This is a genomic window from Myxococcus faecalis (assembly GCF_050039385.1).
Lineage (GTDB): Bacteria > Myxococcota > Myxococcia > Myxococcales > Myxococcaceae > Myxococcus > Myxococcus fulvus.
Genome location: NZ_CP144336.1, coordinates 4,303,096 through 4,415,613 on the forward strand (window position 1 = coordinate 4,303,096; position 112,518 = coordinate 4,415,613).

Sequence of the window (112,518 nt, forward strand, 5' to 3'; positions counted from 1 at the left end):
CCACGCCGCGCGCATGGTGGAGTCCGGCACGCTGGACCTGATGGAGGTCCCCGAGGAGTCGTACTGAGTCGTGAGCCGTCGCCCATCCGCCGCACCTCGACCAGGGGGTGCGGCGCCGGCCCAGCCTGAAGTATGGATTCGGTCCGTATGTCGAAGGCGGGGCCTCCTGGGCCGGGCCCCATCACGGATGGGCAGGCGAGCGATGCGCGACTGGCGAGCGGTACTCGGGGTGATGCTGTTGGGGCTGTGGGCGTGCGGCGGCGACGAGGACGTGTCGATGGAGGACTTCGGCACCCAGGTCGTCCAGGCGCTCTGCGCGCGGGCCCAGCGGTGTGGTGAGTACGTCCGGGCGAGCGCGTGCGAGGACGACATGCGCCAGTGGAACCGGCCCCAGTCCCTGGGGCTGGGGACGCGATACGAGGACTCCCTGGAGTCCGGTCGGCTGCGCTTCGACGGGGCCGCGGCCCGGCGCTGTCTGGACGCGCTCCGGGGCAGGAGCTGTTCCGAGCCCGCCCTGTCCGACGCCGCGTGGCAGTACGGCATCGAGTACGAGCCGGCCTGCCAGCTGTTCGTCCAGCAGGGCTCCGCGAGCGGGTGCGGGATGAACCTGGACTGCGGCTCGGAGGCCTACTGCGGCCACACCTCCCAGAACGCCTGTGAGGGGACGTGCACGCCGCGAGGAGCGGAGGGACAGGCCGTCACCCATCCCTGGAAGTGCGCGCCCGGGCTCGTGTTCGAGGGCTCGACCCGGACCTGCATGAAGCCCGTGGAGGAGAACGTCTCGTGCGTGCGCCAGCACCCCAACGGCACGAGTTTCTCGCTGCCCTGCGCGCAGGGGCTCTGGTGCGACTGGAATGGCTACCGGACCTGTCGGCCCGTGGGCGCGGAGGGGGACGTCTGCGAGGACGTGGGCTACTACCCCTGTGGACCTTCGCTGGTGTGCAATGGCAACCGCTGCGCGCCGCACGTGAAGGAGGGCCACCTGTGCAACGCGCCCCCCCATGACGTGAGCCTCGGGTTCCTGGTGAGCGTGTGCCAGCGCGAGCTGTTCTGCGACGCGGACCCGTCCAACCCTGGACTGTGCCGTCCCCGCCGCGCCGAGCGGCAGGAGTGCCGTCTGGACACCGAGTGCCAGGAGGGGCTGTGGTGCAAGGACGCCCGTCCCGAGGCGGGGGTCTGGGGCATCTGCGTGAAGGCCACGGGTCCCGACGACGCGTGCGACAACGTGAGCCGCTTCTGCCCCAGGGGCTACGCCTGCCTCGAAGGCAGCACGTCGCGCTGCCTGCCCATCGTCCACGAGGGAGAGCGTTGCGGCCCCACGCTGGGCTTGTGCGACTTCGACAACAGCTGCGTGAGCGGCCGCTGCGTCGGCGCCGAGGCCTCGTCCTGTCAGTGAGGCCCCAGCGCGGGGGACCCGGCGCTCGGGCCCGGGTCCCCGTGCGACTCAGGCCTTCCGGGCGGACAGCTCGCGCTCCACGTACAGCCGCAGGATGTGCATGAAGTCCTGGGCGTTGGTCACCACGCCGAAGGCCTGGTGGGTGCCCCGGTCCTTGAGCTTGCTGACCACGAACTCGGACGAGTCCACGCAGATGGTGGCCAGCTCGCGCAGCGAGCCGTCCTTCTCCGTGACGAACGCGGGCAGCATGTTGCCGGTGGCGATGGCGTGCAGCGCGGTGGCCACCAGCACCGCCATGGTGGCCTTCTTCGCGTGCTGGCGCATGGCGTCCTGACCGCCCACGTTGTCCGTCACCACGTCCGGCAGCGGGCCGTCATCCCGGATGGAGCCGGTGAGGACGAAGGGCACCTTGTGCACCACGCACGCGTGCATGATGCCGTTGGTGATGACGCCCGCCTCCACCGCCTTGGCGATGGAGCCCGCCGCGCGCACCTTGTTGATGGCGCGCATGTGCAGGCCGTGGCCTCCGCTGGTGGCCTCGCCCGTGCCGCTCATGCCCAGGGTGGTGCCGAAGATGGACGCCTCGATGTCGTGCACCGCCACCGCGTTGCCCGCGAGCAGCGCGCCCACGAAGCCGTTGGCGATGAACCACGTCATGTCCGCCCGGGCTCGCGAGTGCACCAGCGCCGGCCCCGTCACCCAGATGGGATAACCGCCGCGCTCGCGCTCCTCCACCAGCACCCGCGCCATCTGCGCGTAGTCGATGGGCTTCTCGCGAGACACCTCGCTCGTCATGAACTTGAACTCGCCCTCCCCGCCTCCGCCCAGGTAGGCCATGTTCACGTACACGCCCTCGGAGCCGTCCTCCGCGTGCCCCACCACCACGCGCTCGCCCGCCTTCACGCGGCGCCCCTCGCGAATCCACAACTCGCCCTGTGCATCCAGCACCAGCGCGCCGTCCATGCGCGGCTCCCGCGGCATGCGCCACGCGCCATCGATTCGCACGTAGGTGGGCAGGTTCGTGGTGGTGAAGAAACCCTCCGGCAGCACGCCGTCCGCGGGCGCGGGTTCGAAGCGGGCGTCCGGGCAGCGGGTGAACTGCTCGGCCGCGAAGTCGGGATGAGGAATGGAGGTGCTCACGCCGGCCACCATGCGCGGAGCGTCCCACCTGTTCAAGGACCTTGGTGCCACGGCCGACTCAATGGCGGCTGTGTGACAGCACGACTCGCAGCGTGCATGACGCAGGGGGCCGAGGTCACACCCTCGGTGAGCCGCGCTCGCGCAAGTGCGCGACCTGCATCGAGGTGATCGACAGATCAGCGGAATCAGGCACGCGTCCACGCAACTCGCGCTCTTGGCTTCCGAGAATAGGGGCAAGTTGTACGCGACCTTCCCCGCGCGTCACCGCCCCCCATTCGGAGCCCTTCGCTCATGAGCTACCGCATCCAGTCCGGCGACACCCTGTCCGCGCTCGCGCTTCGTTACGGCACCACCGTGGACGCCCTGCAGAAGGCGAATCCGCAAATCAAGGACGTGGACCTCATCTACACGGGGGACACGCTCAACATCCCCGGCGCCAAGGACGGCTTCGACTCGGCGCCGTCGCGCTCGGGCCCGAACCTCACGGGCGGCACGACGAGCTACCCGGCCAACATGACGACGGGCGAGGGCACCAAGGGCCCCGGCGGCAGCCCGTTCGACATCGCGCGCTCGCACCTGAACAAGAACGCGGGCTCGCTGAAGCTCGAGGGCAGCGGAGTTGGCGCGGACATGGAGGACTGGGTCCCCAACAACGTCAACTGCGCCAACTTCGTCTCCGCGTGTCTGGAGCAGGCGGGGCAGATCTCCGACGCGCAGCACGACAACAGCGTGATGGGCCTTCAGGCCAAGCTGGACCGGGACCCGGACTTCAAGCGCGTGTCGCTCCAGGACGCCAAGCCCGGCGACGTGGTCTCCATGAAGGTGGGCAGCGGCCAGCACGTGGTGATGTTCGCCGGCTGGGAGAACGGCAAGCCGATGTTCATCGGCTCCAACAACGTCAACCCCGACGGCTCGCAGCGCATCACCATCAGCAGCATGAACTACCCCATCATGTCGGTGCACCAGTACCAGGGCTGAGCCCACACCGAGCCTTCGCAGTGCCCACGGGGCTTCGCCTCCGCCACGCGCGGAAGCGAGGCCCCGTCGTACGTCAGGGGCGTCTCAAGGCTTCGGCGCGAGCGTGAGCGCGGCCTGGATGAGCGGGCTGCGCGCGGAGGACCGCCGCCACGCGGCCTGAATCGCGCCCGATGGTGCGCCCGGCAGCGGCCTCGCCACCACGCCCGCTTCGCGAGGACCTCCCGGCAGCAGCGAGGCGAGCAGCGAATAGCCCAGCCCCGCCGAGACGAAGCCGAGGATGGTCTCTGACGAGTCCGCCGCGTGCAACCGCCGGGGCCGCACTCCCGCGCGCGCCAGCTCCGCCAGCTGGAGTTCACGCAGGTACTTGTCCGTGCTGTAAGCGATGAAGGCGTCGTCCCGGAGCAGGTCCAGCCGCACGCGTCGGCTCTTCGCCTGGGGATGATTCGAGGGCAGCACCAGGAAGGGCGCGGTGTGGCCCACGACGCGGGCCTCCACGTCCTCGGGTACCTCCGGGAGGTGGTCCACCACCAGGTCCGTGTCACCCGCGGAGAGGATGTCCACGGCGGGCACCTTGGACTCGTGCAGGACGACCTCGATGTCCGGGCGGCGGGCCTGCAGTCGCCGCAGCCACGCGGGCAGCAGGTGGCGCAGGACGTGGCCGGAGGCGTGGATGCGCAATGTGCCGCCCACCTCGCCCTTGCGCAGCGACTGCACCACGGCGTCGAGCCCCTCCAGGAACGGCGCGACGTGTGAGTACAGCGCGCGGCCCTCGGGGGTGAGCACCACGCGGTCCTTGCCCACGCGCTCGAAGAGCGCCACGCCCACCTCGGACTCCAGTCGCTTGACCTGCTGGTGGATGCCGGGCTGGGTGATGGGGTACGGGAATGAGCGGACGGCTCGCGCGTAGCCTTCGGCGCGGGCCACGCGGTAGAAGCCCTCGAGGCGCTGGAGCTGAATCATACACTCCAGGTTATCAATCACGCATCGATTAGTTCCATGCGCTTTGCGATGGGACGCGGCATGTTTTCCCCATCAGCGAGCCAAGGCTCGCTCCCGAGGAGAAACCATGTCCCGTTCCACGCCCAAGGTCGTCGTCGCGCACAGCTCCGCCTGGGTCATCCAGACCTGGCTGTCCTTCGCCCTCTCCGTGGGAGTCACCGCCATCGGCATCTGGCACCTGCCGGTGGACACGTGGGTGAAGTCCTTCATGGCCATGGGGCTGCTGTTCAGCGTGGGCTCCGCGTTCAGCTTGTCGAAGACGGTGCGCGACCAGCACGAGATGGAGCAGCTCGGCGCCCGTCTGGACGAGGCGCGCGTGGCGAAGATGCTCTCCGAGCACGACCCCATCGCGCCTCCGAAGCTGTAGCCGGCTTCCGCGTCACCTTTGGGTCCGCGCGGGATGCGTTAACGTCGAGCGATGATGTTCCAGGGACTCCAGTTGTTGATTCCAGCCAAGGTCGACCCGGAGCGCGACGCCGTGGCGCGCGCCTGGGAAGATGGGGGCGGCACGGTGCTGCGACTCGACCGCTTCTGGAGCCCGCCCGACGTCGAGCCCGCGCGGACCCGTCTGTATGGCAACGACACGTTCTGCCTCGTGGTCGCCCAGAAGCTGGGACTCACCCTCGTCTCTCCGCCCGATGACCTGTTGCTCCAGGCGGAGGCGGTCTGGGTGAAGCGCGAGGTGCACGGCTCCACGCTGGAGCGTGTCGTCACGGGCCCCTTCCCTCGCTTCATCAAGCCGATGGTCCCCAAGGTGTTCCGCGCGGCCGTGTGGCCCGGGCCAGGACCCTTGATGGAAGAGTGTCGGGGGTTGCCACCCGAGACGCCGGTGCTGTCATCCGAGGTCGTCGTCGTGCGAGCCGAGGCCCGTGCGTGGATGCTCGACGGCCGCGTGCTCACGTGCGCACTGTACGAAGGTGAAGGCAGCGTCGAGGACGCACGGGCATTCCTCGCCACCGTGGCGGCGTGGGAGAGGCTCCCGAGAACCTGTGTCCTCGACGCGGCCCTCGTCGAGGGACGAGGCTGGGTCCTCCTCGAGGCCAACGCCGCCTGGGGCGCCGGGCTCAACGGCTGCGTGGCGAGCGAGGCCGCGCGGTGCATCGCCTGCGCCACCCAGGCCTGAGCGACGACCGCCCACAAGGGCCTCGTCGTGGGCTGGCTCCGAGCATCTTCACCGCGTCGCGGGCCTGGCGACGGAGGCGCCGCCACCGCGCCAACGTCCCGCGAGTTCGCGTGACGCCCCCTCACCCTGTCCGCGAGCCAGCGCTTCTACGGCGCGCCCCGCCCTGCCCGCAGGCTCGCGAGGGCCTCATCGAGCACCGGCAGCGCGGCCTCGGTCCATCCCTTCAATCGAACCCGCTGGGACAGCGCCGCCTGGCCCGGGTGGACCAGGCCCGACACGGTGGCATCCTCGATGAGCTGCGCCTGCTGCTCGGGATTGAGCTCCTCCCAGCGCAGTCCCGCTTGCACGCCCTTGCGCCAGTCGTACCCGTCTCCCCAGAACTGCGCGGCGAGCGCGGCGCTCAAGTACGCCGTGCCACCGTGCTGGTGTTGCCACACATGCGTCAGCTCGTGCGCCAGCAGCGCCGCGTCCGTGGGCCCGCTCCTGGGCGGGATGAACACGGTGTCCCCATGCACGAAGGCCCGCCCGGGAATGCCCAGCACGCCCACCGGTCCCTCCTTCACCCGCACCGCCGCGTAGTCCAGGCTCGTGCCGAACACGGGCCGCAGCAGCGACACCTCGAAGCCTGTGAGCCGACGCCCCACCGGCTCCAGGCCCAGCAGCACCTGCACCGCGCTGACCAGCCGCCCGGCCAGCATCAGCACCACGTCCACCGGCAGCTGCACCACGCGCACCAGTCCCCGCCGCAGCTGGAACCACCCCTCGCGGCGACGCCCCAGGACGAGCGCGACGAGCCCTCGCACCACGCCCGAGAGCACCACCACCAGCCCCAGCACCAGGCCGCGCACGGCGCTCAACGCACCGGTGAGCAGACCCCACCCCGCGTCCGCCAGACGGGCGGGAACCCCAGACACCCGACTCACGACGAAACCCTCAGCGCCCCGCGGCGGCGCGAAGCGGTGCGCGCTGTCCCAGCACCGACTCCACCAGCGAGCGCAGCATCCCCGGACGCCACGGCCGCGCGAGCGCGAAGTGCGTCAGGCACGAGCCGCTGAACGCCTCCGCCAGCTCCGGACAGAAGCGCGACGACACCAGCACCCGCGGCCCCTGGAAGTCCTTCTCCACCAGCCGCGCCAGGAACGCGTGCGATACGGCGCGAGGCTCCGAGTCCAGGTCCACCACCACCGCCGCCGGCACCGTCCCCATCTCCAACCTGCGCCCCGCCGACGCCACGCCCTGCGCGTGGATCAACCCGAAGGACGGCGCCAGCTCCCGCCCCATCAGCAGCCGCGAGAACGGCGACTCGGAGACCACCATCACCGTCGGCCCACCCGAGCCCTTCAGGGAACGTCGCGCCCCAGACACGCCCAGGACGCCCACCTCCCTCAAGCGAGGCACGGAAACGGACTCGAGCAGCCGGGGCTGGGCAATCGTGGAGGGGGGCACGCATCGGACTGTAGCCAGCAATAGCGGAAATATCAAATTCTACTTCAATTATCCGATTAGTCCGCTCTTGCTCCAGGCAGCCATGCCACATCCCACGAGCCCCGTCACAGGCCCGTGGGATATGCCATCCGTTCAGTGGGTCTCTTTCAACCCAACCCCTCGCAACACAGTGTCAGGGAGACGACGGTCGCCGTCGGGCCCGGGGTTCTCCCAGGCCTCCAGCTGATCAGCGAGCGAGCCCGAGGCGGGCAGCTCGGTGGCGCCGCCCTGGTCCAGCGCCTGGAGGAGCAGCGCTGTCAGCGAGGTCCCCACGACGGGGATGTCGGTGGCCCGCTGGCGGGAGCGCAGGGGGGTGCGCAGCGTCTCGCAGTCCAACATCACCGTCTCCGCGGCCGTCACGCCGGGTGCCAGCACCATCGGCTTGAGCGCATCCGCGCGCAGCCGGACGAAGCAGGAGGGGCGCCGGCCACTGCAGGAGCGCAGCGCGAGCACCGTCCCGTCCGGCAGGTCCGCCACGCAGCGCACCGGCGTGAAGTCGTCGCCCTCGAGGGGGATGTGGACCTCGACATGCTCGGCGGTGGGCCGCACGCGCCAGGGCCGTGTCCCCGGGAAGAGCGTGGCGCTGGCCAGGTGGTCATAGAGCGCGTTGAGCTCCGCGAGGCCCCGGTACGTGCTCGGCTGGGTGGCCCGGACGACGGAGTGCTCCGCGACGAGCCGCTCGATGAGCAGGTCCACCGAGGCGCCCCCCGAGCGGACCATGACGCCCGCGCGAGGCATGAGGGCCCCGTCGGCCTCCACCGTCACCGCGAGCACGCCCGCCTCCAGGGACCACGTCTCCCGCCAGGTCATCGGCTCGTCCTGGACGCGCAACGGCACACACGACAGGCCCGCGGGCACCCAGTGCAGCGCGACGCCCGGCACATCGAAGTCGTCCAAGGCCGCGTCCCGCGACTTCAGGAACTCCGCGTGGGACTGCGCGAGCAGCGGGTTTCGCTGGTCGAAGCTCCCGGACTGGCCGATGTAGGGGAACAGCCGCATCACCCAGCCCGCCATGCGGTCCCAGCCATACGCGGCCGCGGGCTTGTAGAGCTCCGTCCAGAGCTGACGGTCCGGCTGCCCCTCCGAGGCGCGCACCAGCTCGTCCGCGATGGGGATGAGCGAGGACGTCCACCAGGCCAGGTCCAGCTCGGCGATGACGTCGATGCGGCGACGAATGGCCCGCCAGTCCTCGGGCGTGCCCAGCAGGGTGACCCGAGGGATGCCGCACCGGATGGCCAACGTGAAGTCGAAGTAAGGCGACATCGCATCCATCAGGACGACGTCGCCAGCCATGCGCTCGATGTCGGTGCTGGTGGAGAAGTCACACGACATCAGGCGGGGGAGGCCCGGTCCCATCGCCTCGCGGAGCTGTCCCCGGAAGTCCTCCAGGATGGCGAGGAAGTCCTCGTCCGTCCGAGGCACCGCGCCCACCTGGACCTTGAGATTCCGGCGCCCCTCGTGACGGACGAGTCGCTCCCGGAGCCGCTCGGCATTCAACCGGATGTGCTGGGCCACGCCCTGCGCCAGCGTGAGCCACACCACGTCCGGGGAGAGCACCAGGGGCCGGTGCTCGGCGAAGGCCTGATGCACCGCGGCGAGCAGCGGGTGGATGCCCTGGGGGTCCACCACCGGGGTGTCCGCGCCAGGCGCCATCCAGTGCGTCTTTCCCACCAGCGTCCCGAGCGGAACGGTGTCCAGCGGAGTCCTTGCTTCCTCGACAGCGTCCACTGCGAAGGTCGTCACGGTTACGCTCCCTCGTCATGTCGTGTGAACTCAAGCCGCCCGACGGCGGACGCCACCCGACGAGGGCTTTCTCATCGACCTGACAGGTGCGTCCGCGTGCCTCGGTTCGACATACAGCAGCACCTCCGGGCCGCAAGGGTGCCCGGAGGTGCTGGGATGACTCAGGACTGGAGCGCGCGAACCAGCTCGGGCAGGGCCTCCTCGGCGCGGGCCGTCACCGGCTCGATACCCCGGTCCAGCGACACGTTCGAGGGGTCGATGCTGAACATCCTCGCGTCCAGCTTCCGGCCCCGCCGGTAGACGAGCTCCGTCACGCCCACGGAGAAGGACGTCCCGACGAAGACAATCACGCGGCTCTGTCGCGCCAGGATGAGCGTCCGCTCGATTTCGTAGGTGTCGTGCTCCGTGTAGTTCTCATCGAACCAGAGCACGTGCGGCCGCAGGCGGCTGTCGCAGCGAGGGCAGCGCGGCACCGTCTCCGGGCTCGGGTTCGCGTGGAACGCCGAGAAGTCCACCGACGCCATCGGCACCGTGCCGCGAGGCGCCCCCAGCTCACAGCCCTGGGCGGAGCAGCGCGCCAATCGCAGGCTCCCGTGCACCTTCACGAGCTGCCGGCTCCCGGCGTCCTCGTGCAGCGAGTCCACGTTCTGGGTGACGACGGCGAAGCCGCGCCCCTGCGCCTCCTGCCACGCCTCCCACGCCACGAGCGCCCGGTGCGCCGCGTTCGGCTTCGCGGCCCGCGCCAGCTCGAAGCGCTGGAGGTACATCTTCCAGGACTCGTGCGGCGCGCGCTGGAAGAACGCGTGCGTCCCCTTCTCCATCACCTCGTTGGACCAGACCGCGCCCGGGTCCGTGCCCCGGAACGTCGGAATGCCACTGGCCAGGCTGATGCCCGCGCCGGTGAGGACCAGGACATTCACCGAGGCCGGTCCGCGCACGGCCTCGAGGAGCGCCTCGAATCCCGAAGACGTCATGTGAACACCTCCCCACGGCTCGACGATGGCACGTCGCCGAGCATGACACGCCCGGCCCCGTTCACGCCGTGGCCGGCACCAGCGTCAGCTCGGCGATTTCGGGCGACGGCCCCAGGCGCAAGGGCGGGCCCCAGTACCCCGTGCCCCGATGCGTGTACACGCGCACGCCGGCGATGGTCGCGAGCCCCCGCACCACGGGCTGCTGCAGCTTGATGAAGAACATGAACGGGAACACCTGCCCGCCATGCGTGTGTCCGGACAGCTGCAGGTCCACGCGCACGCCGTCGCGCGCCACGTGCAGCGCCGAGCGGGGCTGATGCGCCAGCAGCACCACCGGCACGCCCTCGGGAGCATTCGCGAGCGCCACGGAGGGACGGCTCGCATGAGCCGGGATGATGTGTCCCGCGTCGTGGTCCGTCACGCCCGCGACGACCAGCCGAGCGCCGTCGCGATCCACCACGCGGTGCGAGTTGCGCAGCACGGTGAGCCCCAGCCGCGCCACCTCCGCCTCCCAGGCGGGACCTCCGTGGTAGTACTCGTGATTGCCCGTCACGTAGAACACGCCGAGCGACGCGCGCAGCTCCGCCAGGGGGCTCACCTCCTCGCGCAGCGCCTCCACGTGTCCATCGACCAGGTCCCCCGTCACCGCGATGATGTCTGGCTTCAGCGCGTTCACCTGCTCCACCACGCGCCGCAGCCATTTGCCATCCAGCGTGGGCCCTACGTGGACATCTGAAATCTGAACCACCCGCAGGCCATCGAGCCCCGGCCCGAGCCCCGTCATCGGCACCGTCACCCGCTCCACCGTCGCGCGGCCCCGCGCCGTCACGAACGCATAGAGCACCGCGGGCACCGTCACCGCGCCCACCACCAGCGCCTTGCCGCGCGCGAGCACCAGCGCGTCCGGCACCACGCCCGTCCACCCCAGCACCGCGCCCACGAGGTCCGCCACCACCACGGCGCTGAGCAGGATGCCGAAGCTCCCCAGCCACAGGAACGACGTCCACTGCAACACGCGCTGGGCCGCAGAGGGCTCACCCCGCCCCGCGAACAGGCCGGCCGGAATCGACACGAAGAGCAGCACCATCAGCACCCCGCCCAGCACACCCCAGGGCGAGGGCCACGCCGGGCTCACGAACAGCCGCACCGCCAGGTACGCGTGCAGCCCGCCCATCAGCGCGAGGATGCCGCCCAGGGACATCAGCCAGCGCAGCACCCGTCCAGGGCCCGCGCGGCGCTGTCGTGACTCCTGCTCCACCGCTCGAGACTGCTCCGCCACGTCCAGCACCTCCGCTGCGAAGGCGGAGCATAATGGCCGCCCGTGTCGCCTGCCCGGCAACCCGCGCGCCCGCCCGTTAGTGTGGGGCTCCCGGAGACCCGAATGCCTTCGCGCCGCGTGGACAGCCCCTGGCAGAGCTGGATGGTGGCGGCCGCGCTCGTCCTCGGTGGGCTCGGCTGCTTCGCCGCGGGGGTGGCCTGGGTGTCGCGCTCGCTCTTCCAGGACATCGAACAGGCGCTGCGCCGGGACGACGTGCACCGGCTCGCGCTGCGCACCGCGGAGGCCAGCCCGCTCGCCACCGAGCGGCTGGGCGCGCCCCTGACGAGCAGCTTCATCACGCTGCGCTCCCATGACGCCACCGACCGCCGGGGAGGACAGGTGGACTTCGACCTCACCGTGCAGGGCCCCAAGGGGCGCGGCGTGCTGGAGGCCCAGGTGGTCTACACCTCGGAGACATGGACGCTGCGCAGGCTGGTGCTGCGTCCGGAGGGAGAAGATTCCGTGGAGCTTCCCGCCGGAGGCAGCACGCCCGCCCTGCCAGCGGACTGAGCACACCCACGCCACGGGCTGCGTAGGTTCAAGGACATGAAACCCTCGCGCTTCCTCGCCCTCGGCCTGCTCGCCAGCGCTCCCGTGCTGGCGGCGAACTCCCCGGACCAGTACCTCGACCTGCGGACGCGGGAGCGCGCCGTGAGTCTCCGCGTCACGGAGGACAACCTCTCGGGCCCTCAGCTCCAGCTGTACTTCGGCGATGACGTCGTGCGCGGCCGGGCCTTCGGTCGACCGGTGAACCTCCAGGTGGAGGACGACACCGTGAAGGGCATCTATGGCCAGGGGCCGGTGGACCTGAAGGTGACGGAGGACGGGGACATGCTCGAGGCCGTGGGGACGTTCGGCGGCCAGCTCTCCAACTTCCGGGTGAGCCCCGACCAGATCGCCGGGAACATCGGCCGATGCAGCTACGAGCTGGTCACCAAGAGCAAGAGCAAGGACCTCTACACCGGCTGGCGCACCTGCGGCGGCAGGTTGGACAACGCCGTGACGCTGTCCATTCCTCCCGCGCTGGCCGAGGACGACGCCGGGCTGGTCACCGCGCTCTCCATCGTGCTCGCGCAGTAGACATGGGTTGAGCCTCGCGAGGGGGCGGCTATGGTGCGCCGACCCTTTTCGGCGGAGCAATCCCATGGCGCAGATGCACGAGGTCGACTTCCACATCTACGGCGATGACCTGCAGTTCGTCGAGGTGGAGCTGGACCCGCAGGAAGCGGCGGTGGCCGAGGCCGGCACCCTCATGTACATGGAGGACGGCATCGAGATGGAGACCATCTTCGGTGACGGCTCGGAGAAGAAGAGCGGCTTTCTGGGCTCGCTGCTCGGCGCGGGCAAGCGGCTGCTGACGGGCGAGTCGCTCTTCACCACCGTCTTCCTCAACCGGGGCGGCGGCAAGCGCAAGGTGGCCTTCGCGGCGCCCTACCCCGGGAAGATCATCCCGGTGAACCTGGGTGAGCTCGGCGGCGAACTGATTGCGCAGAAGGACAGCTTCCTCGCGGCGGCGAAGGGCGTGTCGCTGGGCATCGCGTTCCAGAAGAAGCTGGGCACGGGCCTGTTCGGCGGCGAGGGCTTCATCATGCAGCGGCTGCAGGGTGACGGGCTCGCGTTCATCCACGCGGGTGGCACGCTGCGCGAGCGCACGCTGGGCCCGGGCGAGGTGCTGCGCGTGGACACCGGCTGTATCGTCGCGTTCCAGCCGACGGTGGACTACGACATCCAGATGGTGAGCGGCATCAAGACGGCCTTCTTCGGCGGCGAGGGCCTGTTCTTCGCCACGCTGCGGGGCCCGGGCAAGGTGTGGCTCCAGTCGCTGCCCTTCAGCCGGCTCGCGGGCCGCATCCTCTCCGCCGCGCGCCCGGGTGGCGCGCGGGACGAGGGCAGCGTGCTCGGCAACGTCGGCCTGGGCTCGCTGCTCGGCGACGACTGAGGGACGGAAGTCTCCAGCGGCGGCGGAGGTTCGTGAAGCCTCCGCCCTACGCCCCCTTCGAGTGCTAGCTGCGCCGACGACGCAGGAGCGCCAACCCGCCCACGAGCAGCACCCACGCCCCCGCGCCCACGGGCGATGCGCCGCAGCCGCCGCAGCCCACGTCCAGCGCCATGGGCCCGCGCACCTGGAACGCCGTGTCGGCGGACCGGGGCCCCGGCGTCCCGGACTCGCCGTTGAGCATGTACGCGGACACGGCATGCTCACCCGAAGCCAATGCGCTGTCGCTGGGCACCGAGTGACGGAACGCGCCCGTCGAGTCAGCGGTGACGGTGGCCACGCGAGTCCCGTCCACGTCGAGCGACACGGAGGCACCGGGCCGAGCCACACCCGCGAACAAGGGCGTCGGGTCGACGACCTCGCCTTCCGCGGGCACCACGAGCACGGGCGTGTCACCCGAGAACACGGAGCCTCCGTCCCCTGTACCCGGCGTACCAGCGTCCGGAGAACCCGCGTCCGGCGTTCCCGAATCAGGCGGCGTCGTTCCACCGTCGACATCCTCCACCACCTCGAAGACGGTGTTGGGCGAGTCCGGTCCATAGTCCTGGTTGTTCGCGGCATGCCCGTGCGCGTTGACGCGGTGGGGGCCGGGCCCGAGCGGCGCGTCGTCGGGAATCTGGTAGCGGAAGCGACCGAACGCATCCGCGGAGACGATGACCTCCGCGCGGTCATCCACGTACAGGCCCACCGTGCTCGCATTGAGCGCAACGCCCGCGATGTAAGGGGTGGGCCCCACCACTTCGCCCTCCTCGGGCACGACGATGATGGGCTGGGGAATGGCGCCCGCATCCAACCCCGAGACATTGAAGGCCACCAGGTCCGCGGGCTTGCTGTACGCGCCCAGCGAGTCGGCGATGGCCGTGACGGAGTGGCCTCCCGAGGACAGGGGCGGATGCCCATCGCCCACCGCGGCGGAGAAGTCACCACTGGCGCCCGAGGTCACCTGGGCCACCTCCACGCCATCCACGTAGATGACGATGCGCATGCCCGGGTCCGCGAGGCCCGTGATGCGGGGACGCTCGGAGACGTTGGTCTGATTCTGGGTGGGCGCGGTGATGACCGGCCTGGTCGGCGTGGCGTACGCATACGAGTACAGCTTCGCGTCACCTCCGCCACCGACGCCCGCCCCGTGCGTGGGGCCATGCGCCCCCACCGTGGACGTCACCCCCGCGGCGCCTCCCGAGCTCCCCATGTCACACGAGACCGACGAGCCATGGAGCAGCAAGGAGCCGCCCGCGCCGCCACCGCCCGGTCCGAACTGGGAGGTCGTGCCGCGCACATCGCCCCCGCGCCCGCCGAGCACCGCGACCTTGCACGCCAGCGTGCCCGAGGTCCTCACGATGACCGAGCCACCCGCACCGCCGCCACCCGCACCGTCCTCGCCTGTCACCGAGAGCGCGGCCTGACCGTTGGCGGTGATGCTCCCGCCGCCAGACAGGGAGGCACTCCGGAAGAACACCGCGCCGCCGCCCGCGCCACCTCCAGTCGCCACGTTGTTGTCGCCCTCGCCCGCGCCGCCACCGCCGCCGAAGAGGAAGGCGTCGACGATGGAGTACTCCATCAACGTGCCGCCCAGGCCACCCACGTCACGCGAGTTGTCGAGCGTGGAGGAGGAGCGTCCGCCCGTTCCACCGAAGCCCCGGTGTCCGCCACCGCCGCCACCCGAGTTGTGGCAGATACCGCCGCCGCCCGCGTTCACCAGGTTGCCGCGTCCGGAGGCCGTGCCGTAGCGCTGCACCACCACGCCCTCGCCCTTGAAGGTGCCGCCCTGGGACGGAGCGAGGTCGTTTCCCGCGCAGCCGGACCTCGAGATGTTGTTGATGGCGGCGCCTCCACGGAAGCCCGCGCCGTCGGCGGAGATGTTGCCCTCGAGGCTCACCGCGCCCGTGGAGAGGAAGGCCACGATGCCCCCGGAGCTCCCATCCCAGGGCCGCGCGACGAGCGAGCCCGAGGAGGACACGGTGACGCGGGAGTACTCGGGCACCGTGACGACCTGCGCGCCGGGCGCGGTGTAGGGATTCACGAGCGGCGCGGAGAGTTCGAGCACGGTAGGACTGCCAATCGTCACCCAGGACACGCGCGCGAACTCCCAGCGACCCACGCCACCGGGACTCGTCTGGCCGGTGCCGCCCGAGGGGGTGCTCGCCGGGAAGCCCATCGTCTGGTGCACCATCACCAGGCCGCCCACTGGAGGCGCCGCGGAGGAGGTCACCGCGAGCGACCTGTCCCCGCGCGCCGAGCCGAGCGCCAGGGGCATCGCGGTGTTGATGACGGTGTTGGCGGTGGTGACGCTGAGCGCGCCGTTGAGCGCGTCGCCCAGACCGAACGAGTCAGGCTCGGCCAGGGCGGCCGAGGACCACAACAACAGCAGCGGGAGGCAGGACACGAGACGCATGTCCCCCCATGCTGCCTCAGAACCCGGGATTATCGCGAGAGCGTGACAGGTCCTCCCGCACCTCACTCCCCCGTGCGGGAACGCAAGTCTCGGGCATTCCGAGGGGCGAAGAAGGGCTGCCGCGCGAAGCGTTGCAGGGTGCGCTTGTCGACACACCAGAGCTGGAGTGCGTCCTCCCACTCGCCCAGCTCGGCGATGGCGCGGGCGTCGGGGGCGTCCCGGTAGAGGTCGTTGAGGTTGTGGACGAGGACGGAGAGGTCCTCGACCTCCCACTTCTCGGTGACGTCGCCGACCTGGACGTGCAGCTCGAGGACGGGACGCTCGCGGACGTCGACGACCTTGAGGCTGCGAGCGGGGCCGCCCATGGCGGTGGTGAGGGGGCCCATGAGCTCGTCGGGGCGGACGCCGTAGGCGACGGAGAGGCCGCCCTGGAGGAGGCCGGCGTCGCACAGGCGCAGCAGGGAGACGTGGGGTGGTTCGCCGTGGCGCACGAGCTCGGCGGCGGCATCGCGGTCCTTGAGGAGGCGCTCCTTGGCGAGGGTGTCGAGCAGGGAGGACATGAGGGCGCGAAGCCTATCGCTCCTCGCCGCTCCAGTAGTCCACTTCGGCGGAGAGGGGCAGGACGGTGAACAGGGTTCGAGAGGCCTTGTCGCCGCCGGGGGCGGAGCCCGCGGTGACGCAGAGCTTCTTCGAGTCCGGGTACACCATGACGTCCGGCTCCACCATGGTGGAGAACGCGAGGTAGCGGAGCGTCTCGGTGCCGTCGTTGAGGAGCTGGTGCGCGGACTGGGCGCCTGGGGGCAGAGCCACGTAGTCACCGGCCTTCACGGGGAGCGACGAGTCACCGAGGCGAAGCAGGCCGGTGCCGGAGAGGATGAGGTAGGCCTCTTCGTTGGCCAGGTGGAAGTGCAGCGGGAAGGCGTGCTTGCCCGGCGAGAGTTCCATGAGGCTGCAGCCGAGCTTCTGTCCCTTCGCGGCGGCACCGAGCTGCTTGCGACGATAGGCCACACGAGGGCCTTGAGTGACTTCGGTCCACGGGAGGTCCGGCTCGTGGATGACGTGGGGATGTGAGGACATGGGGTGTGATCCGTGGGTTCGGGAGGGTGCGGCGCCCGAGGCGCAAGCAACGTGGGGATGAGACAGGGATGCGTGGCGAAGAAGACGGAGGGATTGACGGGCCCTCTCTCAAGGACGCGTGGCGAGGAGCGCGAAGACGCGGTGAGGGATGTCGAGCGTGTCCTGTGGAAAGCTCTCGGCGAGGAGACGAGCGTGGGCGGCGTCGAAGCGCTCCACGTCGTCGGGAGGCAGGGTCGCGGCGACCAGGGCGCTGGCGCGGCAGCGACCACGCCAGGACTCGTGGGTGTAGGGCAAGAGCACATCGAAGGAGAAGGTCTCCAGGGGCGTGAAGCCAGCGTCGGTGACGTCGCGGAGCCACTGGGGATAGAGTCCCACGCCACAGCCGAAGCGTGCGTGGTCGGGAGGGTCGGGATTGAAGGCGCTCATGAGCGCCTCGGTGGCCTCGACGACATTGCCAGGCAGTGGCAGCCAGTCGAGGTGGGCGATGATGAGCCGACCACCCGGGACGAGCAGGCGCAGTGCCTCGCGAGCAGCGGCGGGCCGATCGAACCAGTGCCAGCACTGTCCGGCCGTTACGAGGTCGAACGCATGGGCGGGGAGCCCCGTGGCTTCGGCGGGGGCCTCACGGAAGTCCATCGAGAGCGCCGCGTCCGAGGCGAGCTGACAGGCCGCCGAGAGCATGTTCTCAGAGATATCGGTCGCGGTGACGGAGCAGCCATGACGGGCGAGTCCCCGAGCAACGGTGCCGGTTCCCGAGCCGACGTCGACGGCGCGCAAGCCAGGACGCAGCACACCTTCACGAGCGAGCCGGGTGAAGAAGGCGTCCGGGAAGCCCTGGCGGTGTTTCGAGTAGTCGGAGGACGTGCGTCCGAAGTCGACGACAGAAGGCATGACGGTGCTCCTCTCGGCGCAATCACGAGTGGGACGCGAGCGGAAAGGCTCACATCGACAAGTGAATCGAGTCGAGTCGAGAATGGAGAGACGGGGAGGTTGCGAGAGAATGAGTAGACGCAAGGGTGGACGCTCTCAATCTCGATTCGTCCATCGACCTGAGGACGAACTGGTGACGGCGGTGGAGGCCGCGGCGCTCCTGGGAGTGAAGCGGGCGACGCTCTACACCTACGTGAGCCGGGGGCTCGTGCGCTGCGTGCCGGAGCCGGGCTCGAAGGAGAACCGCTATGTGCGCTCGGACCTGGAGCGGCTGAAGGTCAGACACGACGCGCGGGCGGGGCACGCGGCTGTGGCCTCGGGTGCACTGAGGTGGGGAGAGCCGGTCATCGACTCCTCCGTGTCCCAGGTGGGAGCGGAGGGACTCGCGTACCGGGGGCACTCCGCGGTGGCGCTGGCGACGAGTGGCAGGAGCCTCGAGTCCGTGGCGGAGCTGCTGTGGTCGGGGGCGCTGCCCGAGGAGGACCCACGCTGGGCAAGCGAGGAGCCCGCGTTGCCGCCCTCCGAGTTGGCGAGACTGTTGCCGCGAGGAACGACGCCGGTGGCGGCGTTGTCGGCACTGGTGCCGTTGCTGGCGGCAAGGGATGCGGGGCGTTTCGCGGCGCCGCCAGAGCAGGAGAAGACACGGGCGAGGCGGCTGTTGAGACAGCTGGCGGGCTGGGTAAGCGTGGCGCAAGCACCCGGGCGAGTCGTCCGAGCCTTGCGAGCGCCGACCGTGGCCGAGTCGCTCGCCATCGCGTGGGACACTCAGGTGAAGCGAGCGCCGGAGTTGCTCAATCGAGCCCTGGTGTTGTGCGCGGACCACGAGCTGAACGTGTCGACCTTTACGGCCCGAGTGACGGCGTCCTCGGGAGCGGACCTGTACGCATGCGTGAGCGCGGCACTGGCGGCGTTGTCAGGGCCGAGGCACGGCGGGGCCTGCGACAGGGTGGAGGCGCTGTTGTCGGAAGTGGGGAAGCCGGAGCGAGCGACGGCGGTGGTACACGAGCGCCTGCGTCGAGGTGACGCGGTGCCAGGTTTCGGGCACCAGCTGTATCCCGACGGCGACCCGAGGTCTCCGCCCATCATGGACGCGGCGCGAGAGGTGAAGCCCGAAGCGCAAAGTGTGCGCGTGGCGAGGGCGGTCCTCGATGCGATGCGCAAGGCCGGGCATCCGGAGCCGACGATAGACCTGGGGTTGGTCATGCTCGCGGAAGCACTGGGCCTCCCGCCCGGCGCCGCAGCCACCTTGTTCGCCGTGGGGCGCATGACAGGATGGGTCGCGCACATCCTGGAGCAACGTGAGCAGGGGCACCTGCTGCGTCCCAGGGCGCGCTACGTGGCATCGACGGAGTCGTCGCGAAAGTAGGGATGGCATATGAAATCCTCCGCCCTCATCTCATTCCTGGTTTCTGGAGCGCTGACGATAGCGGCCTGCTCCAAACAAGAGCCGATTCCCACCCAACATGGAGCCGGATGCATGGTCTCCGTCGGAGACAAGCTCGAGCATGTCATCACCCGGTGCGGGAAGCCCTGTGCCTCGGGCGGAATCCCCAAGGGTCCCTGCCGCCTCGATCCACCACTCTTCAAGGTGGAACTTTGCTCAAACGAATGCGTCATCTACCAAGATGTCGCGCTCTGCCTGGTTGGGGATCAGGTGGCCTCGATCTTCCAGATGACGGATGGCAGCTATTGGACGCTCCAGTCATGTGAATGGCCGAACTACTCGAGCCCCACCCAGACACGCTGAGCGCCCTATTTGATTGTCTTTGATGTCATGGTGTTGCGTCCTCCGACTCAGGCGATGTCACCTTCCGACCACCCCACTCACTCCCGGGTTGGCCGGAAGGCCTCCACAGTGGACACTGTCCGTCGTGGACCCTAGACGCACCTACCCGCGCTTCGCCGTCGCCGCCCTGCTGGGCAACATCGCCTTCCTCGCCTCCTGGGGCGTGCTCCTGTCCCGGCCCACGGGCTGGGCCGTGGTCGGCGGCATCCTCATCACCCTCTTCTTCGTCCTCCGCGTGGGCGGCATGTGGCTCTACGCCTCCCGCCAGACGGACACCGCCCCCCAGGCCCGGCGCGCCGCCATCTTCACCACCCTCATCGCCCTCGTCGGCCTGGGCCTCTGGGTCTTCACCGCCGTGCGCGGCCCCCGCATCACCCTCTGACCCCACAAACGCCTCGCGGGCGCTCCCAGACGGCCCCAAGGCCCTCCAGAACGCGCCCGCGCGGTACTCCCGGCTCGCGGCCCCCAAGGGCCGCCACCGTCACACGTTGAAGCGGAAGTGCATGCAGTCACCGTCCTGCACGACGTACTCCTTGCCCTCCATCCGCAGGAGCCCCTTCTCCTTCACCGCGGACTCACTGCCCAGCTTCACCAGGTCCTCCCAGCGCATCACCTCGGCCTTGATGAAGCCGCGCTCGAAGTCCGAGTGGATGACGCCCGCCGCCTGCGGCGCCTTGTAGCCCTGGTGGATGGTCCACGCGCGGCACTCCTGCTCGCCCACCGTGAAGTACGTCCACAGACCCAGAAGCTTGTAGCCCGCCCGCACCACCTTGTGCAGACCCGGCTCCTTCAGCCCCGCGCTCTCCAGGAAGCCCGGACGCTCGGCCTCGGGCAGCTGCTGAATCTCCGACTCCAGCGCCGCCGCCAACACCACCACCTCGAAGCCCTCCTTCGCGGCCATCTCCTTCACCGCCGCGACGTGCTTGTTGGCGTCCTCCTTCCCAATCTCCCCTTCCCCGATGTTCGCCACGTACAGCACCGGCTTGTCCGTCAGGAGGAACAGGTCGTGGATGACCGCCTTCTCCTCCTCCGTCAGCTTCTGCGCGCGAACCGTGACGCCGTTGTCCAGGCCCGCCTTCACGCGGTCCAGGAGCGCCATCTCCGCCTTGGCCTCCTCGCCCGCCTTGCCACCCATCTTCGTGTTCTTCTGGGTACGCTCGCGGCGCTTGTCCACCGTCTCCAGGTCCTTCAGGCACAGCTCCGTGTCGACCACGTCCCGGTCCCTCACCGGATTCACCCCGCCCTCGACGTGGGTGACGTTGTCGTCCTCGAAGCAGCGCAGCACGTGCAGCACCGCGTCCACCTGCCGGATGTTGCCCAGGAACTGGTTGCCCAGGCCCTCGCCCTTGGAGGCGCCGCGCACCAGGCCCGCGATGTCCACGAACTCCAGCGACGTGGGGATCTTCTTCAGCGGCTTGATGAGCTCGGAAAGCTTGTCCAGGCGCTCATCCGGCACCGGCACCACGCCCACGTTGGGCTCGATGGTGCAGAACGGGTAGTTGGCCGCCTGCGCACCCGCGGCCGACAACGCGTTGAACAGGGTGGACTTGCCCACGTTGGGCAGCCCGACGATGCCGATGGATAGCGCCATGGTGTTTCCCTGGAACAAGCGCGCCTGTGGGCGCGCTTCCCCGAACTAGGCCGACCGGCGAACGCCGGCGTTGCCGGTGCCGCTCAGGGGGAGGCCCTGCACGAACTGCTCGGCCAGCGCGCGGTGCTTGCTGTCGTCCATGCGCTCGTTGATGAGCTTGCCGGCCACTTCCATCGCCAGGTCCACGGCCATGGAGCGCACCTCGGCGATGGCCTTGGTCTTCTGCTCGTCGATCTCCCGACGCGCGGACAGCTTCAGCTCCTCCGCCTCCTTGCGGCTCTTGGCCATCAGCTCCTCGCGGAACTTCTCCATCTCCTGCTGGTTGCGGCGCGTCTCCTCGGCGGCCTGACGGCGGGCCTCGGCGATGGCCGTCTTCTGGTCGGCCAGCAGCTTCTCCGCCTCGGCGCGCTCACGCTTGGCGCTCTCCACGGCGGCGGAGATCTGCTTCTCACGCTCCTCGACCAACTGGAGGATGGGGCCCCACGCCTTCGACTTCAGGACGAAGAAGACGATGACGAAGGTGACGAGGGTCCAGAAGATGAGGCCCGGCTGGACGCTCACGAGGTTGCTGGCGGCGAGGACGGAGGGCAGGAACATGGCGGCGTGTCCGGCGTGAGGGAGTCAGTCAGACGGCGAAAATCTCGAGGGTTCTACCACCGGGAAGCACCGGCCCCCGCGAAGTCGCGAGCGCCGGCGCGTTCCAGGCTTGCTGCGAACTGGCCTTAAGCCTTGGTGGCCAGAAGCACGCAAACGACCAGCGCGAACAGCGTGGCGCCTTCGATGAGGGCCGCGGCGATGATCATCGTGGTGCGGATGTCGCCACCGGCGGCGGGCTGACGGCCCGTCGCGTCCATGGCGGCAGCGGCGAGCTTACCGATGCCGAGGGCGGCGCCGATGATGGAGAGACCGGCACCGAGGCCGGCGGCGAGGAAGGCAAGAGCGAGGTTGGTCATGGCGGTGCTTCTCTTTTCGTAGCGAAGGACCCGCTTGTGGGGGGGTCGTGATGCCCTTCAGGACTACCTCTGGCGACCTTTCGAATCGCCAGGTCTCCGACCGGAGCGCCCGACTGCCGGCGCCCCGCTGACTTGTCTCAGGCGTGCGCCTTGCCGTGGTCGTGGCTGGGGCCCAGCTCCGAGTGCCCGTGGCCGTGGTCGTCCGCGTGGCCGTGCTCGTCGTGGTGGTGGCCCGTCGCCACCGCCATGCCGATGAACAGCGCCGACAGCAGCGTGAACACGTACGCCTGCACGAAGGCGACGAACAGCTCCAGCAGGTAGATGGCGAACGCGAACGGCACGCTCACCACCGCGACCGCGGGGTGGCCCAGGATGAAGATGAGGCCGATGAGGAAGAAGAGGACGATGTGGCCCGCCAGCATGTTGGCGAACAGACGCATCGTGAGGGCGAAGGGCTTGGTGAACAGGCCCAGGATTTCGACCGGAATCATGATGGGCCAGAGCAGCCAGTGCACGCCGCCCGTCAGGTGCTTCAGGTAGCCGCCCAGGCCCGCCGCGCGGATGCCCGCCGCCTGCGTCACCAGGAACGTGCAGATGGCCAAGCCCGCCGTGACGGCCAGGTTGCCCGTCGCCGTGGCCATCCAGGGCACCAGGCCCAGGAGGTTCATGAAGAGGATGAAGAAGAACGCGGTCAGGAGATAAGGCACGTAGCGCGGGCCGTCCTCCTTGCCGATGTTCTTGATGGCCATCTCGTCCCGGACGAAGAGGACCAGCATCTCGATGAGGTTGGCGCCCGCGCCGCGCGGCACCAGCTTGGTCTTGTCGCGGTTGCTCCACACCAGCATGGAGCCCAGCAGCAGCAGCGCCGCCAGCCACATCATCACCGTGTGCTTGGTGATGGACAGGTCCAGGCAGCCCTTGAAGAGCCCGTCCCAACCGGAGGGGGCCACCAGCCCGTGGTCCGTCATCACCGGCTCGCAGCTGCCGATGCGGATGGGCGGAATCGCGCCCAGGTGGATGGGCTTGCTGAGCGGGACCTCGAGCTCGAAGTCGTTCGTGTCCGAGACGTGGTGGAGGATGTACTCCGGCACACTCGGCTCGTGCCCCTCGCCGTGGCCTTCCGACCCGGCGGCCCACGCGGTGGCCACGAACAGACTGGCGAACAGCACCATTGCCTTGCGCATCACTCGTCTCCGCCCGCCGCGCTTTTCGACGCGGCCATCACGTAGCTGACTTCAATCCATTGCAGCGCGAAGTAGACCCCGAAGAAGCCGGCGATGAACGGCACCGGCTGCATTCCTCGCGACACCATCCCCAAGAGCCCCGCCACCACCGCCACCATCCTCAGGCCGAACACCACCCCGACCACCTTCAACGCCGCCTTGAGGTCCTGCTTCATCGCCCGCCGCTTGAGCAGCAGCGCCACCACGCCCGTCACCGACGCCAGCCCCACGCCCCACAACGCCGACACCCGGTCCTCCACCACCGTCGGGAGCAGCCCGCCCACCGCCACGCCCACCACCATCACCCCGGCCGCCAGCCCCGCGTGGGACTTGAACGGGTCCTTCTCCTCGCCGTCCTGCCCCGTCACTTGCGCTTCCCCAGTCGGGCCATCTCCCGGAGGAATCCGTAGAAGCCCACGCAGATACCCAGGAAGCTCAACCCCACCAGCAACCACGGCCCCGACCCCAGCTTCCGGTCCAGCCAGTAGCCTCCCAGCACCCCCACCACCGCCCCGCCCACCAGCTTCCACACCGCGTTGATGTAGGGCTGCGCCGCCCTCATCTGGCGAGCCGTGGTCCCCAGCTCGCTCCCATCCGACTGCTCCCGGGGTTCCTTCGCCGCCATTCGGACGCCTCCCCAAACCCTGGGAAACCCTCGGATTTCCATGCCACCCGATCCAACCCCTTCACACGCGGGCGCCGCTTAACACCGAATGCGCGACAGGTGCAACCGGTACAAGCTCACTGGAGGGGCCACCCCCAGCGGGGGTTGAGGGAGCCGCAAGCGCAGCTATCACCTCCAGCGCGGGCAGGCAGGACTCCCCGGGGTACACCGAGGGCCCGGCCGCTTCGTCCCCCTGGTGCCCGGCGCTCCAGCGGCTGGGGTGTCGCCCCTCCGCGCCGGGGTGGGCGCATCGCCAGCTTGCTCCTGGCCCACTTCAGGAGGACTCCATGCCCAAGCCCCTCGTGCTGTCGTCCCCCCGCTTCAACGACGGGGACCTCATCCCCATCGCCTTCACCGGCGAGGGAGAGGACATCGCCCCACCCCTGCGCTGGGAGAACCCGCCCGCGGGGACCAAGAGCCTGGCGCTCATCGTCGAGGACCCGGACGCGCCGGACCCCCAGCGGCCCCAGCGCGTCTTCTGCCACCAGGTGCTCTACAACATCCCCCCTGGCGCCCGGGAGCTGCCCGAGGGCGCCCAGTTGGACACGATGCCTCCGGGCATCCGCGTGGGCCTGAACGACTTCGGCCACCAGGCCTACGGCGGCCCCATGCCGCCGGTGGGCCGGCACCGCTACTACTTCAAGCTGTACGCGCTGGACCTGGTGCTGCCGAACCTGGGGCGCCCCACCCGCCGGGACCTGCTCAAGGCCATGGAGGGGCACATCCTGGGGCAGGCGGAGCTCATCGGCCTGTACGAGAAGGTCCACCACCGCGCCGCCGAGGCGGTGCCGGGGGCGTCGGCCTGAGCCCCTGACGCCGCGAGCGCCTGCCCGCTGGGAATACGGGCGGGTCTCGCGTCAATGACTTGCGGGTGTGGCTGCGGGAGGGCGGCCCGCCCGCATTCCCTTGCATCCATCCAAGGGCGGTCCAGGCGGCTGGATATGTCCTGACAGACGTTGGATGTAAGGGGAAACCGCGAGTCGTTGGCCGCGTCTGTGGTCTGGTCATCGAAGCGCGGGCGGGTGCACTTCTCGACGCTTGCACGCGGTGGAAGAGTCGTGGGTGCCGTGAATCCATCCCTCCGGGGCGGGGCCCCCTATGGCTCCTTCGACGAGATGTCCGTGGGCGTTTGCGTCATCCGCGAGCGCTGCTTCGTGTATGTGAATGACGCGCTGGGCATGTTGGTGGGGCACCCCCGCGAGATGCTGGTGGGCCGCCCGGCGACGCTCCTCCTCACGGAGTCGAGCGTGATGGAGGTCACCGAGCGCCAGTCCCGCAGGCTCCGCGGTGAATCGGTCCCCAGCACCTATGAGGCCGCGCTGCGCACGGCCACCGGAGAACGACAGGTGGAGATGACCCTCATCCCGAGCGGCCCGGACTGGGTGGCGCTGGTCCGCGACGTCACGTCCCGCAGTCAGCGCAGGGGCGTGCTGCAACGACTGGCGGAGCTGGGCGCGGGGCTCCCCTCGCTGCGCACCGAGGGCGAGGTGCTGCGGCGGATGTTCTCCGGGCTGGAGGAGCTGGGGTTCGCCTTCGCGTGGCTGTCTCCCGAGGGCGAGGGCGTCCGGCTGGGACAGACCTATGTCCCCATCCCGTTGGTTCCGCCGGACGCGCGGCAGCTGAGCGGCAGGTGGGTGCGGGACGTGGTGGGGCGCTGGCCGACGATGCTGGCCCGGGCATGGAAGGAGGGCTCGGCGTACTCCGAGGACTTGTCGGTGGAGGTCGGCCACTTCCTGGAGGGCGCGCTGGCGGAGGAGGCTCGCGGCGTCCTGTCGCGGTCGAGCACGTCCCACACCGTCGCGGTGCGCATCGACGTGGAGGGACGTCCCCGGGCGATGCTGGCCCTGGCGGGGGACTGGCTGCGCGAGGAGGAGCTCGCGCCGGTGCGGCTGTTCGGCGCGCAGGTGTCCGCGGCGCTCGACGCGGCGCTCACCATCTCCCGACTGTCCGCGCAGAACAACGCGCTGGCGGCGCTCAACCGGCTGGCGTCGGAGGCGGCGTCGGCGCCCCACCCTCGCGCGTTCTTCGGCCCGGGCACGGAGGAGATTGTCGGGCTGGTCGCCTGTGACGCGGTGACCATCCTGCTGCCGCAGGACCACGGGATGGAGGTGACGTACGCGCGCGGGATGGACCTGGAGGAGGCGGACACGGAGCGCTTCGCGCGGCTGTGGCTCGCGGGCGGGCTGTGCACGCAGGCGCAGCAGGAGGGCGCGCCCCGGGTGCTGGAGACACGCGAGTGCCCGGACGGGCTGCGTGAGGATTTGCAGCAGCGCGGCTTCCACACCGTGGTCATCATCGCGCTGCGCGTGCGCTCGCGCGGCGTGGGCACGCTGAGCGTCCTGTTCCGGGAGCCGAGGACGCTCACGCCGCTGGAGCTGGAGACGCTCCAGGCCATGGGCACGCACTTCGCCGCGGCCATCGAGACGCATCGCCTGTTGCAGGAGCTGCGCGGGCGCGCGGAGGACATGGCGCTGCTGCACGAGGTGGCGCGCGCGCTGGCCACCACGCTGGAGCTCGACAAGCTGCTCGCCACGGGCGTCACCAGCCTGGCGCGCATCATCGACACACCGGATGCATACGTGCTGATGCCGGACCCCTCGGGCGAGTGGCTGGAGGTGCGCGCGGTGAGCGGCAGCCACCCGGAGCTGCTCGGGCGGTGTCTGCCCGCGCGCGCGCCGGACAGCTCCGCGACGGGGCTGGCCTATCTGACGCGCGAGCTGCTCATGGTGGAGGAGGCCATCACCGACGTCCGGGTGGACCAGGACCTGCGCGAGAGCGCCTCCGCGCAATCCTTCCTGATACTGCCGCTGGTGGTGCGCGAGCGGCCCGTGGGGGTGATGGTCGCGTCGGAGACCCGGCGCACCCGGCGCTTCACGCCCGCGGAGGTGGAGCGCGCGAGCGCCATCGCCAACCAGCTCGCGCTGGCGCTCGAGGGCGCCCGGCTGGTGGAGGACCTGAAGGACAGCTACGTGGAGCTGGCCCGGACGCAGGAGCAGCTCGTGCGCCGTGAGCGATTGGCGGCCCTGGGCGAGCTGTCCGCGGTGGTGGCCCACGAGGTGCGAAACCCGCTGGGCGCCATCTTCAACTCGGTGGCCTCCATCCGGCGCATCCTCGGGCCGGACAGCCCCGCCGAGCCGCTGGTGGACATCGTCGCGGAGGAGGCCGACCGGCTCAACCGCATCGTCGCGGACCTGCTCACCTTCGCGCGGCCGCCCGCGCCCCATCCACATCCGGTGCCCCTGGCACCGCTGGTGGAGGACGCGGTGCGCGGGGCGCTCGCGGAGTCTCCTGGCGCCGTGCGGGTGGAGCTGGATTTGGAGGAGGACGTGCCGCCGGTGACGGTGGACGAGCGGATGATGCGACAGGCCTTCCTCAACCTGGCCATCAACGCCATGCAGGCCATGCCCCAGGGTGGACGCCTGCGAGCAGCGGTGCGCAGGGCGGCCGGCTCGCCCGAGGTGATGGTGGAGTTCAGCGACACCGGCCCGGGAATCACCGCCGAGGTGCGCGCGCGCATCTTCGAGCCCTTCTTCACCACCAAGGCCAAGGGCACGGGGCTGGGGCTCGCCGTGGTGAAGCGCATCATCGAGTCGCACCAGGGTCACCTCACCCTGGACTCGCAGCCGGGAACCGGCACGTGCTTCCGGCTCTACCTGCCGCTGGAGGCACCCGCGTCCTCGCGTCCACTGCTCGCCGTCCCGTGATTCCTCGAGAAGGAAGGTCCATGCTCCGTCCTGTCGGCGTCCTGGTCGTGTTGCTGTGTCTCGGGAGCATCCCCGCGCGTGCGGAGCCGCGCACGTCCCTGCGGTTCGTGGGTGAGCTGGGCTTCCTCGACGTGCTCTCGCACAGCCTGCGCCAGGGGCGGGATGGGACGCTGTTCCGCTACACGGAGGATGGCGGACAGGACAACCTCTACACCTTCGTGCGCCTGTCGGCGGAGCTGACGCTCGGCAAGCGACACACGGTGGGGTTCCTGGTGCAGCCGCTGTTGTTCGACACGGACGTGGTGCTGCGCCGCGACGTGCGCATCGACGCGCTCACCTTCCCCGAGGGGACTCCGCTGAACGTGCGCTACAGCTTCCCCTTCTATCGGGCCAGCTACCTGTTCGACCTGCTCGGGGTCTCCGAGGACGAGCTGGCCGTGGGTGTCTCATTGCAGCTGCGCAACGCGAACTTCGTCTTCACGTCGGCGGATGGGACGCTGCGGCGGGCGACTCGCGACGTGGGGCCGGTGCCATTGCTCAAGGTGCGCGGGAAGTGGGCGCTGAGCGAGCGGTGGTGGCTGGGATTGGAGGCGGATGGGAGCTATGCGCCCACGGCCCTCATCAACGGGGATGACAACTCCGACACCACGGGCGCGCTGCTGGATGCGTCGGTGCGCGGTGGGATTCGGGTGACGCCGCAGCTGGAGGCCTTCCTCAACCTGCGCTACCTGGGCGGCGGCGCGCGCGGCGTGTCCGATGACAATGACGACGAGTTCGGAGACGGGTTCACCAGCAATTGGATCTCCACGGCCACGGTGAGCCTGGGCTTCAGCTACCGGATGGCGGTGACGGACTGAGCGGGACCTACCGCCACACCGTCAGCCAGACCACGAACAGGCCTACCAGGGCCGCGCCAACGAACAGCGCCAGGGCGAGCCCGAGTCGAGGCGCCTGGAGCCAGCGCCCGGATGGGCGCTCGGGTTCGACCACGGGCGCCTCGTCCTCTCCGGTGATGGCGCGGACCAGCTCCAACCGACGGGCCTCGATGGCCTGGGTGGCCACCGTCTGGGAGATGTCGATGCCGAAGCCCACCTGTGTCTCCCGGGGCGCGCGCCTGGGGTGGGGGCTCGGCATGGCGGGAGTCACGGTGTCCTCGGACCTGGGGGCGCTGGCCCGCGCGGCGTGGACCTGCTTCTCGATGGCCACCAGGACCTTCGCGGCCTCGAGCGCCTCGGTGGCTTCGATATTGGTTTTAGGCGCGGCTCGCGGCGCTCCGGTGTCGACGCCGTATTGCGCGGTCCGCGACTCGATGGCCTCGATATCGAGCGGGAGCGTGATGGAGGGGTCGGCCGCCACCACACGCGGAGGCACGGCGACAGCGGTGGGCTCGTCCTCGTCGGCGAGTCGCCAGCCCTCTTCGTGCGCCGGCTCCGGACGGCTCGACGTGGGGATGACCGGGCTTCGCATCGCGCCCTGCGGCCCCATACCACGAGCGGCCTCGGTGTCCGCCCCCGGGTGACCCAAGCGGCGTCCGTCGACCTCCGTTCGCGTCGGTTCATCGTCGCCAGGACCTCGAGCACCCTGCGTGGGAGTCGGCTCGTCGACTCCGCGACCGGGTCCGCCAACCGCATGCGTCGGCTCATCATCGCCCGGCCCCGTGTTGCCCCGCCGAAGCGTCGGGACTTCGTCTCCGAGCCGTGGGCTCCCGCGCGCATGCATCAGCTCCGCATCACTTGGGGTCGCGCTCCCACCACGAAGCGTGGGGAGGTCATCTCCGAGCCCGGGCTTTCTCGCCGCGTGCGTCGGCTCATCGTCAGTCGAGGCAGCGCCCCCACCACGAAGCGTGGAGACGTCATCTCCGAGCCCGGGCTTTCTCGCCGCGTGCGTCGGCGCATCTCTCTCTGAGCCAGCGCTCCCACCGCGAAGCGTGGGGACTTCATGGCCGAGCCCCGGCCTGCCGCTTGCGCGTGTCGGCTCATCATCACCAGGCGCCGCAGCGCCTCCACGTAGCGTGGGGACTTCATCTCCGCGTCCCGACCTGCCGCTCGCGCGCGTCGGCTCATCATCGCCAGACGCCGCACTGCCACCACGAGGCAGACGGACGTCATCTTGGAGCCCAGGCCGACCACTCGCGTGCGTTGCCTCATCATCGCCGAGGCCCGCGGCTGAACCGCCGACACGCGACGGCCCGGTATCACCCGCCCCCGTTCGTCCACCCCGAAGCGTGGGCAGCTCATCCGCGCGCCTGGGCCTGTCCATCGCATGGGTCGGCTCATCCTCACCGGGGCCCGCGGCGGACCCGCTGACATGCCCCGTGCGCCCGCTCCGAAGCGTCGGGGCTTCGTCTCCGCGCCCGGGCCTGCCCATCGCGTGCGTCGGCTCGTCCTCGCCGAGACCCGTGCGCCCATCCCGCTCACGAATCGTCTCGTCGCCGCCGGGCCTCGCGCCCCCACCCCGCTCACGAATCGTCTCGTCCTCGGCCGTCGGCGCGGGGCCCACCTGGACGCGCTCGGACGGGACGAAGTCATCCGGCGTGTAGATGGCGTTGTGCTCGAACGCGAGCGCCGTCGGCGGCGCCAGCGTGGCCACGAGCTGCGGCTCGGTGTTCGTGCGCTTCGCCTCCTCGCGCAGCAGCTCCTCGAGCAGCGTCTCCTCCGCCTTCTTCTCCCGCGGGAAGACCAGCGCCAACAACTTCCCCAGCTCCGCGTCCCCCACCCCGGGCGCAAGCTTCGCCTTCAAGCGCGCCAGCTCCGCGCCCATCGCCGCCGCGTCCGGGAAGCGCTGCGCCGGCTCCGACGTCAGCGCCTTCGCCAGGAACGCCTCGATGCTCGACGGCAGCCCCTCCCGATGCTTCCCCGCCGGCTCCCACTGCGGATACGCCGCGCGCCGCCACCGCTCCACCGGGTCTCCCCGCTGCGACAGCGGCTTCCACGCGAACAGCTCCCACAGCAACACGCCCACCGCGTACACGTCCGCGCGCCGGTCCACGAAGCGCTTGCGCGCCTGCTCCGGCGACATGTACGTCAGGTTCCCAATCACCACCCGGGGCGCCGTCTGCTGCTCCTTCAGCGTGGACTGCGCCGCGCCGAAGTCGATGATCTTCACCTCGCCCGCGTAGCTGATGCACACGTTCGCCGGAGACAAGTCCCGGTGCACCAGGTGCAACGGATGCCCTTCCTCGTCCGTCGCGTCGTGCGCGTACGCCAATCCCTCACACAGCCGCTCGCCCAGGTGCAGCACGATGCCCAAGGGCATCATCCGCGCGAGCTGCCGCAGCCGATACGACAGGCGGCTGAGCGTCTTGCCGCGCACGTACTCCATCGACAGGTAGAGCTGCCCCTCCACCTCGCCCATCGCGTACACCCGGGCGATGTTCGGGTGCGTCAGCCGCACCACCACCCGGGCCTCGTCGCGGAAGCGCCCCACGAACTGGGGGCTCTCCATCAACTGCGGCAGGACCTTCTTCACCACACAGGCGCGCCGAGGGCCCTCCTCGCGCGCGAGGAAGACCTCCCCCATCCCCCCGGCGCCGATGCGGCGCACCAGGGTGTAGGGACCGAAACGAACAGGCCCCTCCAGGGGCGGAGGCTCAACCGGTCTGGCCAAGCGCGCGGAAGGCCTTTCTCGCCGCTCCCAGCACGTGCGCCACCTCCGCCTCGCCCATCGCCAGCGAGACGAAGGCCGCTTCGAACTGGCTCGGCGGCAGGTACACGCCCGCATCCAACATGGCGTGGAAGAAGCGACCGAAGCGCCCCGTGTCGGACGTCTTCGCGCTCGTGTAGTCAAACACCGGCTGCTCGGTGAAGAACACCGTCAGCATGCTGCCCACGCGGTTGACGGTGACGGGCACCCCCGCCTCCTTCGCCTCCGCGATGAAGCCCTCCTCCAACATCCGGCTCACCTGCTCCAGCCGCGCGTACGTCCCCGGCGCCGCCAGCGCCTTGAGGCACGCGAGCCCCGCCGCCACCGCCACCGGGTTCCCCGACAACGTGCCGGACTGGTACACCGGCCCGGCCGGCGCCACCTTGCGCATGACGTCCGCGCGGCCACCGTAGGCGCCCAGCGGCATGCCGCCGCCAATCACCTTCGCCATCGTCGTCAGGTCCGGCTTCAGCCCGTACAGCTCCTGCGCCCCACCGCGCGCCAGCCGGAAGCCCGTCATCACCTCGTCGAGCACCAGCAGCACGCCGTGCTTCTGACACAGCGCCTGCAGGCCCTGCAGATAGCCCTGCTTGGGCACCAGCACGCCCATGTTGCCCACCACCGGCTCGATGATGGCGCAGGCGATGTCCTGGCCCTTCTCCTCGAAGATGCGCTCCACCGCGGCCAGGTCGTTGAAGGGCGCGGTGAGCGTGAGCTTCGCCAGCGCCGACGGCACGCCCGGCGAGTCCGGCAGGCCCAGCGTCTCCACACCGCTGCCCGCCTTCACCAGGAACGGGTCTCCGGCGCCGTGGAAGCAGCCCTCGAACTTGAGGATGTGCTCGCGGCCGGTGAAGCCGCGCGCCACGCGGATGGCGGCCACGGTGGCCTCGGTGCCGCTGGACACCAGCCGCACCATCTCCACCGCCGGCATCGTCGCGCAGATGAGCTCCGCGAACTCCACCTCGCCCGCGTGCGGCGCGCCGAACGACGAGCCGCGACGGGCCGACTCGATGATGGCCTCGACGATGGGCGGGTAGGCGTGGCCGAGGATGAGCGGCCCCCAGCTCCCCACCAGGTCGACGTAGCGGTTGCCGTCCACGTCGGTGAGCCAGGCGCCCGAGCCCTCGCGGAAGAAGACGGGGTCTCCTCCGACGCCACGGAAGGCGCGCACCGGGGAGTTCACTCCGCCCGGGATGCGCGCCTGCGCGCGGGCGAACAGGGACTGGCTGTGAGCGTGATTCATGTGGGTTCCATAGCACGCGCCGCGAGGCGAGCCTCCCTCCGAGTAGCCTGCCCCCATGCCCGCCCCTTCTGCGGCCCATCGACCGCCGCCCGCGTTGACCCTTCGTCAACGTATCCCCGGGGAATCACACCAGAACGCACATCGGCGTGATGCCGATGTCCCGGGGGCTGGACACGGGGGTGATACAGCGCTGTGACGACGACGGCCCCGAGGCCACCCTTCCCAGGAGAGCAGCCCCATGGACTTCAAGACGGCGGACCTGTGTGACACGCACGCGGGCACGGCCCACTTCCAGGTCGCCGAGCCCGGCTTCATCGACTTCGGCGGACGCACCACGTTCACCGGCCCCATCAGCACCGTGCGCGCCCCCGAGGACAACTCGCTCGTGCGCAAGGCCCTGGAGGAGAAGGGCAACGGCCGGGTGCTCGTGGTGGATGGCGGTGGCAGCCGCCGCTGCGCGCTGGTGGGGGACCAGTTGGCGCTGCTCGCGCAGCAGAACGGCTGGGCGGGCGTGGTGGTGAACGGCTGCATCCGTGACTCGGAAGAGGTGGGCCGCATGGCGCTCGGCGTGAAGGCGCTGGGCACGCACCCGCTCAAGAGCTTCAAGCGCAACGAGGGCCAGCGCGACGTGGAGGTGCGCTTCGCGGGCGTCACCTTCCGCCCCGGACACCACCTCTACGCGGACGCGGATGGCATCGTCACGTCGGAGACCGCGCTGCCGGAGTCGTCGCTGGACTGAAGCGCCGCGCGCGGGACACGTGGCTTTCCACCTCGTGGAAATCCGTCACGCCCGGGTGGGCCACGTGTTCGCGGGACTGGGAGGACCGCCGCCACCGGCGTGTCCCCGTCCGCCCCTCCTGACAAAGCACATCCAGACTGCGCGCCGCGGCCTTGCGCGATGCATCATCCGCGCGAGACATTTCGCCGTGCGAAACACAGTCAAAACATCCCGCCGAGAAGTTCCGCCCTGCGAAATACAGCCATCGAATTACCGGTGACTGTCTTTTCTCTTCCGAGCGAGTGTGGTTACTGTGCCGCCACGAATCTGACGGGGAGGTTGCGATGCAACGGCTCGTGGTCGGACTCCTGGCGACAGCTCTCTGCTTGATGGCTTGCAAGAAGGAAGAAGCTCCGGCTCCGGAGGGCACGCAGACGCGTCCCGCCGCCCTGTCGGACATCAAGACAGACAAGGGTGTCGACCTGGAGAAGAAGGTCGTCTACATCGGCGCGCTCAACGACGAGAGCGGCCCTGGCGCCGCCATCGGCAAGCCCTTCGCCGCGGGCAAGCGGCTGCTCGCGAGGCAGGTGAACGCGGGGGACTCGGGGCTGTTGCCGCCGGGCTGGCGCGTGGAGCTGGTGGAGCGCGACCACGCCTACAACCCGCAGAACGCGGTGCAGGCGTACAGCGACCTCCATGAGCAGGTGCTGTTCCTGGGCACCAGCTTCGGCACGCCCAACACCCTGCCCCTGCGCGACAAGCTCACGGCGGACAACGTGGTCGCCTTCCCCGCGTCACAGTCGTCGGAGATGGCGCGGCACCAGTACACGCCGCCCATCGGCGCGTCCTACAAGCTGGAGGCGATGCGCGCCCTCGACTGGGCGGTGGAGCACGCGGGCGGCGCGGACAAGGTGAAGGCCGCCATCGTCGCGCAGGGCGACGACTACGGGAAGGACGGGCTGGAGGGCTGGACGGAGGCAGCGAAGCACCACGGCGTCACCGTCGTCTCGCAGCAGAGCGTGGCGCCAGGGCAGAAGGACTTCGCCGCCGTCGTCACCGCGCTCCAGCAGTCCGGCGCCAACTACGTGCTGCTCACGGTGCTGCCCGGGGCCTCGGGGCCCATCCTCGGCACGGCCGCGCAGCTCAAGTATCAGCCGACCTGGATTGGACAGACGCCCGCGTGGGTGGACCGGTTCTTCGACCCGAAGGTCATCCCCGCGCCCGTCTTCGCGAACTTCTACTGGGCCACCGGGCTCACCTTCTGGGGCGACGACGTGCCGGGCATGAAGGACTTCATCGCGCTGCACGCGAAGTACCCAGACACGCCGAAGGACTTCTACACGCTGGCGTCCTACGTCCAGGGCCGCGTGCAGTTGGAGGCGCTGAAGGCCGCCATCGAGGCGAAGGACGTCACGCGCGCCGGCTACCTCAAGGCGCTCAGGAACATCCAGCGCACCACCGCGGGCGGCCTGACGGCGGAGCCGGTGGACCTGTCCCGCTTCCCCTATGCGACGGCGCTGGAGGTGCGGGTGCTCAAGCCCGTGCTGGACCAGGGGAGCTGGAGTGTCGTCGCGGGCTACGCGCCGCCCAAGGCGCTGGGCACGCCCGCCGCGAAGGCCGCCGATGACAGCAAGTAGTCCTCCGCTGCTGCGCGTGCAGAACCTCCAGGTCGTCTACCACTCGGCGGTGCGTGCCTTGCGAGGCATCACCCTGGAGGTCCCCCACCAGGGCGTGGCGGCCCTCCTCGGACCCAACGGCGCGGGCAAGTCCACCGCGCTGCGCGCCATCAGCGGCCTGCTCGACCTGCACGACGGCGCCATCACCCAGGGCCGTGTCGAATTGTCCGGGCGGGATTTGCTGGCCCTGTCCACCGACGGCCGCGTGCACGCGGGCGTGGTGCAGGTGCTGGAGGGCCGGCGAATCCTGGGCGAGCTGTCCGTGGAGGAGAACCTGCTCGCGGGCGGCTTCGGCATGGGCGCGCAGGCGCGCAAGGAGCTGGTCGAGTCCGCCTACTCGCGCTTCCCCGTGCTGCGTGAGCGGCGGCGACAGAAGGCGGGCTACCTCTCCGGCGGTGAGCAGCAGCTGCTCGCCATCTGTCGAGGGCTGATGCGCAGGCCCCGGGTGCTGTTGTTGGACGAGCCCTTCCTGGGCCTGTCGCCGAAGGCGGTGGGCGAGGTGTCGGAGCTGATTCAGCGCATCGCCGCCGAGGGTGTGTCGGTGCTGCTCGTCGAGCAGAACGCGCGCGTGGCGCTGGGCATGGCCAGCCACGGGTACGTGCTGGAGACGGGCAAGGTGGTGCTGGATGGGCCCGCGGAGAAGCTGCGCGAGGACCCGGACGTGCAGGAGTTCTACCTGGGCTTCGGCCGCGAGGGGCAGCGCGGCTACCACGAGCTGAAGCGCTACCGCCGCAAGCGTCGCTGGCTGTCGTGAACCGTGAAGGGTGAGGCATGGCCTTGCTGGAGCTCGACAACGTGGGCCTGTCCTTCTCCGGGGTGCGAGCCCTGGATGGAGTCTCGTTCTCCATCGAGGCCGGCGCGCTGCACGCCGTGATTGGTCCCAACGGCGCGGGCAAGAGCAGCCTCTTCAACTGCGTCAGCGGCATCCACCGTCACATGGAGGGACGCGTGCGATTGGAAGGACAGGCGCTCACGGGCCTGGAGCCACCGGAGATTGCCCGGCGCGGCGTGTCGCGGATGTTCCAGAACCTGGCCCTCTTCGAGCACCTCACGGTGCTGGAGAACCTGCTGCTCGGCCGCCACCCGAAGTACCGCACGGGGCTCTTGCGTCACCTCTTCTGGACGCGTGGCGCGAGGCTGGAGGAGGTGCGTCACCGCGAGAAGGCCGAGGAGGTCATCGACTTCCTCTCCCTGGAGCACTACCGGTGGATGCCCGTGTCGGTGCTGCCCTACGGCATCCGCAAGCGCGTGGAGCTGGGCCGCGCGCTGTGCATGGAGCCGAAGCTGCTGCTCCTGGACGAGCCCACCGCCGGGCTCAACCAGGAGGAGACCGAGGACATGGCCAACCACCTGCTCGACATCCGCCACGAGCTGGGGGTGACGCAGGTGCTCATCGGTCACGAACTGCGCTTCGTGATGGACCTGGCAACACAGGTGACGGTGCTGGACCGCGGGCGCGTCATCGCGAACGGGCCGCCCTCGGCGCTGCGTGAGGACTCGCGCGTGCTCAGCGCGTACGTCGGCGGGGCGGTGGCGGCATGAGTACGGCACTACCGCTGAGCCTGCCGGGCCAGCTCTACCTGCGCGCGGAGCAACATCCGCATGCGGTGGCCCTCCGCGAGAAGCGCCTGGGCATCTGGCGGGAGCTGTCCTTCCAGGGCTACCTGGAGCGCGTCGGGTGGACGGCGAGGATGTTGTGGGAGCTGGGCGTGCGCGCCGGTGACTCGGTCGCCATCCTCAGCGACAACCGGCCGGAGTGGCTGTTCACGGACCTGGGCGCGCAGGTGCTCGGCGCTCGCGGCGTGGGCATCTACCAGACGAACCCCGCCGCGGACGTGGCGTACATCCTCAACGACGCGCGCTGTCGCGTCGTGCTCTGCGAGGACCAGGAGCAGTACGACAAGGTGGCGGCCGTCGTCGACGAGACACCCTCCGTCGAGCACGTGCTCGTCGTCGAGCCGAGGGGCCTGCGCGGCGTGGAGGATTCACGCCTGCGTCTCTGGGAGCGCTTCCTGGAGGAAGGCCGCGCGCTGTTGGAGCGGGAGCCCGGGTGGCTGAAGGCGCAGCTCGCGGCGCGCAGTCCGGATGAGCCGGCGATGGTCATCTACACCTCGGGCACCACGGGTTCGCCGAAGGGCGCGTTGGTGTCGAGCCGCAACATGCTGGAGGGCTCGGCGACCTTCACCGCGCAGCTCGGGTTGGGGCAGGAGGACAGCGTCGTCTCGTACCTGCCGCTGTGTCACGTCGCGGAGAAGCTGTTCAGCCTGCTGTTGCCCCTGGCCGTTGGAGGCAAGGTCCACTTCGGCGAGGCGCTGGAGACGGTGCAGCAGGACGTGGCCGAGGTGTCCCCCACGGTGTTCCTGGGCGTGCCGCGCATCTGGGAGAAGATGCACGCGGTGGTGATGGTGAAGATGCGCGACGCCTCGTGGCTCAAGCGCACCTTGTTCGAGACCTTCACCCGCCTGGGCGCCGGGATTCGCGAGCGCGAGCGGACAGGACAGCGTCGCTGGTGGGACGCGCTCTTGTGGCGCGTGGGCGACCTGCTCGTCTACCGCCCGCTCCAGGAGCGACTGGGGTTGAGGCGCTGCCGCTTCCCCATCTCCGGCGCGGCGCCCATCTCTCCGGAGCTGCTCGCCTGGTACGACAGCGTGGGCGTTCGCATCTACGAGGGCTACGGGCAGACGGAGAGCGCGGGCACCAGCCACCTCAACATCCCTGGCGCGACGCGCCTGGGCACCGTGGGACGCCCGGTGCCCGGCGTGGAGTGCCAGCTGGACGAGGACGGCGAGGTGCTGGTGCGCGGCAGCAACGTGTTCCTCGGCTACCTCAACAAGCCGGAGGCCACCGCCGAGGTGCGTGATGCGCAGGGCTGGCTGCGCACCGGGGACTTGGGCGAAATCGACGCGGACGGGTATCTGCGCATCACCGGCCGCAAGCGCGAAATCCTCATCACGTCGGGTGGGAAGAACCTGTCGCCCGAGCGCATCCAGAACGCGCTGAAGAACAGTCCGTACATCAAGGAGGCAGTGGCCATCGGCGACCGGCGGCCCTTCGTCACCGCGCTGGTGCAGGTGGACCCGGAGACGGTGGCGGACTGGGCGCTGCGCCGCAAGCTGGCCTTCACCTCGTACACGGACCTCACGCAGCGGCCCGAGGTGCGCAAGCTCATCGAGGAGGAAGTCACCCGCGCGAACGAGACGCTGGCGCGCGTGGAGCAGGTGCGGGCGTTCCGACTGCTCGAGCGCGAGATGACGCAGGACGCGGGCGAGGTGACGGCGTCCCTCAAGGTGCGCCGCAAGGCGGTGCTCGAGCTGCACTCCCAGCTGGTGGAAGAGATGTACGCGAGGACACGCGAATGACGCAGCTTCTCCAGCTCGGCATCTCCGGACTGGCGCTCGGGGCGAGCTACGCGCTCATCGCCCTGGGCTTCTCCGTGGTGTATCGGGCCTCCCGGCTCTTCAACTTCGCGCACGGCGAGCTGCTCGCGCTGGGCGCGTTCCTGATGACGGCGCTGGTGGAGGTGCTGCCCTGGTGGCTGGCGCTCGCCGCGTCCGCGTGTCTCACCGGCGGCCTGGCCGCGCTCCTGGAGCGCACGGTGCTGCGCCGCATGGTGGGGCGCCCTGTCTTCACCACCATCATCCTGACGCTGTTCCTGGGGCTCTTGTTGCGCGCGGGCATCGTCATCGCATTCGGCACGGACACGCGTGGAATGCCCACGCCGTGGGATGCGATGGCGGAGGTGCAGGTGGGCAACGCCACCGTGCTGCTGTCCTCGCTGGTGTCGCTGGGCGCGACGACGGTGGTGCTGGTGGGGATGCACGCGCTGGTGCAGCGCACGCCGCTGGGCGTGGCGATGCGCGCGGCAAGCGAGAACCAGGAGGTGGCGCTGGTGCTGGGGATTCCGGTGGGCCGGGTGCTCGGCTTCACGTGGTTCCTGGCGGGAGCGACGGCGGCGGTGGCGGGCGTGTTCCTGGGGATGTTCCCGCGCTCGGTGGATTCGAACCTGGGCTACGTGGCGTTGAGGGCATTCCCCGCCATCATCGTCGGAGGACTGGAGTCGGTGGTGGGCGCGGTGGTGGCCGCGTTCGTGCTGGGGCTCTTGGAGGTGCTGTCCCAGGCGTATGTGAATCCACACCTGGGCGCCTTCGGGCACAACTTCCACGCCGTCTTCCCCTACGCCGCGATGATTCTGTTCCTGGTCCTGCGTCCGCGCGGGCTGTGGGGCGAGCACGAGGTGCGCCGCGTCTGACGACGCGCGCGAGACGACATCATGCCAACGCGCCCCCTGGTGATTCGGTACGAGGACGACCTGAAGCTCTTTCCCGGCCTGTGGCAGCGGGCGGGGCTGCTGCTGACGCTGGCCGTGGGGTTGAGCTACCCGTGGCTGGTGAGCACGCGGTGGCTCACCGTGGGCAACCTGGGGCTGGTGGCCATCGTGGGCGCCGCGTCACTGATGGTGCTCACGGGCTTCGCGGGACAGGTGAGCCTGGGGCACGCGGCGTTCCTGGCGCTGGGCGCGTACACGGCGGCGGTGCTCGGCACGAAGCTGGGCTGGCCGTTCTGGTTGGCGTTGCCGCTGGCGGGCGGTGTGTCCGCGCTGGTGGGCGTGGTGATTGGCGCGTTCGCGCTGCGGCTCAAGGGGTTGTACCTGGCCATCGTCACGCTGGGCCTGGTGTTCCTCACGCAGCATGTGTTGCTCGCGTATCCGGAGGTGACGAGCGGGCTGAGCGGGACGGCGGTGCCGATGTACTGGTGGTTCCGCGACGAGACGGGCACGGCGGCGTCGATGAGCACCGCGTGGAGCGTGGGCGGCGTGCGCTTCGGCTTCGAGCGGAAGCTGTACTTCCTCTTCGCGGGGCTCGCCGCGTTCACGGTGTGGCTGACGAAGAACCTCCAGCGCTCGGACAGTGGCAGGGCGATGATGGCGGTGCGGGACCAGGACCTGGCGGCGGAGGTGCTGGGGGTGGGGACGACGCAGGCGAAGCTGCAGGCGTTCGGCGTGTCGTCGTTCCTGGCGGGCGTCGCGGGGGCGATGTTCGCGTTCCAGCAGCAATACATCACGGTGGAGCCGCCGTTCGATTTGAACCTCTCCATCCAGTACATCGCGATGATTGTGCTGGGAGGGGTGGGCACGGTGTTCGGCGCCGTCAGCGGCGCGCTCGCGTTCACGTTCCTGAGCCCGTTGGCGGAGACGGTGGGCGGCACGATTCCCTTCGTGAATCAGCTCACGTCCGCGCAGCAGTCGACGGTGCTGCTGTCGCTGGTGGTGGTGCTGGTGCTGGTGCTCGAGCCCCTGGGGCTCTTCGGCGTGTGGCTGCGGGTCCGCCGGTACTTCCAGGCGTGGCCGTTCCGTTACTGACGCAAACCGTATCGACGACGTTCCTCGAGGGAGGGAATCACCATGAAGCGCATGCTGCTCAGTGTCCTGTTCGCAGTGCTGTTCTCGGCCACCGGGGCTCAGGCCCAGCAGGCGGACCTGCGAGACTACGAGGCGGGATTTTTCGTCCCGCACCGGGGCATCATCACCAACATGTACCTGCGTCACGTCTCCGCGTCCGGTGAGCGTGACTTCTCACAGCTCCAAGCGGCCTTCCGCGCCACGTACGTGCTGAAGTTCGGCGACCTGGTGGTGGTGCCGCTGGACTTGAGCCTGCCGGTGGTGGACGTGACGGTGTTCCAGGCGAACCCGGCGTCGCCCGCGGGTCCGAAGACGGCGCTGCGCGCCTCGGGCGTGGGCGATGTGACGTACATCCCGACGATTGGATATGGGTTGGTGCAGAACGCCGAGGACAACACGCACACGTGGTTCGCGCTCACGCCGTACGTCACGGTGCCGGTGGGCAGCTATGACAGCAACCGGCTGGTGAACATCGGGGCGAACCGGTGGGTGGTACGTCCGCAGCTGGTCGCGGGTCAGCGCTTCAAGAAGATCTTCACGGCGGAGCTGATGGGCAGCGTGGCGTTCCAGGGGGACAACGACGAGTTCCTGATTCCGAGCGCGGAGGGCGGCTCGAAGGTGGTGATGAGCCAGGCGCCGTCGTTCGGCGGCATCTTCCATCTGGGCATGGACCTGTCGTCCACGTTCTTCACGGGCGCGGGCTACATCGTCGAGGCGTCGGGCAAGCGCACCATCGACACGCCGGCGGGTGAGCTGGAGATCGCCAAGAGCACCACGGTGCAGTCGCTGCGGCTGACGATGGGCATCCGGCTGGAGAAGGCCTCCACGCTGATGCTCCAGTTCCAGCCGGACGTCGCCGCGTCCGAGGGCGTGACGAAGAGCCAGTTCATCGGCGCTCGGTTCACGCACGTGTTCTTCTAGGACGGGCGCGAGTCAGTACGGCACCAGTGGGCTCGATACCCTGCCCCTGGTGCCCATGCCACCGGACGTCATAGCGTCGGTCGTGAGCCCCTATGACGACCCAGCACCAGGAACTTCTCGACGAGCTCGGGCGACGTCTCGAAGCCAGGGGGTTCAGCTTCTCCAGGCGCGCCTTCTTCGCTCCCTCGGGCATCTTCGTCACCACACCGCCACGACGCTCGGCACCTGAGACCGAGACTCGCGACGGTGAGTACACACTCGCCGACGTCTGGCTCTTCGACAGGTCGGTCCACCTGCTTCCCTGTGGAGACGCCTGGGAAGCTCGCGTCACACCTCACGGAGGCCCTCACTGGGTGCGCCGCACGGCGACCCTCGATGAGCTGGAATCCGTCGCGGTCGAAGCATTGGGGACCTCCAGGGTCCCCCCAAGTCCGGAGTGGCGCGTCGCCGAGGACTGGCTCGACTGAGCGTGGCCTCAGACTCGACTTTCGCCCTTTTGGGGTGGGATGCCCAAGCAGGGGGCCGAGAGGAGAGAGGGCTGAGGGTTGGTAAAGAGCGGCCATCGAGACCAGCTGAGAGAGGTGTCCGGCAAGACACGCCTCTTCCAGCACCTTCGAGGTCTGCGATGGCCGCTTCCCATTTGTATGCACTGCTTCGAGTCCTGCAGCTGGTTCGGCCGGCGTTCACCGAGCCCTCGTTCCTCCGCTTCCTGGTGCTGTTCGCCGGCTGGGTGTGCAGTGGAGGCACGCACGCCGTTACCGAGGCGCTGGTGGCCGCAGGAGTGTCGGGCGTGCAGCACCATGCGGCCTTCCATCGCTTCTTCTCCCGGACGCGGTGGAGTACGGACGAGGTAGGCCGACTGCTCCTGTTGAAGCTGGCGGCATTGGGACCCGTGCGGTTGGTACTCGATGACACCCTTTGCAGTCACAAGGGGCCGAAGGTTTTCGGCCTGGGCAGTCACCTGGATGCGGTTCGCTCCACCCGGGCCATGCGCGTCTTCTGCTTCGGCCACGTCTGGGTGACGCTCGCGGTGCTGGTGCACGTGCCCTTTGCTGCGCGCCCCTGGGCACTGCCCGTTCTCTTCCGGCTCTACCGCACCCAAGCCGAGTGCCAGAGGAGGGACATCCGGCACCGGAAGAAAACGCAGTTGGGCCGAGAGTTGGTTGAGCGTGTCCTCAGCTGGCTGCCAACGGGCCCTTTGGAACTGGCCGCGGACGAAGCGTACTCATGCAGCACCCTGCTCAAGGGGTTGCCGCAGCGGCTCGTCTTCGTCGGAGCCATGCGTCCAGATGCAGTGCTGACGCGCCCGCGCGTGCACCGCTGCCGCTCGCGGAAAACGGGGCGCTGGCTGACGCGTGACGTGCCGGTGCCCAAGCCCGAGGCCCTTGCCAGAGATTCAGCGCTCCCCTGGATGCGGCTGACAGCCCAGCTCTACGGCCGCTCGCAGCAGGTGGACTACAAGGAGGTGGTGGCCCGGTGGAGGAGTGCTGCCGGCGAGCGGATGCTCAAGGTGGTCGTCGTGCGGATGACAAGTGGAAGCCGCCCCCTGCGAGTCTTCTTCTGCACCGCCCCCTCCCTGTCTGCCCTCGAAGTGGTGGAACGGTATGCCTTCAGGTGGAGCATCGAAGTGCTCTTCCGGGACTTGAAGCAACTGCTTGGCTTCGCCGACTCGCGGGCCCGCCGTCGCCTGGCCGTGCTTCGCACCGCTCCCTTCGCTGGCTTGAGCTACACCCTTCTCGTCCTCTGGTACCTGGAGCTCACCGCCAACTGGCAACAGCTGAGGGTGCCTCTGCGCCCCTGGTACACCACCAAGACCACGGTCAGCTTCGCGGATGTCCTCCGCCTGGCTCAATCCTCCCTGGCCCGGGCCCGCTGGCATTCGCCGCGTCGACTTCGCGCCAACTTACGTGCTGCCTCTCGCGCCCCGCCATCTCAGGAGAGCGCGGAGTAGACCGCCGCGCTCTCTCCCTCGCTCTAAAATGGCGAAAGTCGAGTCAGAACAAGACCACTCCCCGGGCATTCACTCCGTTCTTCATGTCCGTGAAGGCCTGGTCGAGCTGGTCCAGTTTGTAGGTCGTCGTCACCAACTCATCCAGCTTGAGCTTCTTCTGTTTGTAGAGGTCCAAGAGCCGGGGCATGTCGCGGTGCACATCCGCCGTGCCGAACCAGGAGCCGAGCAGCCGCTTCTCGAACAACGGCAGCACGAAGACGTTGAGGGAGATCTGCTCCTTCACGCTCCCCACGCCGACGACGACGCACGTGCCCGCCTTGCGCGTGCACTGGTAGGCCTGCTCGATGGTCTCCTTGCGGCCCACCGCTTCGTACGCATAGTCCGCGCCCCGCCCTCGCGTCAGCTCGCGGATGCCCACCACCGGGTCCACGCTCGTCGCGTCGATGACGTCCGTCGCGCCGAACACCTTCGCGAACTCCAGCTTCTTCGGGTGCACGTCCACCGCGATGATTCGCTCGGCGCCGGCAATCACCGCGCCCTGGATGATGTTCAATCCCACGCCGCCCGTGCCGAACACCGCCACCGTCGCCCCTGGCGGCATCTGCGCCGTGTTGAACACCGCCCCCACCCCCGTCGTCACCGCGCAGCCCACCAGCGCCGCCTTGTCGAGCGGCGCGGCCTCGGGGAGCTTCACCGCCGCTCGGGCCGGCACGACCGCGTACTCCGACAACGCCCCCAGCGCGGAGAACACGTTCAGCTCGCGCGAGTCCTTGCGCAGCCGCGTGCTCCCGTCCGGCATCCGGTTGCCCGCGTTGATGCGCTCGCCGAGCTCGCACAGGTTCGGCCGTTGGATGCGACAGAAGTAGCACTCGCCACACTGCGCCACCCACGAGAGGACGACCTTGTCCCCCTTCCGCAGATGGGTGACCTCCTCCCCTACTTCCTCGACGATGCCCGCGCCCTCGTGCCCCAGCACACAGGGCAGCTTCATCTTCACCGTGCCGTTCACCACCGACAGGTCCGTGTGACAGACACCACAGGCCACCATGCGGACGAGCACCTCGCGCGCCTTCGGCGGCTCGAAGCTCACGTCGGTGACGGTCAGCACGTCCTTCTCGAAACACACCGCGGCCTTCATGGGGACTCCTGACTCGGATGAGGGAGGGACTGCGTTAGAGCTGCATCGCCTTGAGTTCCTGGAACTCCTCCAGCCCGTAGCGGCCGAGCTCTCGGCCGTTGCCGGACTGTCGATACCCACCGAACGGAGCCAGCGGGTTGAAGCGTCCGCCGTTGATGTCCACCTGTCCGGTGCGCATCCGGCGCGCGACTCGCTTCGCGTGCTCCACGTCCTCCGACCAGACACCGCCGGCCAGGCCGTAGATGGTGCTGTTCGCGATGCGGACCGCGTCGTCCTCATCGTCGTACGGCAGGATGGCGAGCACGGGACCGAAGATCTCCTCCCGCGCGATGGTCATCTCCGGCGTCACGCCCGCGAAGACCGTGGGCTTCACGTAGTAGCCCTTCGGTAGACCCTCGGGTTGCTCGGGCCCACCGGCGATGAGCTTCGCGCCCTCGCGAATGCCCTGCTGGATGTACTCACGCACGCGCGCACGCTGGGCCTCGGAGATGACGGGACCAAGCTTCGCCTCTCCCTGGAACGGGTCGCCCACGGTGAAGCTCGCGGCCACCTCCGCGGCGAGGCGCGCCGCCTCATCGTGCAAGGCCCGAGGCACCAGCATGCGCGTGTGCGCCGTGCACGTCTGACCCGAGTTGAGGAAGCAGTTGCCCACCGTCCGCTTCACCGCGTTCTTGAGGTTCGCGTCCGCGAGGACGATGGACGCGGACTTGCCACCCAGCTCCAGCGACACGCGCTTCACCGTCGCCGCCGCCAGCTCCGACACCCGGCGTCCCGCTCGCGTCGAGCCCGTGAAGGACACCATGTCCACCTCGGGATGACGCACGAGCGCCTCGCCCACCACCGCTCCCGTTCCGGACACGAGGTTGAAGACCCCAGGTGGCAGCCCCGCCTCGTGGAGGATCTCCGCGAGCATGAACGCGTTGAGCGGCGCGACCTCGCTGGGCTTGAGGACCACGGTGCAGCCCGCCGCCAGTGCCGGCGCCACCTTCGCGACAATCTGATGCAGCGGATAGTTCCACGGTGTGATGCAGGCGACGACGCCCACCGGCTCGCGCACCACCAGCGAGTTGCCCACCTGCTCCTCGAAGGCGTGCTCCTGGAGGAGCTGCACGTAGGTCCCCGTCACGGTGATGGGCGTGCCCACCTGGATGGCCTTCGACAGCGCCAGGGGCATGCCCACCTCGCCCGTCATCGTCCTCGCGAGCGAATCCTGTCGCTCCGTCAGCCCCGCCTGGAGCCTCCGCAAGAACGCCGCCCGCTCCGGGACGGTCAGAGAGGCCCAGGCCTCGAAGGCACCACGCGCCGCGCGCACCGCGCGGTCCACGTCCTCCGCCGTGCCCTCGGGAACGCGTCCCATCACCTCTTCTGTGGATGCGCTGAGCACGTCGATGTGCCCACCGCCTCGCGACGCCACCCACTCACCCTGGATGTAGAGCTTGTCGTAGACCTGCATTCGGTTCTCCCAACGTCAGAAGAGGAAGCCGCTCACACGCGCTCGAGGACGGCGGCGATGCCCTGCCCCACCCCGATGCACATGCTGACGAGCGCGTAGCGCCCACCGGAGACCTGGAGCTGTCGCGCCGCCGTGAGGGCCAGTCTCGCACCCGAGGCTCCCAGTGGATGTCCCACGGCGATGGCTCCACCGTTCGGGTTCACCCGGCTGTCGTCCTCGCCCAGCTCCAGCAGCTTGAGGCAGCCGAGCACCTGCACAGCGAAGGCCTCGTTGATTTCGATGATGTCCATGTCCGACAGCGCCAACTGCGCCCGCTCCAGCGCCTTGCGCGCGGCCGGCACGGGCCCCAGTCCCATGGTGCGTGGCGGGACTCCCGCGATGGCGGCCGAGACGATGCGCGCCAGCGGCTTGCACCCCACGGACTCGCCGACACAAATCGAGCCGACGAGCAGCGCCGCCGCGCCGTCATTGATGCCCGAGGCGTTGCCCGCCGTGACGACCCCCTCCGCGGCCAGCGGCTTGAGTGTGGATAACTTGTCGAGCGTCGTGTCCGGGCGGGGATGCTCGTCGACCGTCACCGTGGTGACCGCCCCCTTGCGTCCCGGCAGCTCCACGGGGACCAACTCTCCCGCGAAGAACCCCCGAGCCTGCGCCGTCGCGAACTTCTGCTGCGAAGCCAGCGCGAACCGGTCCGAGGCCGCGCGGCCGATGCCCAGGTCGCGCGCGATGTTGTCTGCCGTCTCCGGCATCGTGTCACCACCGAAGCGAGCCACCACGCGGGGGTTCGGGAACCTGGCACCCATCGTCGTGTCGAACACCTGCGTGTCGCGGCTGAACGCCGACTCGGCCTTGGGCATCACGAAGGGCGCGCGGCTCATGCTCTCCACGCCCCCGGCGACGAAGAGCTCTCCCTGCCCCGTCATGACCGCGCGCGCCGCGTCCAGCACCGCCGCGAGCCCGCTGCCGCACAACCGGTTCACCGTCACACCGCCCACCTCGATGGGGAGCCCCGCGAGCAGCGCGGCGTGGCGCGCCACGTTGCGGCTGTCCTCCCCCGCCTGGTTGGTGCACCCGATGACGACATCCTCGATGTCCCCCAGCTCGAACGGGCCGCGCGTGAGCAGCGCGCGGATGACTCCGGAGAGCAGGTCATCGGGGCGAACAGGCGCCAGCGCTCCCGCGTGACGACCGAACGGCGTGCGCAACCCATCGTAGATATAGGCGCTCATGCGAATCACCTCTCCGGCGTGAGGAGGGAGACACCGAGCCGGGCTCGGCGGGACAACCATGGGCTCGCGCGATAGCGCGGGTCTCCGGAGGCGGCGTGGATGGCGTCCAGCACCTTCAACACGCGTCGCGGACCGAGCGCGTCACCCCAGGCCAGCGGTCCGAGCGGATAACCCAGCCCGAGCGTCACCGCGGCATCGATGTCCTCCGGGCTCGCGATGCGCTGCTGCGCGATGTCGCACGCGATGTTCACCACGGTGGCGAGCACCCGCTGCGCGACGAAGCCCGTGCTGTCGTGGATGCGCGCCACCAGCGTTCCATCCGCCCCGAGCAGCGCGAGCGCCGAGTCCAGGAACGCGGGCCGCGTCACCGGCGTCGTCATCACCGTGCGCCGACGCTCCGGACCGAACAACAGGTCCACCGCCACCGTGCGCTCGGGGTCCAGCTCCAGCGCCAGTGCCGTGGTCGTGGCGTCCCGCCCCAGCGGCGCGAGCAGGCACAGCGACTCCGGCGCGGGATGCTCTCCATCATCTGGGAACCAACCCGCCGCGCGCACCACGGCCAGCAGCGCCTCGCGCCAGCCGGGCTCATCGGCGGCCACCCACACCGGCCGCTGCTCTCCCTTGGGAAGCACGGGCTCCGGCACGGCGTGAGGCCGTCCCCCTTCGTGGGAGTAGAAGCCCTGCCCGCTCTTGCGCCCGAGCAGTCCCGCCGTGAGCCGCTGACGCAGCACGTACGACGGACGGAAGCGCGGCTCCTGGTAGAACTGCTCGTACACGGACTCCATCACCGGGTGCGAGACATCCAGCCCCGTGAGGTCCAGCAGCTCGAACGGCCCCATCCGGAAGCCCGCCGCGTCCCGCAGCACGCGGTCAATCACCTCGAAGGAGGCCACGCCCTCCTGGAGGATGCGCAGCGCCTCCGTGCCGAAGCCGCGCCCCGCGTGGTTCACGATGAAGCCCGGGGTGTCCGCCGCGCGCACCGGCCGGTGGCCCAGCCGCCTCGCGAGCAGCACGAGCGTTTCCCCCACCCAGGGCTCCGTGCGCGCCCCCTCGATGACCTCCACCACCTTCATCAACGGCACCGGGTTGAAGAAGTGGAAGCCACCGACGCGGCCCGGGCGCTCGCACGCCGAGGCGATGGCCGTCACCGAGAGCGACGAGGTGTTCGTGGCCAGCAGGCACTCCGGCCCGACGATGCCCTCCAGGCGGGTGAACAGCGCCTGCTTCACACCGAGGTCCTCGACGATGGCCTCCACCACCACGTCACAGCCCGCGAGCGACGCTTCGTAGGGAACAGGCTCGAGCCGAGCCGTCGCCGCGCGCGCCTCCTCGGGCGACAGGCGACCCTTCGTCACCAGCATCTCGAGCGTAGACGCGACAGACGCGCGGGCCTCCTCCGCGGCCTGGGGACGCGCATCGAACAAGCGGACGGTGATTCCCGCCTGCGCGGCGAGCTGGGCGATGCCTCGACCCATGACGCCCGTTCCGACCAGTCCCAACGTGAGCGAGGGTGCTTGGACGTCGACCATGTCAGCGTCCCTCGAAGGCGGGCTTGCGCTTGTCCAGGAAGGCCCGCATGCCCTCCTTCTGGTCGCGCGTGGCGAAGAGGAGCTGGAAGGCCTTGCGCTCCAGGAGCAGCGCCTCCGCGAGGGACGCGTCCTGTCCCGCGAGGACCACCTCCTTGATTTGTCGCACGGCCAGGGGCGGCATGTTCGCCACCTTCCGCGCGAGCGTGAGCGCCCGCTCCAACACCTCCGCGTCGGGGACCACCTCGGTGACCAGGCCCATGGCCTCCGCCTCCCGCGCCGTCATCGGCTCGCCGGTGAGCAGCAGCTTCATCGCCTTGAACTTCCCCACCGCGCGCGTCAGCCGTTGCGTGCCTCCCGCCCCCGGCATGATGCCCACCCGAATCTCCGGCTGACCGAAGCTGGCGCTCTCTCCCGCGACAATCATGTCCGCGTGCATCGCCAGCTCACAGCCACCTCCGAGCGCGAAGCCATTCACCGCGGCGATGACCGGCGCGGGGCACTCCGCCAGGGACTGCCAGAGCCACTGGGTGTCCCGCAGCAGCAGGTCCACCGGCGTCGCGTCCACCAGGGCCCGCAGGTCCGCACCCGCCGCGAAGAACTCCGGTCCGCCCGTCAGCACGATGCAACGCACCGCCGCGTCCGCCCCCAGCTCCCGGAAGCCCGCGGCCAATTCCTGGCGCAGCTCCAATCCCAATGCATTGCGGACCTCGGGACGGTGCAGTCGCACCAAGGCGATGCCTTCCTCGGGCCTCTCGACGAGCACGTGGGACATGGTTGGATATTCCTTGTTTCGCTATGCGAAACTGAATTTCGCAGACCTTGACCCATTTGTACTGTCTGTTTATCGTGATGGCAATCCCGCTCTTGTCAGGACTGTCATGAGACGCTTCGCAGCCCCCTCATCTCCGCCCAGTGACGCCGGTGCCCCGTTCGTGGAGTCGCTGGAGCAGGTGAGCGAAGAGGAAGTGAAGGACCGTCAATTCGTGACGGCGCTCGCGCGTGGGTTGGAGATTCTGAGGGCCTTCACCCCGCAGCGCCCCATGCTCGGCAACCAGGAACTCGCGGCGAGCACGGGGCTGCCCAAGCCCACCATCTCGCGGCTGACGCATACGCTGACGCGGCTGGGCTACCTCACGTACTCGGAGCGGCTGGGCAAGTATCAGCTCGGCACGCGGGTGCTCGCGCTCGGCTTCGCGGCGCTCTCCAACATGGGCGTGCGCGACGTGGCCCGACCGCTGATGCAGGACCTGGCGGACTACGCGAACGTCCCGGTGTCGCTGGGCAGTCGGGACCGGCTCAACGTGGTGTACGTGGAGCACTGTCGCTCCACCGCCGCGGTGACGCTGCGGCTGGATATCGGCTCTCGACTGCCGCTGGCCACCACGGCGATGGGACGGGCGCTGCTCGCCGCGCTCCCCGAGGGCGAGCGTCGCTACCTGATGGGACACATGGCCAAGCGCGAGCCGGAGAAGTGGCCGCGCATCCAGGCGAGCATCGAGCAGGCACTGGAGGAGTACCGCACGCACGGCTTCACGCTCTCTGTCGGAGACTGGGACCGGGATGTCAACGCGGTGGGCGTGCCGTTCGTCGCGCCGGATGGCAGCGGGCTGTTGGCCTTCAACTGTGGCGGGCCGTCGTTCCTGCTGCCTCGTCAGCGGCTGCTGTTGGACATCGGTCCCCGGCTGGTGAACCTGGTGCGCAACGTCGAGGCGGCACTGCAGCACCGCTGACAAGGACCACCATGCTCACCGCCCGCGAGGACGAGACCCTGGAGCAGCTGCTCTCCATGCTGGAGCGCTTCGTGAAGGAGCGCCTGATTCCCAACGAGCACCGCGTGGCGGACGAGGATGCCATCCCCCGGGACATCATCGAGGAGATGCGCGCCCTTGGCCTGTTCGGCCTGTCCACACCCGTGGAGTTCGGCGGCGTCGGGCTGAACATGAGCCAGGAGGTGCAGGTGGCCTTCGTGCTTGGACAGACGTCGCCCGCCTTCCGCTCGCTCATCGGCACCAACAACGGCATCGGCTCGCAGGGAATCATCCTGGATGGCACGGAGGAACAGCGGCGCAAGTACCTTCCTCGACTGGCCTCGGGAGAGATTGTCGGTGCGTTCGCGCTGACGGAGCCCAACGCGGGTTCGGATGCTTCCTCGTTGAGGACCACGGCCCGGCGCGAGGGCGACGTGTACGTGCTCAACGGCACCAAGCGCTTCATCACCAATGCGCCCGAGGCGGGGCTGTTCACGGTGATGGCGCGCACCAACCCGGACGAGAAGGGGGCCGCGGGCATCTCCGCGTTCCTCGTCGAGGCGGGCACCCCGGGGCTCATCATCGGTCCGTCGGACCGGAAGATGGGACAGAAGGGGACGCACACCGCGGACGTGCTCTTCGAGGACTGTCGTGTCCCCGCGACGCAGCTGTTGGGCGGCGTGGAGGGACAGGGCTTCAAGACAGCGATGAAGGTGCTGGACCGGGGCCGGCTCCACATCGCGGCGGTGTGCGTGGGTGTGGCCGAGCGGCTCATCCGGGAGAGCCTGCGCTACGCCATGGAGCGCGAGCAGTTCGGCAAGCCCATCGCGGAGTTCCAGCTCATCCAGGCCATGCTGGCGGACAGCCGCATGGAGGCCTACGCGGCGCGCTGCATGGTGCTGGACGCGGCCCGGCGCAGGGACGCGGGCCAGAACATCAGCACCGAGGCGTCCTGCTGCAAGCTGTTCGCGAGCGAGATGGTGGGGCGCGTCGCAGACCGCGCGGTGCAGATTTTCGGAGGGGCGGGGTACATCGCGGACTACGGCATCGAGCGCTTCTACCGCGACGTGCGCCTGTTCCGCCTGTATGAGGGCACCAGCCAGATTCAGCAGCTGGTCATCGCGCGAAATATGATGCGCGAGGCGACCTGAGCCGTCCGTTCGAGGCCTGGCCCCCTGGGAGTCTGCATGTCCGTGGCCATCGCAGTCCTCGTCGGCATCGTCGTTCTCGTGCTCGCCCTGCGGCAGTGGCTGCTCGTCCGCGAGTGCACGCCCTGCCCGAGCGAGGCCTTCGACGGGCACATCCACCGGGTGGGCAAGGCGGTCATCGCGGAGCGGCGCTGTGAGAACCCGCGTGCCACGGTGCTGTGCATGCACGGCTTCGTGGCGGACATGCGCTACTTCACGCGCCACTACGAGGACCCGGGGCTCCAGCTCATCCTGGTGACGAGCTGCGACTACCACCTGCCGATTACAGGTCCTCGCGAGGTGCCAGCGCCCTGGGCGAAGGTGCCGAGCGCTCCGGAGGGCACGATTGCCCACGACGCCGCCGTGCTGGTGCAGGCGCTGGAGCATCTGCCGAGGACGGACCAGGTGCGCGTCCATGGGCATTCGCGCGGAGGCGCGGTGGTGCTGGAGGCGGCGAAGCTGCGGCCGGACCTGTTCGAGAAGGTGGAGGTGGTGCTGGAGGCGCCCGTGCTTCCGCGTGCTCGTGCGTACACGCGCCTGACGCGGGCGCAGCTGTGGCTGCTGCCATTCTTCATTCCGCTGTGGCGCCTGGCGCCCATCTCCCGGCACAACCGGGGGGCGTGGGGGCCGCTGGAGGATGCGCGCAAGCGCGAGCTCATCATGGCGTTCCCGTTCAACCCGAAGCGGGTGTCCACCATGCTGACCAACCTGGTGGACCTGGCGCGCTGGTTCGAGGAGCGCGATGAGTCGCTGTTCCGCAACGTGCGGCGCGGCACCGTGCTCGTCCCGGGGAAGGACCGGGTGCTGGAGTCCAGGTCGATGCTGGAGAGCGCGCAGAAGGGCCGTCCGGAGCTCGAGGTGGTGACGCTCGACGGGTGCAGCCACTTCGTGCTGTGGGACCGGCCCGACGCGCTGCCCGCGATGGAACGGCTGCCGGAGCGACCGTCCGCGACTGCGTGAGGCTTCGGGAGTGCACGCCCCGGGAGTCGAACCCGGCCAAGTCGGTATGTCGAACCGATGCCGTCGCCCGCTGGCTCGGCGTGCATGAAACAGCTGAAACAGTGGTCCTGGCAGGAATCGAACCTGCGGCCTCTCGGTTCGCACCCGAGCGCTCTGAATCCGCTGAGCTACAGGACCTGAAGATGTCGCGAAGAGTGCCCCGTACGGGAGTCGAACCCGTCTTCCCGCATAGAGAGTGCGGTGTCCTGCGCCGATAGACGAACGGGGCGGCAGGTACTGCGAGAGAGGGAACCCGGAAACGAGAAGAGGCCGGGTCCCCTCTGGGAGCCCGGCCTCTGAAACCGCCCGGCCACGTCATCGAGACGTGGCCAGGAAGCTCAACGGCCGGGTGGAGCGCTACGGAAGGAAGCGATTCCCTCCCACAGCTCGTCCTCGGAGACGGTGTCCTGCTCGGTGTTCGCGAACAGCACGGCGATGCCGCGGACAGTGTCGTTCTTGCGCTTGAGATTCATCGGGCTCATCGGATTCACCATCGGCAGATTCACCGCTCCTTTCGCCAACGACAGACGCGCTCGACTTCTCGCCCTGACAAAGACATGTGTCTTCAATGCGAGCACACCGTGCACAGCGGCCCGCGAGCCCTCTGGCGCCATCCCCCTCGCCCGGCTCGAAGCCCGCGCGGAATGAGCCGCCCGGTACTATCCTCTCCCCAGGAGGAGACCGAGGGATGCTCGAGGATGGATACACGGAGCTGGCGCCGCCGGCCTTCATGGCCGACCGGGTGGACGCGCTCTGGCGCTACGTCACGCCCTCCACCGCCACGCCAGGCCTCCACCGCATCCTCCCCGACGGCTGCACGGACCTCATCGTGCGCTTCTCGGACATGCGCACCCTGGGACGTGGCGACGAACCCCGCGTGACGGTGGTCGGCCCCATGGAGTCCTTCGCGCTCGTGAAGGAGGCCCCCGGCTCGGTGAGCCTCGGAATCCGGCTCAAGCCCGGCTGGGCGCTCGCGCTGCTCGGCGTGAGCCCTCGCGAGCTGTGCAACCTCAACGTCCCCGTGAAGGACTGCGCGCCAGCCCTCGTCTCACTCCAGCAACGGCTGTCCGCCTGCCGCTCCCTCGAGCACGCCCAGGCCCTGCTCCAACAAGAGCTCCTGCGCCGCAATGCCTCGCCGCGACACCTGCCGAAGGCCCGGACCGCCCACGCGCTCCAGTGTCTCCAGTCCTCCTCGGGACAGGTGCGCATGTCCGCGCTGGCGCGCGAGCTGGGCATCAGCGAGCGGACCCTGCACCGCGACATCCTCGAGGAAGCAGGCACGGCGCCCAAGCTGCTCGCCCGGGTGCTGCGCTTCCAGCGAGCACTGGGGCAGCTTCGCGCGGGGAACTCCGCGCTGAGCACCGTGGCGCTCGACTGCGGCTACTCGGACCAGGCCCACTTCACCCGGGAGGTCCGAGAGCTGGCGGGAGTGTCTCCCACCGGCCTGCTGGAATGAGCCGCGTCCGATTTCTTCAAGACACCCCAGCGGGCCCATGAGAGACCGCCTCCATCGGCGTCCTCACTCCCACCTCGGAGCCCTCTCATGAAGCTCGGCTATGTCATCCTCTACGTCCCGGACGTCCCCGCCACCCTCGCGTTCTACGAGAAGGCCTTCGGCCTGAAGCGGCGCTTCCTCCACGATAGCAACACGTACGGAGAGCTGGACACGGGCACCACCGCGCTGGCCTTCGCGTCAGAGGAGATGGCCGGACAGAACGGGCTCACCGTGCGCTTCCACCGGCCGAAGGAGACTCCCGCCGCGGTGGAGGTGGCGCTCGTCACGCCCGATGTCGCGGGCGCCTACGAGCACTCGGTGAAGGCAGGCGCAAGCCCCGTCCAACCACCCAAGCAGAAGCCCTGGGGACAGTCGGTGGCCTACGTGCAGGACCTCAACGGCGTGCTGGTGGAGCTCTGCTCCCCCATCTCCGCCTGAGGTGAATGGAACCGCCGGGAATCGAACCCGGACCGCTCGGATGCCGTCCGAGCATTCTCCCGTTGAACCACGGTCCCTGAAGGGGTGCTTCCAGCGCTCCGACAGGGAATCGAACCCTGTTCACACGGTAGACGGCCGTGCTGCGATCCAATCGCATCCCGGAGCATGAAACACTTCACATCTGGATGACAGGATTTGAACCTGCGACCTCACGGATCCGAACCGTGCGCTCTGGCCAGACTGAGCTACATCCAGGAAACCACCACTGCCTGCAACGAGTCGGGACGACTGGATTCGAACCAGCGACCTCGCGCACCCCAAGCGCGCGCTCTTGTCCAAGCTGAGCTACGTCCCGTGAAGCACCATGCCGCGGGCGGGAGTCGAACCCGCAACCTCTGCGTTCTGAGCGCAGCACCTCTACCAATTGGGCTACCGCGGCGTTTGAAACAGACGACAACGACTGTGATGGAATGGAGCCGCCGGGGATTGAACCCGGGACCTCTCGGATGCGAACCGAGCGCTCTCCCGCTGAGCTACGACCCCAATGTGTTTCGTGAAGCAGCCTGCGGGAGTCGAACCCGCGCGGTCCTGAGTGGCTCTCAGGTGCCTTTCCCCTCGGCCAAGGCTGCGTTGCGTCCCTGCGGTGTGCTCGTGAAGCAGCCTGCGGGAGTCGAACCCGCGTGGTCCTGAGTGGCGCTCAGGTGCCTCGCCTCTCGGCCAAGGCTGCGTGTGCTGGGGGGCGGGAGGCCCGGAACATGAGAAGGGCCGGGTTCCCTCGAGGGGAGCCCGGCCCTGGTACCTTCGGCCACGTCCTCGAGGGGACGGGCCTGGGGTCTCAGGTTCCGGGCGGTCGACCGCCGGCGGCATCGCCCAGCAGGGCGGGAAGAGGAGCGGGACGTAGCGCGGCGGGCGCGAGCGCATCGATGCCGCTGACAGTGTCGTTCAGGATCTCGGGGTTCATCGGGCTCGTCAGGTTCGCCGTCGTCATGGTCACCGCTCCTTTCAGCGAAAAGAGACGCGCGGATATTTCATCCCTGACATGCGAGTGATTCCCATCCCGTCACGCGCCAGAGCCCCGGGCATCCACGAGGTGACACCCACCCCGGAAGCAGGGCTGACCGCGTCCCCCGTTCGCGCTATGAGGTTCGTGGAAGCCCGCGTCGCAGCGCTCCCTGGCCGGGGGAGGCTCGGACGTCGGGTGAGATGGCCGCTGGATGAAGACCTCCCTCCCCCTCACCCTGGCCGCGGTGCTCGCCAGCGTCGGTTGCTCGGCGGACGACCAGGCGCCCCTGTGCACCGTGAGCCCCGCGACGGGGCTGTTCACCCGCGACCCGGTGGTGGTCCCCCTGGGCACCGCCGCCTCGCTGAGGATGGACGTCGCCACCCTGATGCTGGCCTGCGACAACGGCAGTCCCGCCCAGGCCCCCGACACCGCCACCGCCGAGGTGCTGGACCCGGAGAACCACCGGGTCCCCGCGGAAGTCTCCCTGAGCGACATGGGCGGCGAGGCCACGGTGAGCTTCACTCCCACCTCCGTGGGACGACACCACGTCCTGCTCTCCTTCGCGCCCGTGGGCGGCGTGCGCCAGCTCGGCGTCCATGTGGCCGGCGCGTGGCGTGGAAGCCCCACGCCCGTCACCCTGCCGCTGCCCAGGTGCGGTCAGCTGGACCGCACCACGCGAGGCCTGTGGCTGTGTGATGGCGTGGCCGTGCGCGGCGCCGCGGACCGCCCTTTGCGCCTGGGCACCGCCACCACCCCCGCCGACGTCTCCGTCTCCGGCAACGTCGTCTGGGTGGTGGGAGACGGGCGCGTGCGCCGCTACGTGGACACCGGCGCCGAGTTGGAGCTCACCGACTCGCTGCTCACGGACGCGCTGGGCACCCGGCCCCTCCAGGCGCGACTGGCCTCGGAGAACGAGCTGGTGGTGCTCGACAGCGAACGGCTCCACCGCTTCGTGCTCACCGACGCCGGGGTGCTCACCGCGCCACCGTCCACGCCCTGGTGGGGGACGGCGACTCCAGGGCGCTTCGGGAGGGACCAGTCGACGGGGCTGCTCGTGCGCGCGTCGGCGCGGCGCGTCCTCGTCCTGTCGATGCTCCGTGGCGCACAGGACAGCCAGGCCTGCCCCTTCGAGCCCTCCGTCGAGGGCAGCCTCCTGCCGGTGACGGACGAGCCCTGCGCGCCGCTGCGAGGCCGCCCCGTGGGCCTGGAGGACGGCGCCCTGTGGACCCTGCTCGGCTCCGCCCAGCCCCTGTTCCCCGAGCGGACGCTCTACCGATGGACACTCGAGGGAGGCCGACTGGAGCAGGACGGCGCGCTCGGCCTGGAGCTGTCGCTGGGGGTCACCGAGGCGTTCCTCCACCTGGGCCCCACCGTGCCCACCCTCTACTCCACCACCGGTGAAGCCCGGCCGTCCCAACCCCGGCGCCTGAGCGGACGACCCGTGCTCGGACTGGAGCTGTTGCCCACCCACTTCCCCCTCTCCGAGGGCTCTCGTGACACCTCCCCTCGCTTCCACTGGAGTGGCGATTCGCGTCCCCTCGGAGGCTTCACCACCGTCTACGAGCAGGCCCGGCCCTGAGAGGCCTCGCCCGAGGCCCTCCCTTGGAGCCCACACGGGCGAGCTTTCCGCTCGGGGCCGGTGACGTCCGTGGAAAAAGCGCGCGGGGATGGTTGCCTGCCTCTCGCCGCGCTCGCCGTGCGGGTGTAGAGAGGCCGGCGCGTCGCGACTGGCCGCGCGCGTACACCAGCCGAGGCGAGCCCCATGATGGACAGCCCTCAGAGCGCTTCCCTCTCCGTGGAGGAGCTCCATGAGGTGTGGCCGGTGCTCTCCATCGACGAGCGCCTGGAGGGCTTCCGGCTCCTGCCGACGTCGGTGGCGGACGACTTCTTCCTCGACCTGTCCGCGCGCGAACAGGCGGAGCTCATCACCCACCTGCCCGCCAGCGAGCGGCGCACCTGGGTGCGTCTGTTGCCGCCGGACGACCTGGCGGACCTGGTGCAGGCGGTGGCGGTGGAGCCGGGGCAGGCGGACGCCATCCTCGCGCAGCTGGACGACGCCAGCCGTCGAGAGGTCAACGTCCTGCTCGCCTACGCGGAGGACGACGCCGGTGGTCTGATGAACCCGCGCTTCGCGCGCGTGCGGCCGGAGATGACCATCGACGAGGCCATCGGCTACCTGCGCAAGCAGGCGCGCGAAAAGGTGGAGACCGTCTACTACGCGTACGCGCTGGACGCCGAGCAGCGCCTGCAGGGCGTGCTGTCGCTGCGCCAGCTCTTCCAGGCCGCCAGCGACAAGAAGGTCGCGGACGTCATGCAGCACGACGTCGTCACGGTGTCGGAGAACACGGACCAGGAAGTGGTGAGCCAGCTGTTCACCGAGCATGGCTTCATGGCGCTGCCCGTGCTCGACGAGCAGAACCGGATGAAGGGCATCGTCACGGTGGACGACATCGTCGACGTCGTCCAGGAAGAGGCCACCGAGGACATCCAGAAGGTCGGCGGCATGGAGGCTCTCGAGGCCCCCTACTTCGAGGTCGGCTTCTTCGGGATGCTCAAGAAGCGCATCGGCTGGCTGCTGGTGCTCTTCCTCGGGCAGATGCTCACCGCCACCGCCATGAGCAGCTTCGAGGGTGCGATTGAGCGCGCGGTGGTGCTCAGCCTCTTCGTGCCGCTCATCATCTCCTCCGGCGGCAACTCCGGCAGCCAGGCCTCCACGCTCATCATCCGCGCGCTCGCCCTGGGCGAGATGCGGCTGAAGGACTGGTGGCGCGTGGCGCGGCGCGAGGTGCTGTCCGGCCTGGTGCTGGGCTTCGTGCTGGGCGCGGTGGGCCTGGCGCGCATCGTCGTGTGGCAGGAGGTGTCCGGCGCGTATGGCGAGCACGCGTTCCTGCTGGGCTGCGCGGTGGCGCTGTCCGTGCTGGGCGTGGTGACGTTCGGAACGCTCGCGGGCTCCATGCTGCCCCTGGTGCTGCGCCGCTTCGGCTTCGACCCCGCGAGCGCCTCGGCGCCCTTCGTCGCCACACTGGTGGACGTCAGCGGCGTCGTCATCTACTTCACCGTCGCCAGCCTCCTGCTGCGCGGTACGCTGCTCTGAACGCGCCTGCCGCGACGGGAGCCCGGCCATGATTCGCACCACCCCACGGCGCACCCTCACCCTGGAGGCCCCCGAGTCCCCGGGCCTCCCCGCGCATGTCAGCGCCGCCAGCGGCCTGGTGCGCGTCGGAGACTGGCTGCACGTCGTCGCGGATGACTCGCTGCACCTGGCGACGTTCCCCGCGCGCGGGGATGCACCGGGGCGGCTGTCGCGACTGTTCGAAGGTGAGCTGCCCGAGGAGCCCGCCGCACGCAAGGCGGCCAAGCCGGACCTGGAGGCGCTCTGTCTGCTGGGTCCCCTGGCGGGTGCGCCTCATGGGGCCCTGCTGGCGCTGCCCTCGGGCTCCACCTTGGCGCGCATGCGCGGGGCGCTGGTGACGCTGGGCGCGGATGGCTCGCTCACGGGCGAGGTCCGGACGGTGGACTGCGCGACGATGTACCAGCAGCTCTCGCGGGAGCTGGGCTCGCTCAACATCGAGGGCGCGGCGGTGGTGGGTGGACGGCTGCGGCTGCTCCAGCGGGGCAACGGCGACGCGGGCGTGGATGCGCTGGTGGACCTGGACCGGGAGCGCGCGATGCGCGCCATCGAGGTGGGCGCGCTGGGGCCGGAGGTGGTGCGCACCACGCTGCGCTGGGAGCTGGGCCGCACGGGCGGCGTGCGGCTGTCCTTCACGGACGCCTCGCCCCTGCCCGATGGACGGATGATCTTCACCGCGACGGCGGAGGCCTCGCCGGATACCTATTCGGACGGCGCGGTGGCGGGCTCCGCGGTGGGCCTGCTGGCGCCGGATGGGACGCCGCTGTTCCTGGACGTCGTCGACGCGAAGGTGAAGCTGGAGGGCGTGGACGCGCGCGTGGAGGGTGGACGCGTGCACCTGCTGCTGGTGGCGGACGCGGATGACCCGTCCGTGGCGGCGCCCCTCTTGGAAGCGGTGCTGGACGTCCCGGCGTAGCGGCGCCGGTCAGTCGTGCTCGTGCGCGGCTTCTTCGGGCCTGCCGCCCACGGCCTCGAGCGAGGAACGCGCGGGACGGGCGCGGTCGAACGCCACCTCGCGCTGGCCCACACCCTCGGCGGTGGTGTTGGCGATGCGCTTGCGGGCGCGCGCAATGTAGTCCTGCACCAGCGTGGGGTCGGGATGCGTCTTCAGCGTCTCCACCCACGTCTCGATGGCCTTCTCGTGCTCGCCGGCGTCCGAGCGCAGCTTGCCCATCTCGAAGAGCGCGTGCGGGGACAGCTCCGAGTCCGGGAAGCGCGTGCGCAGGTCCGCGAAGGCGCGCGAGGCCTCCTGCCGACGGCCCTCCATCATCGCGATGGCCTGGGCCTGGAGGAACAGCGTGTCGTCCACGAAGACGCTGGTGGCGAAGCGCTCGACGAGGCGGCGCGTCTCCAGCTCGCACTGCTGATAGTCACCCAGCTCGAAGTAGAGCTTGGCCACCTGGTAGTGCAGCTCCGCGCCCTGCGGCGGGTTGCGCTGCAGCGCCGCGGTGAGCTGGTCGATGGCGCCGCGCAGGTCGCGGTAGTGCACGCGCAGCAGCTCCGCCAGGATGATGCGGGCCTCGAGCGCCTCGGGGGACTCGGGGCACTGCTGGATGAGCTCGCGGTAGACGCCCACGGCCTCCTTCACCTTGCGCTGCTCCAGCCAGTAGACGTCCGCGGCGCCCTTGAGCGAGCGGGCGCGCAGCACGAGCGCCTCCGGCGTGCTGTCGTGGCGCAACATGTCGAAGGCCTTGCGGTACTCGACGAGGGCCTCGTCCGGTCGCTTCTCGAAGGTGGCGTCGCGAGCGCGCTGCAGGTGGTCCACCGGCTTGTCGCGACACCCGGCACCCGCCAGGGCCAGCACCACGAGCGACAGTCGCAGCGTCCGCACTAGCACTTCTCCGGGATGATGGTGACGCAGCGCGACTCCACGCAGCTCACGCACTCGGCGATGGGCGAGACGTCGGTGACGCACACATCGACACGGGAGGTCCGCGGACAGTCCTCGGAGGTGACACACCGATAGACGCTCCCGTCGTCACGGGTGACGTCCTGGGACGTCGAGCCACAGACCTCCAGGTCGTTGCATCCCAACAACCCCGCTCCAAGGGCGGCGAGGACCGTGTGCGCGGTGCGTGTCACGGCGGCGGTTCTACCTGGATTCGACCACGTCGTCACGGACCGGTGTGCCCGCTCGCCTGCCCAGCGGAATCCCTTGCGACCCGGCTCCACAGGGGGTGAAGTCTGGAAAGCGAGCGTGTCATGAAGTACCCGCTACAGGGTGGAGGTGTTCTGCCCTCAGCGGGCCGTGCGGCGTGGTAGGCACGGGTACGCTTGGAGCGAGGTCCCGCGAATGAAGTTCGAGCTAGAGGTCCACAACTACCGTGCACTGCGCCAGACGGAGTGGAGTCCGCATGGAGTCTGCGCGCTCGTGGGGCCTAACGGAGCTGGCAAGAGCACTCTGCTCAAGGTGCTTCAGTTGCTTCGACACACGTTCGAGTTGGGACCTATCCCCGCGATCAACGAGCATGGAGGAATGGAGGGGCTCCGGAACTTCGATGCCGAACCGGGCAGCGCCATTCTCTTCAGCATTCATACACAGGGCAGTGCGTATTGGTGCTTCAATCTTAGCTCCTACTTCACCCAGGACTCCAACGCCTACTCGGAAGAGATCAGCGACCACACCAGCAATGTGGGGTTCCGCGACATTGGCGCATCGCACCTGGAGATTGAGAACGAGCGTGTCCCCGTAGATGGACGGAGCCTCCTGCGTGTCGCAGCGGATGCGTTCAAGCTCACGCCTGCCCTGCAGGAGCTGAGGACATTCATCCTGTCGTATCGCTGCTATGCGGACTACCACCTCGCGCATCTTCGCGAGAACGGCTCCACCATCAGTTCGGACAAAGCTCTCGACCTCCATGGACGCAATGTGTTCTCGGTCTTGCGCAACTGGCGCGACACCCGGAATGACCGCCTGAGGTATGACTTCGTCCTCAACGGTCTTCGGACCCTATTCCCGGACGTCTTCGCGGACCTCGACTACGAGACGGCTGGCACGACCGTCACGGCGCGTGTCGTCACTCCCAAGCCGGATACTAGTTACCCCATCACCTTCGCCCCCAACGGACTCCTCACCGCCCTTCTTCATCTCTGCGCGGTAGCCTCTGTCCCCGAACACGGCATCGTGGCGCTCGACGAGGTCGAGAACTCGCTGCACCCGTACGCCATCAAGCACCTCGTCGAGATCTTCCGCCGCTGGTCAGCCAAGATGGACTGCACCATACTCCTCGCGACCCATTCGCCCGTCGTGCTCGACCAGTTCAAAGAGTGCCCCGAAAAGGTGTTCGTCATGGAGCGGAACCAGGAGACCAACCCCATGCCGCTCCCCAAGGTCCGCGACTCCGAATACCTCTCCCACTTCTCCCTGGGAGACCTCTACGCTCACCTGGACTTCGGCGCTCCCGTCGAGCCCCCGAAGAGCTGAATGAAGCAGGTCATCCTCCTCACCACGGGAGATTGCGAGAACCTCTCGCTAGGCCGCTCGCTCAAGCGCTACTTTCCGAGCGCGGAGTTCGTCGCACTCAAGCGCGACTCGTTCACCAGCACGCGCATCCCCATCACCCCACCGCCACCACGCCCGCGTGGATTGTCGTCCGTTGTCGACCGCTTCGCGCAGATGATGGTCGCCTCCACAGACCCGGGACGGGATGGCGTCGCCCCTGACCTGGTCCTCGCAGTGGATGACGTGGAGTTGGTGAACCTGGACCAGATTGGCGCTGTGACTGGCCTCCTCCGAGATGCCATCAAGCGACATCTGGACACGCACACCTGGTCCAGCATGCGTCGTAAGGAGCAGACCGCAGAACGTCTTCGCGGACACTGCTCGTTCCACCTGTTGTGTCCCATGGTCGAGGCCTACTTCTTCGGGGAGCCCCAAGCCCTTGTACGAGCGGGAGCACGCATAGCGTCCACCATCGATCCAGCAGCCCGTGACGTTGAGGACTTCCTGACCGATGACACTTCGTTCCTGGTCGTCCCTGACGGCAAGAACTATTGGGCGAAGACCGACCGGAAGAAGCACCCGAAGCGGTACCTCCAATACCTCGTGGAGCCGGAAGGAACGAACGAGCAGCCGTATCGCGAAACGGAAGGCGGAGCACGCGCACTCGGCGATTTGGATTGGGCGCGCGTCCTGACCAATCCAAACCATACTTCCCTGGCCCGCTCACTCTTCGCGGACCTCGCGGATGCCCTCGGCGTCGACAACCCGTTCCCTGGTCCCTGTCATCCGCTGACCTCTCGGCCGGGCATCCATCGGGTGCTTCGGAACCTCTGAAACGTCGAACCGAACCGGGCTGAATAGCGCGCCCCTATCGTCTCGACATCGACCGTCTCATCAACCCTCCCCGCTCCGCGCCGCTCATCCCCGGGACGGACCGCTCATGGAGTATCCGGAGCGAGCACGATTCCGGGGCGTACCTTTCTCCTCGTCCGACACCGCGCCTCCCGCGGCGTCCGTCACCCGAGGAAGGTCCATGCGTCCCACGCCACTTTTGACCGCGCTCTGCACCCTCTGTCTGCTCGTCGGCTGCGCCACCACCTCCAGCCCCTCCACCACCGCCGCGGCCACCAGCGCCCCCGCCGCCCCGGCCGCCTTCCAGGTGAAGCGCTCCGGCAAGGGACGCCCTGTCCTGTTCATCCCCGGCCTCGCCTCATCCGGCGCGGTGTGGGACGAGACGGTGGCCCACCTGAAGGGCGGCTACGACAGCCACGTCTTCACGCTCGCCGGCTTCGCGGGTCAGCCCGCCATCCCCGCGCCCTTCTTCGCCACCATTCGCACGGCGCTCATCGCGTACATCCGTGAGCACAAGCTCGACAAGCCCATCATCGTCGGACACAGCCTGGGCGGCGTGCTGGCGCTCTCGCTGGCCGCCGAGGCGCCCGACCTGGTGGGCGGTCTCTTCATCGTGGACAGCGTGCCCTTCCTGCCCGCCCTCATGTATCCCGGCGCCACCGTCGAGACCGCCCGACCGTTCGCCGAGCAGGGCCGCGCCCACGTGCGCCAGCAGACGCTAGAGCAGCGCACCCAGGCCTCTCAACAGGCGATGCGCATCTACGCCACCGACGAGGCCCGGCGCGAGGTCGGCGTCCGCTGGGGCGTCGACTCCGACGCGGAGACCATCGCGCAGGCCATGTACGAGATGTCCACCACCGACCTTCGACCGGAGCTGCCGCGCATCACCGCGCCCACCTTCGTGTTCGGCTCGTGGGCCGCGCTCAAGGGCAGCGTCCCTCGCGAGAACATCGAGGCGCTCTATCGCGGCCAGTACCAGGGCCTGTCCACCGCGCGTGTCGTCATGCACGACACGGCCCGGCACTTCATCATGTGGGATGACCCCGAGGGCTTCTTCACCACGCTCGACGGCTTCCTGAACGAGCACGCCCGCTGACGCGCGTGGAGTCCCACCGCTGAAGCATGATGGACTTGAGGTCTTCATGACGGCAGGAGCACGCATGTCATCCCGACGCGCCCGGGTCTACGCCGCCTGCCAGGCGGGCGGCTGGGGCCTGTACGCCCTCATCAATGCCGTGCTGTCCGTGCTGTCCGTCGTGATGATGCAGCGGCCCGATGAGCAGTTCGCGCGCAGGATGCTCTGGCTCGTCGCGATGAGCCTCTCGGGCGTGGTCATCACGCACGTCGCCCGGGTCCGACTCGGCTTCCGGGAGTGGGCCCGGCTGTCCCTGTCCCGCCTCACGCCCCGCGTGCTGCTCGTCTGTCTGGCGATGGGGGCCACCCAGTCCGTGGTGGCCCACGTCCTGTCCCGCTTCGTGTTCCGCATCCAGGGGTTCGAGGACTTCTCGCTCACGAACGTCATCTTCGGCGGAGCCTTCTGGTCCGTGGTCATGATGATGTGGCTCCTGACGTACTTCGCGGTCCACTTCGTGGAGCGCGCGCGCACCGCGGAGCACGAACGGCTGCAGCAACACATCGCCTCGCAGACCTCGGAGCTGCGCTTCCTCAAGGCCCAGCTCCAGCCGCACTTCCTCTTCAACTGCCTCAACAGCGTCCGGGCCCTCATCGTCGAGAACCCCGCCCGCGCCCAGCAGGCGGTGACCCACCTGTCCTCGCTGCTGCGCTACGCGCTCGCCTCGAAGGACGCGGAGACGGTGCCGCTCGGGCGGGAGCTCCAGGTGGTGCGTGACTACCTGAGCCTGGAGGCCATCCGCCTGGAGGAGCGGCTCCACGTGCGCGAGGACGTGTCACCCGAGGCGCTCGCCGTACCCGTGCCCGCGATGCTGGTGCAGACGCTGGTGGAGAACGCCATCAAGCACGGCATCGCCCCTTCGCCCGAGGGCGGCGCGGTGACGGTGCAGGCCCACGTGCGCGAGGGCTCACTCCTCCTCGAGGTGGCCAACACCCCCGCGCCCGTCGGCACACCTCCCGCGCCCCACTCCGGCGGCGTGGGACTCCACAACGCGAGCGAGCGGCTGCGGCTGCTGTGCGGCACCACCGCGTCACTCCAGCTCGACCAGAGCGGGGCCGCCCTCACCACCGCGCGCGTCCGCATCCCCCTGCCCCCATGAGAGTCCTCATCGTCGACGATGAACGCCTGGCCCGCGCGGAGCTGCGCCGACTGCTCGCCGCATTCCCCGACGTCGAAGTCGTGGGCGAGGCCACCCACGTGGACGACGCCTGTCGTCAGGTGGAGTCGCTGGAGCCAGACCTGCTCCTGCTCGACATCCAGATGCCGGGAGGCAGCGGCTTCGACGTGCTCGCCCGGCTCGACGAACCTCCCGACGTCATCTTCACCACCGCGTTCGATGCGCACGCCGTGCGCGCCTTCTCCGTCAACGCGCTCGACTACCTGCTCAAGCCCATCGAAGCGGAGCGACTCACCGAGGCGCTGGAGCGGGTCCGGCAGCGCAGCCGACAGACACAGCGCGCATCCGAACCGACACAGGCCTCGGGAGCGCCGCTGGAGCGCGTCTTCGTGAAGGAGGGCGAGCGCTGCTGGCTCGTGCAGCTCTCGCAGGTCCCGCTCATCACGTCCGAGGGCAACTACTCACGGCTGCACCTGGCGGGACATCAGCCGCTGCTCTTGCGCTCGTTGAGCTACCTGGAGGAGAAGCTGGACCCCGCGCGCTTCTTCCGCGCGAGTCGACAGCACCTCATCAACCTGGACTTCGTCGACACCCTGGAGCCGGGCCCCGGCGGCACGCTGGTGGCGCGCCTTCGCGGAGGCCCGGAGGTGGAGATGTCACGCCGTCAGTCCCAACGCTTCCGCGAGCGCATGAGCCTGTGAGCGTGCGTCAGTTGGCGCCGTGCTGCGACTTGGACGACTTGCCGGAGGTGAGCACCGGGTCCACCGCCGCCACGCTGTTGCGGCGGCGCGTCTGGCGTCCGCGCTCCTCCATCTTCTCGTAGTGCTTCATGCGCGCCAGGATGTGCGGCTCCGACGTCTGACAGTGCAGCTGCGTCACCTCCTGATGACGACGCCCCAGCTCCTGCCACGTCTGGAGCATGGCCTGGTTGCCGAGCAGTCGCTCCTCGACATTGTCCAGCACCGCGTCCAGCTCCTCGGCCTCCGCCTCCAGCACCGCGAGCCGCTCCCGAGATTCTTCAGACGGCGTCGAGCACCCCGTCGTCATCACGAGGCCCACCACCACCGACAGCCCGAGCCACCTCTGCATCCCCACATCGCCTCCCACGTGTCTCGCGCCGGCCAGCGGCCTCATGTGCGAAGCCCAAGGTAGGGAGGGCCCCATGACGCGACAACCCGTGCGGGCAAGCGACCCCGTCGACTTTTCAGGAGCCGACGATTCGCCGCACCCAGGCGTGGATTGGAGGAATTCGAGGGACGGACAGGTGCTACGAGCGGTGCCGCAGGATGAACTCGCACACCTCGCGCGCGGCGCCGAAGCCCGCGGGCTTCTGTGCGACGTAGTGCACCTGGGCGCGGACCTCGTCAGGGGCCTCGGGCGGCGCGGAGGAGAAGCCCACCGCCTTGAGCAGCGGCAGGTCCACCACCTCGTCCCCCATGTAGCCACACCGGTCCGCGGAGACGTTCAGCAGCGCGAGCAGCTTCTCGAAGTGCGCGACCTTGTCCTGGCTGCCGAAGTGCACGTGCTTGAGGCCCAGCGACTGCATCCGCATCTGCGCGGACAGGCTGTCGCCCCCGGAGATGGCGGCCACCTCGATGCCCACCTCCTGCAGGCGCTTGATGCCCATGCCGTCGCGCACGCTGTACATCTGCGTCCAGCCGGAGTTGGGCACCCAGAAGATGCGCCCGTCCGTGAGCGTCCCGTCGATGTCGAAAATCATCACCGACAGACGCGACACGCGCGCCTTGAGCGATTCCAGGTCCTGATTCATCGCGAAGGCGCCTACTTCGGCACGGCCTTGAGCGAGGCCTTGCCGTCCTTGATGACGACCTTGAACTCCACCGCCTTGGCGTTGTGCTGCTTGAGCAGCTCCGGCACCTGCTTGCGCAGCGTGGCGGCCACCGACTCGTAGGACATCTTCGAGGTGTCCTCCTGGCAGCGCCGCTTCGCGGTGACGTACGCGTCGTACACGGCGCGCAGCTTGTCGTCCGACATGCCGCCGCCTCCCGCCGCCGCGGGCTTGGGCGCCGCCGAGGCCACGGGCGCCGCGGGCCTGGACGCCGCGGCGGGCGCCGTCGTGGGACGTGCCACCGGCGCGGGTGTCCCCGCGGGCTTCGCGGCCATGCCCGGAGGGACCGCGGCCGAGCCTCGCGCCGGCGTGCCCGCGAGCGGCGACGTCACCGTGGGCAGTCCGCGCGCGGGCGTCCCCGTCACCGGCGCCACGGCGGGCGTCAGCGGGGCGATTCCCGGGATGCCTCCGCGCGACCCGGCGGGGGCGGCCACCGGCGCCACGCTCGGCGCCGCCGAGGCGCTGGCCACCGCGGGCGTGCCACGGAAGGGCGTGCCCCCGGCGGAAGGCGTGGAGGCGGCGGCCGCCGCGGCGGCGATGGCCGCGGCCAGGGGCGGCTCGTTGACGGGGCGGGGGCGGAGCACCTCCTCCACCTCCTCGAAGTCCATGTCGGAGATGTCCTCCGGCAGCTCGACGACGCCCTTCTTCGCGTCCTTGTTCGCCGAGCCTCCGCGCACCTCCGCGCGACGCCGGGCCTTGAACAGGTCGCGCTTGTACGTGCCCGCTTCGATTTCCTGCAGCGTGCGCACCCACAGCCGCTCGTACGTGAGGAACTTGCTGTGGATGCTGCCCACGCGGAACTTGGCCGCGGTGCTGCGGATGAACGACGTCTTCAGCTTGTTCACCCGCTTCTTGAAGTCCTCGTGGGCGCGCGTGGGCGGGTTGCGCTCGTTGCCCAGGAAGTACTGCTCGAAGAGGTTGCGCAGCGCGGCCAGCTCCGCCTCCAGCGCCTCGCACTCATGAAGGACGGCCTCGCTGGAGCTGGTGTCCGCCGGGGCCTTCGTGGCGGGGGACTTCGCGGCGGACTGTCGGGCGTCGGGGGGCGGCATGACGTCTCAGAGTGTCCCCAACCGGCGTCCGGGGATCAACCTCACGCCGCCGACGGTGTCGGTCCGGCCTCGCCCGCCACCTCGCCCGCCCCTCGCCGCCCCTTCTGGTAGAGCAGCGTCGCCCCGAGGGCGAACATGCACAGGGAGATGGACTGGCTGGTCGAAATGTTGAACCAGGCCTCCAACGGCACCGCGTCCGCCAGCCCCTGGGCCCCCAGGGACTCGAGCAGGCCGTGCAGCGTCCCGCGCTCCACGTCTCCGCGGAACAGCTCCACGGTGGTGCGCAGCACCGCGTAGGCCATCAGCCACAGCGCGAAGATGTGCCCGTGGAAGCGGCGCAAGCGGCGGACGTACAGCAGCGCCACGAAGAGGACGAGCTGCCCCAGGGACTCGAAGAGCTGGGTGGGGTAGACGCCCAGGGTGTGTCCGTGCTGGGCCACCCAGTCGGAGATGCGCACCGCGTCCGGCGTAGCCTGGTGCAGAATCTGGCCTGTCGCCTCCACGACGAAGCGCGTGTCGTCGAGCTGGGAGGTGTACGCGAGGCTGGAGGCATTGCCCACCTGGCCGAACAGGTCCTGCGCCAGCCCCGAGCCCGGGAAGTGCACCGCCGTCGCGGAGTGGGCCGGTGCCACGTCGCCCCAGCAGCAGCCCGCGCTGAAGCAGCCCAGCCGCCCCAGGCACTGTCCCAGCGACACGGTGGGGATGCACACGTCCGCCAGCCGCAGGAAGTCCATGCCATGGGCGCGCGCGAAGAACCACGCCGCCACCGCCGCGCCGATGAGCCCTCCGTAGAAGACGAGCCCGCCGCCCAGCGACAACGCCTGCGTCCAGTCGCGCGAGTAGTCCTTCCAGTTGACCAGCACGAAGAGCAGCCGGCTGCCGCCGATGCCGCCGATGAGCACCCAGAAGGCCAGGTCCATCACCTGCTCGCGCTTTTTGGGCCCCTCCACGTCCACCCACTGGCCATCGACGAGCTCGACCCTGCGCCACTCGTCCCGCGCCAGCCGCCCGGCCACCGTCACCGCCGTCATGAAGCCCGTGGCGAGCAGCACGCCGTAGGTGTGCAGGGGGATGCCCTCGCCCTTTCCACCGGGGAAGGCGCTCTCCGGCAGCGCGTACTTGAGGCCGAACCACGCCAGCCCCGCCCCCGCGAGCCCGAAGCCCGCCGCGCGCAGGAGCCGGTCCGCGAGCACCACCGCCTTGCGCGTGCCCGTCTTCGGGTCCACCTCCCCCACCGCGCCGCGCCACCCGTTGAAGGCGATGTAGCCCACCGTGCCCACGGCGAGGGCGTACAAGAGCAGCTGCGCCCACAGGCTGGTGAAGGTGAGGCGGAAGAGGACGGGGAGCATGGAGACCTGCCGGAGGACGGGAGGGGCGGCGTGAGCACGCGGGAGGCTATCCGCGCCACGCGTCGGAGCAAGGCGGGGAGCACGCCGGTCCGCTCGGGCGGCCCTCCGGCGAGGTGACGCTCAGGCGGCCTTGGTGGGCGCCGGTGCGGGCTTCTCCTTGCGCACGAAGGCGTCCACCAGCAGCAGGCCCACGCCCACGCAGATGGCCGCGTCCGCGACGTTGAAGGACGGCCACGCCGCCTTGTCGAACCAGTGGGCCTCCAGGAAGTCGATGACGAAGCCCCGGGCCAGCCGGTCGATGTAGTTGCCCAGCGCGCCCCCCAACACGAGCGGCAGGCCCCACAGCGCCCACTTCTCCTCCGGGTCCGAGCCGGACAGCTTGCGGAAGTAGAAGACGATGAGGACCACCGCGCCCAGGCTCACCACGTGGAAGAGCGGGCCGCGCTGCTCGGGCGGGAGGTTCCTGAACAGGCCCCACGCCGCGCCCGGGTTCTCCGCGTAGCGCAGGCGGAAGAAGGACTCCGACACCTCGATGCTGCGGCGGGAGCGGTAGTGCAGCCCGTCGAAGCCGCGCTCGGGCGGCGCGCTGAACATGGCGCCCAGCCGGCCGCCCAGCGTCTCCTGCCCCTGCATCTGGGAGGTCAGCTCACGGACGACGAGATACTTCGTCCACTGGTCCAGGGCGATGACGCCCAGGGTGACGGCGAGGAGGATGACGTATTTGCGAGGCACGGGCCTGGGCTTACACCACCCGGCCCCCACCCGTCACGGATTGGGGCTCTGGGCGAGCGGCGCCGGAACGGTCTCCGGGCGGCGCACCTTCAGCGAGTCCAGCAGCATGAAGGCCACGCCCACGCAGATGGCCGCGTCCGCGACGTTGAAGGTGGGCCAGCGCATGCCCGGCTGGTTGCGCCAATGCCAGTCGACGAAGTCGATGACGTAGCCGCGAATCAGCCGGTCCAGGAAGTTGCCCAGCGCGCCGCCGGTGATGAGCGCCAGCGCCAGGCGCGCCAGCTGCTGGTCCAGCGGGGTGCGGCGGTACATCAGGAAGATGAAGGCCAGCGCCGCCACGCTCACCACGTGGAAGAACGTGCGCCGCACGCTGTCGGGCAGGTCGGCGAACATGCCCCACGCCGCGCCCGGGTTCTCCACGTAGCGGAAGTGCCAGTAGTCCTCCACGAAGCGGTGGGGCCGCAGCACGTTGCGCTCGCCGTCCTCGCGAGGCGGGTCGTTGTCGAGGTTGTGGAGGGTGAAGTAGCCCGTCACCCGGGCCATCCCTTCACGCCCGTCCAGGGCATCCGTCAACCGGGACACAGCCAGATACTTGGTCACCTGGTCCGCGACGAGGACCGTGGTGGCCACGAGAATGAGGAGGCGGAGGGAGGCTTTCATGACGCGTCCCAATCCCTTAACCCGCCCCCCAAGCCCTGACAACCCGGAGGGCCGACCGGCCCCCGGCGGGCAGCATGCTCTGTTTCCCGGACATCGCTCGTTTGGGGCATGGTGTGGACATGCCGCCTGTTGAGCCCGACGTGAATCCTTCAGTCTCCGACACGCCCCCACCCACAACGACTCCCGAGGCGAAGGCCGGGAAGCCGTCGTTGATGGCCCGCTTCAAGACGCTGATGCTGGAGTACGGCCCGCTGGCGTTGGTGACGAACTACGTCATCTTCGGCCTGGTGCTGGTGGGCTTCTACGCGGCCATCCGGCTGGGCTTCCAGCCGTCCGGGGCGGGCGAGCAGGCGGGCACGTGGGCGGCGGCCTACGCGGCGTCGCAGGTGGTGAAGCCCCTGCGGCTGGCGGCGGTGTTCGTGCTCACGCCGCTCATCGCGCGAATCCCGCCGGTGGCGCGCTTCATCGAGCGCAACAAGCACAAGTGGAACTTCTGAGCGGAGCACGTGGCGGCCTGTCTCGGAGCCGCCGCGCGCCCACCGCGTCCGGCTAGAAGGCGGGGACGCGGAAGTCCTTGATGACGCCCATGTGCTGCATGCTGGGAGCGCCGCTGTCGTTGGACTGCACCGGGGCAATCTCCGACAGCGGGGTGTAGACGCGGCTGTCGAGCACGAGGCCGTTGGGGAACGAGTTGGAGCCGATGACCGTGGGCGTGCGGTACTGGTTCAGGTCCGCGTCAACCAGGACGTGGTCATAGGGCTTGCCGCGACTGGCGTTGGTGTTGCCGTTGCCGTTCTTGTCCGCGGGGAACGGCCCAGTCTTCGACTCCGTGACGACCACGTTCTTGAAGGTGTTGAAGCAGTTCTCATCGCGGCTGTCTGTGTTGAAGTCACCGCCGATGACCAGGTAGTCGCTCTCCGGAATCTTCTTGCGGACCTCGGTGACGATGGCGCTCGCCTCGGCGTTGCGAGCCCCGGAGCTGCGGGTCAGAAGGTGCACGCTGACTGCCCACAAGTCCTTGGGCCCGGGGATGTCGATGCGCGCCCAGGCAAAGTCGCGGTTGTCGACCTCGGGGTCCTTCCACTCACCAGACTCGATGATGGGCCAGCGGCTGATGACTCCGTTGGGGATCTGCGCGCCGCCCTCGCGGTAGTAGTAGAAGCCCGGGCCCACCTGGTTCACCAGCGAGGCGATGTCCGCCGCCGAGTCCGTCCTGTAGTTGAACTCCTGGATGAGCACGACGTCGGGGTCCACGCCCTGCATCAGGCGGATGCCGTGGCCCGGGTCGTAGTCCTGGCCGTTCCCGCTCGACAGGTTCGACGCCATGATGCGGATGTTCGTGTAGCTGCCCGGTGCGGGACCACCGTCCGTCGGCGTCCCGGCGTCCGTCGACGAGCCCGCGTCCGGCGTGCCCGCGTCCACGGGGGAGCCCGCGTCCGTGCCCGCATCGATGGGCGTGCCGGCGTCCGTGCCCGCGTCGGTGGGGGAACCCGCGTCAAACGTCGTGCCCGCGTCGTCCGTCGTGCCGGGACCCGCGTCGACCGGAGAACCCGCGTCAATCGTCGTCCCCGCGTCGTCCGTCGTGCCGGGACCCGCGTCAATCGTCGTCCCCGCGTCGTCCACGATGACGGGGCCACCGGCGTCCGTCGGCGTGCCCGCATCGGTCGTCGTGCCCGCGTCGTCCACGATGACCGGCCCACCCGCGTCCGTCGTCGTGCCCGCGTCGTCCACGATGACGGGGCCGCCCGCGTCCGTCGTGCCCGCGTCGGTCTCGGTGCCCGGTCCCGCGTCCTCGAGCGTCCCGCCGTCGTCCGTCAGCGAGCCGCCATCCGCGTCCGCGCCCGCATCGCCCGCGCCCGCGTCCGGCGTGGCCTCGCACACCTCGGTCGGCAGACAGAAGGTGGCGTCGCCTCCGTCACGCGCCTCGCCGGTGGGACAGCACGCCGCCTCGGCCTGACCACAGGCGCCCTGCTCATCACACGGCCGGACACAGATGGACCGGTCGTAGAACGGGACGAAGCGGCACTCCTCACCCGCACCACAGCCGCCGCCATCCTGCTGGGGATTGCACTCGGCCCACATCACGCCGCCATCCGGCAACGGAAGCGGTGTCTTCGGATCCGAAGAATCCCCACACGCCAGAGCGAAAACCGTGAGCGAGACCACCGCGCACGCCAGATAGGAAAGGGTCTTCTTCATTCGCTCTGCCTGCTTCCGTGGAGACGATTCGAGAGATGGTCCGGGCCGACGACGACGGCCCGACGGGGCGCGGAGTATAGAAGTGCGCCAAGCCCGCAGTCCCGCTACGTACCGCCAAATCGTACATTTACAGCGGTGAAAATCGCGAGCGGGGGCGTCCCACGGGCCAGGGTCCGAGTCCTCCTCGTCACGCAATCGGGAGCAACCCACCGTGGTGACCGTCCGACTTCATGGAAGGCTGAACGACTTCGTCGCGCCGGAGAAGCGGGGCACGCGGCTGCAGGTGGCGCCCCAGGGCTCGCCGTCGCTCAAAGACCTCATCGAGTCACTCGGCCCGCCGCATCCCGAGCTGGACAAGGTGCTCGTCGACGGCGCCCCGGTGGCGCTCGCGCATCGGGTGACGCCCGGAGCCCACATCGAGGCCTTCCCGGCGCTCGGGCACGTCGAGGGCATGCCGCGCTTCGTGCTCGACGTGGGACTGGGGCGACTGTCGGGCTTCCTGCGGATGCTCGGCTTCGACACCCTGTGGCGCAACGACTTCAACGACCCCGAGCTGGCGCGAATCTCGAGCACCGAGGAGCGCGTCCTGCTGACCCGGGACCTCGGCGTGCTCAAGCGGAGCGAGGTCGTCCTCGGCTACTTCCCTCGCGCCACGGACCCCGCCGAGCAGCTGGTCGAGGTGGTGCGGCGCTATGGGCTCGGCTCCCGGATGAAGCCGTTTTCCCGGTGCATCGCCTGCAACGCGCTCCTGAGTCCCGCCCAACCCCACGAGGTGACCCATCGCGTCCCCCCGGACGTGGCGCGCAGGTACACCCACTTCCAGCAGTGCAACGACTGTCGCCGCGTGTTCTGGCCCGGCACACACCAGGAGCGCATGCAGGCGTTGATCGACCGGCTGCGCGCTCTGGAGCTCGAGGGCTGAAGCCCGCACCTCGCAAAGAGTCGCACCTCGCACTTTTTGCGAGGTCACCAATGACCCGCGACGCCAGGGTGAAAGCCCGCACCGAAACGATTTCAGTGGGTTGCGGGTATGCCCTTGCGGGCACGTGAGTTGCTGAGTTCGCGACACTTCCAGCCTTCCCCGCACGGGGGGAGCGCAGAGGAGCCGCGACGATGACGCACCGAGACCTGGCCCGAACCCGAGCGAATGGAGGCTTCACGCTGCTCGTCGCGCTGGGCGTCGTGCTCGTGGTGACGATGGCGGTGATGCTGAGCTACCGGGTGGTGGGCCGCGAGGCGGACACCCAGGCGGACGCGCGCCGGCAGAAGGAGGCGTTCTTCGCCGCGGAGGCGGGGCTGGCCGAGGGTCGCGAGGCCATCCGCCTGCGCACGGCGCTCGATGCCACCACCTACGAGAACACGCTGACGACCATCATCAACGCGGGCGCCGAGGTGACGGAGCTGGGGCTCGCGGGCGCCAATCCCCCCTGGTACGAGCTGCTGCCCGCCAGCCCCGGCGACCCGTGGAACTACCTGCGGCTGACGCCGAACGACATGCCCGCCCATGAGAAGCAGGGGGCGGACAACGTCGCATACGCGGACTACCCGGAGCAGAACAACGTGCGCTACCGCGTGTTCGTTCGCGACGACATCGACTCGAACCCCACGTCCGACGGCAACGGCCTCATCTGGGTGGCCGCGGTGGGCGAGGTGCTGAGCCGCGACGGACGCCCCACGCGCTCCGTCGTCCAGGCCCTCATCGCCAACCAGAGCGGCGCGGTGGCCTACGGCCCCGGCTGCAACATGGCCGGCTGCGGCTCTGACAACAACTACAACAATTCGCGGGAGCAGAACGCGCCCGACACCACGCAGATCGAAACGCTCCCCAACAACACGCCTCCCTGACGAACTCCTCGCCGTCCCGCGAGTCATCCATGAAACGCCCTTTGCTTCTCGCGTTGTTGCTCCTGCCAGGATTCGCCACGGCGACTCCTGAAGGAGAGCGCATCTTCCAGAAGGCCTGTGTCGGCTGCCACACCCTCACGCCACAGCCCTCGGCCGCGACCCTCAAGAAGTCGGGGGGCGCGCACATGAAGCAGCAGCAACGTCCCGCGGGTGAGAAGCGGGTGGAGCTCACCAGCAAGGTGCGCCAGACGCCCAGCGCGGAGCTGCGCACCTGGATTGCCAACCCCCATCGCGTCAAGGACGACACCCGCTGCGACACGCGGGGGATGTCCCCGACGGAGATGGACGCGCTGCTGGCCTACCTCAAGACCAGCTCCCGCCCGCCGTCGCCGCCTCAGGACGTACGGCTGCGTGAGCAGCTCCAGAAAGACCTCGAGACCCGCCGCGCGCAGCAGCGGACCGACGGCATCCAGACCTACAAGCCGGCCCAGGGGAAGTCCCGATGAAAGCCCTCCACCGAGCACTCTCGACGCTCCTCCTGCTGGCCACGCCCGCCGCGCTCGCCGATGACGGTCTGGCCCAGCTCTGCAAGGACAACCTGGCGCAGGACAAGCAGCCCGGCTTCGGCAACGCCGAGAACGACCTGGGCCAGATGACCTTCCCCAAGGAGCTGAAGCTCGTCCCCACCGGACGCAGCGGCGACGCCGACATCCAGTTGCTGCCGCCCGAGAAGCTCAACCCCGAGAAGATCGTCTTCCCGTACGACCAGCGCGTCACCATCAGCTACGTGTTCGAGTCCGCAGGCGCCTCGCACGCGCTGGGCTACATGTACCTGGACCAGGCCGCGAAGTACCTGAACGCGGACGGAGACCTGATCGACTCGAACGGCAACGGAGTCCTCGACCTGCACGAGGACCTCTTCAACATCGCGCCCCAGTCGGGCCCCAAGAAGCGGGACTTCATCGGAGACCCGGCCGACCGCCGCTGCGCGAGCTCTGTCTTCACCTCCGACGGGGAGTCGTACTCTCAGCCTGCCATCGCGATGAAGGCGAGCTGCGCGAACACCTGGCGCCGCGTCACCGGCGGCGCTGGCCTCGCGGATGCCCGCCCAGGCGGCGGCTCCACGCACATCGACACGGACATCGTCGGCACGTCCCAGAGCAGTGGCACGGCCGCCACCGATGACTATTCCGACAAGGGTCTTTTCCCGCGCATCCCCAACCTGCTCGAGCCCGCGGACGACAAGAACGGCGGCAAGGGCATCGGGCAGATGGTGTTCCTGCTCGCGGACGACGACAGCGACAAGACGACCTTCCTCAGCATGACCCCCGTCAAGGACATGTCGGACGACTACGACGCGGTCCCCGACTACAACGTCAGCACGTATGACAACCGGGGCGTTCCGCTGCCCGCGCCGGACTCCGCGGACAAGATCGACCTCGGCGACCGCACGGTGGACCTGGGCACCATCCAGGGTAACCGGGAGATCGTGTTCTTCCTCATCGTCTACTACAGCTCCAACCACGGCCCGAACGAGGGCACCGTCTATCCGTGCTTGAAGCAGGACAGCGCGGGCAAGTGCCTGCTGCACCTGCAGACCCCCATCAACGTGTTCTTCTCCAAGTCCGCCTGGAACCTGGACCAGAACTCGAGCTCCGCCGCGGTCGTGGCGGAGCGCAACATCGGCTGCCCGTACCAGGACAACTGCACCGCCGACGACCCCCAGGGGTCGGCTTCCAATCAGTGCGTGGTGGCCGGCACCAGCAACACGAAGCTGTGCGGCTGGCTGGACGACGACACGCTCTACCGCCTGAAGACCGAGGCGACGTACGGCAACCTGGTCATGCCCAAGGAGCGCGCGAAGATCGACCGACCCGGCGGCACACGCAACGCCATGCCCCACGTCATCGTGGGCGCGCCGTCCACGGACCCCTTCCGCTGGATTCTCGGCTTCGAGGACCTCCCGGGTGGCGGTGACCGCGACTTCAACGACGTGGTGTTCGTCATCAACAAGGTGAACGGCGGCACCTTCCGCTCCGCGAGCCTGTCGAACGACATCGACCTGAGCGACGCGGAGGACTTCGTCATCACCAAGGTGCGCTTCACGCGCTACGACGACGTCGCGCCCGCCGCCGCCCACATGTGCTCGTCCCCGCCCTGCTGGACCGAGGAGACGCCGGGGGCCTGCTCGGTTCCGGGGCGCGCGCCGCCGACCATCACCTACTCGGTGGCGGTGGACTGCCACACCTACGAGTTCGAGGGCGGCGTTTACGTGAAGAAGCCCAACCCCAACCGCACCTGGATTCCGGTGCAGTTCGACACGGGCAACCCGAACGTGAAGGAGCTGGACCTGCTGGAGATGGGCTTCACCGGCTCGCAGCTGTGCTGGAAGGTGGACATCACCAGCCCGGACGACCGCTGCGTCCCCGTGGTCGACAACGTCAACGTGGGCTACCAGGCCGTGCGCTCGGGCAGCTACTCCCGCTCGTCGCCCTCCACGGTGGGCAACGCCATCCTCTGGGGTGTGAACGAGACGCCCGGCAGCGCCTGGGGCAAGAACTGGCCCGGCGTGGGCATGCCCGAGGCCTCCACCCGGCTGTACGACGGGCGCAAGGACTACTCGCTGCGAGGCCGGCTGTACTTCCGCTCGCTCTATGACCCCGAGAACACGAACCTGACCAATGTCGTCGAGCGCTGGGACGGTGGCCGGGTGATGGCCATGACCCTGCGCAACGAGGATCCGCTCAACCGCACCATCTACACGATGAAGCCGGACCAGAGCCGCATCACGCTCAAAGATGACATGGACCACGCGAACAGCGTCGCGTTCCCCGACTCGCTCTGCAACCAGCTCGATGCCGGCAAGAAGATCTTCGACATGAACAGCGACGGCAAGTGCGGCACGCCCACCATGGCCCCCGCCGCGCGAATCACCGAGGGCTTCAACGACCGGAACGTCTTCCGCGAGTGGCTCTACGGCTGGGAGGACCATCAGCTGCCCGAGGCGACGAACGTGAAGCGCCCGTGGGCCATGGGCGGCATCAACCTGTCCACCGTGGCCGTGGCCGTGCCTCCCTACCTCGACAACTGGGCGATGAACGCCCTGCCGGCCGAGCGCGACGTCTACCGCCGCAACTTCATGTCCAAGCTCTCCGAGCGTCCGACGGTGGCCTACGTGGGCACGATGACGGGCGTGCTGCACGCCTTCGACTCGGGCGCCTTCCGGCTCAACGGGAAGGACGAGTGCTCCGACGACATCATGCTGCGCGGCTACTTCCTGCACTCGGGCTCCACCTGCGCCAAGCCCATCGCGCCGCGGCAGTACGGCACGGGCAAGGAGCTGTTCGCGTACATGCCCGGCGGGCTGCTGAAGGACTACGTCTACCACTACGTGAAGTACGCGGGCTCGGGGACCAAGCCCAAGCCGACGATGGATGCCTCGCCCACGCTGGCCAATGTGGACTTCGGCGGGCTCGGCGAGGCGTGGACGCCCGCCACGGCCACCACCGCCCTGCAGCGGCCGCTGAAGGGCGCCCGCACGACGCTCGTGTCGGCCACGGGCAAGGGCAGCCCCATCATCTTCGCGCTCGACGTCACCCACCCCAGCACGGACCCGGCCGCGACGCGCGCCGACTACCCGATGCCGCTGTGGGAGTACAACCTGAAGAACGACGCCCTGCTGGACGCGTTCACGGACGAGGCCGACGACGACGATGACGTGCTGCTGCCGGACCAGACCGGCTCACGTCACCCGGCGTCCGTCACGCGCATCCAGTGGGGCTCCGGCGACACGACCGGCACCTGGGCGGCCATCATCGGCACGGACTTCAAGCCCACGGCCGGGCGCGCCGGCACGCTCTACCTGCTGGACATGAAGACGGGCAAGCCGCTGCAGCGGGGCACCGGCAAGGGCGCCCACGCGGGCGTCATCACGCTCGACGAGGGCTCCGGCATCGCGGGTGCGACCGCCATGCTGGACCTCAACCGCGATGGTCACTACGACGTCATGTACGTGCCCACCACGGCCGGCAGCGTCTACCGCATCAACCTGGACTCGGTGGACTCCACCCGGACGTATGGCCGGCAGGTGCGGACCTGCCGCGTGGCGAGCGCGCCGGTCGCGGCCTCGACCCACACGGACGCGGCCTCGAACCCGGCGGGGACGGCCCACTTCCAGCAGATCCACTCCAACCTCGCGGTGAAGGTGCTGCGCGACACGGCCAAGCCCGTGGTGCGCATCTATTTCGGCACGGGTGACAACCCGGACGAGATTGGCGATGGCCCCCCGAACAAGGAGGACTACCGCTACCACCTGATGGCCTTCGAGGACCCGAACCCGGACGGCTCCAAGCCCTGCGCGCTGCTCGACCCCTTGTGGGTGCAGCCGCTCGACCCGGGCCAGGCGGTGTGGGGCGGCGTGTCGCTCAGCGGGGACAAGGTGTTCACCACCACCGCGGTGGGCGCGGCCGCGGACGTCTGCAACCTGAGCGAGACCACGAGCGGCCGGTTCTACACGGCGAACCAGGCGCCGGATGGGGCGGGCAAGACGACGATGACGAGCTCCATCCTGGTGGGCCACGGCACCAGCGCGCCGGTGGTGCACGACGAGCACGTCTTCATCCTGCCCGCCACGGGACAGCCCCTGCTGGTGGGTGAGAAGAACAAGTGGAACAATGGGGCGGCGAACTCGGGAGAGACCCGCTCGCGAGTGCTCATCTACGACCCGATTCCGGACGGGAGACTGCCTCGATGAAGTCGTCGCGGTTGCAGGCCTCCAGGGGCGTCACGCTCCTGGAGGTGTTGGCCACCATGGCCGTGATGCTCGTGGGCATCGCGGCGGTGATGATGCTGGTGACGCAGATCAGCGCGTCCAACCGGCGCACCCTCACCGCCACGCAGGCCCAGCTCATCGCCGAGCGCACGCTCGAGAGCATCATGTCCGAGGGCTGCACGGCCACCCCGCCCTGCGCCAACCTGGCACCGTGGGACAATCGGCGCACCACGGTGTGGCAGACGGCGGCAGGAGAGCTGCGGACCGTCGCGCCCGCCGCGGGCGTGGTCGCGCGTGAGTACGAGGTGGCGGTGGACATCGACAGTCCCAGTGTGGGCCTTCCGGGCTCCATCGAGAACGGCGCGGCGGGGCTGCCGGCCGTCACCCGGCAGTTGGGCGGGGGACTTGCCGGGAACGTGGCCAACGTCCGCGTCTCGGTGAGCTGGTTGGAGCGGGGCCGGCAGGGCCGCCAGGTGGTGGTGATGCAGACCCGGATGGCGCCATGAGGAAGACCCTTCGTCGCGTGGGCGGCTTCACGCTGCTGGAGGTGATGATCGCCAGCGCGCTGGGCGTCATCGTGCTCGGCATCGGGTTGGTCGCGGGCATGCAGGTGCAGCGGCGCGCCCTCACCGAGGAACAGACGATGGTGGCGCAGGTGACGGGGCGGGCGGTGAAGGACCTGCTCACCCTGGACGTGCAGCGCGCGGGAATCGGCATGGGCAACTCCCCCATCCAGTTCTCGGAAGGCGACCAGCGCTATGCCATCCAGAGCTGGACCGCACTGGACATGGCGACGGCCACCCCGCCGTTCGCCGCGGACGCGACCTTCGCGCTGCCTCCCGCGGGCACGCCCTACGCCGACATGACGTCTGATGTGTTGCAGCTCTACTGGGGTGACCCGCGGACGATGGTGACGATGGAGCGATGTGACGCATTCGCGGCCCCCGGCAGACCCAACATTACATCCGTCAAGTCGGGGAACATCCTGTGCACCGCCCCGGCCCCCCACACGCGCCTGCAGCCCACCTCGGGCCAGCCGACCCCCGCGCTCGTCGCGAACCCGACGGATGGTGCGCTCGCCTGCCACTTCCGGGTGACCAACGTCCGCACCGGTGACTCCGTCATCGAGGCCTCTCCAGGCCATGGCGCCGCCGCGACCACCAGTGGGCCCTGCACGAGTGATGTGGGCATGTTCACCGATTCCGGGTGGAACATCATGCGCACCGTCAGCGCGGCGTATCGCGTGAACTGGAGGGGCGGACACCCGGCGCTGGAGTATCTGGCTCCCGGCGCGGCCAACTGGGCCGTGGTGAGCCGGGACGTGGAGCGGATGCAGGTTCGATTCGCGGTCATCGACCTGACCCAGCCGGCCCTCGCCTACCGGTGGTACCCCGAGGAAGGGGTTCGCCCGCCCATCGACCAGTGCACGACTGGCAATGCGGAATGCGCGGTGAACGTGGTGGCGCCCATCGAGGCTGCGCCCACCAACGAAGCCGACCTTCGCAACCTGCTTCGCCGACGGATTCGCGAGGTGGAGATCGACCTGGTCATCCGGACGCCGCGCTCGGACCGCACGGTGGTGGACCCGGCGAAGATCAACATCCCGGATGAGGACGGCTTCCCCCAGGACGGCTTCAGGCGCCGGACCTATACCCTCCGGGTGTCTCCCCGGAACTTCGTGTCGGCGGGCCTGCAGCCCGCTCCGGGGCCTTGAGGATGATGCGCACGCGAGGAATGACGCTGTTGGAGTTGATGATCGCCATCGCCGTCGTCGGGATGATGGTGACCCTGGCGGTGGTGGGCATCAGCAAGCCGCTGGATGGCCAGCGAGAGGCGACGGCGACCCGCGAGCTGTGGTCGTCGGCGCTGCGCGCGCGTCAGCGGGCCATCGCCACCAACCAGCCGGTCCGCATCGTGGTGGAGAACAACGTGCTGCTGCCCGATGGAACCCGCAAGCGGGTGGCCCGTTGGGAGCGGCTGACGTGTGACAACGACTTCGACAACAACACCTGCCCCAAGGATGCCTGCACCGGCACCACGTGCCGCGCCAGCCCGGAGTGCTGTTCCGAGACGGGCCCGGACGTCGTCATCCCGGACTCCATGAACGCCACGCCAGTCCATGGGCTCTGCTACCTGCCGGGCTCGGGCCGGGCCGTCAGCAACCTGACCTGTATGCGCGGTCAGCTCGACAACACCGCGGCGCTCACCGCGGCGGCGCCGGGCAACCTCCAGCTCAACTTCTCGGCGAAGTCGGGCCGCCCGCGCAGCCTGCTGATGGTGGAGCCGCTCACGGGCCTCGCCTCCCTGCTGGACTGTGACTCGGTCCGGGCAACCCAGGCTCCCGTCGCCGAGTGCACGACCACGCCTCCGCCTCCGTAGGCGTTCGACACACCACCTGAAACATCCGGGCCCGCGTCTCCTCACGGAAGCGCGGGCCCGTTTCATCTCAGCGCGCCCCAGAGCCCGCGCCGTCCGCTTGGGACTGGCGCGAGCCCACCGGGCATCCGGCGCTCACGCCGCCAGCGCCTCGCGGCACTTGAGGCACACATCGCCGCCCTGCCCCACCGCCTCCGAGTACGTCCAGCAGCGCGGGCACTTGTGGCCCGCGGCGGGCTTCACCTCGGCCAGGAGCTTCGCGCCGTCGCCGAACACCCGCGTCACGTCCAGCACCGCCGCATCGATGCCCTCCGCGTCCACCACCTCCACCTGGCTGGTGATGAAGAGCCCGGGCAGCTCGTCCAGGTGCTGCATCAGGAAGTCACGCACGGACGCGGACGCCATCAGCAACACGCGCGCCTCCAGCGACGCGCCGATGCGCTTCTCGCGCCGTGCCGCCTCCAGCACGCCCTGCACCGCCTCGCGCACCGCGAACAGCTTCGCGTAGCGCTCCGCCAGCTCCGGCGACAGCTTCGTCCCCGGCTCCGGGAAGCCCGCCAGGAACACGCTCTCCGTCGACTTGCCCGGCAGGAAGCCCCAGGCCTCCTCGGCCGTGAAGCTCATCACCGGCGCGAGCAGCCGCAGCAGCACGGACGCCACCTCATGCAACACCGTCTGCGCGCCCCGCCGGGGCGTCCCGTCCTTGCGCCACGTGTAGAGCCGGTCCTTCAGGATGTCGAAGTACACCGCCGACAAGTCACCAGCGCAGAAGTCCACCACCGTCGCGTAGACGAGGTGGAACTCGTAGTCCTCGTACGCCTGCTTCACCCGGGCCACGACCTCGGCCAGCCGCCCCAGCGCCCACTGGTCCAGGGGCGACAGCCGCTCGTACGGCACCGCGTCCTTCGCCGGGTCGAAGTCGTACAGGTTGCTCAGCGCGTAGCGGACCGTGTTGCGAATCTTCCGGTAGCCCTCCGACAGGCCCTTGAGAATCTGGTCCGACAGGCGCACGTCGTTGCGGTAGTCGCTCGCCGCCACCCACAGGCGCAGCACCTCCGCGCCGTACTGGTTGATGATCTTCTCCGGGGCCACCACGTTGCCCAGGCTCTTCGACATCTTCTCGCCCTTGCCGTCCACCACGAAGCCGTGCGTGAGACAGGCCTTGTAGGGCGAGCAGTCGCGCGTCCCCACCGACACCAGCATGGACGAGTGGAACCAGCCGCGGTGCTGGTCACTCCCCTCGAGGAACAGGTCCGCGGGCAGCCGCTGCCTGCGCTCCAGCACCGCGGAGAACATGCACGCCGAGTCGAACCACACGTCGAGGATGTCCGTCTCGCGACGGAACTCGCCCTTGCCGCAGCGTGGACACGCGAAGCCCTCCGGCAGGAAGTCCTTCACCGGCGTGCGGTACCACACGCCCGCGCCCTCCTTCTCCACCGCCTGGGCCACCTTCTCCATCAGCTCCGGCGACACGAGCGCCTCGTCACAGCCCTCGCAGTACGCGATGCAGATGGGCACGCCCCACGTGCGCTGACGGCTGATGGTCCAGTCCGGCCGCGTCTCCAGCATGCCCCGGATGCGGCTGTGTCCCCATGAGGGCACCCACCGCACCTTGTCCACCTCCGCCAGCACCTCCTGGCGGAACGTCTTCTCCCCGTGGAAGGGCGCATCCATCGGGATGAACCACTGGTACGTCGCGCTCAGGATGATGGGGTTGTGGCAGCGCCAGCAGTGCGGATAGCTGTGCGCCACCGTGTCCTTCGCGTCGTTGAGCAGCGCGCCCTTCTCCACCAGCACCGCGATGACCAGCGGGTTCGCCTCGAACACGCGCTTGCCCGCGAGCGCCGGGCCCACCGTGTCGTCGTAGCGGCCGTCCGGACGCACCGGGTTGTAGATGTCCAGGCCGTAGCGCAGGCCGACCTCGTAGTCCTCCTGGCCATGCCCCGGCGCCGTGTGCACCAGGCCCGTGCCCGCGTCCAGCGTGACGTGCTCGCCCAGCAGGATGCGCCCGCGCCGCTCGTAGAACGGGTGCTGGTACGTCAGGTGCTCCAGCTCCTCGCCGCGCGCGTACGCGAGGATGCGCGCGGGGTCCACCAGCGCCGCCGCGGAGACCTCACCGCCCGGCAGCTCCACGTGCTTCACCGCCAGCTCGTCCGACTTCACCTCCGCCAGCACCTTGGGCAGCAGGTCCTTGGCCACGCAGATGACGCGCGCGCCCAGCTGGTAGAACACGTACTCCAGCTCCGGGTTGACGGCGATGGCCAGGTTGGCCGGCAGCGTCCACGGCGTCGTCGTCCAGATGGCGAAGTCGACGGCCTTGCCCTTCAACGAAGGCACCCGGTCCGCCAGCTCGGGGCCTGCGGGGAAGGCCACGTAGACGGACGGGGACTCGTGCTCCTCGTACTCCACCTCCGCCTCGGCCAGCGCCGTCTGGTCCTGGAGGCACCAGTACACCGGCTTCTTGCGGCGGTAGAGCATGCCCCGGCGCGCGAAGCCGGCCAGCTCCCTGATTTCCTGCGCCTCGTAGGAGAAGTCGAGCGTCTTGTACGGCGCCTCCCACGAGCCGAACACCCCCAGCCGCTGGAACTCCGTCTTCTGGATGTCGATGAACTCCAGTGCGTACGCGCGGCACAGCTCCAGGAAGGCGTCGCGCGACAGGGTGCGCTTGTCCACCTTCTTGTCCTTCAGCCGCTTCTCCACCGCCTGCTCAATCGGCAGACCGTGCGTGTCCCAACCCGGGATGAAGTCGCAGTGGCGACCCACCAGGTTGCGGTACTTCACGACAATGTCCTTGAGGACCTTGTTGAGCGCGTGGCCCGCGTGCAGGTGGCCGTTGGCGTACGGCGGACCGTCAGGAAGCACGAAGGGCTCACCGGCCGCGTTCTTCTCCAGGAGCTTCCCCCAGATGCCCCGCTCCGCCCACCAGCCGAGCATCCTCGGCTCGAGCTGCGCCAGGTTCCCCTTCATCGGGAAGTCCGTGCGCGGCAGGTTGACGGTGTCCTTGAAGTCCTTGTCCTGGGAGGGCGCGTCGCTCATGTCGACAGCGCCCGTAACACGCTCGGTGCGGCGCTTTCAATCACCGGCCGGCTTCGGCGCCTCCTCGGGCGCGACGCCCCGTCGCACGACGACGACGGACACCTTGCCCTCCTTGGCCGGCGTCACCCGGACATGAAGCTCGTCCTGCGAGGAGCGGAAGAGCATCGGCTCCACCTCCTCGAAGCCCGCCTGCGAAAGCTCGTTGCGGTAGTAGACCTCCACGTCCAACGCCCTGGCGCTCGCCGAGTACACGAGCGTGCGCGCTCCCTCCATCTCCGACTGCAACAGCCCCGAGCCGCCCGGGTACACCGGGGCCACGCTGGACTGGACGCGCGGCGCCTTGGACAGGTCCGCCTGTCCCAGGAACACCGTCGTCGTGCCGTCCGGGTTGGGCTGGACGATGGCCGTGTACGAGATGAACTCGCGCGTATCGAGCGCGGTGATCATCGGCTCACGCAGGAGCTGCGGCTGGCGCGAGGCCGCGGGCACGTGCAGCCCCCAGACGAGGAAGCGGTCCACGAGCGAGCGCAGGATGACCTCCGGCCGCTCCTTGCTGCGCACCGCCGTCATCTTCACCGGGATGCCGCTGGCGATGACCGGCGCGGAGACGTCCACCACGCCCACCACGCCGGGCACCTCCCACTTGAACGGCGTGCGCTGCGCGGCCGCGACACCGGACGCAAGCATCACTCCCATCACCGCGCATCGCAGCCAGCTCTTCGCGTGGGTCATCACTCGCTCCGATTAGCGCACGCGCCCGCTCTTGCCCTTGCGCGGGGTCTCGATTCCCTCCGGGTCCACGCAGCGCTCCGAGCACTCCGCGAACTTCTTCTCCTGCTTTTCCTGGCAGCGCGACATGCAGGACTGGAAGGGCCCGGGCCGGGTCGGGTCGTCCGGGGGCGGGGGACACTTGTCGATGCACGAGCGCATCATCGCGTCCGACTTGGTGACGCAATCGGCGCTGCACTGACTGCCATCCGCCCGCGCCAGGCCGGCCGTCAGCACGGCGACGAGGAGGAAGGTACCCCGGGTCCAGGAGAGGAGTCCTCGCGTCATCTCAATCACAATCCCTTCCGAGGAAGCAGGCGCCGTTGCCGAAGCGCTGCGCGTGCGCCAGGCTGTACGGGAACGTGGTGAGCCCGATGTAGGAGCCGGGCGTGGTGGGCCAGAAGCGGGAGATGGGGTCCATGGGCGGGGGCGTCTGGACGAAGTTGACGACGTCCTCACCCGCGGCGCTCATCCAGAAGGTGTGCTCCTTCATGCCCAGGCCCACCATGGCGAGCGCCGTCGGCGGCAGCGGGTTCCAGAACAGCGTGGCCTCCGCCAGGTTGCTCGCGGACGCCTGGATGGGCAGCGTCGTGGGCGCGTACGTGGACCACGCCGCCGCGTGGAAGGGCACGTTGGTGCAGGGGATGAGCTGGTCCTGCATGAGGATGTTGCACGTGGCGGACTCCAGCGCGCCCGCGAGCCCCCAGTCGTCCACGAGCATGGAGAAGCGGCCCTGGCACGCGCCGCCCACCGCGCGCCCCACCGCGCAGACCTGCAGGTTGGCGAGCGAGTCGTCCAGGTTCTGCTTCTGGTACAGCGCGCCGTCATCGGGCCCGTCCAGGAACGAGCGGGGGAAGCGCCACGCGCTCAACGTGGCCGAGGCACCACACGCGGTGCCGCCGTTGTCCCGGTAGACCAGACGCGTGGCGATGGCGCCCGCCCAGCCCACGCCCGCGTCCATGCCGCAGCTCACCTGCATGCCGGTGCCGCGGGTGAAGGCCATGGTGACGCGGCCCCCGCCCGGCGTGGAGGACAGGCCCTTGAAGTCCGCGTAGCGCTCCTGCGCGCTCGCGGCCGCGTCCCGCATGGAGCTGCCCGCCTGCGTGTACGTGACGGGGATGTGGTGCATCTGCCCGTGCGTGCCGTCCCACAGCGCGGAGACCGCGGCCTCCTGCACCTTCAGCGACAGGAAGCCCACCTCCGCGAAGTGGATGCCGAAGGCGACGATGGTGACGAAGAGCGTGACGCCGATGGCGGCCTCCAGCAGGGCCTGCCCCCGGGCCGCGCGGGACTTCGAGCGACGTGCGTGACGAGCGTTCATCTCTGGAGCCCCTTGAAGCCCGCGTTGCGCAGCTCGCGGAAGGTCTGTGCCGCGACGGGCGCGCTCAGCCCCAGCGTGTCGATGGCGTCCCCCACCCCGTCCTCATCCACGTCCGCGCCCACGAGCGTGGCGCGCCAGTAGGGGTTGAGCAGGTTGGGCGGCTCGCTCCAGTGGTGGAAGCCCAGGCTCTGCCCGCGGTGGTAGTAGGCGATGCCCGTGGACAGCGCCGTCTGCGTGTTGTTGGGCGTGCCGTCCGCCAGGTTGAAGCTGCGGGCGTCATACACGTTGCCCCCACCGCCCGACTCGAAGCGGTAGCGGAAGGACAGGTCCCACGGGTCCAGCCTGCGTGCCATCAGGTCGCGCTGCACGACGGCGAAGTTCTTCGGCTGCCCGTAGTTGTTGTCGTCGTTGTTGACGCGCACGACGTTGTAGTCGAGGAACGGCGGCCAGATGCCGGGGCACGACGAGGGCCCGCCCAGACACGGCACCAGCATGTGGTTGAACGGGCCGCCCGGGTCCCTGCCTCCCGTCCAGGTGTGCTCGGGGCGCGGCATGATGCCGCCGGACGTCACCAGCGAGGCCTTGGTGGACTGCACCCCCGCGACGCTCGCGGGACAGGCCACCGGGTTGCCGCCGTGCAGCAGGTGGTCGTACATCCAGCCGATGCGGCCCGTGTCGTCGCCCGTGAGCGCCGGCGCGTACGGAGGGAGCAGCGGCATCTTCCGGCCCGGCTTGCCGAAGTAGGTGGTGCCGTTGGTGTCCGGCAGCACCACCACCTCGTCGGGGAACCAGATGACGAAGTCCAGGTTGGCCTGGTGCGCGGTGTAGTCGCCCAGCCGCCACTGCCGGTGGGTGACGAAGTGGAAGCCGCGGCTGCCCATGGCCGCGTTGACGGCGTGCGCGACGGTGAGCGGCAAATCACAGACGGCGCCATCGCCCGTGCAGGCGACGCCGCCGGAGAGCTCGTTCTCGTTGACGTTGCCCACGTCCGGCACGCGCCAGGCGGCGTCCTGGGGGTTGCGCCCACGGCCCACCACGTTGCCGAGGATGCGGTTGGCGAAGGCCTGGTCGTCCACCGCGTCGCGCAGCTCCTGGTAGTTCTGCTGCTGGGCCGCGTAGAAGACGCCCTGGGCAATCTGGTGCGACAGCATCTGCAGGTTGACCATGGGCTCCATGGACTGGAACACGGCCTCCACGCGGGCCTGCTCGATGCGCAGCTGCATCTGGAGCATGCTCAGGTCCGACACGCCCTTCCTGCCGCAGCGGCACTTCTGCCGGCACCAGGAGCTCTTGGGCGCGCAGGGACAGCCGGTGGCCTGGGCCAGCTGGTAGGGCTTCTTGCCGATGCCGAAGCCCGTGTTCGCGGCGTTGAGCTGCGCGCGGTAGAGGCTGGCCCAGCTCACCAGGCTGGTGGCGCCCGCCTGCGCCACCGCGTGGCCAATCTGCGCGCGGTTGATGACCGCGATGTTGTTGAAGGTGCGCGCGGTGGCCACGGCGTTGGAGTACGCGGCCGCGTCCGTCACCGTCTGCAATTCGATGCGCTCGCGCACCTTCATGGAGAAGGAGAGCGTCAGGCTCACCATCAGCACCATGAGCAGCGTGCCCAGCACGAACAGCACCATCGTCTGACCACGGGAATGGGCGCGTGTCATCGGGGGCAATCCATGGTGGCGAAGTGGCGCCGCTTGGCGGGCGTCAGCATCCGCATGGTGAAGCTGGTCTCGATGGGGAAGACGTACTGCTGGCGGGCCACGCGCGCGGCGAGCTCCGAGCGCACGTCCGCGGCCAGCTGGATGGGCGAGGTGAACTCCCCCTGGTTCCAGTTCGCGTTCGCCTCCGCGGGCATCAGCGGGTTGGCCGCCGTGTAGTCCTCGATGCCCGCCTGCGCCATGAACATGCGCGACATCACCCAGTTCGCGAACGGGATGCGCATCGGGTACCAGAAGACCAGCTGGACCTCCAGGCGCCTCAAGTGGCCTGGATCATCGAACGCGCGGTCCTGCGGCCCGTCGATGCCGCCGCCCACCAGCGCGCGGTTGATCCACACGATGCTGCCCGTGTGCACGCCGTCCAGGCCGCCGCGGTAGCGGTTGTCCCGCCGCGCCGCGAACGCCGCCGCGAGCTTCGCCGGCGCGCCGCCTCCTCCGCCATGCCGCACCTCGTCCGTCGCGCTCGACAGACCCAGGAACGAATGGAACGAAGGTATCAACGCGAGGATGGCCGCATGCGTCATCCGCTCGCATTCGCCATGCGCGATGCTGCCCGCACGGGTGGCCTGGAACGCCGCGTAGTGCGCCAACACGCGCGCCTGCAGCATCAGGAACAACTGCAGCGTGCCCAGCAACAAGAACACGACCAATGGAAGCGTGAGGGCCGCCTCCACCATCGCCTGTCCTGACTGGCCACCATTCCCTCGGGGGTAGGAATTCATGGCAGCACGCAGTTTCCCGGGAGTTCTCCCCGGGAGGACATACGTCAACTTGCCCGTGGGGGCGGGATGTCTGTCAGTGGGCGCTACAGACCGAGCGCGTCATGTCTCATGTCTGTCACATGCGCCGGGGGCGGGGTGGAAACACCCCCAGGGTCAGCGCGGCTTCATGCCCTTGGTGTCGAGCTGATACTTCTTCACCAGCCGCTCGATGGACTTCCGGTGCAGGCCGCTCTCGCGCGCGGCCCGGGAGAGGTTCCCCTCGCAGCGGGTGAGCACGCTGGTGACGTACTCGCGCTCGAAGTTCTCCAGCAGCTGCTCCTTGGCGTCCTTGAAGGAGAGGTGCTCGTTGAACGGCAGCGGGCCCTCCCGCGCCTGACCCCGCACGCGCGGAGGAAGGCTCGACGGCTGGATTTCTTCACCCTCGCTGAACGTCAAGACATGCGACAGGACGTTCATGAGCTCGCGGACGTTGCCGGGCCAGGGGTAGGCCATGAGCAGGCCCATGGCCTCGGCGGAGAAGCGCTTCTTGCCGTGCTTCTGGACGACGTCGGGGGCGGCGAGGGCCCCCTTGAGGATGAGGGGGATGTCGTCACGGCGCTGGCGCAGCGGGGGCAGCTGGATGGTGATGACGGAGAGGCGGAAGTACAGGTCCTCGCGGAAGTTGCCGGCCTGTATCTCCTTCATGAGGTCGCGGTTGGTGGCGGCGATGACGCGGCAGCTGACCTCGATGACGTCGTTGCCGCCCACGCGGCGCACCTCGTGGTTCTCCAGCACGCGCAACAGCTTGGGCTGAAGGTCCAGGCGCAATTCGCCCAGCTCGTCCAGGAAGATGGTGCCGCCGTGCGCGCGCTCGAAGGCGCCGGGCCGTCCGCTCACCGCGCCGGTGAAGGCGCCCTTCTCGTGACCGAACAGCTCGCTCTCGATGAGGTTGGGCGGAATGGCGCCGCAGTCGAGCACCTCCATGGGGGACTTGTTGCGGCCCGACAGCTCGTGGATGGCGCGGGCGACGAGCTCCTTGCCGGTGCCCGTCTCGCCCTGGATGATGACGGACACGTCGAGCGGGGCGATCTTCTTGATGAGCCCGAATATCTGGCGCATCTTCATGCTCTGGCCGACCATGCCGCACAGCTCGCCGTCGCGGTCCGGCTCGACGGTGACCTCCTCGTCGAGCGGCGCGAAGGTGAGCACCGACGAGCCCGCGCGAATCTGCGAGCCCGGTGACAGGTAGGCGCGCTCAATCCTGCGCCCGTCCAGGAACGTGCCGTTGGTGGAGCCCAGGTCCACGAGCAGGTAGCCGCGCTCGGTGAACTGGATTTCGAAGTGGTGACGGCTGGCGGTGCGGTCCTCCACCAGAATCAGGTCGTTGCCCGGGTGCGCGCCGCAGCGCAGGCGCTCCTTGTCGCTCACCACGGAGCGGCCCGTGTCCGGCCCGGACGTCACGGCCAGCCGGCACTTGTGGAGCTTCACCGTGGTGCGCGGGTCCACCACGAGCGTCTCTCCCAACAACGGGGAGTGGGCGAGGTCTAACCCGGCGGCATCTCCGGGGCTGGTGTGGATGTCGTCGGGATGCGGATCTGTCGCGCTCATCTGTCACGGGAGGATAGCAAACGCGCCCCCCGCAGCCGCCTGTGTCCGCGGGTACGTGCTACGCTCGATTGCTCCGCCCATGTCTCCCCGAAAAATCCAGCAGAAGAAGGCCCCGGCCATGCCTGGGTCCAAGGCACCCGAGCATCCCGCGCCGCGTCGTGGCCGCGTGAAGAAGACGGTGGCCATCCTGTCCCGGAAGCGCTCGTTGTACTCCACCCGACGCCTGGTGGCGGCCATCCGGGAGCGGGGACACCGCCCGCTGGTGCTGGACACGCTGCGTTGCTGCCTGCTGCTCGCGCAGGGCACGCCGCGCATGACTTACCGCGGTGTGGAGATGCGCGGCGTGGACGTGGTGGTGCCGCGCATCGGCGCGTCCATCACCGCGTACGGGCTGGCGGTGGTGAACCACTTCGAGATGATGGGGGTGCCGGTGCTCAACCCGCAGACCTCCATCGCGCGCAGCCGGGACAAGCTGCGCGCGCTGCAGTTCCTGTCGCGTTCCGGACTGGACATCCCGCGCACGGTGATGGCGCACGACCGCAGCAACGTGAAGAAGCTGGTGGAGGAGGTGGGCGGGCTGCCCGTCATCATCAAGCTCATCAAGGGCACCCAGGGCGTGGGCGTGATGATTGCGCACACGCTGCCGGAGGTGCAGACCATCCTGGATACGTTCTGGGACCTGGGTCAGGAAATCGTGCTCCAGGAGTTCGTCGCGGAGAGCGAGGGCCGGGACGTGCGGGCGCTGGTGGTGGGCCAGCGCGTGGTGGGGGCGATGCGGCGGCGCGCGAAGAAGGGCGAGTTCCGCTCCAACATCCACCGCGGTGGTGAAGGGCAGGCAATCGAGCTTCCGGCGGCATACACGGAGGCGGCCGTGCGGGCCGCGGGCATCATCGGCCTGGAGGTGGCGGGCGTGGACATGCTGGAGGGCCACGCGGGTCCCCGGCTGATGGAGATCAACTCCAGCCCCGGCTTCGAGGGGTTGGAGAGGGCGACGGGGCGCGACATCGCGGGAGAAATCGTCGAGCACGCGCTGGCTTACGCGGCGGCGAAGGCCGGCGCTCCGCGGATGACCGGCGAGTAGTGGACGACGTGTTCGAGACTGCTCGCATGCCCTGAAGCAGGCGAGCAGCCGGGGCCGCAGGCACCTTGCATGCTCCACAGGAACACAGGAATGCCTTCAGGGGCCGGTTGTCATGGGGAGTTGGCAGCGGCGCGGCGTGGCCTCTAATCTGGCGGCCCCCCATGAAAACGCTGCACAAGCCGCTGCAGGTTACCGTCTACCAGGACGTGCTCTGTGCCTGGTGCTATCTCGCCGACCTGCGCCTGGACGTACTGCGCCAGGAGTTCGGCGACGCCGTCCGCTGGAGCGTGAGGCCCTACCCTCTGCGCGTTCACGACGTGCTTCCCACGGAGCGCGAGAAGCGCGGGCTCGTGGAAGAAGTGCAGCGTGCGCAGCGCGAGGCGGACCTGACCGCGCCACTGCTCTCCACGGACCTGTGGCTGGGCGGAGACCCGCCGCGCAGCAGCGTGCCGGCGCTGGCGGCGCTGGAGGCCGCGCGGTTGCAGGGCCCGAATGCGCGGATGTTCCTCGCGCGGGCGATGCAGCGCGCGGCGCTGGAGCAGGGCGTCAACGTGTCGCGGCCGGACGTGGTGTTCGAGCTGGCGTCGCGCGTGGGCCTGGCGATGAACGAGTTCTCCGCCGCCTTCCGCTCCGAGGAGACGCGCCGGCTCATCCTGGATGAGCACCGCGACGCGGCCGGGCGCGGCGTGCGCGGCGTGCCCACGCTGGTCATCGGTGGGCGCTGGATGTTGTGCGGCCTGCGCGAGCTGTCCGAGTACCGCGAGCACATCCTGGCCTGCATGGGCCGGGTGGCCGTGCCGCGCTCGGGTTCTTCAGAGCGGCTGGTGCACTGAAGCACCGAAGCCGTCACCGGGGCCCGCCCTGCCGCGCGGGCCCCGTGGGCTGCAGGTCCTCCGGCTTCAGCCGAAGCGCTCCTGGCGTCCGCCGCGGCTGATGGCCAGGTAGAGGCCCGCGAGCAGCAGCTGGAAGAGGCCCATGGCGGGCAGCGCGGGCAGGCAGCACAGGATGAAGCCCAACGCCACGATGAAGCCGCCCAGCGCCAGGACGCCGAGGATGGAGAGCCGGAAGCCCTTGGCGTGGGTGTAGGCCAGGCGCAGGGTCTCCAGCGCGGTGGGGTTCTCCTGGTCCGCCAGCGCGGGCTGCACGAGGACCAGCGGGAGCATCAGCCACATGCCCGGGCCCAGGTAGAGCACCGCGGACACGAGCACCATCAAGCCGATGAGACCGGGCGACACGCCCCGCATCGCGCCGTCGAACTCGGAGAGGGAGTTCAGCTCGGCCAGGGAGATACCCGCGCCGGCGACGAAGATGGCCACCAGGATGCCCAGGCCGACGAACACGAGCGGCAGCACCAGCGCGAACGTCAGCAGCATCGTGAGCAGGTAGGTGCCCAGCTTGGAGAACTGGGAGAACACGCGCGCCAGGTCCGCGCGCTGGCCCTGGAGCACGTCCATGGCCATGCGCAGGAAGCCCAGCGTCACCGCGCCCTGAATCACCCACGTGAGCGCGATGCCCACCAGCGTCGTCATCACCATGGCGACCACGCTGTCGGTGGCGGCGCCGATGAACGAGAACATCTGGGACAGGAGGTTTCCGCCGATGGACGCGGCGAAGACGAGCAGCGCGCCGACGCTGAGCATCACCCACTCGCGCTTGAACGCGTCCAGGCACACGTCGAACAGGCGGCTGAAGGACCAGTTGTCCCGGTCCAACGGGAAGTCCCGGCCCAGGCCCTCGCGGGCGCGACAGGGGGGACAGTGCGACTGCGTGCCGCGCTCGCTGCACGTGTCACACATGAAGTTGCCGCAGCGCGTACAGGTCCGCTGCGCGAGGTCATCCGGGTGCAGCGGGCACGTCGCGCCCCTCGCCCTTCCGAAATCCGAATCCGACATGAGTGCCCTGCTCCTCGCGCGACGGGTCCGGTTCACCCCGGCTGCCTCGACTCGCGCCGTCCTTCCGTGAAGGACCTACACCAGCCAGCCCTGTGTTCACCAGGGCACAGGGGCGCTTAAGCAGGTGGCGGGCGGGCGGGAAGCGTGGGGGCGTGAATTTTCTCGGGGCCTGCGCGTCTGGAATTCCGTGGTCGCGAAGGGGGACTGGCTGCAGAGGCCCTTCGCGCGGGAGACTCGTCACATGCGCCGATTGCTCGCACTCGCCATCCCCCTGGCCCTGATGATGGGAACGGGTTGCTACGCCCACTATCACGGCCCCGCCGCTCGCCGCGCCGTGGTGGTCGAGTACAGCTACTCGGGCTACCACCCCATTCCGGATGACGACGGCGGTGGCTGGTGCCCGTATGACCACGTGCACTCGCACGGCTACCAGCCGTCGACGACGTATTACACGTACACCGACGACGTGTACTACTACCGGGGTCCGGCGGTGGTCTGGTACTGGGACTTCCACCTGGATCCGCTGGGCGTCGCGTGCCACCACCACGGGCGGCACTCGCACGACTACTACCCCTCGTCGGGTCGGGCGTACCGCTGGGAGCGCAACCGCGGCTACGTGTACGACCGGACCCACGCGGCCTCCGCGGTCTACAGCTACACGCGGCCCGGCTCGCGGCCGACGACGACGCGCAACTACACGCCTCGCGACAATGACCGTCCGCCTCCGGGTGGCACGGGCTGGGGCACGCAGCCTCCTCGCGGCGGCTCGCGCTACAACGACAACGGTGGTGGCTGGGGCAGCAGCGGGGGCAACAACAACGGCGGTGGCTACGGGCGGGACAACAACGGTGGCTCGCGTCCGGGACGCGGCCACGGTCGGGACCGCGACGATGACGACCGTGGCAACAACGGCGGCGGCTGGGGCAACAGCGGCGGCGGCTACGGCAACAACGGCGGCGGCACGCCTCCGAGCGGTGGTGGCAACTCCGGCGGTGGTTATGGGAACAACGGTGGCGGCACGCCTCCGAGCGGCGGTGGTAGCTCCGGCGGTGGGTACGGGAACAGCGGTGGCGGCACGCCTCCGAGCGGCGGCGGCAACTCCGGCGGTGGTTACGGCCGCGGAAACCGCGACAACGACCGGGACGATGACCGCGATAACGACCGTGGCAATGACCGCGGGAACAGCGGCGGACGTGGGAGCAGCGGCGGCGGCTGGAACACTGGTGGCGGACGCGGCAGCAGCGGCTCGAGCAGCGGCAGCAGCGGCTCGAGCAGCGGCAGCAGCGGTGGTGGCTGGAGCAACGGTGGCGGGCGCGGCAGCAGCGGCAGCAGTAGCGGCGGGAGCAGTGGCGGCGGCTGGAGCAACGGTGGCGGGCGTGGCAGCAGCGGCTCGAGCAGCGGTGGCGGTCGGAGCTCTAGCGGTGGTTCCTCGGCGCCGAGTGGCCGCTCCGGTTCCTCCGGCTCCAAGAGCAGCGGCGGCGGCTGGCGCTGATTCATCGAGCACAAGCAACCTCGGAGTCGAGGGACCTGGCGGCGGGACTCACTGACCGCGAGCGTCTCGGAGTCGATGGGCCTAGCGGCGGGTGCTGACTCACCAGCCGCGAGCACCTCGGAGTCGATGGACCTGGCGGCGGGTGCTGACTCACCAGGCGCACCTCGGAGTCGATGGACCTGGCGGCGGGACACACCGGCCGCGAGCGTCTCGGAGTCGATGGACCTGGCGGCGGGTGTTGACTCACCGGCCGCGAGCACCTCGGAGTCGAGGGACCTGGCGGCGGGTGTTGACTCACCAGCCGCGAGCACCTCGGAGTCGATGGACCTGGCGGCGGGTGCTGACTCACCAGGCGCACCTCGGAGGTTGTTGGATTCGCTTCCGAGGTGGGGCTGGCCCTGAAACACATGGCGCGAGCGCGCCTCGGAGTTGATGGATTCAAGACACCGGGTCACGTCCCACGTCCCTCTCGGACGGGTGGGCGGCCCGGTGTCTGCTTTCCAGGGTGGGGGCGAGTCGTCGAACAGGGGACGGAGAGCCCGGCGGTGGATTGCCGTGCGAAGAGGGCATGGAAATGTTGGCGAGCGATGAAGCGCCCTTTTCTTCTGACTTCTTGTGTACTGCTCGGGCTCGCGTCGTCCGCTTGTGGCTCCGGGGGCCCTGCCCCCGACCCTGGCTTCCAGACCGAGGATGCCGAGTCGGTGGACCTGGACAACCTCCGCATCCGCGTCAGCGGACGCGCGCGCGTGCTCCCCGAGGCCGAGCGATGGCTCGCCGCCCAGGGACAACCCACGCCCACGTTGGACGGAGTCCCCATCGCCATCCAGGAGCCGCTCCGGGTGGCGGTGAATGACGACAACCCCACGTTCGGCACCGGCACCGTGGAAGCCGATGGCGCCTTCGCCGTGGAGGACGTCCCCGTCCGCGAGGTCCACCAGGGGCTGGCGACGAGCCTGGAAGGCGCGGGCCTGGTGCGCACGCTCACGCCCGTCTACGACAGCGTCTTCACCGGAGCACGCCCCCGCACGGACGTCATCGAGGCGAGCGTGTGGGCCCTGCCCGAACAGTTCCATGACGCGCTGAGCACGACCTTCGGTGAGCCCCTCCTTCGCGGGCTGACGAGTGATCGCGCCCGCACGTTGCGCGACGCGGGCTTCGTGCTGGGACGCGTCGTCGATGCGAGCGGACAGCCTCGCGCGGGCGTGCGCGTGGTGCCGGACCGGAGCGAGCTGGCCGAGCGCATCTTCTACCCGTCCGCGGACTTCAACGGCGTCGACCAGGTCGGCACGTCCTCGGATGGATTGTTCATCTACGTCCACACCGGCCTGGACGCGGAGACGTTCCGACTCGGCGTCGAGGGTGACGACACGTACGTGGCTCGCAACGCCTCCGTCGCGCCCGGGTGGGGCTTCGTGCTCACTGTCTACCCCGGCATCTACGCGCCCGCCGCGCCCTGACTGGGCGCACGCGCCCCGCGCACGGCGGCCTGGGCAGCCGAGCGTCCACCCTGCCCCGCCGTGCGACGCGGGGCTCGGACGCGATGTGCATCCATCTCCCGGACAGGTGCGTGAGGAGCGAGTCGGAGGACCGACGCGTGTGACGACATCGTCCGCGCGCGACCGCCACCTCCGCGCGGCCCAGGGGGGCGCCGATGCAGCCGAATGGCGGGGGCCAGACCCGCAACCAGAGCGTGGCCCGCGCACTCGCCTGGGTCGCGGCGCTGGTCGTCCTCCTGCTGGGACTGGCCACCCTCACCGGCTGGCTGCTCTCGGCGCGCCCCCTCTTTCCCGAGGGCGATAGCAGACCCGCCACCGCGCCTCGCACCAGCCTGGCCCTCGTGCTCGGCGGCCTGGCCCTGGCCCTGAGGTCGTCTGCCCGCTCCTCCCGCACGCGCCGGAGACTGTCCGCCCTCTGCGCCGCCGGCATGTGGCTCATCGGCTGCGTCAGCGCCGCGCAGGACGTCATGCCTCCCATGGGCCCCCTGGACGTGCTCTTCACCCAGGCGTCCGGCGTGCTCGACCTGCGCATCCGCCCCTCGCCGCTCACCGCCCTGTGCCTGCTCCTGCTCGGCACCGCGATGCTCCTCCCCGAGCGCAAGGGGCCTCGACTGTCGTGGAACGACGCGCTCGTGATGGCGGCCGTGCTGGTGGCGCTCCTGGGCTTCAATGGCCTGCTGCTCGGCCCGCTCGTCGGCGCGGCGGGAGAGACCTTCCCGGCCCAGCGCAGCATGGGCCTCTACACCGCCATCGCCGTGCTGCTGCTGGGCGTGGGCGTGCCCTGCTCGCGGCCCGAGCGAGGGCTGGCGGAGCGCCTCACCCGGGACTCGCTGGGCGGCTTCCTCGCGCGGCGGATGGTGCCCCTCGCCCTGCTGGGCCCCACCGTGCTGGGCGCGAGCCTGGCCCTGCTCCATCTGGCGGGACTGCTCGGACGCGAGGCGAAGCTGCCTCTCTTCGCCACGCTCCTCAGCGCGGGCGGCGCGGTGCTCGTGCTGCTGGTGGCGCGCGCGCTGGAGTTGCTCGAAGCAGGACAACGCCGCGCCACCGCCGCGCTCGCCGCCTCCGAGGCCCGCTACCGCGGCCTGCTGGAGACCACCCCCGAGCCCCTGCTCATGGTCGACGCGAGCGGACGGATGCGCTTCGTCAACGCGGAGGCGGAGCGCGTGTTCGGCCACCCCCGAGAAGCCCTGCTCGGACACGGAGTCGAGGTGCTCGTCCCCGAGGGACTCTTCGGCGGCCAGCGTCTGGACGGAGACTCCACCGCGCGCGCCCTGCGCGGACGACGCGCGGACGGCACCCCGGTTGCGCTGGAAGCCCGGTTGCGGAACGTCCATGGCCCCGAGGGCCCCAGCCTGCTCGTCGTCCTGCGCGACGTCACCGAGCGCGAGCAGGCCACCGCCCGGCTCCGGGCGGCGCACGAAGAGGCCGAGGTGCAACGCGGACTCGTGCAGGCCGTGATCAACCACGCGCCCGTGGGCGTGCTCTTCACGGACCCGAGGCGGGACTCGCTGCTGCTGGCCAATCCCTTCGCGCAGGCGATGCTCGGCCCGATGCCGGAGCACCCCAGGCGTGGCGCCTATCTGGACCGGCTGAGACATCTCGACGGACGTCCGTTGACGATGGAGGACCTGCCTTCCACCCGAGCGGTGCGGACCGGCGAGGTCGTGGGCCCCGAGGAGCTGCTCATCACGCGGCCCGATGGCGGGACGACGCCCGTGCTCATCACCGCCGCGCCGGTGTTCGGCCCCCAGGGAGAGCCGCGCGGCGTGGTCGTCACCGGCCAGGACCTGACGACCCGCCACGAGCTGGAGCGCCTGCGCGAGGAGTACGTGAGCCTCATCTCGCATGACCTGCGCAATCCCCTGCAGGGCATCACCCTGCGCGCCAGCCTGCTCACCCACGCGCTGAAGGAGCGCGGCATGGCACGCGAGGAGGCCCTCACCGAGGCCATCCTCCGCAACGTCGAGTGGATGAAGTCCATGATTGAAGAGCTGCTCGAGGGCTCGCGCCTGGAGTCCCGCCGCGTGGAGCTGCGCCGCGAGCCGACGGACGTGGTGCGCTTCCTGGAAGGCGTGCTCGAACGCGACGTCCCGCCGGACCTGCGCGAGCGCTTCCTGCTGGAGGTCGCCACACCCGTGCCCCTGGCGTGGGTGGACACCGCGCGACTGGAGCGGGTGCTCACCAACCTGCTGGGCAACGCGGCCAAGTACAGCCCCGCCGGGCGCCCCATCCACGTGCGCGTGTCCGCCTCGCCGGAGGACCACGTCGTGGTGGCGGTGCGCGACGAGGGCCCGGGCCTGGCGCGCGAGGACGCGGAGCACGTCTTCGACAAGTACTTCCGCACCCGTCAGGGCAGCGAGTCCGACACGCAGGGCCTGGGGCTGGGCCTCTACATCAGCCGGCTCATCATCGAGGCCCACGGCGGACGCATCTGGGTGGAGAGCGAGCCGGGTCAGGGCTCCACCTTCTGTTTCAGCCTGCCCGCCACGCCCCAGGGCCCCGAGCCCCACCCTCCCGAGGAAGAGATGGGACCCAAGGGCCTGGAGGAGTGAGCCCTACCGTCGCGCCACCCAGCGCGGCAGCCAGTCCGGCGCCTGGGCGGTGGTGAGGCGCGTCTGGCCGCTGCCATCGGCGCGCATCAGGTACACGTCCGTGTTCCCCTCGCGCTCCGACACGAAGGCCAGGTACTTCCCATCCGGGCTCCACGCCGGCATGTCGTCGCGCCGCTGGCCGTCCGTCAGCGCCACCGGCACGCCGCCCGCCACGGGCACGCGCCACATGCGGCTTCTGCCATCCGACGCCCGGCTCACGTACACCAGCGTCTGGCCGTCCGGGCTGAACGCCGGCTCGCGCTCGTCACCGGAGAAGTGCTCGCCCGACACCGCGCGCAGCTCCGAGCCATCCGGCCGCACCAGGTACAGCCGCTCCCGGTTCTCCCGGTCGCTGATGAAGACGAGCCACTTCCCGTCCGGACTCCAACCCGGGGAGCGGTCCTCGCGATGGAACGCGGTGAGGCGCCGCTCGGCCGTCCCGTCGGCCTTCGTCACGTAGATTTCCGGGTCGCCCTCGCGGCTGCACACGAAGGCCACCTCCTGACCGTCCGGGGAGATGGCGGGCTCGAAGCAGCCTTCCTTCACCTGCGTCAGCCGCACCTCTTGCACCCCCTCGCGCGGCTCCAGTCGCACCAGGTCGCTGAAGCCCTGCGCGTCCGACTCGGCCACCAGCCACGTGCCGTCCGGCGCCCAGCTCGCGTTGCGCGAGCGCGCCCGGGGCGCATGCAGCGGCAGCGCGTCTCCACCGGCGAGCGGCTGGACGCGCAGCTGCTGGAACTGCATCCCGCCCTGCTCCCGCACCGCCACCACGAGCAGGGACTTCCCATCCGGCGCCACGGGACCTGGGTACTCGTCCTCGGGGCCCTTGGTGATTCGCGTCTCCGTCCCGTCAGGGCTCACCTGCCACACGTCCTTCTGACCCGCCCGCTCCGACAGGAAGACCACCGCGCCGGGGATGGCGCGCGCCTCCTCCTTCGACAGCGGCCCGGCGCCCGACGTCCCGCCACACCGGCCGGAACATCCGACGCCGAGCACGGCGAGCGCGGTGAGACTCCACCGCGCCCACCACGGCCAGGAACGCGGCATCCGTTCGAGGCCTCGCACCCTCACGTCACCGCACCCGGATGGCGTCCGCCATGACGACGTAGCCCTCGGTGGCCCAGCGGCTCAGCTGCACCGTGTTCCAGCCCGCGTTGAACGAGTACGTGCCCAGCGTGTTCCACGCGCTGCCGCCGGTCTGCTGATTCTTCGTCACCGTCGCATTGCCGCCCGCGTGGTTGATGATGAAGGGCGCCGCGGGGGAGCGGTTGGTGCCCGCCACCCACCACGCGTCGATGGTCTTCGTGCCGGCCGAGGCCAGGTAGAAGTTGAACACCACCGGCTCCGAGATGGGCTGCGTGGAGGCGTAGTAGTAGCCGCTGCCGTAGTAGCCGGCGCTGGTGCCGGCCGCCCACGAGGCGGGCACGTCCGCGCGCGCCTTGCTCGTGTCGTTGTTGGCGTTGTGGCTGTCCACGACGATGGTGCCCGTGGGCGTGCCGCCGTCACCGCAGTAGCTCTTGATCTTGCTGATGTAGCTGCTCCACGGCCAGTTCGGACCCGGGTCCGTGCGGGACGCGGGCTGGAGCCGGCCGTGCGCGACGATGTGGTAGCTGTCGCGGACGATGCCCTGCCCCTTGGTGATGTCGCAGGACAGCTTCGCGGACGCGTCGATCTGCCCGGCCGGGAAGGACGACTGGCTGGCGAAGCCGCCGTGCTCGATGCCCACCGAGAAGTGGTTCACCGACGTGCCCTGGAGGCCGCAGTCCACCTTGCCGTTGAGGTTGCAGTCGTAGGACGCGCCCACGTGCCACGCGCGGTTGGACTCACGCACCAGCTGCGAAATCTCGCTGCCGCTCTCGTTGACCACGTAGTGCGCGGACACGCCCGCCGCGGAGTTCGTCAGCCAGCCCCAGCACCCGGAGTAGCCGCCCTCACAGGTGTGGATGATGATCATCGACACGTTGGTGCCGGACGGACGCGCGTTGTAGTTGGGCGACGCGCGCCAGATGGAGGCGCCGTAGTCCGGGCCCGCCGCCAGCGCCTGCATCCTCGGCAGCGCGAACTTCGCCTCCACCGCCGCGCCCTCGAGCGACACGGCCACCTTGCCCTCGGGCGTGAAGGCGCCCGCGCCGTCGCGCAGCGTGGCGTAGACCTCGTTGTGGACGTAGTACGCCTGCACGTCCGGGTCGGTGATGTCCGTCAGCGCCACCGCCACCGGAGCCCACGCGCCCAAATCCTTCCGGTCGATGCCCGCCTCGGTGGCGTGCCTGGACAACAGCGCCGCGCCCGCGCGCAGGTTGGCCAGCGGCTCGCCGCGCACCTGGTCCTCCGTCACACCGGCCAGCGCCGCGCCCTGGGTGATCTTCTCACCGCGCAGGGCCAACAGACCGAACGCCGCGGGGCGGCCCTCGAACTCCTCCTCGCCCTTCACGTGCTCCCAGCGCGTCTCCGTGTAGGAGATGGCCTTGAGCAGGCTCACCGGGACGTCGAACTCCTTCGCCGCCTGGGCGAACAGCGCGTCCAGCTCGCTGGGGGTGCGGCGCGCCTGGTCCGCGATGGCGCGGGCCGCGTCGTCCGCCGCGCCCGAGGGCACCTCCGTGGAAGGCGGGGCCTCCGGCGGCGGCGCCTCTTGCTGCGGACCACACGCAGACAGGGCCAGGGCCGCGGCGGTGGCCGCGAACGTCTTACTCAACACGTGCATGGGAGCTCCTTGAGAGGGGATCAGCAGCTCTGCGCTCCGCACCCGTCCTCGGGAGCGGCGGTGCGGCGTGCCCTGAGCACCATGCGTGCCAACCCCGACTTCCCCGCTTTCAGCCTCCCAACCCACGAGAACTGGAGCGTCGATGCTCCAGCCCCTACCTCCTCCCACTCGGGCACCGGAGCCCAAGTCAACATTTCAAGCCCATGAATTCACGAGGTCGCCCACAGAGGGCTACCCACCCGGCGCGTCCGGAATGGCCGCCGGTGTCGCAGTGGCGTGTTTCGGGACAGGGGTCATGTAAACACGTTTTACTCATTTTCTGATGTCCCTCGTCTTTTCCCACGGGGCCGGATGGGGCCTCGTCCGGCCAGGTGGGAGGCGGCCTCGGTGGCGGGCCGGGTTCCAGGCGCGGGAGGTCGAATCATCCGCTATGAGGGGGCCATGCGGCTTTTCGGTATCGGCGACACGCACCTGCCCTCCACGCGGAACAAGGACATGGAGCGCTTCGGGTGGATGGAGCACCCGCGGCCCCTGCAGCGCGCGTGGGACGAGAAGGTGCGGCCGGAGGACATCGTCATCGTCGCGGGGGACATCTCCTGGGCGACTCGGCCTCACGAGGTGATGGACGACCTGAAGTGGCTGGACGAGCGGCCGGGGCGCAAGCTCCTGGTGCGCGGCAACCACGACTACTGGTGGGGCGACTCGGCGTCGAAGCTGCGCAAGCTGCTCGAGCCGTTCAAGACGCTGGAGGCGTTCCTCCACAACAGCGCGGCGGTGATGGGGCCGTGGGTGATTGCCGGCACGCGGCTGTGGACGGCGCCCGAGGCCCCGCCGATGCCGGGCGGAGAGATGGGCGACGAGCCCATCGACCAGGGCTACGTGGAGCGCGAGACGCGCAGGCTCGCGACGTCCATCGAGGACGCGAAGAAGAAGGAGGCGGCCAGTCCCACGCCGCTGGTGCGCGTGGCCGCCGTGCACTTCCCGCCGCTGTACGCCAACGAGAAGGCCACCGCGTTCAGCGACCCCATCGAGGCGTTCAAGCCGAAGGTGTGCGTGTACGGCCACCTGCACTCGACGGGCATCCCCGCGGGCTTCACCGGCGAGCGGGCCGGCGTGCGCTACGTGCTGGCGTCGTGCGACGCGGCGGGCTTCTCGCCCGTGCTGCTCGACGAGGTGTGAGGATAAGCTCCACCGCTCATCGTCCATACACCCAGGGCCGGTCACCGAGGCAGGAGTGGAGAGATGCCGTCCAACAAGTCGGAGCTCGCCGCGCGACTGGCGGCCACGCAGCCCGGCGACGCGGTGCGAGGGCTGTTCTTCAAGGCGGTGTTCAGCCTGGTCCAACAGCGTGCCGGACTGGCCGCGATGGAGCAGGTGCGCGTGGGGGCGCTGGCCAAGGACTACTCGGACCTGCGCACCTACCCCGTGCAGGAGTTCCTGAACCTGCTGTACCTGGCGGCGGACGCGCTCGAGGAGCCGCTGGGCTCCGAGGAGGCCGTGTACCACGCGTGTGGTGAGTCCAACGTCACGCGCTACTCCACGGGCCCGGGGATGCTCATCTTCGGCATCATCTCCCGAGGAGACCCGCAGAAGCTCTTCTCCGGGGCGCAGATGGGCTACAGCGCGGCCGTCACGTACGGCACCCGCGAGTACGTCACCACGGGGCCCAAGTCCGGCACCCTGCGCGTGCGTCGGGACATGCTGCCCCCCGCGTACCACGAGGGCATCCTCACCGGCGCATTGAAGGTGTTGGGATTGAAGGGCACGGCGAAGGCCCATCCGCAGGGCATCGACCGCGTCGACTACGACATCACCTGGGAGTGACTACTCCACGCGCTCGTAGGTGACGTCCAGCTCCGCCACCACGCGCTCGCCCACCGAGGCCTGGCAGGAGAAGACGTGGTTGGCGCCATCGCGCGAGCGGCGGTGCGCACCGAACACCACCGTCTGGCCCGCGTACGCCAGGCTGTCCGCCTTCAGCCGCACGTCCTTGGCCAGCACCCGCGCCCACGGCGCGCCCTCGAGCTTGCGCAGGAGCGTCGTCGCCACGCGGGTCATGCCGCTCGCCACAATCGCCACGGGCATCACCGGGTGCAGGGCGAAGTGGCCCTTGCACATCTCCGGGGTGACGGGGCCCAGGGACGCGGTGAGGCTCTCATCGTCCGGGCGCCAGTCGCGCAGGGCCAGCGCCTTGCCGTACGGGTTGGAGCGCAGGCGGGCCCACTCCTCGGGGGTGCGCTGGATGCCGTCGTCGCGGCGCGGCTCGCGGCGCATGTCCTGGCGCGCCTCGCCGAACAGGCGGGTGAAGGCGGCGGCGGACAGCACGTTGTAGTCCACCTCCAGGCGGAACACCGGGGTGCCGTCCGGCGCGGACAGCAGCGTGCGCGCGGTGGCGGTGCGCTTGCCGGTGAGGCTGGCCTGCGCCAGGCCCCAGAGCAGGTCCGTGGAGCGCGCCATCGGCTCGCGGCGCAGCCACTCGCCGCGCGCGCCGCACGCCAGGTAGAAGTGCTGCCCGTCCTTGGGCGCCACCAGCGCGGACGCGCACGAGCCCAGGATGGCCAGGTGACGGCCCGCCTCCGCGATGCCGATGAGCCCCGCCTCCGCGTCCGGGTCCTGCTGCACCGGGATGCGCGCCACCACCTCGCCCTTGCCCATCACCGTCACGTCCTTCAGCGCGAAGTACGGATCACGCACGCAGATGCGCGGGTACAGCTCCTGCGCGCTCAGCACCGTGTGCGGGGCCAGGTTCGACCAGTCGCGCTGCGGGACGTCGTTCCACGGCGTCGCGGAGGGGGCGCCGGAGGAGAGAGCGGAGGAGAGGAGCGAGGCGGGGGCGACGTCGAGCATGGGGGATGACCTCAGTTCGGACACGGGGTTCTGCGCGACACCTGAAAGCACTGTAAACGAGCTGCCTTCCGTCAGTACAGGATTATTTCTGCCTGATGAAAATATTCTCGCCACAGCGTGCCGAATGTTGCTGGTGAGCGGTAATTTTCTACCGTGGAAGGAAGAAATCACCGTTTCACTGCACCAGGAGTGCGCCGAAGAGCCCCCCCACACCCACACTCAACGCGTAGCGTCAACGCGCTGACTGGGGTGAGCAGCACCCCATTATCGGAGCGAGCCGGCCCGTGTTTCCGGAGAGTTACACCGTCACTGGGTGCCCAGACGCAGCGCGTCTTTTCTGGCCCCCAAGCGGAAGTGATGCCAACGGCGGAGGATTACAGCCCTGGCGGTGATTCCGGGAACGTGAACGCGGATTCCAGGGACGCCGCCACGCGGGTTTCACGTGGCCGGACGCAACCGGACAGGAGACTCCCGCATCGGGGCGGAATTTCGAGGGGGATTTCATCGGGGGTTTTCCACCGGGCGGGAGGGGCCACACCGGGGCGCGCGGGTGGAGGGCGCGCCCCGGGGCCAGCCTCGGGCCGGGGTTACCGCATGACGGCTACAGCTCGACCTGGCTTCCCAGCTCCACCACGCGGTTGGGCGGAATCCGGAAGTAGGCGGTGGCGCTGCGGGCGTTGCGGCTCATCCAGGAGAAGAGCGCCTCGCGCCACATGGCCATGCCCGGCTTCTTGGAGGGAATCAGCGTCTCGCGGCCCAGGAAGAAGCTGGTGCCCATGAGCTGGAACTGGAGCCCCTTCTCCCGGCAGCGCTTGAGCACGTCGGGGATGCTGGGGTTCTCGGTGAAGCCGTAGGTGGCCACCACGCGGACGAAGCCCTGCTCCAGGGGCTCCACCTCCACGCGCTCCTCGGCGGGGACGTGGGGCACGTCCTGGGTCTGCATCGTCAGGAGCACCACCTGCTCGTGCAGCACCTTGTTGTGCTTGAGGTTGTGCAGCAGCGCGGGGGGCGTGCCCTCGGCGTTGCCCGTCATGAAGATGGCGGTGCCCGGCACGCGCACGGGCGGGTGGTCGCCGAAGCTGCCGAGCAGCTCCTTCAGGGGGATGCTCGCGGCGCGCAGCTTGGCGGCGAGGATGTCGCGGCCGCGCTTCCACGTGGTCATCAGGGTGAAGATGACGACGGCCAGCAGCAGCGGGAACCAGCCGCCGTCCGCCACCTTCATCGCGTTGGCGCTGAAGAAGGCCAGCTCCACCGTGAGGAACACGCCCGCCACGGGCAGGGCCAGCGCGCGGCTGACGCCCCAGCGCTCGCGGGCGACGACGTAGGCCATGACGGAGGTGATGAGCATCGTCGTGGACACGGCGATGCCGTACGCGGACGCCAGCGCGCTCGAGGAGCGGAACGTCAGCACCAGCGTGAAGACGCCCACCATCAGCGCCCAGTTGATGCCCGGCAGATAAATCTGGCCCATCTCCTCGGCGGAGGTGTGCACCACCTCCATGCGCGGGCTGTAGCCCAGCTGCATCGCCTGGCGCGTCAGCGAGAAGGCGCCGGAGATGAGCGCCTGGGAGGCGATGACACCCGCCACCGCCGACAGGAGCACCAGCGGATAGAGCATCCACGAGGGGGCCAGCAGGTAGAACGGATTGCGCGCCGCGCTCGCGTCGCGCAGGAGCAGCGCGCCCTGGCCCAGGTAGTTGAGCATCAGGGCCGGCAGCACCGCGCCGAACCACGCCCAGCGGATGGGCTTCCAGCCGAAGTGGCCCATGTCCGCGTAGAGCGCCTCGCAGCCCGTGACGACCAGGAACACGCCGCCCATGACCAGGAAGCCGTGCCAGCCGTTGTGCACGAAGAGCATCACCCCGTGCACGGGGGACAGCGCGCCCAGCACCGCGGGGTTGTGCACCAGCTCCTTCACGCCCAGCGCCGCGAGCGTGAAGAACCACACGCACATCACCGGGCCGAACACCGCGCCGATGCCCGCCGTGCCGTGGCGCTGGACCATGAAGACGACGAAGAGGATGGCCAGGGTGATGGGCACGACGAAGGGCTCGAACACGGGGGTGGCCACGCTCAGGCCCTCCACCGCGCTGAGCACCGTGATGGCCGGGGTGATGAGGCCGTCACCGTAGAGGAGCGCCGCGCCGAAGATGCCCAGGGTGATGAGCACCGGGCGGTTCAGGTGGGTCTGTCCCTTCTGCCGCTGCATCACCAGCGCCATCAGCGCCAGGATGCCGCCCTCGCCCCGGTTGTCCGCCCGCATCACGAAGATGAGGTACTTCACCGAGACGATGATGAGCAGGGACCAGAAGATGAGCGACAGCACCCCGAGGACGTTCTGCGGCGTGGGGTGGATGCCGTGCGGGCCGGTGAAGCACTCGCGCAGCGCGTAGAGCGGGCTCGTCCCGATGTCGCCATAGACGATGCCCAGGGCCCCGAGGGCCAGGAGCGCCGTGCGCTTGAAGGTATCGGGGCCTTCCCGAATCTCCTCGCCGCCCGGTACTCCGGTGGTGGTGGCTTTCACGCGCCCCCCTTTAGCCGAACCCACATGAGTAGCAACCCACCCGGAGACGGGCCCCGTGGATTCCAACGTCCAGGTGCGCCCATGTGCGAGCAGGTAGCCCCAGGCCGGCTCCTTCCGTCGGTCCGCGACGGAGCAGGCGTCCGGAACGAACAGTCAGAGGGGGGCGTATGTTGATTGGCCATGAAGGAAGGCCGGGGGGCCACGGGGGACATGCCCCTGCCTGCTTTCACGTGCTCCCATGCCACCTCGCGGGGGCGCGATGACGATGGCGGTATCCCGGTACGCGGACGCACGACAGTTCGGGGCGCATGCCCCGGAGGTGGAGGAGCGCCTGGCGCTGCTGGCGGAGGCGTCGCGGGTGCTGGCCGACGCCAGCCTGGAGCCTCCCGCCGTGATGGAGCGGCTGTGCGCCCTGGTGGTGCCCTTCCTGGGCGCCGCGTGCACGCTGCGCCTGTTGTCCGAGGACGGCCTGTGGCTGCGCACCATGGCCTCGGCCGCCGCCTCGCCCGAGGCCCGGCTCCTGTTCCAGACGCTCAGTCCCCCGGCGCTGCGCGCGGACGAGGGCCCCTCGCGCGAGGTGCTGCGCACGGGCGAGGCGCAGTGGGCGCCGGACGCGAGCCCGGAGGAGCTGCGTCAGCTGGTGCCGCCGCAGCAGCACGGGCTGCTGGAGGACTTCCCCTTCACGCGGTGGATGGTGCTGCCGCTGCGCGCCCGGGGGAAGGCGCTGGGCACGCTCACCGTGTGGAAGGCCCCCACGCCCGAGCGCACCGTCGAGGCCGCGGAGCAGCTGCTCCTGCAGGAGCTGGCGGACCGGGCCGCGATGGCGCTGGACGTGGCGCGCGCGTACGCGGCGGAGAAGCAGGCGCGGCAGGCGGCGGAGGTGGCGGCGGGGCGGCTGGCGCGGCTGCAGCGGGTGACGGCGGAGCTGTCCCAGGTGCTGTCGGCGTCGCGCGTGGCGGAGGTCATCGTCGAGCAGGGCGTGGAGGCGGTGGGCGCGACGCGCGGCGGGCTGTGGGTGGAGGAGGACGGGCACGCCAGGCTCTTGAGGTGCTCGGGCTATGACGACGCCGACTCGGTGCAGGAGGCGTTCGGCCTGCTCCCGCTGGAGAGCCGGGGGCCGGTGACGGAGGCGCTGCGCGAGGGGCGGCCCGTGTGGCTGGAGTCCCCCGAGGCGCTGACGGCGCGCTACCCGGAGGTGGACCAGAAGCGCCACCACGCCATCCGCGCGCCCTCCCCCGCGTCGGCGTGTCTGCCATTGACGGTGGAGGGTCGGGCGCTGGGCACGCTCCTGTTCGCCTTCTCCGCGCCGCGCGTGTTCGACGCGGACGAGCGCGCGTTCCTGGAGCTGCTCGCCCACCACGCGGGACAGGCGCTGGCGCGGGCGCGGCTCTTGGAGCAGGAGGAGCGGGCGCGCGCGCAGCTGGCCGAGGTCAACGAGCGGCTGGCGGCCATCATCCAGGCCTCGCCGGCCTCCATCATCCTGGTGGACGCGGATGGCACGGTGCGGATGTGGAACCCGGCCGCGGAGCGCATCTTCGGGTGGACGGCCCAGGAGGCGATGGGGCAGGTGCTGCCGGTGGTGCCGCCCGGCAAGCAGGAGGAGTTCCGCCGCAACCTGGCCCGCGCGGGCCGGGGTGAGTCGCTGGGCGGCGCGGTGATGCAGCGCATGCGCAAGGACGGCACGCCCCTGCAGGTGGCGCTGTGGACGGCGGTGGTGCAGCCGGCGAGCGGCGGCTCCGAGCAGGTGCTGAGCATGGCGGTGGACGTCACCGAGCGGCAGCGCAGCGAGAGCGCGCAGCGCTTCCTGGCGGAGGCGGGCGGCGTGCTGGCCACCAGCCTGGAGCAGGAGGAGACGCTGGAGCGCGTGGCGCACCTGGCGGTGCCGTCGTACGCGGACTGCTGCGGCGTCTTCCTGGCGGACGAGGACGGGCAGGTGCGGTGCGTGGCCTCGGCGCACGCGGACGCGGGCTTCCGCGCGTCGGACGGGCAGCCCTCGCCGGGGCTCGCCGTCGTCGCGCGGGTGGTGGCCTCCGGTGAGGCGGAGCTGCGCACCGGGCTGAGCGCGGACGCTCCCGAGTGCGTGCGCCCGCCCGGTGGGGAGGGCTGCTGGGCGTGGCTGTGCGTGCCGCTCCAGGTGCGCGGGCAGACGCTGGGGGCGCTGTCCTTCGTCACCTCGCGGCGCGACTACGACGCGCAGGACCTGGCGCTGGCGCAGGAGCTGGCGCGGCGCTCGGCGTTGGCCATCGACAACGCGCGGCTGTACCGCGAGGCCCGGCACGCCATCCGCCTGCGCGAGGAGTTCCTCTCCATCGCCAGCCACGAGCTGAAGACGCCCATCAGCGCGCTGCAGCTCCAGGTGCAGAGCCTGCTGGCGGGGCTCAAGCGCGGGCCGTCAGCCCTCACACCAGAGCGGCTGGGGCGGGCGCTGGAGGTGGTGGACCGGCAGGTGAAGCGCCAGACGCAGCTCATCCACGACCTGCTGGACGTGTCGCGCATCAGCGCGGGGCGGCTGGAGCTCAGCCCGGAGCCGTTGGATTTGTCGGCGCTGGTGCGCGAGGTGGTGGAGCGCTTCGAGCCGGAGCTGGAGCGCACGGGCACGCGGCTGGAGCTGACGCTCGCGCCGGAGTCGTTCGGGCTCTGGGACAAGCTGAGAATCGACCAGGTGCTGACGAACCTGGTGAGCAACGCGGTGAAGTACGGGCGCGGCAACCCGGTGCACGTGGTGATGACGGTGGGCCCGGCGTCGGTGCGCGTGGAGGTGCAGGACGGCGGCATCGGCATCAGCGAGGAGAACCTGGCGCGGCTGTTCCACCGCTTCCAGCGCGCCGTGTCCGAGCGGAACTACGGCGGCTTCGGCCTGGGGCTGTGGATTTCGCGCCAGATTGTGGAGGCCATGGGGGGCCTCATCACCGTGAAGAGCGAGCTGGGCGTGGGCTCCACCTTCAGCGTGGAGCTGCCACGCACCCGCCCCTGAGCCAGCGGCTCACAGCGCCAGCAGCAGCAGGGCGGCCTTCTCCTCGGGGCTGGCGGCGAGGAACTCATCCGGCAGCCAGACCTCCGACTCCGGCACCGTGACGGAGTCGCAGCTGCGACGGCCCGCGTAGGAGCGCCCCGGCTCGCGCGCCTTCAGCCGGTACGTGCAGTCCCGGATGTAGATCTTCAGCTCGTCCTTGGTGAACTTCACGGTGGCGGGCCGGCCGCCGAAGCCGCCCTCGGCCTCCACCGTGTCGCCGTCGCGCTTCACCTTCAGGTTCACCGCGGCGGGGCCCAGCGAGCCCTTCACCTCGCCGTCCTTGAACTTCACGTCCACCACGCCCAGGTACGTCCGGCCCCGGAGCCCATCCTTGGTGCGGGTCACCTGGAAGTCCTGGCCGGTGACTTCATCGGACGTCATCACCAGGTTGTACTGCTGCCGGGCGATTCGCAGGTTGATGGCGTCCTGCTTCGGCGCGGATACCGCCACCCCCGCCCCCAGGACCACCGCCAGAGCCAATACCCCCCGCCGCAGCGGGCTCAGAAAGCGCTTCATCGGAATGCTCCTCGTCGTGGAATACCTTCCTTGAAACGTCCTTCTTCCCATCGCATACCGCGACAGCCCCACTCCCCCGGATTTGCATCCGGGGCCTGACACTCTCCGGGGGCGGCCGCCCGCTCGCCCCACCCCTGGGGCGGTCCGTGATGCCCGGGGGCGGACACCGTCAAACCGCCAGCAGCAGCAGCGTCACCTGCTCCTCGGGGCTGGCCTCGAGGAACGCGTCCGGCAGCCAGAGCTTCGCCTCCCCTCCGGAGTCGCCCACGCTGCAGTTGCTCTGACCCGAGTAGGAGCGCCCCGCCTCGCGCGCGCTCAGCCGGTGCGTGCAGTCCCGGATGTAGATTTCCAACGAGTCCTTGGTGAACTTCACGGTGGCGGGCCGGCCGCCGAAGCCGCCCTCGGCCTCCACCGTGTCGCCGTCGCGCTTCACCTTCAGGTTCACCAGCGCGGGGCCCAGTGAGCCCTTCACCGCGCCGTCCTCGAACTTCACGTCCACCAGCCCCACGGCGGTCCTCCCCCGCAGGCCCTTGTCCTTCCGGCTCATCTGGAAGTGCTGACCCGTCACGTCCTCGGCCCGCATGGTGAGGTTGACCTGCCGCAGACCGAACCGGAGGTTGATGGCGTCCTGCTTGGGCGCGGACACCGCCACCCCCGCGCCCAGGACCACCGCCAGCGCCAGAACACCCCGCCGGAGCGGGCTCGGAGAACGCATCATCGGGAAGCTCCTCGTCAGGAAACGCCGTGGAACAACCTTCAGGGAACGCGCGGCCGCCCGGGACATACCGGGATGTCCCGGGGGCGCACGCTGTGTCCGGGGCGCCTACTTCTGCGCGGGCACCTGGGGCGCGCCCAGGTGCTTCTCGAAGAACATCATCGTCGTCATCTGCGCGTAGTCGCGGGTGGGCTTCTTCTGGAAGCCGTGGCCCTCGTCGGTGGCCAGCATGTACCAGACGTCCGGCGCGCGCTGACGCACGGCCTGGACGATCTGCTCCGCCTCCGACTGCGGCACGCGCGGGTCATTGGCCCCCTGCTGCACGAAGAGCGCCGCGCGAATCTTGTCCACCGAGCCCAGCGGGGAGATGCGCTCCTGCACGCGGCGCACCTCGGGGATGCGCTCGTCGCCGTACTCCGCGCGCCGCAGGTCCCTGCGGTACGCCTGCGTGTTCTCCAGGAAGCTGGGCAGCGAGGAGATGCCCACCACGTCCACCGCGGCCTTGAAGCGGTCGGGATAGAAGGCCACCGACGCCAGCGTCATGTAGCCGCCGTACGAACCGCCCGAGACACCCACGCGCGTGGCGTCCAGCTCCGGCCGAGAGGCGATGAAGTCCAGCGTCGCGCCGATGTCCTTCAGGCTCTGCTCGCGCTTCACGCCGTCATCCATCGCGCGGTACGCCTTGCCGTACCCGTCCGAGCCGCGCACGTTGGGCACCAGCACCGCCATGCCCAGCTCGCTGGCGATGAACTGGGTGAAGT

The 112,518-nt window shown here is 69.6% G+C and carries 102 protein-coding genes and 9 tRNA genes (2 of these 111 cut by a window edge); 52 read left to right on the forward strand and 59 right to left on the reverse strand.

The window, feature by feature from the left end:
* On the forward strand, positions 1-67 hold the final stretch of the coding sequence (locus VZQ01_RS17070) for an acyl-CoA dehydrogenase (protein WP_426748377.1). Its footprint begins 1,751 nt before the window's first position; 67 of the gene's 1,818 nt are visible here — the last part of the coding sequence; its start codon lies beyond the left edge, outside the window; its stop codon occupies positions 65-67.
* 135 nt (positions 68-202) lie between these two features.
* Complete coding sequence (locus VZQ01_RS17075) at positions 203-1,396, forward strand: Dickkopf N-terminal cysteine-rich domain-containing protein (protein WP_426748378.1); 1,194 nt, start codon at positions 203-205, stop codon at positions 1,394-1,396.
* A gap of 48 nt (positions 1,397-1,444) precedes the next feature.
* Here VZQ01_RS17075 and VZQ01_RS17080 read toward each other — a convergent pair whose 3' ends face one another.
* Complete coding sequence (locus VZQ01_RS17080; protein WP_223749751.1) at positions 1,445-2,536, reverse strand: putative NPN-dependent ornithine cyclodeaminase; 1,092 nt, start codon at positions 2,534-2,536, stop codon at positions 1,445-1,447.
* Positions 2,537-2,827: 291 nt separating this feature from the next.
* Here VZQ01_RS17080 and VZQ01_RS17085 point away from each other — a divergent pair, with 291 nt between their 5' ends.
* The gene (locus VZQ01_RS17085; RefSeq protein WP_426748379.1) at positions 2,828-3,514 is read left to right on the forward strand and encodes a LysM peptidoglycan-binding domain-containing protein; all 687 of its coding nucleotides are present in this window, start codon (positions 2,828-2,830) and stop codon (positions 3,512-3,514) included.
* Positions 3,515-3,598: 84 nt separating this feature from the next.
* Here VZQ01_RS17085 and VZQ01_RS17090 read toward each other — a convergent pair whose 3' ends face one another.
* Positions 3,599-4,474, reverse strand: a complete 876-nt coding sequence (locus tag VZQ01_RS17090) for a LysR family transcriptional regulator (RefSeq protein ID WP_223782256.1) — start codon at positions 4,472-4,474, stop codon at positions 3,599-3,601.
* Between the two features lie 106 nt (positions 4,475-4,580).
* On the opposite strand from VZQ01_RS17090, the gene VZQ01_RS17095 reads away from it, so the two are divergent.
* A complete protein-coding gene (locus tag VZQ01_RS17095; protein ID WP_074948559.1) occupies positions 4,581-4,880 on the forward strand; it encodes a YiaA/YiaB family inner membrane protein in 300 nt (99 codons plus the stop codon).
* A gap of 54 nt (positions 4,881-4,934) precedes the next feature.
* Positions 4,935-5,636, forward strand: coding sequence for an ATP-grasp domain-containing protein (locus tag VZQ01_RS17100; protein ID WP_426748380.1), 702 nt, complete (start codon positions 4,935-4,937; stop codon positions 5,634-5,636).
* A gap of 146 nt (positions 5,637-5,782) precedes the next feature.
* Here the strand turns inward: VZQ01_RS17100 and VZQ01_RS17105 are convergent, their stop codons facing one another.
* The 5 genes from VZQ01_RS17105 to VZQ01_RS17125 all read right to left on the reverse strand — a co-directional run bounded on the left by VZQ01_RS17105 (position 5,783) and on the right by VZQ01_RS17125 (position 11,039).
* Positions 5,783-6,559, reverse strand: coding sequence for an eCIS core domain-containing protein (locus VZQ01_RS17105; RefSeq protein ID WP_426748381.1), 777 nt, complete (start codon positions 6,557-6,559; stop codon positions 5,783-5,785).
* Positions 6,560-6,569: 10 nt separating this feature from the next.
* The gene (locus VZQ01_RS17110) at positions 6,570-7,034 is read right to left on the reverse strand and encodes a hypothetical protein (protein ID WP_223749746.1); all 465 of its coding nucleotides are present in this window, start codon (positions 7,032-7,034) and stop codon (positions 6,570-6,572) included.
* 180 nt (positions 7,035-7,214) lie between these two features.
* On the reverse strand, positions 7,215-8,864 hold the full coding sequence (locus VZQ01_RS17115; RefSeq protein ID WP_426748383.1) for a DUF4419 domain-containing protein: 1,650 nt from the start codon (positions 8,862-8,864) through the stop codon (positions 7,215-7,217).
* Positions 8,865-9,025: 161 nt separating this feature from the next.
* Positions 9,026-9,838, reverse strand: coding sequence for an SIR2 family NAD-dependent protein deacylase (locus tag VZQ01_RS17120; protein WP_223782252.1), 813 nt, complete (start codon positions 9,836-9,838; stop codon positions 9,026-9,028).
* A 61-nt stretch (positions 9,839-9,899) separates the two neighbouring features.
* Complete coding sequence (locus VZQ01_RS17125; protein ID WP_426748974.1) at positions 9,900-11,039, reverse strand: metallophosphoesterase; 1,140 nt, start codon at positions 11,037-11,039, stop codon at positions 9,900-9,902.
* A 180-nt stretch (positions 11,040-11,219) separates the two neighbouring features.
* On the opposite strand from VZQ01_RS17125, the gene VZQ01_RS17130 reads away from it, so the two are divergent.
* The 3 genes from VZQ01_RS17130 to VZQ01_RS17140 all read left to right on the forward strand — a co-directional run bounded on the left by VZQ01_RS17130 (position 11,220) and on the right by VZQ01_RS17140 (position 13,095).
* A complete protein-coding gene (locus VZQ01_RS17130; protein WP_141324679.1) occupies positions 11,220-11,666 on the forward strand; it encodes a cytochrome c oxidase assembly factor Coa1 family protein in 447 nt (148 codons plus the stop codon).
* Between the two features lie 36 nt (positions 11,667-11,702).
* Positions 11,703-12,236: a hypothetical protein gene (locus VZQ01_RS17135; RefSeq protein WP_426733861.1), complete on the forward strand. Its 534-nt coding sequence runs from the start codon at positions 11,703-11,705 to the stop codon at positions 12,234-12,236.
* 64 nt (positions 12,237-12,300) lie between these two features.
* Complete coding sequence (locus VZQ01_RS17140) at positions 12,301-13,095, forward strand: TIGR00266 family protein (RefSeq protein WP_046710615.1); 795 nt, start codon at positions 12,301-12,303, stop codon at positions 13,093-13,095.
* Positions 13,096-13,159: 64 nt separating this feature from the next.
* On the opposite strand, the gene agmC is transcribed toward VZQ01_RS17140, so the two are convergent.
* The 4 genes from agmC to VZQ01_RS17160 form a co-directional block, all read right to left on the reverse strand.
* Complete coding sequence (gene agmC / locus VZQ01_RS17145; protein WP_426748384.1) at positions 13,160-15,547, reverse strand: adventurous gliding motility protein AgmC; 2,388 nt, start codon at positions 15,545-15,547, stop codon at positions 13,160-13,162.
* Between the two features lie 62 nt (positions 15,548-15,609).
* A complete protein-coding gene (locus VZQ01_RS17150) occupies positions 15,610-16,107 on the reverse strand; it encodes a hypothetical protein (protein ID WP_426748385.1) in 498 nt (165 codons plus the stop codon).
* A gap of 13 nt (positions 16,108-16,120) precedes the next feature.
* Positions 16,121-16,624, reverse strand: a complete 504-nt coding sequence (locus VZQ01_RS17155) for a cupin domain-containing protein (RefSeq protein WP_223782246.1) — start codon at positions 16,622-16,624, stop codon at positions 16,121-16,123.
* A gap of 108 nt (positions 16,625-16,732) precedes the next feature.
* Positions 16,733-17,515, reverse strand: a complete 783-nt coding sequence (locus VZQ01_RS17160; protein ID WP_426748386.1) for a class I SAM-dependent methyltransferase — start codon at positions 17,513-17,515, stop codon at positions 16,733-16,735.
* A 109-nt stretch (positions 17,516-17,624) separates the two neighbouring features.
* Here VZQ01_RS17160 and VZQ01_RS17165 point away from each other — a divergent pair, with 109 nt between their 5' ends.
* Together VZQ01_RS17165 and VZQ01_RS17170 are read left to right on the forward strand one after the other, a co-directional pair.
* Positions 17,625-18,920 carry a citrate synthase gene (locus VZQ01_RS17165; RefSeq protein ID WP_223782244.1) on the forward strand — a complete coding sequence of 432 codons (1,296 nt, stop codon included), beginning with the start codon at positions 17,625-17,627 and terminating at the stop codon, positions 18,918-18,920.
* 505 nt (positions 18,921-19,425) lie between these two features.
* Positions 19,426-19,722 (forward strand): hypothetical protein, encoded by a 297-nt coding sequence (locus VZQ01_RS17170; protein ID WP_074948531.1) that lies wholly within the window; start codon positions 19,426-19,428, stop codon positions 19,720-19,722.
* 99 nt (positions 19,723-19,821) lie between these two features.
* Here the strand turns inward: VZQ01_RS17170 and ychF are convergent, their stop codons facing one another.
* The 6 genes from ychF to VZQ01_RS17200 all read right to left on the reverse strand — a co-directional run bounded on the left by ychF (position 19,822) and on the right by VZQ01_RS17200 (position 23,732).
* Positions 19,822-20,931, reverse strand: coding sequence for a redox-regulated ATPase YchF (gene ychF, locus VZQ01_RS17175; RefSeq protein WP_141324687.1), 1,110 nt, complete (start codon positions 20,929-20,931; stop codon positions 19,822-19,824).
* 45 nt (positions 20,932-20,976) lie between these two features.
* Entirely contained in the window at positions 20,977-21,528 is a 552-nt protein-coding gene (atpF, locus tag VZQ01_RS17180) for a F0F1 ATP synthase subunit B (protein ID WP_046710604.1), read from the reverse strand.
* Between the two features lie 125 nt (positions 21,529-21,653).
* A complete protein-coding gene (locus tag VZQ01_RS17185) occupies positions 21,654-21,884 on the reverse strand; it encodes an ATP synthase F0 subunit C (RefSeq protein ID WP_141324688.1) in 231 nt (76 codons plus the stop codon).
* A gap of 137 nt (positions 21,885-22,021) precedes the next feature.
* Positions 22,022-23,068 (reverse strand): F0F1 ATP synthase subunit A, encoded by a 1,047-nt coding sequence (gene atpB / locus VZQ01_RS17190; protein WP_141324689.1) that lies wholly within the window; start codon positions 23,066-23,068, stop codon positions 22,022-22,024.
* Complete coding sequence (locus VZQ01_RS17195; RefSeq protein ID WP_046710601.1) at positions 23,068-23,475, reverse strand: hypothetical protein; 408 nt, start codon at positions 23,473-23,475, stop codon at positions 23,068-23,070. The genes atpB and VZQ01_RS17195 overlap by 1 nt, the downstream gene beginning before the upstream one ends.
* Positions 23,472-23,732: an AtpZ/AtpI family protein gene (locus VZQ01_RS17200; protein WP_223749732.1), complete on the reverse strand. Its 261-nt coding sequence runs from the start codon at positions 23,730-23,732 to the stop codon at positions 23,472-23,474. The genes VZQ01_RS17195 and VZQ01_RS17200 overlap by 4 nt, the downstream gene beginning before the upstream one ends.
* A 326-nt stretch (positions 23,733-24,058) precedes the next feature.
* On the opposite strand from VZQ01_RS17200, the gene VZQ01_RS17205 reads away from it, so the two are divergent.
* The 3 genes from VZQ01_RS17205 (at position 24,059) to VZQ01_RS17215 (ending at position 28,332) form a co-directional block, all read left to right on the forward strand.
* A complete protein-coding gene (locus VZQ01_RS17205; RefSeq protein ID WP_223749731.1) occupies positions 24,059-24,577 on the forward strand; it encodes a YbhB/YbcL family Raf kinase inhibitor-like protein in 519 nt (172 codons plus the stop codon).
* Positions 24,578-24,838: 261 nt separating this feature from the next.
* Positions 24,839-27,475 carry an ATP-binding protein gene (locus VZQ01_RS17210; protein WP_426748387.1) on the forward strand — a complete coding sequence of 879 codons (2,637 nt, stop codon included), beginning with the start codon at positions 24,839-24,841 and terminating at the stop codon, positions 27,473-27,475.
* A 20-nt stretch (positions 27,476-27,495) separates the two neighbouring features.
* A complete protein-coding gene (locus VZQ01_RS17215) occupies positions 27,496-28,332 on the forward strand; it encodes a hypothetical protein (RefSeq protein WP_223749730.1) in 837 nt (278 codons plus the stop codon).
* 7 nt (positions 28,333-28,339) lie between these two features.
* Here VZQ01_RS17215 and VZQ01_RS17220 read toward each other — a convergent pair whose 3' ends face one another.
* Positions 28,340-30,994 (reverse strand): serine/threonine-protein kinase, encoded by a 2,655-nt coding sequence (locus VZQ01_RS17220; protein WP_426748975.1) that lies wholly within the window; start codon positions 30,992-30,994, stop codon positions 28,340-28,342.
* Positions 30,995-31,064: 70 nt separating this feature from the next.
* Positions 31,065-32,360, reverse strand: a complete 1,296-nt coding sequence (hemL, locus tag VZQ01_RS17225; RefSeq protein WP_223749728.1) for a glutamate-1-semialdehyde 2,1-aminomutase — start codon at positions 32,358-32,360, stop codon at positions 31,065-31,067.
* Between the two features lie 238 nt (positions 32,361-32,598).
* Between hemL and rraA the strand changes: the two genes are divergently transcribed.
* From rraA to VZQ01_RS17275, 10 genes are all read left to right on the forward strand, one after another.
* Positions 32,599-33,099: a ribonuclease E activity regulator RraA gene (gene rraA / locus VZQ01_RS17230; RefSeq protein WP_223749727.1), complete on the forward strand. Its 501-nt coding sequence runs from the start codon at positions 32,599-32,601 to the stop codon at positions 33,097-33,099.
* A 368-nt stretch (positions 33,100-33,467) separates the two neighbouring features.
* Complete coding sequence (locus tag VZQ01_RS17235) at positions 33,468-34,715, forward strand: ABC transporter substrate-binding protein (protein ID WP_223782242.1); 1,248 nt, start codon at positions 33,468-33,470, stop codon at positions 34,713-34,715.
* Positions 34,702-35,508: an ABC transporter ATP-binding protein gene (locus VZQ01_RS17240; protein ID WP_426748388.1), complete on the forward strand. Its 807-nt coding sequence runs from the start codon at positions 34,702-34,704 to the stop codon at positions 35,506-35,508. Before VZQ01_RS17235 ends, VZQ01_RS17240 begins: the two co-directional genes overlap by 14 nt.
* 17 nt (positions 35,509-35,525) lie before the next feature.
* Positions 35,526-36,296 (forward strand): ABC transporter ATP-binding protein, encoded by a 771-nt coding sequence (locus tag VZQ01_RS17245; RefSeq protein ID WP_426748389.1) that lies wholly within the window; start codon positions 35,526-35,528, stop codon positions 36,294-36,296.
* The gene (locus VZQ01_RS17250; RefSeq protein ID WP_426748390.1) at positions 36,293-38,113 is read left to right on the forward strand and encodes an AMP-dependent synthetase/ligase; all 1,821 of its coding nucleotides are present in this window, start codon (positions 36,293-36,295) and stop codon (positions 38,111-38,113) included. Before VZQ01_RS17245 ends, VZQ01_RS17250 begins: the two co-directional genes overlap by 4 nt.
* Positions 38,110-39,003, forward strand: coding sequence for a branched-chain amino acid ABC transporter permease (locus VZQ01_RS17255; protein ID WP_267698386.1), 894 nt, complete (start codon positions 38,110-38,112; stop codon positions 39,001-39,003). The genes VZQ01_RS17250 and VZQ01_RS17255 overlap by 4 nt, the downstream gene beginning before the upstream one ends.
* Before the next feature lie 21 nt (positions 39,004-39,024).
* Positions 39,025-40,113 carry a branched-chain amino acid ABC transporter permease gene (locus VZQ01_RS17260; RefSeq protein WP_426748391.1) on the forward strand — a complete coding sequence of 363 codons (1,089 nt, stop codon included), beginning with the start codon at positions 39,025-39,027 and terminating at the stop codon, positions 40,111-40,113.
* Between the two features lie 171 nt (positions 40,114-40,284).
* The gene (locus VZQ01_RS17265; RefSeq protein WP_426748393.1) at positions 40,285-41,073 is read left to right on the forward strand and encodes a transporter; all 789 of its coding nucleotides are present in this window, start codon (positions 40,285-40,287) and stop codon (positions 41,071-41,073) included.
* 92 nt (positions 41,074-41,165) lie between these two features.
* On the forward strand, positions 41,166-41,540 hold the full coding sequence (locus VZQ01_RS17270) for a hypothetical protein (protein ID WP_426748394.1): 375 nt from the start codon (positions 41,166-41,168) through the stop codon (positions 41,538-41,540).
* A gap of 158 nt (positions 41,541-41,698) precedes the next feature.
* Positions 41,699-43,024 carry an IS701 family transposase gene (locus tag VZQ01_RS17275; protein ID WP_426748395.1) on the forward strand — a complete coding sequence of 442 codons (1,326 nt, stop codon included), beginning with the start codon at positions 41,699-41,701 and terminating at the stop codon, positions 43,022-43,024.
* Between the two features lie 43 nt (positions 43,025-43,067).
* On the opposite strand, the gene VZQ01_RS17280 is transcribed toward VZQ01_RS17275, so the two are convergent.
* From VZQ01_RS17280 to VZQ01_RS17300, 5 genes are read right to left on the reverse strand one after another with little or no spacing between them, the layout of a single operon-like run.
* A complete protein-coding gene (locus VZQ01_RS17280) occupies positions 43,068-44,162 on the reverse strand; it encodes a Zn-dependent alcohol dehydrogenase (RefSeq protein WP_426748396.1) in 1,095 nt (364 codons plus the stop codon).
* A 34-nt stretch (positions 44,163-44,196) separates the two neighbouring features.
* Entirely contained in the window at positions 44,197-45,615 is a 1,419-nt protein-coding gene (locus VZQ01_RS17285) for an aldehyde dehydrogenase family protein (RefSeq protein ID WP_426748397.1), read from the reverse strand.
* A 32-nt stretch (positions 45,616-45,647) separates the two neighbouring features.
* Complete coding sequence (locus VZQ01_RS17290) at positions 45,648-46,844, reverse strand: 3-oxoadipyl-CoA thiolase (protein WP_426748398.1); 1,197 nt, start codon at positions 46,842-46,844, stop codon at positions 45,648-45,650.
* Between the two features lie 5 nt (positions 46,845-46,849).
* On the reverse strand, positions 46,850-48,373 hold the full coding sequence (locus VZQ01_RS17295; protein WP_426748399.1) for a 3-hydroxyacyl-CoA dehydrogenase: 1,524 nt from the start codon (positions 48,371-48,373) through the stop codon (positions 46,850-46,852).
* A 1-nt stretch (position 48,374) separates the two neighbouring features.
* A complete protein-coding gene (locus VZQ01_RS17300) occupies positions 48,375-49,145 on the reverse strand; it encodes an enoyl-CoA hydratase (RefSeq protein WP_426748401.1) in 771 nt (256 codons plus the stop codon).
* Between the two features lie 106 nt (positions 49,146-49,251).
* Between VZQ01_RS17300 and VZQ01_RS17305 the strand changes: the two genes are divergently transcribed.
* The 3 genes from VZQ01_RS17305 to VZQ01_RS17315 are packed head-to-tail and all read left to right on the forward strand — an operon-like array spanning position 49,252 to position 52,268.
* On the forward strand, positions 49,252-50,103 hold the full coding sequence (locus VZQ01_RS17305) for an IclR family transcriptional regulator (RefSeq protein WP_082164923.1): 852 nt from the start codon (positions 49,252-49,254) through the stop codon (positions 50,101-50,103).
* An 11-nt stretch (positions 50,104-50,114) separates the two neighbouring features.
* Positions 50,115-51,272 (forward strand): acyl-CoA dehydrogenase family protein, encoded by a 1,158-nt coding sequence (locus VZQ01_RS17310; RefSeq protein ID WP_223749717.1) that lies wholly within the window; start codon positions 50,115-50,117, stop codon positions 51,270-51,272.
* A gap of 36 nt (positions 51,273-51,308) precedes the next feature.
* Positions 51,309-52,268 (forward strand): alpha/beta fold hydrolase, encoded by a 960-nt coding sequence (locus tag VZQ01_RS17315; protein ID WP_223782234.1) that lies wholly within the window; start codon positions 51,309-51,311, stop codon positions 52,266-52,268.
* Between the two features lie 102 nt (positions 52,269-52,370).
* Here VZQ01_RS17315 and VZQ01_RS17320 read toward each other — a convergent pair.
* The 3 genes from VZQ01_RS17320 to VZQ01_RS17330 form a co-directional block, all read right to left on the reverse strand.
* Positions 52,371-52,445, reverse strand: a tRNA-Arg gene (locus tag VZQ01_RS17320).
* An 18-nt stretch (positions 52,446-52,463) separates the two neighbouring features.
* Positions 52,464-52,536 (reverse strand) — tRNA-Glu (locus VZQ01_RS17325).
* Between the two features lie 109 nt (positions 52,537-52,645).
* Positions 52,646-52,813: a hypothetical protein gene (locus tag VZQ01_RS17330; RefSeq protein ID WP_408888359.1), complete on the reverse strand. Its 168-nt coding sequence runs from the start codon at positions 52,811-52,813 to the stop codon at positions 52,646-52,648.
* Between the two features lie 182 nt (positions 52,814-52,995).
* Here VZQ01_RS17330 and VZQ01_RS17335 point away from each other — a divergent pair, with 182 nt between their 5' ends.
* The gene (locus tag VZQ01_RS17335; protein WP_426748402.1) at positions 52,996-53,763 is read left to right on the forward strand and encodes a helix-turn-helix domain-containing protein; all 768 of its coding nucleotides are present in this window, start codon (positions 52,996-52,998) and stop codon (positions 53,761-53,763) included.
* An 87-nt stretch (positions 53,764-53,850) separates the two neighbouring features.
* Positions 53,851-54,240 (forward strand): VOC family protein, encoded by a 390-nt coding sequence (locus VZQ01_RS17340; protein WP_426748403.1) that lies wholly within the window; start codon positions 53,851-53,853, stop codon positions 54,238-54,240.
* A 6-nt stretch (positions 54,241-54,246) separates the two neighbouring features.
* Here VZQ01_RS17340 and VZQ01_RS17345 read toward each other — a convergent pair.
* The 8 genes from VZQ01_RS17345 to VZQ01_RS17380 form a co-directional block, all read right to left on the reverse strand.
* A tRNA-Ala gene (locus VZQ01_RS17345) sits at positions 54,247-54,317 on the reverse strand.
* A gap of 103 nt (positions 54,318-54,420) precedes the next feature.
* Positions 54,421-54,495, reverse strand: a tRNA-Pro gene (locus VZQ01_RS17350).
* A 24-nt stretch (positions 54,496-54,519) separates the two neighbouring features.
* Positions 54,520-54,595: transfer RNA gene (locus VZQ01_RS17355), tRNA-Pro, on the reverse strand.
* Positions 54,596-54,605: 10 nt separating this feature from the next.
* Positions 54,606-54,679, reverse strand: a tRNA-Leu gene (locus tag VZQ01_RS17360).
* Positions 54,680-54,711: 32 nt separating this feature from the next.
* Positions 54,712-54,783 (reverse strand) — tRNA-Ala (locus tag VZQ01_RS17365).
* A gap of 14 nt (positions 54,784-54,797) precedes the next feature.
* A tRNA-Gly gene (locus tag VZQ01_RS17370) sits at positions 54,798-54,869 on the reverse strand.
* Between the two features lie 26 nt (positions 54,870-54,895).
* Positions 54,896-54,967 (reverse strand) — tRNA-Gly (locus VZQ01_RS17375).
* Between the two features lie 108 nt (positions 54,968-55,075).
* A complete protein-coding gene (locus VZQ01_RS17380) occupies positions 55,076-55,228 on the reverse strand; it encodes a hypothetical protein (protein WP_170300441.1) in 153 nt (50 codons plus the stop codon).
* Between the two features lie 226 nt (positions 55,229-55,454).
* Between VZQ01_RS17380 and VZQ01_RS17385 the strand changes: the two genes are divergently transcribed.
* The 3 genes from VZQ01_RS17385 to VZQ01_RS17395 all read left to right on the forward strand — a co-directional run bounded on the left by VZQ01_RS17385 (position 55,455) and on the right by VZQ01_RS17395 (position 59,289).
* Positions 55,455-56,822, forward strand: a complete 1,368-nt coding sequence (locus VZQ01_RS17385; RefSeq protein WP_426748404.1) for a hypothetical protein — start codon at positions 55,455-55,457, stop codon at positions 56,820-56,822.
* Positions 56,823-57,005: 183 nt separating this feature from the next.
* Positions 57,006-58,337 (forward strand): magnesium transporter, encoded by a 1,332-nt coding sequence (mgtE, locus tag VZQ01_RS17390; RefSeq protein ID WP_223751412.1) that lies wholly within the window; start codon positions 57,006-57,008, stop codon positions 58,335-58,337.
* 28 nt (positions 58,338-58,365) lie between these two features.
* Positions 58,366-59,289, forward strand: coding sequence for a DUF6929 family protein (locus VZQ01_RS17395; protein WP_223751413.1), 924 nt, complete (start codon positions 58,366-58,368; stop codon positions 59,287-59,289).
* 9 nt (positions 59,290-59,298) lie between these two features.
* Here VZQ01_RS17395 and VZQ01_RS17400 read toward each other — a convergent pair whose 3' ends face one another.
* The gene (locus VZQ01_RS17400) at positions 59,299-60,204 is read right to left on the reverse strand and encodes a tetratricopeptide repeat protein (RefSeq protein WP_223751414.1); all 906 of its coding nucleotides are present in this window, start codon (positions 60,202-60,204) and stop codon (positions 59,299-59,301) included.
* Positions 60,204-60,455, reverse strand: a complete 252-nt coding sequence (locus VZQ01_RS17405) for a hypothetical protein (RefSeq protein WP_141331850.1) — start codon at positions 60,453-60,455, stop codon at positions 60,204-60,206. The genes VZQ01_RS17400 and VZQ01_RS17405 overlap by 1 nt, the downstream gene beginning before the upstream one ends.
* Positions 60,456-60,666: 211 nt before the next feature.
* On the opposite strand from VZQ01_RS17405, the gene VZQ01_RS17410 reads away from it, so the two are divergent.
* The 5 genes from VZQ01_RS17410 (at position 60,667) to VZQ01_RS17430 (ending at position 65,617) form a co-directional block, all read left to right on the forward strand.
* A complete protein-coding gene (locus VZQ01_RS17410; protein WP_426748405.1) occupies positions 60,667-61,797 on the forward strand; it encodes an AAA family ATPase in 1,131 nt (376 codons plus the stop codon).
* Entirely contained in the window at positions 61,798-62,649 is an 852-nt protein-coding gene (locus VZQ01_RS17415) for a hypothetical protein (protein ID WP_426748406.1), read from the forward strand.
* Positions 62,650-62,848: 199 nt separating this feature from the next.
* Complete coding sequence (locus VZQ01_RS17420; protein ID WP_426748407.1) at positions 62,849-63,763, forward strand: alpha/beta fold hydrolase; 915 nt, start codon at positions 62,849-62,851, stop codon at positions 63,761-63,763.
* Positions 63,764-63,827: 64 nt separating this feature from the next.
* Positions 63,828-64,898, forward strand: coding sequence for a sensor histidine kinase (locus VZQ01_RS17425; RefSeq protein ID WP_426748408.1), 1,071 nt, complete (start codon positions 63,828-63,830; stop codon positions 64,896-64,898).
* Entirely contained in the window at positions 64,895-65,617 is a 723-nt protein-coding gene (locus VZQ01_RS17430; protein ID WP_426748410.1) for a LytR/AlgR family response regulator transcription factor, read from the forward strand. Before VZQ01_RS17425 ends, VZQ01_RS17430 begins: the two co-directional genes overlap by 4 nt.
* 7 nt (positions 65,618-65,624) lie before the next feature.
* Here the strand turns inward: VZQ01_RS17430 and VZQ01_RS17435 are convergent, their stop codons facing one another.
* From VZQ01_RS17435 to lspA (VZQ01_RS17460), 6 genes are all read right to left on the reverse strand, one after another.
* Positions 65,625-66,005 (reverse strand): lipoprotein, encoded by a 381-nt coding sequence (locus tag VZQ01_RS17435; RefSeq protein ID WP_046710570.1) that lies wholly within the window; start codon positions 66,003-66,005, stop codon positions 65,625-65,627.
* A gap of 178 nt (positions 66,006-66,183) precedes the next feature.
* The gene (locus VZQ01_RS17440) at positions 66,184-66,687 is read right to left on the reverse strand and encodes a KdsC family phosphatase (RefSeq protein ID WP_141324151.1); all 504 of its coding nucleotides are present in this window, start codon (positions 66,685-66,687) and stop codon (positions 66,184-66,186) included.
* Between the two features lie 11 nt (positions 66,688-66,698).
* The gene (locus tag VZQ01_RS17445) at positions 66,699-67,814 is read right to left on the reverse strand and encodes an MXAN_5187 C-terminal domain-containing protein (RefSeq protein WP_426748411.1); all 1,116 of its coding nucleotides are present in this window, start codon (positions 67,812-67,814) and stop codon (positions 66,699-66,701) included.
* 41 nt (positions 67,815-67,855) lie between these two features.
* Positions 67,856-69,163, reverse strand: a complete 1,308-nt coding sequence (locus VZQ01_RS17450) for a prolipoprotein diacylglyceryl transferase (protein WP_426748412.1) — start codon at positions 69,161-69,163, stop codon at positions 67,856-67,858.
* Between the two features lie 120 nt (positions 69,164-69,283).
* Positions 69,284-69,895: a signal peptidase II gene (lspA, locus tag VZQ01_RS17455; protein ID WP_074948473.1), complete on the reverse strand. Its 612-nt coding sequence runs from the start codon at positions 69,893-69,895 to the stop codon at positions 69,284-69,286.
* Positions 69,896-69,928: 33 nt separating this feature from the next.
* The gene (lspA, locus tag VZQ01_RS17460) at positions 69,929-70,555 is read right to left on the reverse strand and encodes a signal peptidase II (protein ID WP_223751422.1); all 627 of its coding nucleotides are present in this window, start codon (positions 70,553-70,555) and stop codon (positions 69,929-69,931) included.
* Between the two features lie 212 nt (positions 70,556-70,767).
* On the opposite strand from lspA (VZQ01_RS17460), the gene VZQ01_RS17465 reads away from it, so the two are divergent.
* Positions 70,768-71,052, forward strand: coding sequence for a hypothetical protein (locus tag VZQ01_RS17465; protein WP_223751423.1), 285 nt, complete (start codon positions 70,768-70,770; stop codon positions 71,050-71,052).
* Between the two features lie 52 nt (positions 71,053-71,104).
* On the opposite strand, the gene VZQ01_RS17470 is transcribed toward VZQ01_RS17465, so the two are convergent.
* Positions 71,105-72,754 carry an endonuclease/exonuclease/phosphatase family protein gene (locus VZQ01_RS17470; RefSeq protein WP_426748413.1) on the reverse strand — a complete coding sequence of 550 codons (1,650 nt, stop codon included), beginning with the start codon at positions 72,752-72,754 and terminating at the stop codon, positions 71,105-71,107.
* Positions 72,755-72,965: 211 nt separating this feature from the next.
* Here VZQ01_RS17470 and VZQ01_RS17475 point away from each other — a divergent pair, with 211 nt between their 5' ends.
* The 7 genes from VZQ01_RS17475 to VZQ01_RS17505 all read left to right on the forward strand — a co-directional run bounded on the left by VZQ01_RS17475 (position 72,966) and on the right by VZQ01_RS17505 (position 81,749).
* Complete coding sequence (locus VZQ01_RS17475) at positions 72,966-73,676, forward strand: Mut7-C RNAse domain-containing protein (protein WP_426748415.1); 711 nt, start codon at positions 72,966-72,968, stop codon at positions 73,674-73,676.
* Positions 73,677-73,867: 191 nt separating this feature from the next.
* Positions 73,868-74,599: a hypothetical protein gene (locus VZQ01_RS17480; protein ID WP_223751426.1), complete on the forward strand. Its 732-nt coding sequence runs from the start codon at positions 73,868-73,870 to the stop codon at positions 74,597-74,599.
* A 29-nt stretch (positions 74,600-74,628) separates the two neighbouring features.
* Positions 74,629-75,105, forward strand: a complete 477-nt coding sequence (locus tag VZQ01_RS17485) for a c-type cytochrome (RefSeq protein ID WP_141324158.1) — start codon at positions 74,629-74,631, stop codon at positions 75,103-75,105.
* Entirely contained in the window at positions 75,102-79,352 is a 4,251-nt protein-coding gene (locus tag VZQ01_RS17490) for a DUF4114 domain-containing protein (protein ID WP_426748416.1), read from the forward strand. The genes VZQ01_RS17485 and VZQ01_RS17490 overlap by 4 nt, the downstream gene beginning before the upstream one ends.
* Complete coding sequence (locus VZQ01_RS17495; protein WP_141324159.1) at positions 79,349-79,876, forward strand: type IV pilus modification PilV family protein; 528 nt, start codon at positions 79,349-79,351, stop codon at positions 79,874-79,876. Before VZQ01_RS17490 ends, VZQ01_RS17495 begins: the two co-directional genes overlap by 4 nt.
* Positions 79,873-81,084, forward strand: coding sequence for a prepilin-type N-terminal cleavage/methylation domain-containing protein (locus tag VZQ01_RS17500; protein ID WP_426748417.1), 1,212 nt, complete (start codon positions 79,873-79,875; stop codon positions 81,082-81,084). Before VZQ01_RS17495 ends, VZQ01_RS17500 begins: the two co-directional genes overlap by 4 nt.
* Before the next feature lie 20 nt (positions 81,085-81,104).
* Positions 81,105-81,749 carry a pilus assembly FimT family protein gene (locus tag VZQ01_RS17505; protein WP_426748418.1) on the forward strand — a complete coding sequence of 215 codons (645 nt, stop codon included), beginning with the start codon at positions 81,105-81,107 and terminating at the stop codon, positions 81,747-81,749.
* A gap of 132 nt (positions 81,750-81,881) precedes the next feature.
* Here VZQ01_RS17505 and ileS read toward each other — a convergent pair whose 3' ends face one another.
* The 7 genes from ileS to VZQ01_RS17540 form a co-directional block, all read right to left on the reverse strand.
* Entirely contained in the window at positions 81,882-84,782 is a 2,901-nt protein-coding gene (gene ileS / locus VZQ01_RS17510; RefSeq protein WP_426748419.1) for an isoleucine--tRNA ligase, read from the reverse strand.
* 36 nt (positions 84,783-84,818) lie between these two features.
* Positions 84,819-85,514 (reverse strand): hypothetical protein, encoded by a 696-nt coding sequence (locus VZQ01_RS17515; protein WP_223782214.1) that lies wholly within the window; start codon positions 85,512-85,514, stop codon positions 84,819-84,821.
* A 12-nt stretch (positions 85,515-85,526) separates the two neighbouring features.
* Positions 85,527-85,838: a hypothetical protein gene (locus VZQ01_RS17520; RefSeq protein ID WP_267698414.1), complete on the reverse strand. Its 312-nt coding sequence runs from the start codon at positions 85,836-85,838 to the stop codon at positions 85,527-85,529.
* Position 85,839: 1 nt separating this feature from the next.
* Positions 85,840-86,871 carry a pilus assembly protein gene (locus tag VZQ01_RS17525; protein WP_267698415.1) on the reverse strand — a complete coding sequence of 344 codons (1,032 nt, stop codon included), beginning with the start codon at positions 86,869-86,871 and terminating at the stop codon, positions 85,840-85,842.
* Positions 86,868-88,523, reverse strand: a complete 1,656-nt coding sequence (locus VZQ01_RS17530; protein ID WP_267698416.1) for a TadE/TadG family type IV pilus assembly protein — start codon at positions 88,521-88,523, stop codon at positions 86,868-86,870. The genes VZQ01_RS17525 and VZQ01_RS17530 overlap by 4 nt, the downstream gene beginning before the upstream one ends.
* A complete protein-coding gene (locus VZQ01_RS17535; protein WP_426748420.1) occupies positions 88,520-89,302 on the reverse strand; it encodes a TadE/TadG family type IV pilus assembly protein in 783 nt (260 codons plus the stop codon). The genes VZQ01_RS17530 and VZQ01_RS17535 overlap by 4 nt, the downstream gene beginning before the upstream one ends.
* Positions 89,303-89,455: 153 nt before the next feature.
* Positions 89,456-90,889 carry a sigma 54-interacting transcriptional regulator gene (locus tag VZQ01_RS17540; protein WP_194869094.1) on the reverse strand — a complete coding sequence of 478 codons (1,434 nt, stop codon included), beginning with the start codon at positions 90,887-90,889 and terminating at the stop codon, positions 89,456-89,458.
* A gap of 79 nt (positions 90,890-90,968) precedes the next feature.
* On the opposite strand from VZQ01_RS17540, the gene VZQ01_RS17545 reads away from it, so the two are divergent.
* Both VZQ01_RS17545 and VZQ01_RS17550 read left to right on the forward strand, forming a co-directional pair.
* The gene (locus VZQ01_RS17545; protein ID WP_426748421.1) at positions 90,969-91,970 is read left to right on the forward strand and encodes an ATP-grasp domain-containing protein; all 1,002 of its coding nucleotides are present in this window, start codon (positions 90,969-90,971) and stop codon (positions 91,968-91,970) included.
* Positions 91,971-92,131: 161 nt separating this feature from the next.
* The gene (locus VZQ01_RS17550; RefSeq protein WP_141324169.1) at positions 92,132-92,803 is read left to right on the forward strand and encodes a DsbA family oxidoreductase; all 672 of its coding nucleotides are present in this window, start codon (positions 92,132-92,134) and stop codon (positions 92,801-92,803) included.
* A gap of 66 nt (positions 92,804-92,869) precedes the next feature.
* Here VZQ01_RS17550 and VZQ01_RS17555 read toward each other — a convergent pair whose 3' ends face one another.
* Positions 92,870-93,862, reverse strand: coding sequence for a hypothetical protein (locus VZQ01_RS17555; protein ID WP_426748422.1), 993 nt, complete (start codon positions 93,860-93,862; stop codon positions 92,870-92,872).
* 241 nt (positions 93,863-94,103) lie between these two features.
* On the opposite strand from VZQ01_RS17555, the gene VZQ01_RS17560 reads away from it, so the two are divergent.
* The 3 genes from VZQ01_RS17560 (at position 94,104) to VZQ01_RS17570 (ending at position 99,402) form a co-directional block, all read left to right on the forward strand.
* The gene (locus VZQ01_RS17560; RefSeq protein WP_426748423.1) at positions 94,104-95,354 is read left to right on the forward strand and encodes a hypothetical protein; all 1,251 of its coding nucleotides are present in this window, start codon (positions 94,104-94,106) and stop codon (positions 95,352-95,354) included.
* 701 nt (positions 95,355-96,055) lie between these two features.
* Positions 96,056-96,811 (forward strand): carboxypeptidase regulatory-like domain-containing protein, encoded by a 756-nt coding sequence (locus VZQ01_RS17565; RefSeq protein WP_223782209.1) that lies wholly within the window; start codon positions 96,056-96,058, stop codon positions 96,809-96,811.
* 194 nt (positions 96,812-97,005) lie between these two features.
* Entirely contained in the window at positions 97,006-99,402 is a 2,397-nt protein-coding gene (locus tag VZQ01_RS17570) for a sensor histidine kinase (protein WP_426748424.1), read from the forward strand.
* A gap of 3 nt (positions 99,403-99,405) precedes the next feature.
* Here the strand turns inward: VZQ01_RS17570 and VZQ01_RS17575 are convergent, their stop codons facing one another.
* Both VZQ01_RS17575 and VZQ01_RS17580 read right to left on the reverse strand, forming a co-directional pair.
* Entirely contained in the window at positions 99,406-100,488 is a 1,083-nt protein-coding gene (locus VZQ01_RS17575; RefSeq protein ID WP_408888375.1) for a TolB family protein, read from the reverse strand.
* 25 nt (positions 100,489-100,513) lie between these two features.
* Positions 100,514-102,142 carry a golvesin C-terminal-like domain-containing protein gene (locus VZQ01_RS17580; RefSeq protein WP_426748425.1) on the reverse strand — a complete coding sequence of 543 codons (1,629 nt, stop codon included), beginning with the start codon at positions 102,140-102,142 and terminating at the stop codon, positions 100,514-100,516.
* Between the two features lie 441 nt (positions 102,143-102,583).
* On the opposite strand from VZQ01_RS17580, the gene VZQ01_RS17585 reads away from it, so the two are divergent.
* Positions 102,584-103,321 (forward strand): metallophosphoesterase, encoded by a 738-nt coding sequence (locus tag VZQ01_RS17585; protein WP_074948436.1) that lies wholly within the window; start codon positions 102,584-102,586, stop codon positions 103,319-103,321.
* 63 nt (positions 103,322-103,384) lie between these two features.
* Complete coding sequence (locus tag VZQ01_RS17590; protein ID WP_223782206.1) at positions 103,385-103,966, forward strand: TIGR02265 family protein; 582 nt, start codon at positions 103,385-103,387, stop codon at positions 103,964-103,966.
* Here the strand turns inward: VZQ01_RS17590 and VZQ01_RS17595 are convergent, their stop codons facing one another.
* The gene (locus tag VZQ01_RS17595; protein ID WP_223751439.1) at positions 103,967-104,989 is read right to left on the reverse strand and encodes a hotdog family protein; all 1,023 of its coding nucleotides are present in this window, start codon (positions 104,987-104,989) and stop codon (positions 103,967-103,969) included.
* A 601-nt stretch (positions 104,990-105,590) separates the two neighbouring features.
* Complete coding sequence (locus VZQ01_RS17600) at positions 105,591-107,537, reverse strand: potassium transporter Kup (protein ID WP_425537600.1); 1,947 nt, start codon at positions 107,535-107,537, stop codon at positions 105,591-105,593.
* Between the two features lie 214 nt (positions 107,538-107,751).
* Between VZQ01_RS17600 and VZQ01_RS17605 the strand changes: the two genes are divergently transcribed.
* On the forward strand, positions 107,752-110,487 hold the full coding sequence (locus VZQ01_RS17605; RefSeq protein ID WP_426748426.1) for a sensor histidine kinase: 2,736 nt from the start codon (positions 107,752-107,754) through the stop codon (positions 110,485-110,487).
* A 9-nt stretch (positions 110,488-110,496) separates the two neighbouring features.
* On the opposite strand, the gene VZQ01_RS17610 is transcribed toward VZQ01_RS17605, so the two are convergent.
* The 3 genes from VZQ01_RS17610 to VZQ01_RS17620 form a co-directional block, all read right to left on the reverse strand.
* On the reverse strand, positions 110,497-111,042 hold the full coding sequence (locus VZQ01_RS17610) for a hypothetical protein (protein WP_141324180.1): 546 nt from the start codon (positions 111,040-111,042) through the stop codon (positions 110,497-110,499).
* Between the two features lie 169 nt (positions 111,043-111,211).
* Positions 111,212-111,760 carry a hypothetical protein gene (locus VZQ01_RS17615; RefSeq protein WP_426748427.1) on the reverse strand — a complete coding sequence of 183 codons (549 nt, stop codon included), beginning with the start codon at positions 111,758-111,760 and terminating at the stop codon, positions 111,212-111,214.
* Positions 111,761-111,865: 105 nt separating this feature from the next.
* On the reverse strand, positions 111,866-112,518 hold the 3' portion of the coding sequence (locus VZQ01_RS17620) for a S9 family peptidase (protein WP_426748428.1). The gene runs 1,369 nt beyond the window's last position; only the last 653 of its 2,022 coding nucleotides appear in the window; its start codon lies off the right edge, out of view — the gene reads right to left on this strand; its stop codon occupies positions 111,866-111,868.

Bases quoted from the DNA above. Each gene is read 5' to 3' on its own strand.
- VZQ01_RS17075 (WP_426748378.1), top strand. From the start codon at position 203: ATGCGCGACTGGCGAGCGGTACTCGGGGTGATGCTGTTGGGGCTGTGG.
- VZQ01_RS17085 (WP_426748379.1), top strand. From the start codon at position 2,828: ATGAGCTACCGCATCCAGTCCGGCGACACCCTGTCCGCGCTCGCGCTT.
- VZQ01_RS17090 (WP_223782256.1), bottom strand. From the start codon at position 4,474: ATGATTCAGCTCCAGCGCCTCGAGGGCTTCTACCGCGTGGCCCGCGCC.
- VZQ01_RS17095 (WP_074948559.1), top strand. From the start codon at position 4,581: ATGTCCCGTTCCACGCCCAAGGTCGTCGTCGCGCACAGCTCCGCCTGG.
- VZQ01_RS17100 (WP_426748380.1), top strand. From the start codon at position 4,935: ATGTTCCAGGGACTCCAGTTGTTGATTCCAGCCAAGGTCGACCCGGAG.
- VZQ01_RS17120 (WP_223782252.1), bottom strand. From the start codon at position 9,838: ATGACGTCTTCGGGATTCGAGGCGCTCCTCGAGGCCGTGCGCGGACCG.
- VZQ01_RS17125 (WP_426748974.1), bottom strand. From the start codon at position 11,039: ATGTCCCTGGGCGGCATCCTCGCGCTGATGGGCGGGCTGCACGCGTAC.
- VZQ01_RS17130 (WP_141324679.1), top strand. From the start codon at position 11,220: ATGCCTTCGCGCCGCGTGGACAGCCCCTGGCAGAGCTGGATGGTGGCG.
- VZQ01_RS17135 (WP_426733861.1), top strand. From the start codon at position 11,703: ATGAAACCCTCGCGCTTCCTCGCCCTCGGCCTGCTCGCCAGCGCTCCC.
- VZQ01_RS17140 (WP_046710615.1), top strand. From the start codon at position 12,301: ATGGCGCAGATGCACGAGGTCGACTTCCACATCTACGGCGATGACCTG.
- agmC (WP_426748384.1), bottom strand. From the start codon at position 15,547: ATGCGTCTCGTGTCCTGCCTCCCGCTGCTGTTGTTGTGGTCCTCGGCC.
- VZQ01_RS17150 (WP_426748385.1), bottom strand. From the start codon at position 16,107: ATGTCCTCCCTGCTCGACACCCTCGCCAAGGAGCGCCTCCTCAAGGAC.
- VZQ01_RS17155 (WP_223782246.1), bottom strand. From the start codon at position 16,624: ATGTCCTCACATCCCCACGTCATCCACGAGCCGGACCTCCCGTGGACC.
- VZQ01_RS17160 (WP_426748386.1), bottom strand. From the start codon at position 17,515: ATGCCTTCTGTCGTCGACTTCGGACGCACGTCCTCCGACTACTCGAAA.
- VZQ01_RS17165 (WP_223782244.1), top strand. From the start codon at position 17,625: ATGAGTAGACGCAAGGGTGGACGCTCTCAATCTCGATTCGTCCATCGA.
- ychF (WP_141324687.1), bottom strand. From the start codon at position 20,931: ATGGCGCTATCCATCGGCATCGTCGGGCTGCCCAACGTGGGCAAGTCC.
- atpF (WP_046710604.1), bottom strand. From the start codon at position 21,528: ATGTTCCTGCCCTCCGTCCTCGCCGCCAGCAACCTCGTGAGCGTCCAG.
- VZQ01_RS17185 (WP_141324688.1), bottom strand. From the start codon at position 21,884: ATGACCAACCTCGCTCTTGCCTTCCTCGCCGCCGGCCTCGGTGCCGGT.
- atpB (WP_141324689.1), bottom strand. From the start codon at position 23,068: ATGCGCAAGGCAATGGTGCTGTTCGCCAGTCTGTTCGTGGCCACCGCG.
- VZQ01_RS17200 (WP_223749732.1), bottom strand. From the start codon at position 23,732: ATGGCGGCGAAGGAACCCCGGGAGCAGTCGGATGGGAGCGAGCTGGGG.
- VZQ01_RS17205 (WP_223749731.1), top strand. From the start codon at position 24,059: ATGCCCAAGCCCCTCGTGCTGTCGTCCCCCCGCTTCAACGACGGGGAC.
- VZQ01_RS17215 (WP_223749730.1), top strand. From the start codon at position 27,496: ATGCTCCGTCCTGTCGGCGTCCTGGTCGTGTTGCTGTGTCTCGGGAGC.
- VZQ01_RS17220 (WP_426748975.1), bottom strand. From the start codon at position 30,994: ATGGGGGAGGTCTTCCTCGCGCGCGAGGAGGGCCCTCGGCGCGCCTGT.
- hemL (WP_223749728.1), bottom strand. From the start codon at position 32,360: ATGAATCACGCTCACAGCCAGTCCCTGTTCGCCCGCGCGCAGGCGCGC.
- rraA (WP_223749727.1), top strand. From the start codon at position 32,599: ATGGACTTCAAGACGGCGGACCTGTGTGACACGCACGCGGGCACGGCC.
- VZQ01_RS17235 (WP_223782242.1), top strand. From the start codon at position 33,468: ATGGCTTGCAAGAAGGAAGAAGCTCCGGCTCCGGAGGGCACGCAGACG.
- VZQ01_RS17240 (WP_426748388.1), top strand. From the start codon at position 34,702: ATGACAGCAAGTAGTCCTCCGCTGCTGCGCGTGCAGAACCTCCAGGTC.
- VZQ01_RS17245 (WP_426748389.1), top strand. From the start codon at position 35,526: ATGGCCTTGCTGGAGCTCGACAACGTGGGCCTGTCCTTCTCCGGGGTG.
- VZQ01_RS17250 (WP_426748390.1), top strand. From the start codon at position 36,293: ATGAGTACGGCACTACCGCTGAGCCTGCCGGGCCAGCTCTACCTGCGC.
- VZQ01_RS17255 (WP_267698386.1), top strand. From the start codon at position 38,110: ATGACGCAGCTTCTCCAGCTCGGCATCTCCGGACTGGCGCTCGGGGCG.
- VZQ01_RS17260 (WP_426748391.1), top strand. From the start codon at position 39,025: ATGCCAACGCGCCCCCTGGTGATTCGGTACGAGGACGACCTGAAGCTC.
- VZQ01_RS17265 (WP_426748393.1), top strand. From the start codon at position 40,285: ATGTACCTGCGTCACGTCTCCGCGTCCGGTGAGCGTGACTTCTCACAG.
- VZQ01_RS17270 (WP_426748394.1), top strand. From the start codon at position 41,166: ATGACGACCCAGCACCAGGAACTTCTCGACGAGCTCGGGCGACGTCTC.
- VZQ01_RS17275 (WP_426748395.1), top strand. From the start codon at position 41,699: ATGGCCGCTTCCCATTTGTATGCACTGCTTCGAGTCCTGCAGCTGGTT.
- VZQ01_RS17280 (WP_426748396.1), bottom strand. From the start codon at position 44,162: ATGAAGGCCGCGGTGTGTTTCGAGAAGGACGTGCTGACCGTCACCGAC.
- VZQ01_RS17285 (WP_426748397.1), bottom strand. From the start codon at position 45,615: ATGCAGGTCTACGACAAGCTCTACATCCAGGGTGAGTGGGTGGCGTCG.
- VZQ01_RS17290 (WP_426748398.1), bottom strand. From the start codon at position 46,844: ATGAGCGCCTATATCTACGATGGGTTGCGCACGCCGTTCGGTCGTCAC.
- VZQ01_RS17295 (WP_426748399.1), bottom strand. From the start codon at position 48,373: ATGGTCGACGTCCAAGCACCCTCGCTCACGTTGGGACTGGTCGGAACG.
- VZQ01_RS17300 (WP_426748401.1), bottom strand. From the start codon at position 49,145: ATGTCCCACGTGCTCGTCGAGAGGCCCGAGGAAGGCATCGCCTTGGTG.
- VZQ01_RS17305 (WP_082164923.1), top strand. From the start codon at position 49,252: ATGAGACGCTTCGCAGCCCCCTCATCTCCGCCCAGTGACGCCGGTGCC.
- VZQ01_RS17310 (WP_223749717.1), top strand. From the start codon at position 50,115: ATGCTCACCGCCCGCGAGGACGAGACCCTGGAGCAGCTGCTCTCCATG.
- VZQ01_RS17315 (WP_223782234.1), top strand. From the start codon at position 51,309: ATGTCCGTGGCCATCGCAGTCCTCGTCGGCATCGTCGTTCTCGTGCTC.
- VZQ01_RS17335 (WP_426748402.1), top strand. From the start codon at position 52,996: ATGCTCGAGGATGGATACACGGAGCTGGCGCCGCCGGCCTTCATGGCC.
- VZQ01_RS17340 (WP_426748403.1), top strand. From the start codon at position 53,851: ATGAAGCTCGGCTATGTCATCCTCTACGTCCCGGACGTCCCCGCCACC.
- VZQ01_RS17380 (WP_170300441.1), bottom strand. From the start codon at position 55,228: ATGACGACGGCGAACCTGACGAGCCCGATGAACCCCGAGATCCTGAAC.
- VZQ01_RS17385 (WP_426748404.1), top strand. From the start codon at position 55,455: ATGAAGACCTCCCTCCCCCTCACCCTGGCCGCGGTGCTCGCCAGCGTC.
- mgtE (WP_223751412.1), top strand. From the start codon at position 57,006: ATGATGGACAGCCCTCAGAGCGCTTCCCTCTCCGTGGAGGAGCTCCAT.
- VZQ01_RS17395 (WP_223751413.1), top strand. From the start codon at position 58,366: ATGATTCGCACCACCCCACGGCGCACCCTCACCCTGGAGGCCCCCGAG.
- VZQ01_RS17410 (WP_426748405.1), top strand. From the start codon at position 60,667: ATGAAGTTCGAGCTAGAGGTCCACAACTACCGTGCACTGCGCCAGACG.
- VZQ01_RS17415 (WP_426748406.1), top strand. From the start codon at position 61,798: ATGAAGCAGGTCATCCTCCTCACCACGGGAGATTGCGAGAACCTCTCG.
- VZQ01_RS17420 (WP_426748407.1), top strand. From the start codon at position 62,849: ATGCGTCCCACGCCACTTTTGACCGCGCTCTGCACCCTCTGTCTGCTC.
- VZQ01_RS17425 (WP_426748408.1), top strand. From the start codon at position 63,828: ATGTCATCCCGACGCGCCCGGGTCTACGCCGCCTGCCAGGCGGGCGGC.
- VZQ01_RS17430 (WP_426748410.1), top strand. From the start codon at position 64,895: ATGAGAGTCCTCATCGTCGACGATGAACGCCTGGCCCGCGCGGAGCTG.
- VZQ01_RS17435 (WP_046710570.1), bottom strand. From the start codon at position 66,005: ATGCAGAGGTGGCTCGGGCTGTCGGTGGTGGTGGGCCTCGTGATGACG.
- VZQ01_RS17440 (WP_141324151.1), bottom strand. From the start codon at position 66,687: ATGAATCAGGACCTGGAATCGCTCAAGGCGCGCGTGTCGCGTCTGTCG.
- VZQ01_RS17445 (WP_426748411.1), bottom strand. From the start codon at position 67,814: ATGCCGCCCCCCGACGCCCGACAGTCCGCCGCGAAGTCCCCCGCCACG.
- VZQ01_RS17450 (WP_426748412.1), bottom strand. From the start codon at position 69,163: ATGCTCCCCGTCCTCTTCCGCCTCACCTTCACCAGCCTGTGGGCGCAG.
- lspA (WP_223751422.1), bottom strand. From the start codon at position 70,555: ATGAAAGCCTCCCTCCGCCTCCTCATTCTCGTGGCCACCACGGTCCTC.
- VZQ01_RS17465 (WP_223751423.1), top strand. From the start codon at position 70,768: ATGGCCCGCTTCAAGACGCTGATGCTGGAGTACGGCCCGCTGGCGTTG.
- VZQ01_RS17470 (WP_426748413.1), bottom strand. From the start codon at position 72,754: ATGAAGAAGACCCTTTCCTATCTGGCGTGCGCGGTGGTCTCGCTCACG.
- VZQ01_RS17480 (WP_223751426.1), top strand. From the start codon at position 73,868: ATGACGCACCGAGACCTGGCCCGAACCCGAGCGAATGGAGGCTTCACG.
- VZQ01_RS17485 (WP_141324158.1), top strand. From the start codon at position 74,629: ATGAAACGCCCTTTGCTTCTCGCGTTGTTGCTCCTGCCAGGATTCGCC.
- VZQ01_RS17490 (WP_426748416.1), top strand. From the start codon at position 75,102: ATGAAAGCCCTCCACCGAGCACTCTCGACGCTCCTCCTGCTGGCCACG.
- VZQ01_RS17495 (WP_141324159.1), top strand. From the start codon at position 79,349: ATGAAGTCGTCGCGGTTGCAGGCCTCCAGGGGCGTCACGCTCCTGGAG.
- VZQ01_RS17500 (WP_426748417.1), top strand. From the start codon at position 79,873: ATGAGGAAGACCCTTCGTCGCGTGGGCGGCTTCACGCTGCTGGAGGTG.
- VZQ01_RS17505 (WP_426748418.1), top strand. From the start codon at position 81,105: ATGACGCTGTTGGAGTTGATGATCGCCATCGCCGTCGTCGGGATGATG.
- ileS (WP_426748419.1), bottom strand. From the start codon at position 84,782: ATGAGCGACGCGCCCTCCCAGGACAAGGACTTCAAGGACACCGTCAAC.
- VZQ01_RS17515 (WP_223782214.1), bottom strand. From the start codon at position 85,514: ATGACCCACGCGAAGAGCTGGCTGCGATGCGCGGTGATGGGAGTGATG.
- VZQ01_RS17520 (WP_267698414.1), bottom strand. From the start codon at position 85,838: ATGACGCGAGGACTCCTCTCCTGGACCCGGGGTACCTTCCTCCTCGTC.
- VZQ01_RS17525 (WP_267698415.1), bottom strand. From the start codon at position 86,871: ATGAACGCTCGTCACGCACGTCGCTCGAAGTCCCGCGCGGCCCGGGGG.
- VZQ01_RS17530 (WP_267698416.1), bottom strand. From the start codon at position 88,523: ATGACACGCGCCCATTCCCGTGGTCAGACGATGGTGCTGTTCGTGCTG.
- VZQ01_RS17535 (WP_426748420.1), bottom strand. From the start codon at position 89,302: ATGAATTCCTACCCCCGAGGGAATGGTGGCCAGTCAGGACAGGCGATG.
- VZQ01_RS17540 (WP_194869094.1), bottom strand. From the start codon at position 90,889: ATGAGCGCGACAGATCCGCATCCCGACGACATCCACACCAGCCCCGGA.
- VZQ01_RS17545 (WP_426748421.1), top strand. From the start codon at position 90,969: ATGTCTCCCCGAAAAATCCAGCAGAAGAAGGCCCCGGCCATGCCTGGG.
- VZQ01_RS17550 (WP_141324169.1), top strand. From the start codon at position 92,132: ATGAAAACGCTGCACAAGCCGCTGCAGGTTACCGTCTACCAGGACGTG.
- VZQ01_RS17555 (WP_426748422.1), bottom strand. From the start codon at position 93,862: ATGTCGGATTCGGATTTCGGAAGGGCGAGGGGCGCGACGTGCCCGCTG.
- VZQ01_RS17560 (WP_426748423.1), top strand. From the start codon at position 94,104: ATGCGCCGATTGCTCGCACTCGCCATCCCCCTGGCCCTGATGATGGGA.
- VZQ01_RS17570 (WP_426748424.1), top strand. From the start codon at position 97,006: ATGCAGCCGAATGGCGGGGGCCAGACCCGCAACCAGAGCGTGGCCCGC.
- VZQ01_RS17575 (WP_408888375.1), bottom strand. From the start codon at position 100,488: ATGCCGCGTTCCTGGCCGTGGTGGGCGCGGTGGAGTCTCACCGCGCTC.
- VZQ01_RS17580 (WP_426748425.1), bottom strand. From the start codon at position 102,142: ATGCACGTGTTGAGTAAGACGTTCGCGGCCACCGCCGCGGCCCTGGCC.
- VZQ01_RS17585 (WP_074948436.1), top strand. From the start codon at position 102,584: ATGCGGCTTTTCGGTATCGGCGACACGCACCTGCCCTCCACGCGGAAC.
- VZQ01_RS17590 (WP_223782206.1), top strand. From the start codon at position 103,385: ATGCCGTCCAACAAGTCGGAGCTCGCCGCGCGACTGGCGGCCACGCAG.
- VZQ01_RS17595 (WP_223751439.1), bottom strand. From the start codon at position 104,989: ATGCTCGACGTCGCCCCCGCCTCGCTCCTCTCCTCCGCTCTCTCCTCC.
- VZQ01_RS17605 (WP_426748426.1), top strand. From the start codon at position 107,752: ATGCCACCTCGCGGGGGCGCGATGACGATGGCGGTATCCCGGTACGCG.
- VZQ01_RS17610 (WP_141324180.1), bottom strand. From the start codon at position 111,042: ATGAAGCGCTTTCTGAGCCCGCTGCGGCGGGGGGTATTGGCTCTGGCG.
- VZQ01_RS17615 (WP_426748427.1), bottom strand. From the start codon at position 111,760: ATGATGCGTTCTCCGAGCCCGCTCCGGCGGGGTGTTCTGGCGCTGGCG.